General features: G+C 71.5%; 104 protein-coding genes, 1 pseudogene and 1 riboswitch (2 of these 106 cut by a window edge). Of the genes and pseudogenes, 52 read left to right on the top strand and 53 right to left on the bottom strand.

What is annotated here, in order from left to right; genetic code table 11:
- Positions 1–1,075 carry the 5' portion of an acyclic terpene utilization AtuA family protein gene (locus ACTWP9_RS23575; RefSeq protein WP_443248259.1) on the bottom strand. Its footprint begins 590 nt before the window's first position, so only the first 1,075 of its 1,665 coding nucleotides appear in the window; it begins with the start codon at positions 1,073–1,075; the stop codon falls past the left edge of the window.
- Positions 1,076–1,149: 74 nt separating this feature from the next.
- A complete protein-coding gene (locus ACTWP9_RS23570; RefSeq protein ID WP_443248234.1) occupies positions 1,150–1,977 on the bottom strand; it encodes a TIGR03084 family metal-binding protein in 828 nt (275 codons plus the stop codon).
- A gap of 140 nt (positions 1,978–2,117) precedes the next feature.
- Here ACTWP9_RS23570 and ACTWP9_RS23565 point away from each other — a divergent pair, with 140 nt between their 5' ends.
- Complete coding sequence (locus tag ACTWP9_RS23565; protein WP_443248233.1) at positions 2,118–2,618, top strand: hypothetical protein; 501 nt, start codon at positions 2,118–2,120, stop codon at positions 2,616–2,618.
- Positions 2,619–2,738: 120 nt separating this feature from the next.
- Here the strand turns inward: ACTWP9_RS23565 and ACTWP9_RS23560 are convergent, their stop codons facing one another.
- The 3 genes from ACTWP9_RS23560 to ACTWP9_RS23550 all read right to left on the bottom strand — a co-directional run bounded on the left by ACTWP9_RS23560 (position 2,739) and on the right by ACTWP9_RS23550 (position 6,628).
- Positions 2,739–3,239, bottom strand: coding sequence for an SRPBCC family protein (locus tag ACTWP9_RS23560; RefSeq protein WP_443248232.1), 501 nt, complete (start codon positions 3,237–3,239; stop codon positions 2,739–2,741).
- Positions 3,236–6,103, bottom strand: coding sequence for an FAD-binding and (Fe-S)-binding domain-containing protein (locus ACTWP9_RS23555; RefSeq protein WP_443248231.1), 2,868 nt, complete (start codon positions 6,101–6,103; stop codon positions 3,236–3,238). The genes ACTWP9_RS23560 and ACTWP9_RS23555 overlap by 4 nt, the downstream gene beginning before the upstream one ends.
- Positions 6,104–6,256: 153 nt before the next feature.
- Positions 6,257–6,628, bottom strand: coding sequence for an MmcQ/YjbR family DNA-binding protein (locus ACTWP9_RS23550; RefSeq protein ID WP_443248230.1), 372 nt, complete (start codon positions 6,626–6,628; stop codon positions 6,257–6,259).
- A 104-nt stretch (positions 6,629–6,732) separates the two neighbouring features.
- Between ACTWP9_RS23550 and serC the strand changes: the two genes are divergently transcribed.
- Entirely contained in the window at positions 6,733–7,851 is a 1,119-nt protein-coding gene (gene serC, locus ACTWP9_RS23545; RefSeq protein WP_443248229.1) for a phosphoserine transaminase, read from the top strand.
- Positions 7,852–7,997: 146 nt separating this feature from the next.
- On the opposite strand, the gene ACTWP9_RS23540 is transcribed toward serC, so the two are convergent.
- Together ACTWP9_RS23540 and ACTWP9_RS23535 are read right to left on the bottom strand one after the other, a co-directional pair.
- On the bottom strand, positions 7,998–8,840 hold the full coding sequence (locus tag ACTWP9_RS23540; RefSeq protein WP_443248228.1) for an ABC transporter permease: 843 nt from the start codon (positions 8,838–8,840) through the stop codon (positions 7,998–8,000).
- Complete coding sequence (locus ACTWP9_RS23535; protein ID WP_443248227.1) at positions 8,837–9,847, bottom strand: ATP-binding cassette domain-containing protein; 1,011 nt, start codon at positions 9,845–9,847, stop codon at positions 8,837–8,839. Before ACTWP9_RS23535 ends, ACTWP9_RS23540 begins: the two co-directional genes overlap by 4 nt.
- A 96-nt stretch (positions 9,848–9,943) precedes the next feature.
- On the opposite strand from ACTWP9_RS23535, the gene ACTWP9_RS23530 reads away from it, so the two are divergent.
- Positions 9,944–10,753, top strand: a complete 810-nt coding sequence (locus ACTWP9_RS23530; protein ID WP_443248226.1) for a TetR/AcrR family transcriptional regulator — start codon at positions 9,944–9,946, stop codon at positions 10,751–10,753.
- A 295-nt stretch (positions 10,754–11,048) separates the two neighbouring features.
- On the opposite strand, the gene ACTWP9_RS23525 is transcribed toward ACTWP9_RS23530, so the two are convergent.
- A complete protein-coding gene (locus ACTWP9_RS23525; RefSeq protein WP_443248225.1) occupies positions 11,049–11,423 on the bottom strand; it encodes a hypothetical protein in 375 nt (124 codons plus the stop codon).
- Complete coding sequence (locus ACTWP9_RS23520; RefSeq protein ID WP_443248224.1) at positions 11,420–11,542, bottom strand: hypothetical protein; 123 nt, start codon at positions 11,540–11,542, stop codon at positions 11,420–11,422. The genes ACTWP9_RS23525 and ACTWP9_RS23520 overlap by 4 nt, the downstream gene beginning before the upstream one ends.
- 270 nt (positions 11,543–11,812) lie before the next feature.
- Here ACTWP9_RS23520 and ACTWP9_RS23515 point away from each other — a divergent pair, with 270 nt between their 5' ends.
- Both ACTWP9_RS23515 and ACTWP9_RS23510 read left to right on the top strand, forming a co-directional pair.
- Positions 11,813–12,652 (top strand): DUF5753 domain-containing protein, encoded by an 840-nt coding sequence (locus ACTWP9_RS23515; protein WP_443248223.1) that lies wholly within the window; start codon positions 11,813–11,815, stop codon positions 12,650–12,652.
- Positions 12,653–12,668: 16 nt separating this feature from the next.
- On the top strand, positions 12,669–12,866 hold the full coding sequence (locus ACTWP9_RS23510; RefSeq protein ID WP_443248222.1) for a DUF397 domain-containing protein: 198 nt from the start codon (positions 12,669–12,671) through the stop codon (positions 12,864–12,866).
- A 92-nt stretch (positions 12,867–12,958) separates the two neighbouring features.
- Here the strand turns inward: ACTWP9_RS23510 and ACTWP9_RS23505 are convergent, their stop codons facing one another.
- Positions 12,959–14,017 (bottom strand): CHRD domain-containing protein, encoded by a 1,059-nt coding sequence (locus ACTWP9_RS23505; protein WP_443248221.1) that lies wholly within the window; start codon positions 14,015–14,017, stop codon positions 12,959–12,961.
- Between the two features lie 205 nt (positions 14,018–14,222).
- On the opposite strand from ACTWP9_RS23505, the gene ACTWP9_RS23500 reads away from it, so the two are divergent.
- A complete protein-coding gene (locus tag ACTWP9_RS23500; protein WP_443248220.1) occupies positions 14,223–14,765 on the top strand; it encodes a sigma-70 family RNA polymerase sigma factor in 543 nt (180 codons plus the stop codon).
- A complete protein-coding gene (locus ACTWP9_RS23495; RefSeq protein ID WP_443248219.1) occupies positions 14,762–15,514 on the top strand; it encodes an anti-sigma factor family protein in 753 nt (250 codons plus the stop codon). The genes ACTWP9_RS23500 and ACTWP9_RS23495 overlap by 4 nt, the downstream gene beginning before the upstream one ends.
- Before the next feature lie 65 nt (positions 15,515–15,579).
- On the opposite strand, the gene ACTWP9_RS23490 is transcribed toward ACTWP9_RS23495, so the two are convergent.
- On the bottom strand, positions 15,580–16,608 hold the full coding sequence (locus ACTWP9_RS23490; RefSeq protein WP_443248218.1) for a hypothetical protein: 1,029 nt from the start codon (positions 16,606–16,608) through the stop codon (positions 15,580–15,582).
- 58 nt (positions 16,609–16,666) lie between these two features.
- On the opposite strand from ACTWP9_RS23490, the gene ACTWP9_RS23485 reads away from it, so the two are divergent.
- The 3 genes from ACTWP9_RS23485 to ACTWP9_RS23475 all read left to right on the top strand — a co-directional run bounded on the left by ACTWP9_RS23485 (position 16,667) and on the right by ACTWP9_RS23475 (position 19,510).
- The gene (locus ACTWP9_RS23485) at positions 16,667–17,347 is read left to right on the top strand and encodes a GDSL-type esterase/lipase family protein (protein ID WP_443248217.1); all 681 of its coding nucleotides are present in this window, start codon (positions 16,667–16,669) and stop codon (positions 17,345–17,347) included.
- 436 nt (positions 17,348–17,783) lie between these two features.
- Positions 17,784–18,458 (top strand): TetR-like C-terminal domain-containing protein, encoded by a 675-nt coding sequence (locus ACTWP9_RS23480; RefSeq protein ID WP_443248216.1) that lies wholly within the window; start codon positions 17,784–17,786, stop codon positions 18,456–18,458.
- A gap of 53 nt (positions 18,459–18,511) precedes the next feature.
- On the top strand, positions 18,512–19,510 hold the full coding sequence (locus ACTWP9_RS23475; RefSeq protein WP_443248215.1) for an aldo/keto reductase: 999 nt from the start codon (positions 18,512–18,514) through the stop codon (positions 19,508–19,510).
- Between the two features lie 141 nt (positions 19,511–19,651).
- Here the strand turns inward: ACTWP9_RS23475 and thpR are convergent, their stop codons facing one another.
- From thpR to ACTWP9_RS23460, 3 genes are all read right to left on the bottom strand, one after another.
- Positions 19,652–20,248, bottom strand: coding sequence for an RNA 2',3'-cyclic phosphodiesterase (gene thpR, locus ACTWP9_RS23470; protein WP_443248214.1), 597 nt, complete (start codon positions 20,246–20,248; stop codon positions 19,652–19,654).
- A gap of 165 nt (positions 20,249–20,413) precedes the next feature.
- Positions 20,414–21,829, bottom strand: a complete 1,416-nt coding sequence (locus tag ACTWP9_RS23465; protein WP_443248213.1) for an MFS transporter — start codon at positions 21,827–21,829, stop codon at positions 20,414–20,416.
- Positions 21,830–21,862: 33 nt separating this feature from the next.
- Positions 21,863–22,240, bottom strand: coding sequence for a MarR family winged helix-turn-helix transcriptional regulator (locus ACTWP9_RS23460; protein ID WP_229376035.1), 378 nt, complete (start codon positions 22,238–22,240; stop codon positions 21,863–21,865).
- Between the two features lie 304 nt (positions 22,241–22,544).
- Here ACTWP9_RS23460 and ACTWP9_RS23455 point away from each other — a divergent pair, with 304 nt between their 5' ends.
- Complete coding sequence (locus ACTWP9_RS23455; RefSeq protein WP_443248212.1) at positions 22,545–22,790, top strand: hypothetical protein; 246 nt, start codon at positions 22,545–22,547, stop codon at positions 22,788–22,790.
- On the opposite strand, the gene ACTWP9_RS23450 is transcribed toward ACTWP9_RS23455, so the two are convergent.
- On the bottom strand, positions 22,783–24,261 hold the full coding sequence (locus ACTWP9_RS23450; RefSeq protein ID WP_443248211.1) for an NCS2 family permease: 1,479 nt from the start codon (positions 24,259–24,261) through the stop codon (positions 22,783–22,785). The genes ACTWP9_RS23455 and ACTWP9_RS23450 overlap by 8 nt on opposite strands.
- Before the next feature lie 239 nt (positions 24,262–24,500).
- Between ACTWP9_RS23450 and ACTWP9_RS23445 the strand changes: the two genes are divergently transcribed.
- On the top strand, positions 24,501–24,788 hold the full coding sequence (locus ACTWP9_RS23445) for a DUF2530 domain-containing protein (RefSeq protein ID WP_443248210.1): 288 nt from the start codon (positions 24,501–24,503) through the stop codon (positions 24,786–24,788).
- Positions 24,789–24,829: 41 nt separating this feature from the next.
- Entirely contained in the window at positions 24,830–27,202 is a 2,373-nt protein-coding gene (locus ACTWP9_RS23440) for an HAD-IC family P-type ATPase (protein WP_443248209.1), read from the top strand.
- Between the two features lie 94 nt (positions 27,203–27,296).
- Here ACTWP9_RS23440 and ACTWP9_RS23435 read toward each other — a convergent pair whose 3' ends face one another.
- Positions 27,297–27,533, bottom strand: a complete 237-nt coding sequence (locus ACTWP9_RS23435) for a hypothetical protein (protein ID WP_443248208.1) — start codon at positions 27,531–27,533, stop codon at positions 27,297–27,299.
- A 275-nt stretch (positions 27,534–27,808) separates the two neighbouring features.
- On the opposite strand from ACTWP9_RS23435, the gene ACTWP9_RS23430 reads away from it, so the two are divergent.
- Entirely contained in the window at positions 27,809–29,158 is a 1,350-nt protein-coding gene (locus ACTWP9_RS23430) for a hypothetical protein (RefSeq protein ID WP_443248207.1), read from the top strand.
- Positions 29,159–29,238: 80 nt separating this feature from the next.
- On the opposite strand, the gene ACTWP9_RS23425 is transcribed toward ACTWP9_RS23430, so the two are convergent.
- The gene (locus ACTWP9_RS23425) at positions 29,239–32,394 is read right to left on the bottom strand and encodes a sacsin N-terminal ATP-binding-like domain-containing protein (RefSeq protein ID WP_443248206.1); all 3,156 of its coding nucleotides are present in this window, start codon (positions 32,392–32,394) and stop codon (positions 29,239–29,241) included.
- Positions 32,395–32,508: 114 nt separating this feature from the next.
- The gene (locus ACTWP9_RS23420) at positions 32,509–33,345 is read right to left on the bottom strand and encodes a DUF3027 domain-containing protein (RefSeq protein WP_443248205.1); all 837 of its coding nucleotides are present in this window, start codon (positions 33,343–33,345) and stop codon (positions 32,509–32,511) included.
- Between the two features lie 334 nt (positions 33,346–33,679).
- Here ACTWP9_RS23420 and ACTWP9_RS23415 point away from each other — a divergent pair, with 334 nt between their 5' ends.
- From ACTWP9_RS23415 to ACTWP9_RS23400, 4 genes are all read left to right on the top strand, one after another.
- On the top strand, positions 33,680–35,041 hold the full coding sequence (locus tag ACTWP9_RS23415; protein WP_443248258.1) for an MFS transporter: 1,362 nt from the start codon (positions 33,680–33,682) through the stop codon (positions 35,039–35,041).
- A gap of 253 nt (positions 35,042–35,294) precedes the next feature.
- On the top strand, positions 35,295–35,819 hold the full coding sequence (locus tag ACTWP9_RS23410) for a DUF2771 domain-containing protein (RefSeq protein WP_443248204.1): 525 nt from the start codon (positions 35,295–35,297) through the stop codon (positions 35,817–35,819).
- A 40-nt stretch (positions 35,820–35,859) separates the two neighbouring features.
- Positions 35,860–36,552 carry a futalosine hydrolase gene (locus ACTWP9_RS23405; RefSeq protein ID WP_443248203.1) on the top strand — a complete coding sequence of 231 codons (693 nt, stop codon included), beginning with the start codon at positions 35,860–35,862 and terminating at the stop codon, positions 36,550–36,552.
- A 22-nt stretch (positions 36,553–36,574) separates the two neighbouring features.
- Positions 36,575–37,441 (top strand): 1,4-dihydroxy-6-naphthoate synthase, encoded by an 867-nt coding sequence (locus ACTWP9_RS23400; protein ID WP_443248202.1) that lies wholly within the window; start codon positions 36,575–36,577, stop codon positions 37,439–37,441.
- A 141-nt stretch (positions 37,442–37,582) separates the two neighbouring features.
- Here ACTWP9_RS23400 and ACTWP9_RS23395 read toward each other — a convergent pair whose 3' ends face one another.
- Positions 37,583–37,966: a cold-shock protein gene (locus tag ACTWP9_RS23395; protein ID WP_443248201.1), complete on the bottom strand. Its 384-nt coding sequence runs from the start codon at positions 37,964–37,966 to the stop codon at positions 37,583–37,585.
- Positions 37,967–38,266: 300 nt separating this feature from the next.
- On the opposite strand from ACTWP9_RS23395, the gene ACTWP9_RS23390 reads away from it, so the two are divergent.
- Positions 38,267–38,503, top strand: coding sequence for a hypothetical protein (locus tag ACTWP9_RS23390; protein ID WP_443248200.1), 237 nt, complete (start codon positions 38,267–38,269; stop codon positions 38,501–38,503).
- Between the two features lie 51 nt (positions 38,504–38,554).
- Here ACTWP9_RS23390 and ACTWP9_RS23385 read toward each other — a convergent pair whose 3' ends face one another.
- Complete coding sequence (locus ACTWP9_RS23385) at positions 38,555–39,250, bottom strand: HAD family hydrolase (RefSeq protein ID WP_443248257.1); 696 nt, start codon at positions 39,248–39,250, stop codon at positions 38,555–38,557.
- A 108-nt stretch (positions 39,251–39,358) separates the two neighbouring features.
- Between ACTWP9_RS23385 and ACTWP9_RS23380 the strand changes: the two genes are divergently transcribed.
- From ACTWP9_RS23380 to ACTWP9_RS23365, 4 genes are read left to right on the top strand one after another with little or no spacing between them, the layout of a single operon-like run.
- Positions 39,359–40,486 carry a FecCD family ABC transporter permease gene (locus ACTWP9_RS23380; RefSeq protein ID WP_443248199.1) on the top strand — a complete coding sequence of 376 codons (1,128 nt, stop codon included), beginning with the start codon at positions 39,359–39,361 and terminating at the stop codon, positions 40,484–40,486.
- Between the two features lie 28 nt (positions 40,487–40,514).
- Positions 40,515–41,666, top strand: coding sequence for a FecCD family ABC transporter permease (locus ACTWP9_RS23375; protein ID WP_443248198.1), 1,152 nt, complete (start codon positions 40,515–40,517; stop codon positions 41,664–41,666).
- Complete coding sequence (locus tag ACTWP9_RS23370; protein ID WP_443248197.1) at positions 41,663–42,580, top strand: ABC transporter ATP-binding protein; 918 nt, start codon at positions 41,663–41,665, stop codon at positions 42,578–42,580. Before ACTWP9_RS23375 ends, ACTWP9_RS23370 begins: the two co-directional genes overlap by 4 nt.
- Positions 42,581–42,588: 8 nt before the next feature.
- Positions 42,589–43,551, top strand: coding sequence for an ABC transporter substrate-binding protein (locus tag ACTWP9_RS23365; RefSeq protein WP_443248196.1), 963 nt, complete (start codon positions 42,589–42,591; stop codon positions 43,549–43,551).
- Here ACTWP9_RS23365 and ACTWP9_RS23360 read toward each other — a convergent pair.
- The gene (locus ACTWP9_RS23360; RefSeq protein WP_443248195.1) at positions 43,497–43,757 is read right to left on the bottom strand and encodes a DUF6196 family protein; all 261 of its coding nucleotides are present in this window, start codon (positions 43,755–43,757) and stop codon (positions 43,497–43,499) included. The genes ACTWP9_RS23365 and ACTWP9_RS23360 overlap by 55 nt on opposite strands.
- Before the next feature lie 158 nt (positions 43,758–43,915).
- Positions 43,916–44,491, bottom strand: a complete 576-nt coding sequence (locus ACTWP9_RS23355) for a hypothetical protein (RefSeq protein WP_443248194.1) — start codon at positions 44,489–44,491, stop codon at positions 43,916–43,918.
- Positions 44,492–44,747: 256 nt separating this feature from the next.
- On the opposite strand from ACTWP9_RS23355, the gene ACTWP9_RS23350 reads away from it, so the two are divergent.
- Both ACTWP9_RS23350 and ACTWP9_RS23345 read left to right on the top strand, forming a co-directional pair.
- Entirely contained in the window at positions 44,748–45,302 is a 555-nt protein-coding gene (locus tag ACTWP9_RS23350; protein WP_443248193.1) for a hypothetical protein, read from the top strand.
- A gap of 316 nt (positions 45,303–45,618) precedes the next feature.
- Entirely contained in the window at positions 45,619–46,878 is a 1,260-nt protein-coding gene (locus ACTWP9_RS23345; RefSeq protein ID WP_443248192.1) for a serine hydrolase domain-containing protein, read from the top strand.
- An 89-nt stretch (positions 46,879–46,967) separates the two neighbouring features.
- Here ACTWP9_RS23345 and ACTWP9_RS23340 read toward each other — a convergent pair whose 3' ends face one another.
- Positions 46,968–47,435, bottom strand: a complete 468-nt coding sequence (locus tag ACTWP9_RS23340) for a hypothetical protein (protein WP_443248191.1) — start codon at positions 47,433–47,435, stop codon at positions 46,968–46,970.
- A 106-nt stretch (positions 47,436–47,541) separates the two neighbouring features.
- Entirely contained in the window at positions 47,542–48,690 is a 1,149-nt protein-coding gene (locus ACTWP9_RS23335) for a hypothetical protein (protein ID WP_443248190.1), read from the bottom strand.
- Positions 48,691–48,964: 274 nt separating this feature from the next.
- Here ACTWP9_RS23335 and ACTWP9_RS23330 point away from each other — a divergent pair, with 274 nt between their 5' ends.
- The 3 genes from ACTWP9_RS23330 (at position 48,965) to ACTWP9_RS23320 (ending at position 54,104) form a co-directional block, all read left to right on the top strand.
- Complete coding sequence (locus tag ACTWP9_RS23330; protein WP_443248189.1) at positions 48,965–51,730, top strand: helicase-associated domain-containing protein; 2,766 nt, start codon at positions 48,965–48,967, stop codon at positions 51,728–51,730.
- Entirely contained in the window at positions 51,727–52,248 is a 522-nt protein-coding gene (locus ACTWP9_RS23325) for a DUF3592 domain-containing protein (protein ID WP_443248188.1), read from the top strand. Before ACTWP9_RS23330 ends, ACTWP9_RS23325 begins: the two co-directional genes overlap by 4 nt.
- Before the next feature lie 149 nt (positions 52,249–52,397).
- A complete protein-coding gene (locus tag ACTWP9_RS23320) occupies positions 52,398–54,104 on the top strand; it encodes a DNA repair helicase XPB (RefSeq protein WP_443248187.1) in 1,707 nt (568 codons plus the stop codon).
- A 115-nt stretch (positions 54,105–54,219) separates the two neighbouring features.
- Here the strand turns inward: ACTWP9_RS23320 and ACTWP9_RS23315 are convergent, their stop codons facing one another.
- Entirely contained in the window at positions 54,220–55,530 is a 1,311-nt protein-coding gene (locus ACTWP9_RS23315; protein WP_443248186.1) for an AMP-binding protein, read from the bottom strand.
- A 1,022-nt stretch (positions 55,531–56,552) separates the two neighbouring features.
- Here ACTWP9_RS23315 and ACTWP9_RS23310 point away from each other — a divergent pair.
- Together ACTWP9_RS23310 and ACTWP9_RS23305 are read left to right on the top strand one after the other, a co-directional pair.
- A complete protein-coding gene (locus ACTWP9_RS23310) occupies positions 56,553–58,763 on the top strand; it encodes a HelD family protein (RefSeq protein WP_443248256.1) in 2,211 nt (736 codons plus the stop codon).
- Positions 58,764–58,872: 109 nt separating this feature from the next.
- Positions 58,873–59,841 (top strand): serine/threonine dehydratase, encoded by a 969-nt coding sequence (locus ACTWP9_RS23305; protein ID WP_443248185.1) that lies wholly within the window; start codon positions 58,873–58,875, stop codon positions 59,839–59,841.
- Positions 59,842–59,945: 104 nt separating this feature from the next.
- Here the strand turns inward: ACTWP9_RS23305 and ACTWP9_RS23300 are convergent, their stop codons facing one another.
- Entirely contained in the window at positions 59,946–60,791 is an 846-nt protein-coding gene (locus ACTWP9_RS23300; protein ID WP_443248184.1) for an NAD(P)H-binding protein, read from the bottom strand.
- 86 nt (positions 60,792–60,877) lie between these two features.
- Between ACTWP9_RS23300 and ACTWP9_RS23295 the strand changes: the two genes are divergently transcribed.
- Entirely contained in the window at positions 60,878–61,465 is a 588-nt protein-coding gene (locus ACTWP9_RS23295; protein WP_443248183.1) for a TetR/AcrR family transcriptional regulator, read from the top strand.
- A gap of 10 nt (positions 61,466–61,475) precedes the next feature.
- Here ACTWP9_RS23295 and ACTWP9_RS23290 read toward each other — a convergent pair whose 3' ends face one another.
- Positions 61,476–61,763: a hypothetical protein gene (locus tag ACTWP9_RS23290; RefSeq protein WP_443248182.1), complete on the bottom strand. Its 288-nt coding sequence runs from the start codon at positions 61,761–61,763 to the stop codon at positions 61,476–61,478.
- A 105-nt stretch (positions 61,764–61,868) separates the two neighbouring features.
- Here ACTWP9_RS23290 and ACTWP9_RS23285 point away from each other — a divergent pair, with 105 nt between their 5' ends.
- Positions 61,869–63,101 (top strand): helix-turn-helix domain-containing protein, encoded by a 1,233-nt coding sequence (locus ACTWP9_RS23285; RefSeq protein ID WP_443248181.1) that lies wholly within the window; start codon positions 61,869–61,871, stop codon positions 63,099–63,101.
- Between the two features lie 33 nt (positions 63,102–63,134).
- On the opposite strand, the gene ACTWP9_RS23280 is transcribed toward ACTWP9_RS23285, so the two are convergent.
- The gene (locus ACTWP9_RS23280) at positions 63,135–64,196 is read right to left on the bottom strand and encodes a hypothetical protein (protein WP_443248180.1); all 1,062 of its coding nucleotides are present in this window, start codon (positions 64,194–64,196) and stop codon (positions 63,135–63,137) included.
- Entirely contained in the window at positions 64,151–65,080 is a 930-nt protein-coding gene (locus tag ACTWP9_RS23275; protein ID WP_443248179.1) for a helix-turn-helix domain-containing protein, read from the bottom strand. Before ACTWP9_RS23275 ends, ACTWP9_RS23280 begins: the two co-directional genes overlap by 46 nt.
- 42 nt (positions 65,081–65,122) lie before the next feature.
- Between ACTWP9_RS23275 and ACTWP9_RS23270 the strand changes: the two genes are divergently transcribed.
- Complete coding sequence (locus ACTWP9_RS23270) at positions 65,123–65,470, top strand: hypothetical protein (RefSeq protein ID WP_443248178.1); 348 nt, start codon at positions 65,123–65,125, stop codon at positions 65,468–65,470.
- A 38-nt stretch (positions 65,471–65,508) separates the two neighbouring features.
- On the opposite strand, the gene ACTWP9_RS23265 is transcribed toward ACTWP9_RS23270, so the two are convergent.
- Together ACTWP9_RS23265 and ACTWP9_RS23260 are read right to left on the bottom strand one after the other, a co-directional pair.
- Entirely contained in the window at positions 65,509–67,575 is a 2,067-nt protein-coding gene (locus ACTWP9_RS23265) for a bifunctional aldolase/short-chain dehydrogenase (RefSeq protein ID WP_443248177.1), read from the bottom strand.
- Positions 67,576–67,639: 64 nt separating this feature from the next.
- Positions 67,640–68,038, bottom strand: a complete 399-nt coding sequence (locus tag ACTWP9_RS23260; protein WP_443248176.1) for an ArsR/SmtB family transcription factor — start codon at positions 68,036–68,038, stop codon at positions 67,640–67,642.
- Between the two features lie 219 nt (positions 68,039–68,257).
- On the opposite strand from ACTWP9_RS23260, the gene ACTWP9_RS23255 reads away from it, so the two are divergent.
- Positions 68,258–69,547: an MFS transporter gene (locus tag ACTWP9_RS23255; RefSeq protein ID WP_443248175.1), complete on the top strand. Its 1,290-nt coding sequence runs from the start codon at positions 68,258–68,260 to the stop codon at positions 69,545–69,547.
- Between the two features lie 99 nt (positions 69,548–69,646).
- Here the strand turns inward: ACTWP9_RS23255 and ACTWP9_RS23250 are convergent, their stop codons facing one another.
- Positions 69,647–70,351: a copper homeostasis protein CutC gene (locus tag ACTWP9_RS23250; RefSeq protein ID WP_443248174.1), complete on the bottom strand. Its 705-nt coding sequence runs from the start codon at positions 70,349–70,351 to the stop codon at positions 69,647–69,649.
- A gap of 67 nt (positions 70,352–70,418) precedes the next feature.
- On the opposite strand from ACTWP9_RS23250, the gene ACTWP9_RS23245 reads away from it, so the two are divergent.
- Positions 70,419–71,195, top strand: a complete 777-nt coding sequence (locus tag ACTWP9_RS23245) for an HD domain-containing protein (protein WP_443248173.1) — start codon at positions 70,419–70,421, stop codon at positions 71,193–71,195.
- 52 nt (positions 71,196–71,247) lie between these two features.
- Entirely contained in the window at positions 71,248–72,531 is a 1,284-nt protein-coding gene (locus ACTWP9_RS23240) for a Cmx/CmrA family chloramphenicol efflux MFS transporter (RefSeq protein ID WP_443248172.1), read from the top strand.
- A 123-nt stretch (positions 72,532–72,654) separates the two neighbouring features.
- Here ACTWP9_RS23240 and ACTWP9_RS23235 read toward each other — a convergent pair whose 3' ends face one another.
- On the bottom strand, positions 72,655–72,912 hold the full coding sequence (locus tag ACTWP9_RS23235) for a DUF4031 domain-containing protein (RefSeq protein ID WP_443248171.1): 258 nt from the start codon (positions 72,910–72,912) through the stop codon (positions 72,655–72,657).
- 16 nt (positions 72,913–72,928) lie between these two features.
- Positions 72,929–73,351, bottom strand: a complete 423-nt coding sequence (locus ACTWP9_RS23230) for a hypothetical protein (protein ID WP_443248170.1) — start codon at positions 73,349–73,351, stop codon at positions 72,929–72,931.
- A gap of 91 nt (positions 73,352–73,442) precedes the next feature.
- On the opposite strand from ACTWP9_RS23230, the gene ACTWP9_RS23225 reads away from it, so the two are divergent.
- From ACTWP9_RS23225 to ACTWP9_RS23215, 3 genes are all read left to right on the top strand, one after another.
- Positions 73,443–74,504, top strand: coding sequence for a MurR/RpiR family transcriptional regulator (locus ACTWP9_RS23225; protein WP_443248169.1), 1,062 nt, complete (start codon positions 73,443–73,445; stop codon positions 74,502–74,504).
- A gap of 214 nt (positions 74,505–74,718) precedes the next feature.
- The gene (gene murQ, locus ACTWP9_RS23220; RefSeq protein ID WP_443248168.1) at positions 74,719–75,786 is read left to right on the top strand and encodes an N-acetylmuramic acid 6-phosphate etherase; all 1,068 of its coding nucleotides are present in this window, start codon (positions 74,719–74,721) and stop codon (positions 75,784–75,786) included.
- 76 nt (positions 75,787–75,862) lie between these two features.
- Positions 75,863–77,437 carry a PTS transporter subunit EIIC gene (locus ACTWP9_RS23215; protein ID WP_443248167.1) on the top strand — a complete coding sequence of 525 codons (1,575 nt, stop codon included), beginning with the start codon at positions 75,863–75,865 and terminating at the stop codon, positions 77,435–77,437.
- Positions 77,438–77,556: 119 nt separating this feature from the next.
- Here the strand turns inward: ACTWP9_RS23215 and ACTWP9_RS23210 are convergent, their stop codons facing one another.
- Positions 77,557–78,801, bottom strand: coding sequence for an MFS transporter (locus tag ACTWP9_RS23210; RefSeq protein WP_443248166.1), 1,245 nt, complete (start codon positions 78,799–78,801; stop codon positions 77,557–77,559).
- Positions 78,802–79,078: 277 nt separating this feature from the next.
- Positions 79,079–79,675, bottom strand: coding sequence for a TetR/AcrR family transcriptional regulator (locus ACTWP9_RS23205; protein WP_443248165.1), 597 nt, complete (start codon positions 79,673–79,675; stop codon positions 79,079–79,081).
- A 95-nt stretch (positions 79,676–79,770) separates the two neighbouring features.
- Between ACTWP9_RS23205 and ACTWP9_RS23200 the strand changes: the two genes are divergently transcribed.
- Positions 79,771–81,042, top strand: coding sequence for a M20 family metallopeptidase (locus tag ACTWP9_RS23200; protein ID WP_443248255.1), 1,272 nt, complete (start codon positions 79,771–79,773; stop codon positions 81,040–81,042).
- On the opposite strand, the gene ACTWP9_RS23195 is transcribed toward ACTWP9_RS23200, so the two are convergent.
- The 5 genes from ACTWP9_RS23195 to ACTWP9_RS23175 form a co-directional block, all read right to left on the bottom strand.
- Positions 80,985–82,943 (bottom strand): isocitrate lyase/phosphoenolpyruvate mutase family protein, encoded by a 1,959-nt coding sequence (locus ACTWP9_RS23195; RefSeq protein WP_443248164.1) that lies wholly within the window; start codon positions 82,941–82,943, stop codon positions 80,985–80,987. The genes ACTWP9_RS23200 and ACTWP9_RS23195 overlap by 58 nt on opposite strands.
- Positions 82,944–83,005: 62 nt before the next feature.
- Positions 83,006–83,851, bottom strand: coding sequence for a MerR family transcriptional regulator (locus ACTWP9_RS23190; protein WP_443248163.1), 846 nt, complete (start codon positions 83,849–83,851; stop codon positions 83,006–83,008).
- Between the two features lie 54 nt (positions 83,852–83,905).
- A complete protein-coding gene (locus ACTWP9_RS23185) occupies positions 83,906–84,706 on the bottom strand; it encodes a VOC family protein (RefSeq protein ID WP_443248162.1) in 801 nt (266 codons plus the stop codon).
- Positions 84,707–84,942: 236 nt separating this feature from the next.
- Entirely contained in the window at positions 84,943–85,626 is a 684-nt protein-coding gene (locus ACTWP9_RS23180; protein WP_443248161.1) for a sensor domain-containing protein, read from the bottom strand.
- 196 nt (positions 85,627–85,822) lie between these two features.
- Positions 85,823–86,389, bottom strand: a complete 567-nt coding sequence (locus tag ACTWP9_RS23175; protein WP_443248160.1) for a transglycosylase SLT domain-containing protein — start codon at positions 86,387–86,389, stop codon at positions 85,823–85,825.
- A gap of 450 nt (positions 86,390–86,839) precedes the next feature.
- On the opposite strand from ACTWP9_RS23175, the gene ACTWP9_RS23170 reads away from it, so the two are divergent.
- Complete coding sequence (locus tag ACTWP9_RS23170) at positions 86,840–87,079, top strand: hypothetical protein (protein ID WP_443248159.1); 240 nt, start codon at positions 86,840–86,842, stop codon at positions 87,077–87,079.
- Between the two features lie 44 nt (positions 87,080–87,123).
- Positions 87,124–87,459 (top strand): DUF427 domain-containing protein, encoded by a 336-nt coding sequence (locus ACTWP9_RS23165; protein ID WP_443248158.1) that lies wholly within the window; start codon positions 87,124–87,126, stop codon positions 87,457–87,459.
- Between the two features lie 132 nt (positions 87,460–87,591).
- On the opposite strand, the gene groL is transcribed toward ACTWP9_RS23165, so the two are convergent.
- The 4 genes from groL to thrC form a co-directional block, all read right to left on the bottom strand.
- Positions 87,592–89,220: a chaperonin GroEL gene (gene groL / locus ACTWP9_RS23160; protein ID WP_443248157.1), complete on the bottom strand. Its 1,629-nt coding sequence runs from the start codon at positions 89,218–89,220 to the stop codon at positions 87,592–87,594.
- Between the two features lie 472 nt (positions 89,221–89,692).
- A complete protein-coding gene (locus ACTWP9_RS23155; RefSeq protein ID WP_016472377.1) occupies positions 89,693–89,896 on the bottom strand; it encodes a cold-shock protein in 204 nt (67 codons plus the stop codon).
- Between the two features lie 516 nt (positions 89,897–90,412).
- Positions 90,413–90,688, bottom strand: a complete 276-nt coding sequence (locus ACTWP9_RS23150; protein ID WP_443248156.1) for a MoaD/ThiS family protein — start codon at positions 90,686–90,688, stop codon at positions 90,413–90,415.
- Positions 90,689–90,831: 143 nt separating this feature from the next.
- Complete coding sequence (thrC, locus tag ACTWP9_RS23145; protein ID WP_443248155.1) at positions 90,832–92,154, bottom strand: threonine synthase; 1,323 nt, start codon at positions 92,152–92,154, stop codon at positions 90,832–90,834.
- 17 nt (positions 92,155–92,171) lie between these two features.
- A riboswitch (SAM riboswitch) is annotated at positions 92,172–92,322 on the bottom strand.
- 273 nt (positions 92,323–92,595) lie between these two features.
- On the opposite strand from thrC, the gene ACTWP9_RS23140 reads away from it, so the two are divergent.
- Positions 92,596–93,600 (top strand): glucosyl-3-phosphoglycerate synthase, encoded by a 1,005-nt coding sequence (locus ACTWP9_RS23140; RefSeq protein WP_443248154.1) that lies wholly within the window; start codon positions 92,596–92,598, stop codon positions 93,598–93,600.
- Between the two features lie 68 nt (positions 93,601–93,668).
- Entirely contained in the window at positions 93,669–95,192 is a 1,524-nt protein-coding gene (locus ACTWP9_RS23135; RefSeq protein WP_443248153.1) for an alpha,alpha-trehalose-phosphate synthase (UDP-forming), read from the top strand.
- A 12-nt stretch (positions 95,193–95,204) separates the two neighbouring features.
- Here the strand turns inward: ACTWP9_RS23135 and otsB are convergent, their stop codons facing one another.
- From otsB to ACTWP9_RS23120, 3 genes are all read right to left on the bottom strand, one after another.
- Positions 95,205–96,047 carry a trehalose-phosphatase gene (otsB, locus tag ACTWP9_RS23130; protein ID WP_443248152.1) on the bottom strand — a complete coding sequence of 281 codons (843 nt, stop codon included), beginning with the start codon at positions 96,045–96,047 and terminating at the stop codon, positions 95,205–95,207.
- A 23-nt stretch (positions 96,048–96,070) separates the two neighbouring features.
- Positions 96,071–96,400 carry a DUF3263 domain-containing protein gene (locus ACTWP9_RS23125; protein WP_443248254.1) on the bottom strand — a complete coding sequence of 110 codons (330 nt, stop codon included), beginning with the start codon at positions 96,398–96,400 and terminating at the stop codon, positions 96,071–96,073.
- Positions 96,401–96,483: 83 nt separating this feature from the next.
- A complete protein-coding gene (locus ACTWP9_RS23120) occupies positions 96,484–97,770 on the bottom strand; it encodes an ABC transporter substrate-binding protein (protein ID WP_443248151.1) in 1,287 nt (428 codons plus the stop codon).
- Between the two features lie 276 nt (positions 97,771–98,046).
- On the opposite strand from ACTWP9_RS23120, the gene ACTWP9_RS23115 reads away from it, so the two are divergent.
- From ACTWP9_RS23115 to ACTWP9_RS23105, 3 genes are all read left to right on the top strand, one after another.
- Complete coding sequence (locus ACTWP9_RS23115) at positions 98,047–99,006, top strand: ROK family protein (protein ID WP_443248253.1); 960 nt, start codon at positions 98,047–98,049, stop codon at positions 99,004–99,006.
- Positions 99,003–100,178 carry an N-acetylglucosamine-6-phosphate deacetylase gene (nagA, locus tag ACTWP9_RS23110; RefSeq protein WP_443248150.1) on the top strand — a complete coding sequence of 392 codons (1,176 nt, stop codon included), beginning with the start codon at positions 99,003–99,005 and terminating at the stop codon, positions 100,176–100,178. Before ACTWP9_RS23115 ends, nagA begins: the two co-directional genes overlap by 4 nt.
- Positions 100,179–100,363: 185 nt before the next feature.
- Positions 100,364–101,323, top strand: coding sequence for a 1-phosphofructokinase family hexose kinase (locus tag ACTWP9_RS23105; RefSeq protein WP_443248149.1), 960 nt, complete (start codon positions 100,364–100,366; stop codon positions 101,321–101,323).
- Positions 101,324–101,391: 68 nt separating this feature from the next.
- Here the strand turns inward: ACTWP9_RS23105 and ACTWP9_RS23100 are convergent, their stop codons facing one another.
- Positions 101,392–102,402 carry a hypothetical protein gene (locus tag ACTWP9_RS23100; protein WP_443248148.1) on the bottom strand — a complete coding sequence of 337 codons (1,011 nt, stop codon included), beginning with the start codon at positions 102,400–102,402 and terminating at the stop codon, positions 101,392–101,394.
- Between the two features lie 94 nt (positions 102,403–102,496).
- Positions 102,497–104,215 carry a diguanylate cyclase CdgB gene (gene cdgB, locus ACTWP9_RS23095; RefSeq protein WP_443248147.1) on the bottom strand — a complete coding sequence of 573 codons (1,719 nt, stop codon included), beginning with the start codon at positions 104,213–104,215 and terminating at the stop codon, positions 102,497–102,499.
- A gap of 430 nt (positions 104,216–104,645) precedes the next feature.
- On the opposite strand from cdgB, the gene ACTWP9_RS23090 reads away from it, so the two are divergent.
- Positions 104,646–105,119: a flavin reductase family protein gene (locus ACTWP9_RS23090; protein ID WP_443248252.1), complete on the top strand. Its 474-nt coding sequence runs from the start codon at positions 104,646–104,648 to the stop codon at positions 105,117–105,119.
- A gap of 117 nt (positions 105,120–105,236) precedes the next feature.
- Here the strand turns inward: ACTWP9_RS23090 and arfB are convergent, their stop codons facing one another.
- A complete protein-coding gene (gene arfB / locus ACTWP9_RS23085; RefSeq protein WP_443248146.1) occupies positions 105,237–105,677 on the bottom strand; it encodes an alternative ribosome rescue aminoacyl-tRNA hydrolase ArfB in 441 nt (146 codons plus the stop codon).
- A gap of 261 nt (positions 105,678–105,938) precedes the next feature.
- Here arfB and ACTWP9_RS23080 point away from each other — a divergent pair, with 261 nt between their 5' ends.
- On the top strand, positions 105,939–106,514 hold the full coding sequence (locus ACTWP9_RS23080) for a TerD family protein (protein WP_443248145.1): 576 nt from the start codon (positions 105,939–105,941) through the stop codon (positions 106,512–106,514).
- Positions 106,515–106,624: 110 nt separating this feature from the next.
- Positions 106,625–107,125 (top strand): hypothetical protein, encoded by a 501-nt coding sequence (locus ACTWP9_RS23075; RefSeq protein WP_443248144.1) that lies wholly within the window; start codon positions 106,625–106,627, stop codon positions 107,123–107,125.
- Between the two features lie 66 nt (positions 107,126–107,191).
- Here ACTWP9_RS23075 and ACTWP9_RS23070 read toward each other — a convergent pair.
- A pseudogene (locus ACTWP9_RS23070) lies at positions 107,192–108,478 on the bottom strand (glycoside hydrolase family 27 protein); the annotation flags it as partial.
- 164 nt (positions 108,479–108,642) lie between these two features.
- On the bottom strand, positions 108,643–109,305 hold the full coding sequence (locus ACTWP9_RS23065; protein WP_443248143.1) for a pentapeptide repeat-containing protein: 663 nt from the start codon (positions 109,303–109,305) through the stop codon (positions 108,643–108,645).
- A gap of 197 nt (positions 109,306–109,502) precedes the next feature.
- On the opposite strand from ACTWP9_RS23065, the gene ACTWP9_RS23060 reads away from it, so the two are divergent.
- Both ACTWP9_RS23060 and mltG read left to right on the top strand, forming a co-directional pair.
- On the top strand, positions 109,503–110,504 hold the full coding sequence (locus tag ACTWP9_RS23060) for a zinc-binding dehydrogenase (protein WP_443248142.1): 1,002 nt from the start codon (positions 109,503–109,505) through the stop codon (positions 110,502–110,504).
- Between the two features lie 48 nt (positions 110,505–110,552).
- Positions 110,553–111,241, top strand: the 5' portion of a protein-coding gene (mltG, locus tag ACTWP9_RS23055; RefSeq protein WP_443248141.1) for an endolytic transglycosylase MltG. Its footprint extends 103 nt past the window's final position; only the first 689 of its 792 coding nucleotides appear in the window; it begins with the start codon at positions 110,553–110,555; its stop codon lies beyond the right edge, outside the window.

Here is a 111,241-nt window from a genome sequence, read left to right as displayed (position 1 = left end):
GGCCGGAGACGGCGCGGCCCACCACGCTCTCGTCGGCGTCCCGCACCACCAGCCGCAGCAGAGCGCTCGACTCCTCCTGGACGTCCGCATCCAGGCGATCCGTACGGATGAGGCTCCAGCTCACCTCCCGCGGACGCCGTGCCCCGGGCCGCGAGAAGGCGGCCTCCAACTGCTCTTGGACCAAGGCTGCCTTGGCCTCCAGGTCGAGCCCGGTCAGCACAAAGGTGACCTCGTTGCGGAAGCCGCCGAGCCGGGTGAGGCCCACCTTGAGGGTGCCGGGCCGGGGCTCCCCCCGGACCCCCTCGATACGGACCCGGTCGGGGCCCGCCTGGCTGAGCCGCACGGAATCCAGCCGAGCCGTCACATCGGGGCCCACATAGCGCGGCCCGGCGGTCTCGTAGAGGAGCTGCGCCGTGACGGTGCCGACAGTCACCGCGCCGCCGGTCCCCGGGTGTTTCGTCACCACCGACGAACCGTCCGCGGCGAGCTCCGCCAGCGGGAACCCGGGGTGGCGCACGTCGATGCCGTCACGTACGAAGAAGGCGTAGTTGCCGCCCGTGGCCTGTGTCCCGCACTCCAGCACATGCCCGGCGACAACGGCCCCGGCGAGCCGGTCCCAGTCGTCGTCCGCCCAGCCGAAGTGCGCGGCGGCACACCCGCTGACCAGCGCGGCGTCGGCCACCCGCCCGGTGACGACCACATCGGCACCGGCGCGCAGGCACGCCGCGATCCCGGCGCCGCCCAGATACGCGTTGGCGGTCAGCACCCCCTCGCCCCAGTCCTGGCCACCGAGCAGCTCGTCACCCTCGACATGTGCGACCCGCGCGGGCACGCCGACCCGCTCGCTCAACTCCCGTACGGCGTCTGCGAGCCCGGCCGGATTGAGGCCGCCCGCGTTGGTGACGAGGGTGACGCCGTGCTCGCGGGCCAGCCCCAGCCCTTCCTCCAGCTGCCGCAGGAACGTCCTGGCGTAGCCGCGCGCGGGGTCCTTCAGCCGGTCGCGGCCGAGGATGAGCAGGGTGAGCTCGGCGAGATAGTCGCCGGTCAGTACGTCCAGCGGGCCGCCGGTCAGCATCTCGGTGAGCGCGGCGAAGCGGTCGCCGTAGAAGCCGGAGGCGTTGCCGATCCGCAACGGCTGGACCGACGCGCTCACTCATCCCCCTCCGGTGCCGGGGCACCCCTGCGTTCCCGTCCGCCGCCCGGCGGCCCCGCGAACGCCTGCGCGATGCCCAACCACCGCTCGGCTTCGGCACCTTCGGCCCGTACGCGCGCGTCGTCGCGATGCAGGCGTTGGGTCACCAGACGGCAGAAGTCGAGGGCGTCACCGGTCACACGCTGGGACGCGTCCCGGGGGCCATGCACCCACACGTCACCACCTGGACCGGTTACCTCCACCCGAAAAGGTTCGGCGGGCGGCTCCAGCCCGCGCACTGCGTACGCGAAGTCCCGGGCGCGCACCCCGATCCGTACGACATGCCGCAACCGGTCCGTCGGCTCCCGTGCGACCCCGAGACCTTCGGCGATGTCCGTGCCGTGCGCCCAGGTCTCCATGATCCGCGCCGTCGCCATGCTCGCCGCGCTCATCGACGTCCCGTACCAGGGCAGCCGGACGCCCGGCGTGAGCCCGGCCAGCGCTTCCTCCAGCGCCGCGCGCCCGGTCCGCCAGCGCTCCAGCATCTCGCCCTGCGGCAGCCGCGCCCCCTCCTCGGCACCGTCGTCGATGAAGCTCGCCCCAGGGGCGCGGGCCAGAAATTCCTCGGCTTCCCGGCGGAACGCCTCCGGGTCGCTCGCGGCGAGCAGCGCCCGCTGGTCCGTCCAGGCCAGGTGGGCGATCTGATGCGCAACCGTCCACCCGGCCGCGGGCGTGGCCGCGGCCCAGGCCATGGGCGGCAACCCGGCAACCAGACCGTCCAGCTCCGCGCTCTCGGCCCGCAGATCCGCCAGCACCTCGCCGAGCACATCCTGCGATGCGGTCACGATCCGACCCGCCCTTCCCGTGTTCGGTCCCGTGCTCGCCCAACCACCGTGCGTGGCACCGAGACTGACAGCCTCGGCAAAAACAAGCAAGCGTGCTTGCATTACTTCCTGCCCGGCCGGGGAGCAGGGATCATGGCCGTATGAGCAGACTTGGGGATTCGAAGGCGTTGCAGGCGCTGGCCGAGGGGCACCATGCCCGTGTCGTGCGGCCGTTGGGCAGTTCAGAAATCGCCGATCACTCGGTGAAGGCGTACGCGATCGAGGCGCCGGGGCGGTCGGTGACGGAGCAGGACGCGCGGACCGCACTGCGGATCGCGGGGGACCATCTGGCATCGGCGCAGCTGCGCGGGTCTCTGGGACTTTCCGTTGTGCTGACACATGCCGGCGGGGACGGTGACTACGTGCTGGTGCACACCTGGATCGAGGGCTACATGTCCGACCTCGCGGTGTTCACCGGGCCCGCCGGGGAGCCTGACCAGCTGCGGCCCGGCCGGTCGGGGCTCGCCCCGTGCGTGTGGGAGGCGGCGGTGCTGGCCCACGAGCGGGACGCGTTCAGCCGGCATGTACTGGACGGCACGGGGCCCCTCGCATCGCGGCTGGCCGCATGGCGCGGGGATGCGCTCGAAGGAGAGGTCCGGTAGCCGGGGCCCAGGTCGCGTGCGGCTCGCTGCGGTGTTCCGGTAGGAGGTGCCCCTGCCGGACGCTTGCGGGCTGCGGGTGTTCCCCCAAGCTCTTCGAGCAGGGAGGAGGTACCCCCATGGCTAGTCGCGCCGTTCCCCGCGCCCCTTACGGGGCGCGTCGGCGCTCTCCAACAGGGCCTTGGCGCCGCGGATCTCGCGTTCCATGTCGGGCCGCAGGCTGCGGCGGAGGACCGGCTCGGCCAGGTGGCGGAGGGGCGGGGCGAAGCCCATCTCGATCGTCCGTACCACCCGCGTGGTGTCGTCGTCCTCCGACGTGCAGACGAAGCTCGCCGCGAAGGTGGACACGCGCCGCACAAGGCGGTTGTGCGGCGCGGGCGCATAGCGGACGTGGACGGCCTCCCCCGGGGTGAGCCGCATCCGCGAGACGACCTTCGGCGCCGGGCCCGGAAGGCCCGGCAGCCGCGAACGGAACTTGAACTCGGTGACGTTCTCCTGGTGCCGCACCCAGTCGATACGCCCCAGCTTGGCGTCGACCCGGGCGTACCGCTCCGGGTCCATCACCAGGGCCAGGAACGCGTCGGGGGTGCACCGTACGGTCTGCTCCACAGTCACTCGGATCATAGGCCGCTCCTACCCAGCCCTTCCGCCAGTACCTCCGCCAGGTGCCGGCTCTGGTAGCCGCCCAGCTGGTCCATCTGGGTGCGGCAGGAGTAGCCGTCCGCGAGGATCTCCGTGCCGGGTTCGGCAGCGCGCAGGGCCGGCAGCAGCTGGTCCTCGGCGCAGGCGGCGGAGACCTCGTAATGGCCCTTCTCGAAGCCGAAGTTGCCGGCCAGCCCGCAGCAGCCGCCGCTGAGGGTGCCGGTGAGGCCCGCCCGGTCACGCAGCCGGCGCTCGGCGGCGTCGCCGATGACGGCGTGCTGGTGACAGTGGGTCTGCCCGGCGACCGGGCGGTCGATACGGGGCGGCTCCCAGTCGGGGGCCTGCTCTTCCAGGGTCTGCGCGAAGGTGCGGACGGCCTTGGCGAGCCGCGCCGCGCGAGGGTCGTCGCTCAGCAACTCGGGGACGTCCGTCTGGAGCGCCGCGGCGCACGGCGGCTCCAGTACGGCGACGGGCAGGCCCGCGTCCAGCGCGGGCTCCATCACATCGAGAGTGCGGCGCATCACCGTACGGGCCCGGTCGAGCTGGCCCGTGGAGACGTAGGTGAGACCGCAGCACACCTGCTTCGGCGGCACGACGGGACGCAGACCCGCATCCTGGAAGACCTGGACCGCCGCCGAACCGGCTTCCGGGGAGAGGTAGTTGGTGAAGGTGTCCGGCCACAGGACCACCGGCTTGCCGTCGGCGGCGGAGCGGCCCGGCTGCTTGCGCCACCAGTGGGTGAACGGGGTACGGGGCAGCGCCGGAATGTCCCGTTCGGGGGCCAGCCCGCCCAGCCGCTTGGCGAGCGCGGCCAGCGGGGGCACCTTGGCGCCTGCGTTCAGCAGCGGCACCGTGCGGGTGGCGGCGGCCAGCCGCAGCCAGCGCGGCAGCCAGCCCATCGAGTAGTGGGCCATCGGGCGGCGCTTGCCCGGGTGCTCGGCATCGCCCTTGTAATAGCGGTGCATAAACTCCGCCTTGTAGGTGGCCATGTCCACCCCGACCGGGCAGTCGCTGCGGCAGCCCTTGCACGACAGACACAGATCGAGGGCGTCGTGCACCTCCTCGGACTGCCAGCCGTCGGTGACGACTTCCCCGGCGAGCATCTCGTGCAGCAGCCGGGCGCGCCCGCGCGTGGAGTGCTTCTCCTCGCCGGTGGCGCGGAAGGACGGGCACATGACGCTCGCCCCGGCCGTCTCGTTGCGGCACTTGGCGACACCCACGCAGCGGCGTACCGCGGCGGAGAAGTCACCGCCGTCGTGCGGGTAGCCGAACTCCACGTCGACCGGTTTGCGCGGCAGCGGCGCGAAGCGCAGGTTGGCGTCCAGCGGGTCGGGCCGTACGAGCACACCGGGGTTGAGGCCCTCGGCCGGGTCCCACAGGTCCTTGAACCGGCCGAAGAGGCCGACCATTTCCTCGCCGTACATCCGCGTCAGCAGCTCGGCGCGGGCCAGGCCGTCACCGTGCTCGCCGGAGAGGGAGCCGCCGTGCGCGACGACGACATCGGCGAGCGCCACGGAGAAGTCCCGGAACTTCGCGATCCCCGCCTCGCCCAGCAGGTCGAAGTCGATCCGTACGTGGATGCAGCCGTCCCCGAAGTGCCCGTACGGGAGCCCGCGCAGCCCGTACTCGCGCAGCAGCTTGCGGAAGTCCCGCAGATAGGCGCCGAGCCGCGGCGGGGGGACGGCGCAGTCCTCCCAGCCGGGCCACGCCTCCGCTCCGTCCGGCATCCGCGTCGCCGTGCCGGAGGCGTCCTCGCGGACCCGCCACAGGGCGCGCTGCCCGGCCGGTTCGGTGACCAGCGCGTGGTCGGTGGTGCCCTCGCGGGCGGCCCGGCACAGCTTCTCGGCGTTGGCCCTGGCCTGCGCCGCGTCGTCGCCGCCGACCTCCACGAACAGCCAGGCGCCGCCCTTGGGGAGGGAGGCTCGCGCGGCGTCGCCGACCAGGTCGTTGGCCATGCCTTCGACGGTCAGCGGTTGGTGTGGGAGCAGCCCGGCCGCCGCCTCGGCCGCCGCGGACTCGTCCGCGTATCCGAGTACGGCCAGCACCCGGGCGCCCGGCGTGGGCACCAGCTTGACGGTGGCGCGGGTGAGCACGCCCAGGGTGCCCTCACTGCCGGTGAAGGCGCGGGCCCAGTCCTCGCCCTTCTCGGGGAGGAGCTCGTCCAGGGCGTAGCCGGAGATCCTGCGGGGCAGTTCGGGGAACCCGGTGCGCAGCCGGGCCAGTTCGCCCTGCACGAGGGAGGCGACGCCGGTACGCAGCCGCTCGGGGACGCCTTCGCCGCCCCGCCCGAGCCGGGCCCGCTCCCCGCCGTAGGTGAGGACTTCCAGCTCGTGCACATTGTCGGCGGTGGTGCCCCAGGCGACCGAGTGGGAGCCGCAGGAGTTGTTGCCGATCATCCCGCCGAGCGTGCAGCGGGCATGGGTGGAGGGGTCGGGCCCGAAGGTGAGCCCGTGGGCACCGGCGGCGTTGCGCAGGTCGTCCAGGATGACGCCGGGGCGTACGACGGCGGTGCGGCTGTCGGGGTCCAGATGCTCGATGGTGCGCTGGTGCCGGGTGAAGTCCAGCACCACACCGAGCCCGGTGGCCTGCCCGGCGATGGAGGTCCCGGCCCCGCGCGCCACCACGGGGACGCCCCGCTCACGGCAGACGGCCAGCACGGCCGCCACATCGTCGTCGTCCTTGGGTGCCACCACGCCCAGCGGCACCCGCCGGTAGTTGGAGGCGTCCATCGTCATCAGTGCTCTGTCCTGGGCGCCGAACTCCACCTCGCCGCCGCGCACCGCTGCGCGCAGTGCCCGTTCCAGCTCCCGTGCGACCGGTGCGTCTGCCTTACGTGCGTCTCCCATGCGCACAGCGTGCACGCTCACCCGGGCTGTCCGCTGCCCCTGCGCGATCATTCGTGTCTGTGGTCCGCATCACCCCGCCGATCGGCCGCCCAACGCCCGCCTATCGGCTGCCGAAATGCGTCCTACCTGCGGAGAGTCCCCTCACGCGGCACTTCACTCCGCGTACGGGTCCAGCGCCGTGAGCGTCTCCAGCAGCCGGGGTGGCGCGGCCTGCTGCCAGGAGTCGACCACGATGTCCCGCAGCTCCGTCATGTCCTCCAGCGCCACCAGCCGCGCCCGCACCCAGTTCGAGCCCGCCTCGTGCGGCGGCACCCAGAACTTCTCCGGCTCGGCGGCGATCAGCTCCCCGCGTTCGAGACGCGGGCAGCGCACCGCGAACGAGGACTCGTCGTCCGGCATGGTGAGGAACATCTTCCCGGCCACCCGGAAGGTCGGCATGGACCACGCCTCCACCTCCTTGGTCTCGGGGAGAGCGAGGGCGAGGCGCCGTACGTCGTCGGGACCGGGTCTGCGACGTGCTGTCATACGCCCAGCTTAGGAGCCCTTACCGACACTCTCCTTGTCCACCGTTCGTCTCATGCGCTGGACAGCGGCAGGAACGCGCGCGACGGCGGCACTAGGCTGACCCCGTGGCTGATCTCCAGATTCCCGCTGACCTCAAGCCCGCCGACGGTCGTTTCGGCTCGGGCCCCAGCAAGGTGCGTCCGGAGGCGCTCAGCGCCCTGGCTGCGACCGGTACCTCTCTCATGGGCACCTCCCACCGGCAGGCGCCCGTCAAAAACCTGGTCGGAAAGGTGCGCGAAGGCGTACGGAGCCTCTTCTCGCTGCCCGAGGGGTACGAGGTCGTACTCGGCAACGGCGGCTCCACCGCTTTCTGGGACGTGGCGACCCACGGCCTGATCGAGAACAGGTCACAGCACCTGTCGTTCGGCGAGTTCTCCTCCAAGTTCGCCAAGGCCGCCGCGCAGGCGCCGTGGCTCGGCGAGCCCAGCGTCATCAAGAGCGACCCGGGCACCCACCCCGAGGCGCGCGGCGAGCAGGGCGTCGACGTGTACGCGCTGACCCACAACGAGACCTCGACCGGTGTCGCCATGCCGCTGCGGCGCGTGCCGGGCTCCGACGACGGGGCACTCGTCCTGGTGGACGCCACCTCCGGCGCCGGCGGGCTGCCGGTCGACATCGCCGAGACGGACGTCTACTACTTCGCGCCGCAGAAGTCCTTCGCCGCGGACGGCGGGCTGTGGATCGCGGTCTTCTCCCCCGCGGCGATCGAGCGCGCGGAGCGGATCGCCGCCTCGGACCGGCACATCCCGGCGTTCTTCGACCTGCAGACGGCGATCGACAACTCGCGCAAGAACCAGACGTACAACACCCCGGCGCTGGCCACGCTCTTCCTGCTCGACGACCAGCTGGAGTGGCTCAACGGGCAGGGCGGTCTGGAGTGGGCCGTCTCCCGTACCGCCGACTCCTCCTCCCGGCTCTACGGCTGGGCGGAGAAGGCGTCCTACGCGACCCCGTTCGTCACCGACCCGGGGCAGCGCTCGCAGGTCGTGGGCACCATCGACTTCGCCGACGGCGTGGACGCTGCCGCTGTGGCCAAGGTGCTGCGGGCGAACGGTGTCGTGGACACCGAGCCCTATCGCAAGCTGGGCCGCAATCAGTTGCGGGTCGCGATGTTCCCGGCTGTCGAGCCGGCCGATGTGGAGGCGCTGACCTCTTGCATCGACTGGGTGATCGAGCGCCTCTGAGCTGTGCCGGGCACCCCCTCTCCGCTGTGCTGGAGAGGGGGTGCCCCTGTTTGCCGTCCGCAGGCCGCAGGTGTGTTGTGGTTGTGGGGGCACCTCCCGGCCGGAGGCTGGGGGAGCAGTTCCCCGCGCCCCTTCGGGGCGCCACCTCAGCTGCTGAGGTTCTGGAACCGGCGTACGGCCAGCGGCAGGAAGATGGCCGTGAGCGCCAGCGGCCACACGACCGCCATCAGCTCCGAGTGCTCCTCGATCCAGCTGCCGCCGGTGGGCAGCGGGTTGCCGTACAGCTCGCGTACCGCGTTCGCGGTGGCCGAGACGGGGTTCCACATGGCGACGGCGCCCAGCCAGTCCGGCATCGCCGAGGGCGGGGTGAAGACGCTGGAGACCATGCCGAAGGGGAAGGCGACGGCGAACAGGTTGCCCGCCGACTCCTGGTTCTTGGCGAGCAGGCCGAGCAGCACGCCGATCCAGATGAGCGCGAAGCGCAGCAGGAGCAGCAGCACGAACGCCCAGAGCGTGTTGAGCAGGCTGCCGTCCGAACGCCAGCCGATGACCAGGGCGATCGCCGCCATCACGGCGAGGTCGAGCGCCGCGTGCAGTACGTCGGAGACACCGCGCCCGGTCACCACCGCTGAGGGCGCCATCGGCATGGAACGGAAGCGGTCGGTGACGCCGCGCTCCTTGTCCACGACGACGGCCATCGCCGTGTTCATGAAGCCGAACGCCATGGTCATGGCGAACATCCCAGGCATCGCGTAGTCCTTGTAGTCCACCCCCTTGCCGACGTCCATCGCACTGCCGAAGACATAGACGAACAGCAGCACGGACACGATGGGGAAGCCGAGCTGCCAGGCGATGATGGACGGCTGTTTCACCAGGTGGGTCAGGTCGCGGCGGACGATCGTCCAGCAGTCGGCGACCGCCCAGTACAGCCGCCGCCCTTCGCCCTGCCGCTCCGCGGTCTGCTGCTCTGCGATCTGCACGGCGCTCATACGGTGACCTCCTGGTGCTCCGCGCTCTCCTGCTGCTCGGTGCGATTGCCGGTCAGGGCCAGGAAGACCTCGTCCAGCGTGGGGCGGCGCAGGCCGATGTCGGCCACCACCACGCCCTCGTCCTGGAGGCGCCGCGCCACCTCGGTGAGGGCCGGAACCCCCGCGGAGACGGGTGCGTGGACGCGGAGTTCGGCGGTGTCGGTCTCCGGCTCGGCTCCCTCCGCGACCCGGGCCACGGCGGCCATGACGGCGGGCAGGTCGCGGGCCTCGGCGGCGACGACCTCGATCCGGTCGCCGCCGATCGCCCGCTTGAGCCCGGCCGGGGTGTCCTCGGTGACGTTGCGGCCCCGGTCGATGACGGCGATCCGGTCGGAGAGCTTGTCCGCCTCGTCCAGGTAGTGCGTCGTCAGTACGACGGTGGTGCCCTGTTCGGTCAGTCCGCGCACCGCGTCCCACACCTCGCTGCGGCCACGGGGGTCGAGCCCGGTGGTCGGCTCGTCCAGGAAGAGCACCTCGGGCGCCAGGATCATGCTGGAGGCCAGATCGAGCCGGCGCCGCATACCGCCGCTGAAGTCCTGCGGCTGTTTGTCGGCCGCCTCGGTGAGCCCGAACTGGTCGAGCAGTTCGGCTGCCCTGCGCCGGGCGCGGGCCGCGCCCAGGTGGAACAGTCGGCCGAACATCTCCAGGTTCTGCCGCGCCGTGATGATCTGGTCCACCGCGGCGTGCTGCCCGGTGAGACCGATCCTCCGGCGCACCGCGCGCGGATGGCGGCTCACGTCGTACCCGCCGACGGTGGCGCGGCCCCCGTCGAGCCGGATGAGGGTGGTCAGGGCGCGTACGGCGGTGGTCTTCCCCGCGCCGTTCGGGCCCAGCAGCCCGAAGACGGTGCCGCGGGGCACGGCCAGATCGAGACCGTCGAGCGCGTGCTTGTCGCCGTAGGTCTTACGGAGCCCCTCGGCGACGACGGAGTACGGCAAGTCGGTGGTCGCCGGGTCCGGTGCGGACATACATCCCCTCCTTGAATCTGGGTACGCTGTACCCAGATGAAAAAGCGTACAGCCTACGCAGAGGAGTGCAAGGGGGTTTCCTAGGATGGCCACACCATGACGACCAAGCACCCCGCGGACCGCGGCGACCAGGAAAGTCACGGCGACGACGGCCACGCCCGGCTGGTCCGCAGCCTCGACCTGCTGTGGGGCCGCACCGGGCGGGACCGCCCCGCGCGCGGCCCCAAGCCCGGCCTGACGCTGACGCAGATCGTGACCACCGCCGTCGAACTCGCCGACCGCGAGGGGCTGACCGCCCTGTCCATGCGCCGGGTCGCCACCGAACTGGGCGTCGGCACCATGTCGCTGTACCGCTATGTGCCCGGCAAGGACGAACTGGTGGCCCTGATGTTCGATCATGTGCAGGGCTCACCGGACGAGTCGGAGGAGTCGGAGGAGTGGCACTCCAAGGGGTGGCGGGAGAGGCTGGAGCTGATCGCCGAACAGTCCTGGGAGCTCTACACAGCGCACACCTGGCTCCTCCAGATCAACCAGGCCCGCCCCGTCCTCGGCCCCAACTCGATGGCCGACTTCGACTTCGCCCTGGCCGCACTCGACGGACTGCCGCTCAGCGGCCAGGAGAAAGTCAACGTCTTCGTCGCCCTCGACAATCTCGTACTGGGCTCTGCCCGCTCGCATGTGCTGCACCAACAGGCAGCACAGCAGACCGGGGTCAGCGACGAGGAGTTCTGGCGTACACAAGAGCCGTACCTGGTGCGCGCCATGGAAGAACAGGGCTACACCAGGATCGCGTCACTTGACGACGACGCGTTCGCCGCAGCCGCCGCCGACACCCTGCGCTTCGCCGTACGAGCCCTCCTGGACGGCTTCCAACGCCTCATCGACCAGCGCGGACCGGCGTCCTGACGCCCGGCCCACGAACCTCGCGGGTGCGTCGCGAGCCAGGCGGCTGCTCAACCGGGCAGGAACGTGCCGCTCTGCCGGGCAGAGCCTGGGAGATCAGGGTGACGGCTCGTCGGCAGGCCGGGCCAAGCTGTTCACCGAGGTCGTGAGCGGGTCGAGGTCGTGAGCGGGTGTCGAGGTCGTGAGCGGGTCGAGGTCGTCCGGGGGCAAGGTGCCGGACAGGGTGCCGCAAACGTCACCGCCTTGGGGAGTGACGCTCCATAAGGGTTGGCCGGGCGGGGTGTGGCGCTGGACCGGCTCACAGGTAGAGCTGGCGCTTGCAGTCCTGGCAGCGGGTCTTGCCATGCCGCTTCTCGATCCGCCAGTGCTCGCACGCACGCGCCCTGGGTACGGCCACGTCGCCGCTGTCCCGTGCGCGGGTCTGGGCCCGCACCATGCGGTCGAGCTCCGCGACGCACGGACCGCACCCGTATACGTCGCCGATCGCGCCAGGAGTCCGCACGGAACCGACCCACAGCACGCGGGCGGCCTCACGTCGGCAGTACAACCAACACGCGCCGGTCAGCCACTGGTTACCGTCATCGGGTTGAGCGGCCAGTGGCCACGCCTCGCGCCATGGGCGGTCGACGGCCAGGATGAACGGGGCTGCTGCTGCGCGCCCCGCCGTACTCACCGCGCCGCACCCTTCTCGATGACAGCCGCCAGGTCGCGCGCCACGGGCGCGGAGCAGTCGCCGAGCCGGACGAGGGCGTATCCGGTGTCGTCCGTACGCGTCTGAGGGCGAACATCCATCACCGGCAGCTGGATTCCCGCGTGCCGCAGCGCCACCCGTAGGACCTCTCGCGCCCTTTCGGCCTCCCGCACTTTCCTCACCGATCGCCCTTTCTCCGCCATACCGGCCACTCCGAACGCCCCCTTTGTGCATACTCGTTGCGCGGGTCGCTACGCGCTGTGCATCAACCATCACCATCATTGCCGGGCGCGTCCGCCGGACACGACTCGGCGCTGTCACCAATTACCCGCCGTTGACAGCGGGTTGCTTCACGGAAAGAGGTCCGACGGATGGAGTTGAACAGCGAAGACGGCAAGCTCACCCCACGCCTTCGCCTTGGCAGGCGGCTACGGCGGCTCCGTGAACGCAGGGGCTTGTCACTCCGGCAACTGTCCGAGCGAGTGGGCGGCTTCTCACACAGCTACCTGGGCCGTGTGGAACTGGGGGAGCAACTCCCCTCCGAGGCGCTGGTCGAGGCGCTGGACGAGTTCTTCGATACGGACGGAGTGCTCGCGGAACTGCTGGAGTTGGCGCATGACAGGTTGATTCCGGACTACATCCGGACCGTCTTCAGCAAGGAAACACAGGCCGAACGCATCCAAGTTTGCACCAGCAGTATTGTCCCCGGACTTCTACAGACTCCGGATTACGCGCGAGAGCTGTTCCGGAGAGCCCAGCCGGGCGCAACCGAGGAACGGCTGGACGATCTTGTCGCCGTCCGCATGAGGCGACAACGAATCCTGGAGCGGGAGGAACCGCCCTACTATTGGGCAATCCTGGATGAGGCGGCGCTCAAGCGCCCAATCGGGGGCCCGCCCTGCATGGTTGCACAGCTCAACCATTTGTTGGAGGTCGCTGCCCGTCCGAGGGTAACCATGCAGGTCCTTCCCTTCGACAAGGGGGCACACCCCGTGCTCGGCGGGAGCCTTACCTTGCACACCTTGCCCGATGGAGCAAGCGTTGCTGCAATCGAAAGCTTCCGCTCCGGCGAACTAGTAGAGTCCCCGAAAAAGGTTCTTGGGCTGGCCCAACCGTTTGACGTGGCCCGCTCTATGGCCCTCACAGAGGATGAATCACTCGATCTGATCCGCACTTACCGGAAAGAGTACGAAGTTGAAGACGATTCCTGATGCATCGACTCTGCCCGTGTGGCGCAAATCCAGCTACAGCGACAACGGGGACGGCGCTTGCATCGAGGTGTCGGACAACTACCCCACCGGCATCCCCGTCCGCGACTCCAAAAACCCCCACGGCCCCGCCATCATCTTCGACGCAGCCGCCTGGGCCTCCTTCGTAGGGGCCGCCAAGCGCGGAGGCTTCTCCACCTGGCGCAAGTCCAGTTGACAGTGCGCGGCGGCCCCGGCTCTTCCCCTTCCGGGGAGAGAAGCCGGGGCCGCCGCGCCCCCTGCTGAGCGGGCTCACCCCCGTCAGCCCGCTCAGCGGTTGATGAAGACGTAGTCGGCCCGGTACGGCACGGCCACCTTCCGCTGCTTCATCGGGTCGCAGGTACCCGAAGGCGCGACACCTCCTTCGGTGTTGAGGCGCAGAATCTCCGCCGTCCGCGAGAGTTTGCCGCCGTGCTTGCCGACCTGCTTGGCCGCCAGGTCCAGTTCGGGGATGTTCTTCTTGCCGTTCGGGGTCTTGGAGAGGAGCTTGCCTGTCACGGCCGAGCCGTCGAGCGCCAGCCACGCGGGCGGGCCCTCCGGACCGGGCTTGGCGAAGAAGTGGGCGATACGTCCCTCCAGTAGAGCCCGCACATTGTTCTGCGTGAACGCGTATGTGCCGTCGTCCTGCTTGGTGCAGGTGTAGATCTGCGAGCCCTTGATCACGGAGGACCGCGAACTGCTCAGCATCCGGTTCATGTCGGCTTTCGTGGTCAGCTTGTGCACCTGGCCGCGCACGGCGCCGCCGGGGAACTCACCGGTATGCAGGTTGAAGTAGAAGCCGTTCGGGTCGCTGCGCAGCGCGTCGAGGAGGTACGTGTCCTTGACCGTGACCTTGCCGGTCACGGTCGTACGGCCCTCCTCGGCCTTCTTCGCGAAGAGCGGGATCTTGATGTCGCCGTTCTTCCCCTTGACGCCCTGGTGGATGTGCGCGGCCGTGGGTGTCGCGATTCCCCGGAAGCTGAAGGCGAAGGAGACCTTGGTGTCCTTGATCCGCATCAGCGCGAGCGCCTTGCCGTCCTTGTCGCCGACGGCGGGACCGCCTGCCGCAGGCACCTCGTTGGCGCCGTTGAGGCTGCCCGCGAAGAACGTGGCCCCGGCACTGCTCATGTCCGAGCCGTGGAGCGTACCGAGCCCGCCCGCAGGTTTGGCGCCGTGCGCGCTGTGTGCGGCGTATCCGCTGCCGTGGTCCGCGCTCTTCCGGTCGTCCTTCCGGTCGCCGTTCCCGCCGTCACCGCCGTTGTCCGGCAGAACGGTCAGGCCCACCCCGGCCGCCGCGGCGACGGCGGTGACGGACAGAGCGAAGGCGATGGTGCCGTGGCGGTTCTTCATGGCTGTCTCCCCGTGATCGGCGGGCCGGTGCCCCCGCACCGGCTCTCGTCGGGTGGTACGAGGCAGCCGCGGCGAGCACTCAACAGGGAGATGAGCGCCTTCTCACACGAGTTCCGTTGAACGCGCGGGCCTCTGCATCCGTATCGCGCCCGAGGAGACGAGGAAACAACGTCCGACCGCAGCAGCCCTCGACCGGAGGTACTCCGTGCGCAACGATGCCGTTGTGACCACCGACAGCACCTCGCCGGACGACGCCCTCATGAGGGCGCTCTACGAGGAACACGCGGGCCCGCTGCTGGCCTTCGTACTGCGCCTCGTGGCGGGCGACAGACACCGCGCCGAGGACGTCGTCCAGGAGACGCTGCTGCGCGCCTGGCGCAACTCCGAGCAGCTCGGCCGTGCGACGGGATCGGTGCGTCCCTGGCTGGTCACGGTCGCGCGGCGCATCGTGATCGACGGGCACCGGGGGCGCCGGGCCAGACCCCACGAGGTGGACGCGGCGCTGTTGGAGGAGTTGCCCGCGCCCGACGAGATCGACCGCGCGCTGCGCACGATGACGATCTCCGACGCGATGACCGATCTGAGCGCCTCGCACCGGGAGGCACTGATCGAGACGTACTTCAAGGGACGGACGGTGAACGAGGCGGCGGAGGTTTTGCGTATACCACCAGGAACGGTCCGATCCCGCGTGTACTACGCGCTGCGTTCGCTGAAGCTCTCGCTGGAAGAAAGGGGGGTGACGCCGTGACCACGCAGAACTCACCCGGCTCCGCAGCCGAGCCCGCTCAGCACACCGACGTGGGCGCCTACGCGCTCGGTGTCCTCGACGCCGACGAGGCACGGCAGTTCGAGGAGCACCTCGCCGGGTGCGACCGGTGCGCCGTCGAACTGGAATCCATGACGGCGCTCACCCCACTCCTCGCCGAGCACGCGCGGGAGGGCGGCACGCCCCTCGAACCGGAGGGACCGCGCCCCGAGATGCTGGAGCGGCTCCTCGCCGCCACCGCGGCCGAGACCGCCGCCGAGCGCCGCAAGCGCGGTACGCGCCGGCTGTGGCTGGTCGCCGCCGTGTTCGTGCTGATCATCGGAGGGCCGCTGGCCACCCTCGCGGTGAGCGGCGACGACAGCGAGCCCGAGCATGTCGCGAGCCCGGCCCGTCAGATGTACGAACATGGGGAGAAGATCGGCACGGTCGACGCAAAGACGAAGGCCCAGGCCGCCGTCTCGCTGGAGAAGAAGCCCTGGGGCACCCACGTCGCGCTCAAGCTGGGGCACATACGCGGACCGCTGGAGTGCGAGCTGATCGCGGTCGGCGAGGACGGCACGAAGCAGACCGTCACCACCTGGTCCGTACCGAAACACGGCTACGGCATCAAGGGCTCGCGGTGGGCCGAGCCGCTCTACACCCACGGAGGCGCGGCGTTCTCCCGCTCCGCTCTCGCCCGCTTCGAGATCCGCACCCTCGACGGCCGCCATCTGGCCTCGATCGATGTCTGACCGCGCAGCCACATCCCCGCACCTTGCGTCGCGGCGTTCCGGTGACGACCGGGACGACGGCGGGCTCAGTCGCGGCGGCGGGTGAAGAGGCGGCGGAGGCCGAACCAGGCGATCAGGGCGGCGATGAAGGTGCCGGCGCCGAGGCCGAGGGTGCGGGTGTCGTCGTCGCCCGGGGGGCCGTGCTCGACGGGTTTGGGATAGTCGGGGCTCGGTGAGGCCGAGCCCTTCGGGGAGGGCGGCGCCGCCTCGCCGTGCAGCCGCACCGGCGCCACGCCGCTGCTCTCGCCCTCGGAGCCGTACATCAGCGTCTGCCCGTCGGGCGCGAAGGTCACCGACTCGCCCTGTCGTTGCAGTGGTACGGACACGGAGCCGATCTTCTCCGGCTTGCCGTGCTGCCACTTGTAGCCGAACGCGCTGAAGTAGCCGCGCAGCACGAGCCGGGAGCCGTCCGGCGAGAACGCGCCGTCGGTGGCCTCGAAGTCGAGCTTCGCGACCCGCGAGAAGGTGTTGACGCCGTTCGCGGTCAGCCGCTGGGGGCCCGCGTAGACGCCGCCCTTGCCGCTGTCGCTCTTGCTGGCGATATAGACGCGCCCGGTCTTGGGGTGCACCATCATCGACTCGGCGTTCCGCGGTCCGTCGGCGTAGCGGACGGTGTAGCGGGTGGGGGTCACGGCCACATCGCCGCGCAGCCGCTTCGGTTCGGGGAAGCGGTAGATCCACACCTCGGACCAGGAGCCGTCCAGATTGTCGCCGATGTCGCCGACGTAGACGTTGCCGTCCGGGCCGATGGAGATCGCCTCGATGTCTCTGGGCTTGATACCGGTCAGCGTCACCCGGCAGACGGTCTTGCCGGTGCGGCTGTCGACGGCATATACGTACGGGCCGTCGTCGGAGTCGTTGTGCGTCCAGTAGATGCCCTGGTGGGCGCGGCCGGCGGCCAGACCGCTCGACTCGGTGATCCGGGAGTCACGGATGGTGAACCCGTCGGGCCCTTCGGCGGCAAGGGCGGCGGGCCCGGCCGGCAGGGCCACCACCCCACCCACGATCGCCATCGCTCCGACAACCGTCCCGGCCCAACGCGTACGCACAGACATAGGCTCCAGTGTCCAGCATCACGGTGCAGCTCAGCGCGTGATCCCCGAGGATGTGCGGATGCGCGTTCTCTTCGTCGGCGACTCCATGACGATCGGGGCAGCCGGAGAGCACACCTGGCGCTACCGGATGTGGCAGCACCTGTCCCGTACCGTCCCCGACGGCGAGACCTGGGAGATCGCCGGCCCCCGCACCGCGCTGCACGAGGGCAGCCATGCCTACGCCGACCTGCGCTTCCCGGTCCACGCGCGGGGCCATCTCGCGGGCTGGGGTGCGGGGTGGCTGCACATGGCGCCGCTCATCAAGGAGACGGTGGCCACGTACCGGGCGGACACGCTGCTGGTCTCGCTCGGGCTGATAGACCTCGGTTTCTACACCGACGCCGAGCAGACGGTCGCGAACGTGGAGCTCTTCCTGGCGCAGGCACGCGCCGCCAACCCCACCGTGCGCGCGGTGCTGTTGCCCGTCATCCCCAACGTCCGCGCCGCCAACGACCCCGAGTTCGCCGCCGAGTGCGCGCGGTTCAACACCCTGCTGGCCAAGGCGGTCGCGGAGCTGTCCGAGCCGCGTTCGCCGTTGCTGCTGGCCTCGGTGCCGGCGGACTGGTCGCCGGAACGGGACACCTACGACGGCACCCATCCCTCGGCCGAGGGCGAGCACCGGATGGCCGCCGCCTTCGCCGAAGCACTGCACCAGGCGTGGGACGTGGGCGGTCCGTACCGCAGGGCACCCGCGCTTTAACTGCCGCATACGCCGGCGCCGGTACGGTCGCAGCGCTTCCCGCGCGGCCGGCCGCCGACGAAGCCCACAGGACGCAAGCCCCAGAAACACAAAGCCCAGAAGCACAAAGCGCAGGAACACAAAGCCCTTAGGACCCGTCAATTCCCGTTGGACTCATGCAAGTAGCGTCAGGTCCCGCCCAAGTGCCGCCCACCGCGGCAGAATCCAGCCAGGCGGCGTACCTTTCGCGTCGGAACCCCGTACGGCCTGCGGCTGAGTACGTCACCGGCGGCGCCGCTGAGCCAGACTGACGCCTTGTGTGCCGCGAACGCCTCGAGTGCGGCGGTTCAGTACCGCACCGCGGGACGCTCGCGGCATCCCCCGACTAATGCGCGTGTGCGCGCACTAAGTGCGGGGAACATTAATCGGAACCTGAGCCTCGACGCAACGTGGAACGATGACTGCCCCACGACAGCACGGATTCGACCAACCCGACGAATCCTCCCGACCGCACGGATCGACCCGGCCCGGCGGACGGACCGCACGTACCCGCGCCGCCGTGCTGAAAGCAACCTGGGAGGAGCTGGGCACCCAGGAGTTCTCCGCCCTCACCATCGACCGGATCGCCCAGCGCTCGGGGGTGCACGCCGCGACGATCCGGCGCCGCTGGCGCACGGTCGAGGGCGTCATCACCGACATGCTCAGCCAGCACAGCGGGACGATCCCGATCCCCGACGCCGGCAGTCTGCGCGCGGATCTGCACGCGGTGACGCAGTCCATCGCCGAGTTCTACGCCCTGGCACGCAACCGGCGCCTGGTCGAAGCCGTCGTCACCTCTGCGGCCCGGGAGCCGGGAGCGGCGGAGGTGCTGCGCGCCGTGTTCAAGAACCGGATAAAGCGGGTCGCCGTGCTGCTGGAGCGGGCCGTCGAGCGGGGCGAGATCCCCGCCGACACGGACGCGGAAGAAGTCATCGCGGCCATCGGCGCACCGTTCTACTACCGGCTGCTGATCACGCGCCGCCCCATCGACGCCGAACTCGCCCGCATCAGCGCCGAGTCGGCCTATCTCGGCGCTGTCGAGGGCATCTTCCGTACCAGAAGCGAATCCGACGAGGGGTCCCGGCGCGGGTAGCCGCAGCCCACGGGGCTTGCTTCGAGTGCACTCCAGCCGCCTAGCGTGGCGGCATGGAGTACACGCAGCTCGGACGCACAGGACTGAAGGTCAGCAGGCTCGTCCTCGGCACGATGAATTTCGGGCCACAGACGGACGAGGCGGACAGCCACGCAATCATGGACGCCGCGCTGGCGGCGGGCGTCAACTTCTTCGACACCGCCAACGCCTACGGCTGGAACCGTGACAAGGGCCGCACCGAGGAGATCATCGGCAGCTGGTTCGCCAAGGGCGAGGGGCGGCGCGACAAGACGGTCCTGGCCACCAAGGTCTACGCCGACATGTCGCCCGACGACGAGACGCCCTGGCCCAACCACGACAAGCTCTCCGCGCTCAACATCCGCCGCTCCGTGGAAGCCAGCCTGCGCCGCCTGGGCACCGACCGCATCGACCTGTACCAGTTCCACCACATCGACCGGGCCACGCCCTGGGACGAGATCTGGCAGGCGATGGACGTACTCGTCCAGCAGGGCAAGGTGCTCTACGTCGGCTCCAGCAACCACGCCGGCTGGCACATAGCCCAGGCCAACGAGACCGCAGCACGCCGCGGATCGCTGGGGCTGGTGAGCGAACAGTGCCTCTACAACCTCGCCGAACGGCGTGCCGAGATGGAGGTCGTCCCGGCCGCCGAGTCGTACGGGCTCGGGGTCATCCCCTGGTCCCCGCTGCACGGGGGGCTGCTGGGCGGCGCACTGCGCAAGGCCCGCGAGGGCGGCAGCAGCCGTACGGCCTCGGGGCGCGCGGCCACCGCGCTGGAGGACCCGGCGGTGCGCGCGCAGGTGGAGGCGTACGAGAACATCGTCGCGGAGCACGGCCTGGAACCCGGCGAGGTGGCCCTCGCCTGGCTGCTGTCCCGGCCGGGTGTCACGGGACCCATCGTCGGACCGCGGACAGCCGGCCAGCTCGACTCCGCGCTGCGCGCCGTCGAGCTGAAGCTCGGCGACGAACTGCTCGCCTCGCTGGACAAGGTCTTCCCCGGCCCCGGGCCTTCGCCCGAAGCCTTCGCCTGGTAGGCGGGCCGCCGGTTCAGCTGCCGCCCAGGGCCGAGGCCAGGACGACGACGAAGAAGAGCACTACCAGCACACCCGTCACAATGCGCATTCTGGTCTTAGCGTTCACGCCGTCAACGGTAGCCGGGGCCGGGAGCGGCTCCGTCACGGGCCCAGGGGCCAGCGCTCCAGCGGCTCGTAGCGGGGCTGCTCCCCGGGCACCGCACTCCGCGGCGGCACACTGCGGACCAGCAGCAGCTCCCCGGCGGCCCAGCTGGAGCCCTGAAAGGGCTCCAGCTGGGTGACGTACGGGCGCAGGTCCACACCGGCGCTGCCGCGGCCCCGGCCCCTGGCGCGGGCCAGCGTGAGGTGCGGGTGGAACGAGGGGTGCTCGTCGGGAGGGAGCAGCCCTGCGCGGCGGCCCGCCGCGGTGGTGACGGCCGCCAGTTTTTTGAGGGCCTCGCGGTCGGTGTCCTCCTTGTGGAGGCCCGCCCACAGGGTGCGGTCACCGAAGCGGCCCGCCCCTGCGAGGCGCACCGGGACGGGGCCCTCCGCGCGGGTCGCTGCGCGGGCCAGCCGCGATCGGAGGTCCGCCGCCTGGTCCTCGGTGACCTCGCCGTAGAAGCTCAGCGTGAAGTGCCAGCTCTCGGGCTGCGTCCACCGGAGCGCCTCCGCGCCGGGAAGACGTTTGAGGGGGCTGGTCGCCCGGTCCAGTTCCGCTACCGCGTGCTGTGGCGGCCACAGTGCTGCGAACAGTCTCATGGGAGCGCAGCCTGCCATGGGTGGGTACGCCGGCGTATGCGACTGCGGGTGCTCCCCCAAGCTCTTCGAGCAGGGAGGTACCCCCATGGCTTGTCGCGCAGTTCCCCGCGCCCCTGACGGGGCGCGTTCCCCGGATGCGGGGTACGCAAGATCCGCGGGCACAGCCTAGGCGGCGTCCGTCACCTCTGTGCGGCGGACGAAGCGGATCGGCGGCCGGCCCCGCCGGAGGCTCAGTACCGGGCGCAGCCCGGCGAGGCGGGCGAGCACGAGGGCGACGGCCACGGCCGCGACCGCGGAGATGAGCCCACCGGCGACAAATCCGATACGCGCGCCCCAGGTGTCGGTGATCCAGCCCATGATGGGGCCGCCGATCGGGGTGCCGCCGACGAAGACCATCATGAACAGGCTCATCACCCGGCCCCGCATCGCCGGGTCGGAGGCGAGCTGGACGCTGGAGTTGGCGGTGACGTTGAACGTCAGGCCCGCCAGCCCGATCGGCGCCATCAGCGCCGCGAACAGCCAGTACGAGGGCGAGAGTGCGGCGAAGATCTCCAGTACGCCGAAGACCAGCGCGGCGCCGACCATCAGCCGCATCCGCGACTGTCCGCGCCGGGCTGCCAGCAGCGCTCCGGCCACGGAGCCGGCGGCCATCAGGAAGTTGAGCGTGGCGTAGGTGCCGGCGCCTGCGTGGAAGACATCGCTGGTGAAGGCCGTCAGCCAGATGGGGAAGTTGAAGCCGAAGGTGCCGATGAAGCCGACCAGCACGATCGGCCACAGCAGCTCGGGGTGCCCACCCACGTAGCGCAGCCCCTCGCGCAGCTGGCCCTTGCCGCGCTCCACCCGCTTGCTGGTGTCCAGCTCGGAGGTGCGCATCAGCAGCAGGCCGATCAGGGGTGCACCGAAGGACAGTCCGTTGATCAGGAACGCCCAGCCGCCGCCCACCGCGGATATCAGTACGCCCGCGACGGCCGGACCGACCAGCCGGGCGCTCTGGAAGTTCGCGGAGTTGAGCGAGACGGCGTTGCGTATCTGCGCCGGACCGACCATCTCGGAGACGAAGGTCTGCCGGGTCGGGTTGTCCACCACGGTGGCCAGACCGAGCGCGAAGGCGAGCGCGTAGACGTGCGCGACCTGCACGTTTCCGCTCAGCGTGAGCGCTGCCAGCACCAGGCCGATGATGCCCATGGCCGACTGGGTGACGAAGAGCAGCCTGCGCTTGGAGCAGCGGTCGGCGATGACGCCGCCGTACAGCCCGAACAGCAGCATGGGAAGGAACTGGAGCGCCGTGGTGATGCCGACGGCGGTGGAGGAGCCGGTGAGGCTGTGCACCAGCCAGTCCTGGGCGATGCGCTGCATCCAGGTACCGGTGTTGGAGACGACCTGCCCCATCGCGAAGAGGCGGTAGTTGCGGATCTTCAGGGAGCTGAACATGGAGGGCTTGGCGGCGGCGCCGGACCCGGCGTCCTGGCCGGTCGGCCGCCGGCCGCGAGGGCCTTGGTCGTGCGGCCCTTGGTCGTGTGGCTTGTTGTCGTCGGCTATGGATGGTGCGGGTGCGGAGTCTGCTCCGTGGCCCGTACTCAAAGCGGCGTCGCCTCCTGTTCTTGGTCGTGCTCCTTACAGATGTGCCAGCTTCTCCAGCACCGGAGCGGCGGCGCGCAGCGTCGCCCACTCGTCCTCGTCCAGCTCCTGGACCAGCTCGGTCAGCCAGGCGTTCCGCTTCTCGCGGGCCGCGGCCAGCATGGATTCGGCCTGTTCGGTCTGGGTGACCACCTTCTGCCGGCGGTCCTCGGGGTGTGCGTCCAGCCGGACCAGCCCCTTGGCCTCCAGCATCGCGACGATGCGCGTCATCGACGGCGGCTGCACATGCTCCTTGCGGGCCAGCTCACTGGGGGTGGCGGAGCCGCAGCGGGCGAGGGTGCCGAGCACCGACATCTCCGTGGGGCTCAGCGACTCGTCGACGCGCTGGTGCTTCAGCCGCCGGGAGAGGCGCATCACCGCGGCACGGAGCGCGTTGACGGCTTCCTTGTCGAGCTCGGCGAGGTCCTGGTCACCTGCGCCGGGCTCACCGGCCTCACCGGCCTCGCCGACCGGCTCGAACGGGTCGAGCCCGCCGAGCGCACCCGGTGGGGGTCCGTCCGCGAACCGCGGAGCGGGAAGCTGTTCCGACATGATCCTTAGCCTAACTCATTACCCGGTCTAAAGACCACTGCGTTCACCTGGCAGTGGCTCACACGTACGAGTGAGTCAGCAGACGTTCGCCGGACAGCGGGCGGGGTGGGTTCGCGACCGTTGTCGTATGAACAGTCTGACTCCGCCGTGCGACAACGACCATCACGAGCAGCCCGAGTCGCAAGTGCTCAGCCTGCGGATAGAGGCCGCCCTCTTCGAGCGGCTGAACGGCCACGCCGCCAAACGCGGAATGAGCGTCCAGGACTATGTGGTCCGGACGCTCGTTCGCGACGACTTCGACGAGCGCTTCAAGGCGTCCGTCGAGCGGACCGAGCAGTTCTACGGCCGCTCGGCCACCCAGGGCACTACTTGACGCCGAGCAGCTGCTCGATCGGGTTCAGCAGGAAATAGACGAGGAAGCACAGCCCGACCACGTTCAGCAGCCAGGGGGTCTCCCGTGCCCGCCCGGCCGCGGCCCGCAGCACGATGAAGGCGATCACGCCCATGCCGATGCCGTTGGTGATGCTGTAGGTGAACGGCATCGAGACGATGGTGAGAAACGCCGGGACGGCGACGGTGGAATCGCCCCAGTCGATCTCCCGCACGTTCGACGCCATGATCAGGAACCCGACGACCAGCAGCGCTGGGGTTGCCGCCTGGGAGGGCACGACCTTCGCGAGGGGGGTGAAGACCAGCGCGAGCAGGAAGAGCCCGCCCGTCAGCACATTGGCCAGGCCGGTGCGCGCGCCCTCGCCGACACCGGCGGTGGACTCCACGAAGCAGGTGTTGGCCGAGCAGGAGCCGACCCCGCCGGCCGCCACCCCGACGCCGTCCAGGAACAGGATGCGGCCCATCCGCGGCAGCTGACCGTGCGCCTGGTCGTCGGCGAGCCCGCTCTCCTCGCCCACGCCGATGATGGTGCCCATCGCGTCGAAGAAGCCCGACAGCAGCACGGTGAAGACGAACAGACAGCCGGTCAGCCACCCCACCTCGCGGAAGCCGCCGAACAGACTGATGTCGCCGATCAGCCCGAAGTCCGGGCTGCCCACCACCGAGTCCGGCACCTCGGGCACCGACAGGCCCCAGGCGGCGTCGGGGATCTCGGCCACAGCGTTGATCACGATGGCGACGACGGCCGTGACCACGATGCCGATGAGGATGGCGCCCCGCGTCTTCCGCACCGTCAGCACGTACATCAGCACCAGCCCGAGCACGAACACCAGCACGGGCCAGCCCTGGAGCCGGCCGTCCACTCCGAGGCCGAGCGGGACGCTGGTGTGCGCCTTGTCCGGGTTGCGGGTGACGAAGCCCGAGTCGACCAGGCCGATCAGCGAGATGAACAGGCCGATGCCGATGGCGATGGCACGGCGCAGCCCGTTGGGGATGGCGTCCATCACCCGCTGCCGCAGACCCGAGGCGACCAGGATCATCAGCACGATCCCGGCGAGCACCACCATGCCCATGGCGTCGGGCCAGCTCATCCTGGGGGCGAGCTGGAGCGCGACGACGGCGTTGATGCCCAGGCCCGCGGCGAGCGCGATGGGCACATTGCCGATGACGCCCATCAGCAGAGTGGTGAGCCCGGCCATCAGCGCGGTGGCCGTCACCAGCTGACCGTTGTCGAGCTGGTGGTGGAACTTGTCCTCGCCCGCTCCGAGGATGATCGGGTTCAGCACGATGATGTAGGCCATCGCGAAGAACGTGGCCAGTCCGCCCCTGAGCTCCCGGTTCACGGTCGAGCCGCGCTCCGAGATCTGGAAAAAGCGGTCCAGTGCGGAACGGGAAGCGGGCGGGGCCCCCTGCGGGGCTCCCTCGGAATCGACCGGGCCGGCCGAAGCGGACATGCGTGACCTCGGATATGTGCGGGGGCGTACGTAGGGATACGTACGGATACGTGCGGGCTCAGACGGCGGTGGCTGAGCGACTGGATCAGCTTGGTGCATCGAACGAAACAAACCGGCCATATCCAGCGCGGTTCAGTATGAACAACCGAACGGGTTGATCGCCAACTCCGCCCACGGCTCAGCTGCGCCACCTCGCTAGGCTGGCGAGGGGAACAGGCCACGGAAAGGAAGCCACAGCGATGAGCCTCATGGACAGATGGACCAGCGGCGAGCGCGAGGCACCCGAGCCGCTGGAGGGCAACGTCGTCGCCACCGTCATCACCGGCACGCTGGTCTGGCTCGTCCTGCTCCTGGTCCAACTCCCCTTCTACGACTGGTTCGCCGACCACGGCCACACCTGGTGGCTGTGGACCTGCGCGGCGGGCGCGGCCCTGGGCTGCGTGGGCATCTGGTACGTGCGGGCACGGGAGAAAGCCATCAAGCGGGCCCAGCAGGACGACCAGGGCCTGCCCGCGGATCCCCCGTAGACCTCCCAAGCGCAGCAATGGCGGCGCCGTAACGTCGAAGCATGACAAACACGGGCGGAGGTCTCACCAGCGCCGAGGTGTCCGAACGGATCGCGCGTGGTGAGGTCAACGACGTCCCGCCGCGCAACAGCAGATCCGCCGTCGACATCATCCGCGCGAACGTCTTCACCCGGTTCAACGCGATCATCGGCGTGCTGTTCCTGATCATTCTCGTGGTCGGTCCGATCCAGGACGGCCTCTTCGGCTTTGTGATCATCGCCAACACCGGCATCGGCATCGTCCAGGAGCTGCGTGCCAAGCGGACCCTGGACAACCTGGCCGTCATCGGGGAGGCCCGCCCCCGGGTGCGCCGGGACGGCCGCAGCGTCGAGGTCCCCACCGACCGCATCGTCCTCGGCGACCTGGTGGAGCTGCGGCCCGGCGACAAGTGCGTGGTCGACGGCGAGGTCGCGGAGGCCGACAGCCTGGAGGTGGACGAGTCGCTGCTGACCGGCGAGGCCGAACCGGTCCTCAAACACCCCGGCGACCAGCTGATGTCCGGCAGCTTCGTGGTCGCAGGCAGCGGGGCCTTCACCGCGACCAAGGTGGGCCGTGAGGCGTATGCGGCCCGGCTCACCGAGGAGGCCAGCCGGTTCTCCCTCGTCCACTCCGAGCTGCGCGGCGGCATCAGCCGGCTGCTGAAGTACATCACCTGGATGATGCTCCCGGCCGCGGTCGGCCTGGTCCTCAGTCAGCTGGTGGTCGAGCACAACGACGTGCTCGAGGCAGTACGCCGGATGGTGGCGGGCATCGTGCCGATGGTGCCGGAGGGGCTGGTGCTGCTGACCTCGGTGGCCTTCGCCATCGGCGTCATCCGGCTGGGCCGCAAGCACTGCCTCGTCCAGGAGCTGCCCGCCATCGAGGGCCTGGCGCGGGTGAACGTCGTCTGCCTGGACAAGACCGGCACCCTGACGCAGGGCGGTATGGACGTCACCGAGGTACGGCCGCTGGACGGGGCCGACGAGGCGCGCGTCGCCCAGGTGCTGCGGGCCTTCGGCGCCGCCGAGCCGAACCCGAACGCCAGCCTCCAGGCCATCATCGAGGCGTATCCGCCGATGCCGGACGGCGCAGGCCGCTGGCGGCCCACCGACACGCTGCCCTTCTCCTCGGCCCGCAAATACAGCGGTGCCGCCTTCGCCGAGCCGGACGGCGAGGACAGCGCCTGGCTGCTGGGCGCGCCCGATGTGCTGCTCGCGGAGGGCGATCCGGTGCTCGCCGACGTGGACCGGCTGGACCGGGAGGGGCTGCGGGTGCTGCTGCTGGCCCGGGCGGCGGGCAGGCTCGACGGAGACGGCGAGGAGGGCGGCGCCGCGCACGGTGCACGGCCCACGGCGCTCGTCGTCCTCGAACAGCGGCTCCGCCCGGACGCCGCCGAGACGCTGGGCTACTTCGCCGAGCAGAACGTAGGGGCGAAGGTGATCTCCGGCGACAACGCGGTCTCCGTGGGAGCCGTAGCCGCCAAGCTGGAACTGCCGGGCGCCGAACGCCCCGTGGACGCCCGCGAACTGCCCGCGGCCGAGGAGGAGCGCGCCCGGCAGGTGGCCGAGGCCACGGTCTTCGGCCGCGTCACCCCGCAGCAGAAGCGGGAGATGGTGGGCGCACTCCAGTCGTCCGGGCACACCGTGGCGATGACCGGCGACGGCGTCAACGACGTACTCGCGCTCAAGGACGCCGACATCGGCGTGTGCATGGGGTCGGGCTCCGAGGCGACCAAGGCCGTCGCGCAGATCGTGCTGCTGGACAACAGCTTCGCGACGCTGCCGTCGGTGGTCGCCGAGGGCCGCCGGGTCATCGGCAACATCGAGCGGGTCGCCACCCTGTTCCTGACCAAGACCGTCTACTCGGTGCTGCTGGCGCTGCTGGTCGTCTGCTGGCAGGTGCCCTATCCCTTCCTGCCCCGCCATCTGACGCTGCTGTCCTCGCTCACCATCGGCGTCCCCGCCTTCTTCCTGGCGCTGGCGCCCAACCGGGAGCGGGCCAGGCCGCACTTCGTACGGCGCGTGCTGCACTACGCCCTGCCGTGCGGGCTCATCGCGGGCGCCGCCACCTTCGGTACGTATCTGCTGGCGCGGCACCACTACAGCGGGCCGGGTTCGCTGACCGCCGAGACCAGTGCGGCGACGCTGACCCTGTTCCTGATCGCGATGTGGGTGCTGGCCATCGTGGCGCGGCCCTACACCTGGTGGCGGGTGGGGCTGGTGCTGGCGATGGGGGCGGGGTTCCTGGCGGTGCTGGCCGCACCGCCGCTCCAGCACTTCTTCGCGCTGAAGCTGGCCGGCGCGGTGCTGCCCTGGACGGCGGTGGCGGTCGCGGGCGGGGCAGGCGCACTGCTGGAGATCGCGTGGCACCGGGCGGCCGGGAAGCTGCCCGCGTAGCTTCCCGGCCCCGCACCTCGCCCATGGGAGGGGCTTCCGGAGTCGCTTCCCCGAGTCGCTTCCGGAGTCGCTTACGGGAGCGCCTGCGGGATGCTTACGGCGCGCTGTCGGCCAGCTCGGTGCGGCCCTGGGCGCGGGCGCAGTGCGCACAGCAGTAGTAGTGGCCCTTCGACTCCATGCCGTGCCCCAGGATGCGGCAGCCGCAGTTCTCGCACACGGGCGCCATCTTGTGGGCCGCACATTCCAGGCAGTCGAAGACGTGCACCTGCCCCGCGGCGCGGACCTCGAAGGTGTGGGGGTAGTCGTTGTCGCAGACCTCGCAGACGGGCATGGACTCTCCTTGGATCGGATGCTGAGCCAGCACGGATCGGGTGCTGAGCGAGCACATCGTTACCCCGCGCGCCCCGGCCCGGACCCCGCCTCAGCCAGCCGGGCGCACCCGTTGGAGGGGCAGCTCCCGAGAATTCAACCCCCGCAATTCTTGAAATTATCTCCCGGACAATTGAACTGAACCATCGGAAAGAAAAGCCAAGTTGAAAATCTACGCGCGATGCGGCAAGAATTCGCGGCACCGATTCCACGATTCCCCCCCCGAGGAGAATTTAGATGTCCCGCTCCCGCACTGCGGTCCTTACCGCCGCAGCCCTCTCGGTCGCTCTCGCGGTCACCGGCTGCGGTTCGGACGACACCGGCGACGGGGGCGGCGACGCCTCGGCCGCCGACTCCGCTCCCGAGGCCAAGTTGGCGCACAAGGTGCCGATGGCCAAGGTGTCCGACCTGGCCCACGCCAAAGGGATGTGGCTGACCGACAAGAATTTCGCCAAGGCCGATCTGAAGAAGATCGTCGGCTATCCGGTCGAAGGCGGAAAGCCCACCTGGACGGTCCCCCTGACCGGCGAGACCTGCTGGACGTCCCCCGAGCCGACGAAGGACGGCTTGATAGCCGTCATCTATCAGGACAGCGAGGAACTCTGCAAGAACGTCGGCGTCGTCGATCTGAACCAGGGCAAGATGCTCTGGCACCGGCAGGCGATGGAGGACGGCTCCGCCGAGATGTTCGACGAGGTGGCCATCGGCAACGGCACCGTCGCGGCATCCGGCACCAATGTCAGCGCGGGCTGGACCATCGGCGGCAAGCCGCTGTGGGCCCCGTCGTCCGACGAACGCTGTCCGGCCGACGGGTACGCCGGAAGCGAGACCAAGCTCATTGCCGTCCGCGACTGTGGCACGACCAACCATCCCAAGCTCAAGGTGCAGACCATCAACCCCCGCACCCGGGCCGCCACCTCCACCCTCGCGCTGCCGGCGGGGTCGGAGAACGCAGTCGTGGTCTCCGCCGACCCGCTGGTGCTGGCTGTCGACGACGGCAAGGCGCAGGGCGGCTCCGGCGTCTCGAAGTTCCTGTCCGTGGACGACAGCGCAGCACGCGGCCGGGTGCTTGCCACCATGCCGGTCAAGGGCGGGAAGTACGGCAAGTACAACGTGGACTGCCCGGCCACCAATTCGACCGACTGCCAGAACGTCGCGGTCAGCAAGCAGGCCAACGCCCTGTACGTGGGTACGGACAAGCCGCTGAAGGCCGACTCCGAAGCGGACAACGACCTGGTGGCGCTCGACCTGCGGACGGGCAAGCAGAAGGGGCACGTCGAGGGCTCCGACGTCGGCGAGATGTGGCCGATCGGGCTCGACAAGAGCGGCAACGTGCTGGCATACAACCAGGCCGACACCCTCAACGAACAGGGCGGCGGGGTGTGGCAGATCGACCCCCGCAGCATGAAGAAGAAGCAGCTCATGCAGAACGCGGGCTCCGCCAGTGAGACGGAGGAAGCGTTCGAGATCGGCGACTCCCGTGAGCTGTACTCCGCGGGGCGGCTGTACCTGGGCCAGGACGATGTGAGCGAGCGCGCCACGAACGGGCCCAACCCGTTGGTCGCGATCTACAGCACGAAGGGCTGACGCTGTCATCGTCCGGTAAGCATCTGCCCCTGCCCGATGTTTGCGGTCTGCGGGTGCGTATGAATACAGCCCCGCGCCCCTTACGGGGCGTCGAACCAGCGCGCGGCGGCCAGTTCCGCGGCCCGCGCAGGGTCCTCCAGCAGCGCTGTGACCTCGAAGCGGCGCGGCCAGGCACCCGCCGACCAGGCGAGCGCCGATGCCAGGCCCTCCAGGGTGGCGGCGTGCAGGGTGCCGTCGGGGGTGCGGCGCCAGTCCAGGTCGACGCCGCCGATCCGCAGCTCCTCGTGCTCGCGGTAGTGGTCCGGGGCGCCCGGCAGCAGCTCCCGCACCACGGCGGGCACCGCACGCTCGGTGCCCGCCGACCCGGGCACCAGATGGGCGACCGCCTCGCTCGCGCGCCGTACCTCCAGCAGACCGGCCAGCTCGTCGGCGTACGGCGGAGCCACCGGCAGCAGCGCTCGGCCCGCCAGCAGGGGGAGGGCGTCGGGGGCGTCGGCGACCAGCGCCTCGGCCGCGTCCACCACGACCGTCGTCCCCTCCCGCACCGCGCGCAGCTCGTCGGGCAGCGTGACCTCGGCGGGGTCGAGCCCGGCCGTGGCCAATAGGGTGTGGAGGCCGTGCAGTTGGGCGGGGTCGACCGGGAGCTCCGGATCGGCCAGCCTGCTCAGCAGCTCGGCGGGACCGCCCGGCTCCGCGAGCAGTGCGGCAGCCGTCGTACGGACGCCGAGCGCGCGCAGCACCCGCTCGTCGGTGACCCCTCCAGGGTCGGCCTCCTCGTACAGGCCCCGCAGCAGCGGATCGCCCCCGGCAGCGCGCAGTCCCGCGGGACGGCGGCCGTCCAGCACCGGGTGGCCGCGCAGCCACCAGGCGGTGTAGGGGCGTACGTCGGTGACCGTGCCGTCGCCCAGCCGCACCCGTACCGGTGCGGTCAGCGCGTCCCGCAGCGGCGGGCGCGCCAGCATCGCCAGAGCCTCGGGCCAGTGCGCGTCGTCGACCAGGTCGAGATCGCGTACTGCCACCAGCTCCACCGCGACGGGCGGCACGGAGCCCGCGGCGTCGTCGGTGTGGCCGTCGACCTCCAGCTGGTCCAGTACGTCCTCGCACCACACGTCCACCGCGTCCAGCAGACCCGGGTCGTCGGGCTCGGGGTAGTCGCCGTCCCGGGGCTCGAAGCCGTCCGGGTCGAGCACCACGTCCTCGGCGCGGACCAGCGCGAAGTCCGCCTGCACGCCGACGGCCGTCAGCGGCTGCTCGCCCCAGCGTTCGGCCAGCTGCGGGTCGCACATGGCCAGTTCGCCCTCGCGCAGTACGCGCGCGAACGGGGAGCCGGGATGGACCAGTTCGGCGGCGGGCGTCGGCTCCCCGTCCTCGTCGGGCAGCGCCAGGGCGCCGAGCCACGGCTCGTCGCCGGGCGCGAGGTGCGCGTCCCGGACGAGGCCGAGGACGGTGTCGATCAGCTCGTCGGGGGCCGGAGCAGCACCGTCCACGCCGTCGTCCCATGCCTCCTCCGCCTCCAGCGACGCGGCGACCGCGGCGCGCACCTGAGGGGTCGTCAGCACAGCACGCGGGGTGGCAGGGGTGGCGCCCAGCCTCTCCAGCAGCGGATGTACGGCGTCCGGATGAGCGGCCTTCAGTCCGAGGCGGACAAGCTGCTCGGGCGCAGCGGCACCGTCCGGCAGCGGCAGCAGCACATGCCGCGGACCGACCGCGGTCCGCCCGTCGGCCAGCGGCACCGGCAGCCCGGTCAGCCGTTCGGGGTCGACGCCCGCGAGGGAGTCGTACAGCCGCCACCACCAGCCCGGCTCCCGCTCGACGCCGGTGAGCCGGTCGACGGCCTCGCCCAGCGGGACGCGGGGCACCTCCAGCACACGCAGCTCGGTGCGGCGCTCCAGCCCGGCGGGCAGCAGGCCCGGGAAGAGTTCGGCCAGCACATCGACGGTCGCGCCCCCCGCACCCTCCACGATCTCGGCGTCGCGCGGCCGGAGTGCGTACGGCTCCTCGTCAGCGCCCACTGCCTGGCTCCCGGTGGCCGCGCTCGCCAGGAACGGGACGTCGGGGAGCCGTTCCAGCACCAGGGCGCGCAGCTCGGCGTCGAGCTCGCCGGCCCCGAGCGGGCCGGGCACCAGATCGACGGTGCTGGTGGCCACCGGCCGCCAGTCCCGCAGCAGCGCGGCGTAGGCGTCGGCGGCGCGGGCCAGCAGAAAGCGGGCCAGCGGCCCCGGCGCCACATGGCGCCGGGTGGGCTCCAGCGGGAAGGAGGCCAGCAGCAGCGCGGGGAAGCCCAGCGGCTCGTCGGTGGGTGTCGGCGCATGCAGACACGCGGCGGTACGCGGCTTGGTGGGAGCGCCCTCGTCGTCCACCGGTACTGCCCACGTCACCGACCAGGTGGGACGGGACCGCTCCTCGACCGGCCGGTCGGCGAGCAGCTCCGGCTCGGCGATCCCGCCGTCGCCCGCCAGCCGCCACCGGGTGCTGCCCGTTGCGGAGTCCTCGATCCGCACATACGGGCCCTCCTCGTACCGGGTGAGGGTGCGGGCCGGGCCTTCGCCGGTGTCGATGACGACCTCGGTGAGGCCGGGCAGCGCGAGCAGCAGCGCGTCGTCCACGGCCGCCAGCAGCCGCCGCGTCAGCGATTCCGCCGCCTCGTCACGCAGCGGGAGCAGTACCGCGGTGTCGTAGCCGGGCGGCACGACGGACTCCTCGTACGGCGCCGGAAGCGGCAGCCGCAGCAGCGGTACCTGTCCCTCGCGCCGGTCGAGCTCTTGCGCGAGCTCGGGGTTGGCGGCGGCGGCCTGCCGGGTCAGCTCACGCGCCTCGGCCAGCGACCACCGCACACCGTCACCTCCTGAGGTGGTGACGGCGGGCTCGTCGGTGACGGCCAGCACCGCGGAGAAGCCGACACCGAACCGGCCCACGGCGCCCTGGTCGGCCTCGGCGCGCTTGGCCGAGGCCCGCAGCGTGGACAGCGACTCGACTCCCGCGGCGTCCAGCGGCTCCCCCGTGTTGGCGGCGGTCAGCGTGGAGCCGGCGAGGGTGAGCCGCAGCCGCCCCGCCACTCCCGCGCGGGCCGCGGCGTCCGAGGCGTTCTGGGCCAGCTCCACCACCAGCCGGTCGCGGTAGCCGCCCAGCGCCAGGTCCTGCTCGGCGTTGGCGTCCTCGCGGAAACGCGCGCTGGACGCCTTCCACGCATCCAGCACGCTCTGCCGCAATCGCTCGGTCCCGAACGTGTCCCTCACGGCGATGGCCTCCTTGCCCCTTGCATGCCGTCCTCCCCTTGGCCCCCGTTGCCACGGCGAGAGGGAAGGTTACGGCACGGCCGGACGGAGCCGTCCCGCGTCCCGCAGCCGACGTCAGTCGGACTCGAACGGATCCGCAACCGTTTCATCGATGACCGGCGGCGGAGGCTGCGGCGTACGCGGCATCACCGCGGCCTCCGAGTGGCCGCCGCAGCCGAAGGCGAGGGAGACGACGTGGCCGTCGGCGGGGCTGTACTCGTTGGCGCACACCCCGAACGCCTGCCGCAGCGAACCCGCGAGCGGCACCAGGAAGCCGCAGCTCACGCAGCTGGCCGGGGCCGCCTGGGCCATCGGTGTCTTGGGCCCGTGCGTCTCCTCCCAGCGGTCGGCGGCTGCATGCAGCCCGTACCGGGAGAGCACCCGGGGCCGACCCATGCCGAGCTCCTCGGCGACGGCGCCGATGGCGGCACGGGAGGGGCCCCGTGCCTCGGGCCGCTGCTCGGCGACGGCCGAGTCGGGCGGCGGCGCCTCCGCACCGGAGTAGCCCGGCTCCAGCCGCAGGTCGTCGGCGTCGGTCGGCAGCAGATCGCCGGGGCCCAGGTCGCCGGGGCGCAGCCGCTCGCTCCAGGGCACCCACTCGGGGGCCAGCAGCGCGTCGGGGCCCGGCACCAGTACGGACTCGTCGACGGTGACGTTCTTGGCGCGGGAGGCCCGCGCGACGGTCACCGCCCAGCGCCAGCCCCGGTACCCGGGCTCGTTCGCCTCGAAGAAGTGGGTGACCACACGGTCCGCGTGGGCGTCGGCGACGGCTTCGAGCCACGCGCCGACAGTGCCGGGCGCGGCCGCTTCCTCAGCCGCGGCACGGGCCAGCTCGACGGCCTCGGCACACAGTCTGTCGGGGGCGCGCCGACTCCGCGCGCCACGGCTCGTACTCCGCGTCGCGGCACTCATGCAGCACTCACAAGAATCGTCTCTCCTACGCCGTCGCGCCGTTGTCGGCGTGCGCTGCCCGTACGGCCACGAGTGGAGGGGCGGGGTCGGGGACGGAGCGGGACCGGGTGGCCGCTGCGACGTCCGCGCCCGCGCTCAAAGGCCATACGGTGCGCACCGTTCACCCACGCTACCCCACGGGGTCACCCGAGGAATCCGCAGCCAGCCGTCCTCGCCCGCCCGGACGCGGAGACGGGGACGCCGAGAGGGAACTGAACAGCGTGTTTCGGGGCACACTGACGGCGTGCCTGTCGACAAGCCCGGCAAACGCAGGACACGCGGCAAACCCAGTGGCATGGGACGCGCCGCGAGTGCGCTGCGCCGCCCGCCTGTCGCGCTGGGCCGCCGCATCCGCCGGGCCACGCATGCGGAGGGCGCGGGCGAGTCCGGGCTCGGCAAGCTGATCGAACTGCACGCCGTCAACTCGGCGGGTGACATGCTCATCACGGTGGCGCTCGCCTCCACCGTCTTCTTCTCCGTCCCCACCGGGGAGGCCCGCGGCCGGGTCGCGCTGTACCTGGCCGTGACGATGGCGCCGTTCGCGATCCTGGCGCCCGTGATCGGCCCGCTGCTGGACCGCATCCCGCACGGGCGGCGCGCCGCGATGGCCGCCGCGATGCTGGCCCGCGCGCTGCTCGCGCTGACCATGTCGGGCGCCGTGGCGACGGGCGGGCTGGAGCTGTACCCGGCGGCGCTGGGGGTGCTGGTCTCCTCCAAGGCGTACGGGGTGGTCCGCTCCGCCGTGGTGCCGCGCCTGCTGCCGCCGCGGATCTCGCTGGTCAAGGCCAACTCCCGGGTCACGCTCGCCGGGCTGCTGGCCACCGGTGCCGCCGCACCCGCCGGAGCGGGACTGCATCTGCTGGGTGAGGAGTGGCCGCTGTACGGCGCTTTCGCGGTCTTCCTCGTGGGGACGTTCCTCTCCTTCTCCCTCGACCACAAGGTCGACTCCGCCAAGGGCGAGCGCCCGGCGCGGCTGGCCCCCGTCCCGCAGGTGCTGCCCGTACCGGGGGCTGCGACGGAGCAGCGTGCCCAGCAGGCCGAGCAGCAGCCGGGCCCCCGCCCGGGGCTGCGTACCGTCGGCGTCTCCGTGCTCAGCGCACTGTTCGCGAACTCCGCGCTGCGCTGCCTATCCGGATTTCTCACCTTTTTCCTCGCCTTCCTGCTGCGCGAGCACCCTTTCCACGGGATGGGGGCCGCCGTCTCACTGGGCCTGGCCGGGGTGGCGGCGGGCGCCGGCAACGCGCTGGGCACCGCGATCGGCGCCTGGCTGCGGGCCCGCGGCCCGGAGGTGATCATCGTCTGCGTGCTGTTCTGCGCACTCGGCGCGACGCTCGCCGCCGCACTGCTGTACGGCACCGTCACGGTCACGGCCGTCGCCGCCACCGCCGGGATCGTGCAGGCCCTCGGCAAGCTGTCGCTGGACGCGCTCATCCAGCGCGACGTCCCCGAGGAGGTACGCACCTCCGCCTTCGCGCGGTCCGAGACGCTGATGCAGATGTCCTGGGTGGTCGGTGGTGCCCTCGCCATGGCGCTGCCGCTGATCGGCCGGCTGGGCATGGCGGTCGCCGCCGCCGTGGTGGCCGCGGGAGTGCTGACCGCTGTACGTGGACTCGTGGGCGCCGCCCGGCGCGGGACCCCTCACCCTCGCGCCGCGTAGCCGCTGCGCGGCGGGCTTGGCCGATGAGGGGGTGCCCCTGCCTGTCGTCCGCGGGCTGCGGACGCGTTGTGGCTGGCCGCGCAGTTCCCCGCGCCCCTTGATGGCTTGCCCGCGAAGCTTGGGCAGTCTGCTCCCCCAAGGCGCAGGGCCGGCAAGCGCAGCCCCCTCGCGGGGTACGCAAGAGGCGCCGGACACGCCGTAGGCACCCGCACCCCGGCGTCGCACAGCGGTGCGGGCCCGATAGCCTGCCCGCATGAGCAAGCTCGCGCGGCAGGGCCGCATGTCGTCACAGTCGCGGCGGGGCGTGCGCACCGCCACCGCCCTCGGTGCCGCCTCGCTCGGCCTCGTCGCCCTCTCGGCGTGCGAGCAGCCGTCCCCCGTGGTGACCGCGACGGTCGGTGGGGACTCGGTGTCCACCGAGGCCGCCTGCTACGACGACGGGAAGGCCGTCCCGCAGGACGAGGTGCGCAAGTGCCTCGGCAAGAAGGCCGACAAGACGATCTCCGTCGGTACGGGCGACAAGCTGCGGCTCGGCGTCGACCCGAAGACGGCCGAAGACGGCTGGCTCGTTCTCGTCGACGGCAGGCCCGCGCTCCCCGATCCAATGAAGAAGACCTACTACTCGTTCCCCGGCGAGGTCTTCTTCCAGGAGGAGTCGGCGCCCGGACAGCAGCCCTCGGCCCCGAAGAAGAGCGTCCAGCTGACCATCGTGCAGACCCACGGCGGTGACTTCAACGGCGTCTGGCACGTCAACCTGAAGAACACCGCAGGCGAGTAGCCCGCCACCCCCGCCCACCCGCCCTGGGAAGGGGCGGGCAGTGGCAGATCTCGCTCAGGGAGGAGGCGCTCCGGTGCTGTCGGCGTACAGGCGGGTGCTGGTGGTCGCTGCGGTCCCCGCAGAACGCGAGGCCGTCCTCGCCGCCACCGGCCACCGCGCCCCGCACCTCGAAGTGATCGCCGGCGGCGTGGGCCCGGCCGCCGCCGCGGCGGCGACCGCCACAGCACTGGTGACCGCCGCCCACGAGGGCAACCCCTACGACCTGGTGGTGGTCACCGGTATCGGCGGCGGCTTCGCAGTGAACGGCGTCGGCGCGGGCGACACCGTCGTCGCGGACCGGATCGTCGCCGCCGACCTGGGCGCCGAGACCCCGACCGGTTTCACCTCCGTCGCGGAGCTGGGCTTCGGCATCGCCGAGCATCTCCCGCCGCCCCGGCTCGTACGGGAAGCAGCCGAGGCGACCGGCGCCCGTACAGGCCCGGTGCTGAGCGTCTCCACGACCACCGGCTCCCAGGAGCGCGCCGAACAACTGCTGGCGCGCCATCCGGATGCGGTCGCAGAGGCGATGGAGGGCTTCGGCGTCGCGGAGGCCGCGGCGGCGCACGGCGCGGAGCTGCCGGTCCTGGAAGTGCGTACCGTCTCCAACGCCGTCGGCCCGAGGGACCGGACGGCCTGGCGCATCCCTCAAGCCCTGGCGGCTCTCACGACCGCCTTCGGCAAACTGGTGCCCTAGCACCACACAGAAGGACTCCCTCATGGACACGAACGCCATAGCAGCGCCCCTCTCCATCGCCTACTCACCGTGCCCCAACGACACGTTCGTCTTCGACGCGTGGGCACACGGACGGGTGCCTGACGCGACCCCCCCGGAAGTCACCTTCGCGGACATCGATCTCACCAACGGCATGGCCGAACGCGGCGAGCTGGACGTACTGAAGGTGTCGTACGCCGTACTGCCGTGGGTGCTGGAGGAGTACGCGCTGCTGCCGTGCGGCGGGGCGCTGGGCCGGGGCTGCGGGCCGCTGGTGCTCACCCGGGAAGCGGGCGAGCCCACGACGCTGCGCGGCAAGCGGGTGGCGGTGCCGAGCGAGCGTTCGACCGCGTATCTGCTGTTCCGGCTGTGGGCCGCCGCCGAGGTGCCCGGCGGGGTGGGCGAGATCGTGGTGCTGCCGTTCCACGAGATCATGCCCGCGGTACGGGACGGCGCGGTGGACGCCGGACTCGTCATCCACGAGGCCCGGTTCACCTACCAGGATTACGGGCTGCACAGCCTCGCCGACATGGGTGAGCACTGGGAGGCCACGACGGGGCTGCCGATCCCGCTGGGCGCGATCATCGCGAAGCGGTCGCTCGGCGCTGAGGTGCTGCGCGGGCTCGCCGACACCATCAGCACCTCCGTGCGGATGGCGTGGCAGGACCCGTCCGTCTCGAAGCCGTATGTGCTGGAGCACGCCCAGGAGATGGACCCGGCGGTGGCCGAGCAGCACATCGCCCTGTACGTCAACGAGTTCACCGAGGGGCTGGGAGCGGACGGGTATGCCGCCGTCCGCGGGTTGCTCGGGCGCGCTGCTGAGGAGGGGCTGGTGCCGCCCCTCGCCCCAGAGGCGCTCGCTTTTCCGTAGCCCTGGGCTGCGGCGGGGTCCCGCCGTTGGTTGCTTGGCTTGTTGCCCGAGTACCGGTGCTCCCCCAAGCTCTTCGAGCAGGGAGGTACCCCCAGGCTTGTCGCGCAGTTCCCCGCGCCCCTGACGGGGCGCGGGGAGCTCTTACACGTCCAGTTGGTCGGCGACCGCGCGGAGCATGCCTGCGATCTTGCGGCCGTGCTGCTTGTCGGGGTAGCGGCCGCGCTCCAGGGACTGGGAGACGCCGTCCAGCAGTGTCGTCAGGTCCTGCACGATGGAGGCCAGCTCGTCCGGCTTACGGCGCTGCGCTGCCGCGACGGACGGGGCCGGGTCCAGCAGCGTGACGGAGAGCGCCTGGTCGCCGCGCTGTCCGGCGACGACGCCGAACTCCACACGCTGGCCCGGCTTGAGCGCGTCAACGCCGTCCGGGAGCACCGACGAGTGCACGAAGACGTCATCGCCGTCGTCGCGGGAGAGAAAGCCGAAGCCCTTCTCGCTGTTGAACCACTTGACCTTGCCGGTAGGCACGTCTGTCCTCGTCCTCGTACTCGTCCGGATACACCGGGCTGCGGCTGCTGGAAACTGGCTGACTCTGCTGCGCCGGGGCGGGGGAGGCCCCGAGACTTCTCCTCGAACCCCGACCCCCGATCCCCCGGAATAGCAGTCGGGCGGGCCGCATGACCCGCCACCACCAAGGTTAATGGCCCGGGGCGCCGTGGCAAGGTGCCACCGAGGGCGGGTGCCGTCGGTGATTCCCTCCCCGGACGGTCTCCGGGCGACCCGAGTGCCCACTGAGGGAGCACTCGACCCCGGATCTACCCTGTGTGGGTGAACACTGAAACTCCGTCCGCCGGTGATCTTCTCGTACGTATCGGCGGGATCGTCTTTCTTCTCGGCGCGGTGGCCACACTTGTCACCGTCGCGCCGCTGTTCCTGGGCACCGACCCGTTCCCGGCTCCCGCGTACTTCGTCTGCATGCTGATGGGCCTCGGGTTCCTGCTGGCGGGCGCGGGCGTGGTACGGACGGCGATGGCGCAGCGGCGGCAGGCGGCACGCGAGGTCTGACCCGGCCCGGGACGACATGAGGCCGACCCCGCCCAGGTGAGGGCCCGTCGGCTAGCCGCGTGTGAACTCGGCCAGCCAGGACGGGAAGGCCGTCAGGTCCGGCAGCACCACATCGGCGCCCGCCTCGGCCAGCTCCCTCTTGTCACAGGGCCCGGTGGCGACGGCCACCGCGCAGGCGCCGGCCATCCGCGCGCCCCGTACATCACCCACGTGGTCACCGACGTATGCGCTGGCACCGTGCGTGGTCAGCGCCTCCGCCTTGCCCTCGGCCCACAGTTCGCCGACCAGTACGTCGGGGGCGAGGCCGAGGTGGTCCAGGTGCAGCTTCGCGCTCGGCTGGTGCTTCGCGGTGACGACCAGCGTGCGCCCGCCCGCGGCCCGTACGGCGTCCAGCGCCTCGCGGGCGCCCGGCAGCGCGGTGGTCGGCTCGATGGCGTAGTCCGGATAGAGGGCGCGGTAGCGCTCGGCCATCGCCGGAATCTCCTCCTCCGGGAACCAGTACGCCATTTCCTGCACGAGCGGCGGGCCGAGCCGGGTGACGACCAGGTCCGCGTCGATGGGCACGCCCGTCTCCGCTGCCAGCTGCCGCCAGGTGGCGTGGATTCCGGGGCGGGAGTCGATCAGCGTCATGTCGAGGTCGAAGCCGACGGTGGGACCGGACGGACTTCCCCCAGACTCCGTCCGGGAGGTACCCCCAGACGCCGACGCTGCGGCAGGGGACGGTGCGCGCGAAACCATGCCGGTCATTGTGCCTGGCCGCACGCCTTACACTGTGGTCTGCCCTAGTACTTAGGTCTGCCTAACCTGACATCTCCGACCTGGTCAGCCCGAGCCGATCGCCCGAGAAAGGGACCGATGCCTGCCGCCCCCGCACCGCGTTCCACGCCCACCGGGGCGCCGACCGGAGCGCCGATCGAAGTGCCGGCCGGAGCGCCGGCCGGAGCGCCGGCCGACGGCAGCGGCCGTGCCGCACCGGAGCGCCCCCGTCGGGCCGTCGCCCGCCGGCTGGCATGGCTGCTGGCGGGTGCCGTCGCACTGGCGCTGGCGGCCCTGCTGAGCCTCGCCCTCGGCAGCCGCACCGTCCCGCCCTCCGCGGTCTGGGACGCGCTGCTGCACGGCGGGCACAGCAACGCCGCCGAGGTCGTCCGCACCCTGCGCGTGCCCCGCACCCTGGTCGGCGTCATGGTCGGCGCCGCGCTCGGTCTCGCGGGCACCGTCATGCAGGGCCTCACCCGCAACCCGATCGCCGAGCCCGGCATCCTCGGCGTCAGCCAGGGCGCGGGGGCCGGCGTCCTGTGCGCCATCGCCTTCGCCGGGGTGCACTCGCTGAGCGGCTATGTGTGGTTCGGCTTCGTGGGCGCGGGCGTCGCTGCGGTCGCCGTCTACGCCGTCGCCGCACGCGGGCGCGGCGGAGCGACGCCGGTGAAGCTGGCGCTGTCCGGCGCGGCCGTCAACGCCCTGCTCGTCGCCCTGGTCTCCGGCATCCTGACGACCCGCGCCGCGGCGCTGGACGAGTTCCGGTTCTGGCAGGTCGGCTCGCTCTCGGACCGGGACGCGACCATTGCCGGACAGGTGTGGCCGTTCCTGGTGGCGGGCGCCCTGCTGGTCTTCGCTGTGGCCAGGGGGCTGGACGCGCTCGCGCTGGGCGACGACATGGCGCGCGGGCTCGGCCAGCGGGTCGCGGCCGTACGGATCGTCGGCGGGCTCGGTGCCACCGTGCTGACGGGCACCGGGGTCGCCGCCGCCGGGCCGATCGCCTTCGTCGGGCTCGCCGTTCCGCACATGGCGCGGGCCCTGGTGGGAACCGGCCACCGCTGGCTGCTGCCGATGGCGGCCCTCCTGGGCCCTGTCGTACTGCTGGTGTCCGACGTGGTGGGGCGGCTCGTGATGCCCCCCGGGGAGGTACCGGCAGGCGTGATGACCGCACTTGTAGGGGCGCCGTTCCTGGTGGTCCTGGTCCGACGGAGGGCGGTCACCGCATGAGCGTCAACCTGTCCACAGGGGTGTGGACATGAGCACTCTCTCCACCCGGCACGCGCCGCCCGCCCGGCCCGCCGGATACGGCGTCGTACGGGCCCGCGGCACCTCGTGGCTGCTGCACCGCCGGGCCACCGTCGTCGCGGGCGCGCTGGCTGTCGCACTCTTCGCCGCGGTCGTCGCCAACCTCACCCTCGGGGAGACCACCGTCCCGGTGACCGAGGTCGTCAAGGTCCTGTTCGGCCGGCCCTCCCCCGACGAACTGGTGGTGGGCACGCTGCGCATGCCGCGGCTGACCGTCGGGCTGCTGGCGGGTGCAGCGCTCGGCGTTGCGGGCGCGCTCATCCAGACCGTCGCCCGCAACCCGCTTGCCAGCCCCGAGATCATCGGGGTCACGCACGGCGCTTCCGCGCTGACCGTCGGCGCGATGACGTTCGGCATCACCTCCTACGCCGCACTGCCGTACCTGTCCACCGCCGGTGGCCTGACGGCCGCCGCACTGGTGTATCTGTTCGCCTGGCGCGGCAGTTCGGGCTCGGCCGGCTCGCGGCCGGGAGCGGGGCCCACCCGCTTCATCCTGATCGGCATCGGCATCTCCGTCGCACTGCGCTCACTCACCCAGCTGTTCCTCACCAAGGGCGACTACCTGGTGGCGCAGCAGGCGAAGGTGTGGATGACCGGCTCGCTGAACGGCCGCGGCTGGGACCAGGCGGCACCGCTGAGCGTGGCACTGCTGGTCATGCTGCCGTGCCTGGTGTGGTCGGCCCGCGCCATGCGCACCGTGACGATGGACGACGACACGGCGACAGCGCTCGGCGTACGGCTGTCCCGCAACCGGCTGGTGCTCGCCGTCACCGGAGTCGTTCTCGCCTCCGTGGCGACGGGCGCGGCAGGACCCATCGATTTCGTGGCACTGCTGGCACCCCAGATCGCGCGCCGTCTGACACGTACCGCACAGATCCCGCTGCTGTCCTCGGCACTGCTGGGCGCCTTCGTGGTGACCCTGGGGGACCTGCTGGCACGCAAGCTGTTCGCGCCGACGGAGCTGCCGGTCGGCGTGCTGACGGCGGCAGTCGGTGCCCCGTACCTGATCTGGCTGATCGTCCGTACCGGCGGCGGCCGTTCGGGCGGCAAGCGGCTGGGCATCAGTGGCCGTATGAAGAGGCACAAAGGGGCCGTTGGATGAACACCACCGTTACCAGCCGACTGGCCACACGCGGGCTGACGCTCGGCTACGAGGACCGCACCGTCGTCGACGGGCTGGATCTGGAGATACCGGACGGCGAGGTCACCGTCGTCGTCGGGCCGAACGCATGCGGCAAGTCGACGACACTGCGCGCACTGGGCCGACTGCTGCGCCCGCGTGCCGGTGCGGTGCTGCTGGACGGCGAGGAGCTGGCACGCATTCCGACACGCACCATCGCACAGTCCCTCGGGCTGCTGCCGCAGTCCCCGGTGGCGCCCGAGGCGATCACCGTCTCCGACCTCGTCGCACGGGGGCGGCAGCCGCACCAACGGTGGTGGCAGCAGTGGTCCCCGGAGGACGAGCGGGCCATCACCGAGGCGATGGAGCGCACCGATGTCACCGCCCTGTCGGACCGTCCGGTCGATGAACTGTCGGGCGGCCAGCGGCAGCGCGTATGGCTCGCGATGGCGCTCGCGCAGGAGACGGATCTGCTGCTGCTGGACGAACCGACGACATACCTGGACATCGCGCACCAGGTGGAGGTGCTGGACCTGGTACGGCAGCTCGCCGCGCCCACTGCCGACGGCGCACGCGGACGCACCGTCGTGATGGTGCTGCACGACCTCAACCAGGCGGCCCGGTACGCCGATCACCTTGTCGCCATGAAGGACGGCCGCGTGGTCGCCCGGGGGCGGCCCGAGGAGATCGTCGACGCGGCGCTCGTACGCGAGGTGTTCGGGCTGGAGGCCGTCGTCGTGCCCTGCCCCGTCACCGGTGACCCGCTCGTCGTCCCCGGCGCGCCCTGGCAGCCGCAGCCGCGGACAGAGCGGCTGACACAGCCGCAGCCGCCGCAGCAGCGGGCCGACACCACGAGCCTTTCGAATGGCACGTTCGAATCCTCGACAAGAAAGTAGGCCCTTTTGTGAAGGTCACCACAACCGCCGTGGGCACGGCGCTCGCCCTCGCCTCGTCTCTCGCCCTCTCCGGCTGCGGCGCCGACTCCTCCTCGGACAAGGGCGCCAAGGGCGGTACGCACACCGTGCAGACCGCCAACGGGCCGGTGAAGGTGCCCGACAACCCCAAGCGCGTCGTCGTACTGGACACGGCGGAGCTGGACTCAGCGATCACCCTGGGCGTCAAACCGGTCGGCGCGACGACTGCGCAGCCCGGCAAGCCGTTCCTCAGCTACCTGCCCAAGGACAAGGTGAAGGGCGTCGAGAACGTCGGCGTCATCGCGCAGCCCAGCATGGAGAAGATCCTCTCCCTGAAGCCGGACCTGATCCTCACCAACAAGGAGCGGGACGCCAGCCGTTACGACGAGCTGTCGAAGCTCGCGCCGACCGTGATGACGAAGACGACCGGATACCCCTGGAAGGAGAACTTCCAGGTGCACGCTGAAGCCCTCGGCAAGAAGGCCGAGGCGAAGAAGGTGCTGGCCGGCTACACGGCCCACACCAAGAAGGTCACCAAGGCGCTGGGCGGGAAGAAGAAGGCCGCCGGGATCGAGACCAGCGTCATCCGCTTCCAGGAGGGCGCGGACACCCGCATCTACGGCGAGAAGGCATACATCGCCACCCTCCTCAAGGACGTCGGCCTCTCCCGCCCGCCGGTCGCCGCACAGGCCAAGGACTACGGCGGTCTCGCCATGGACGTCAGCCCGGAGCAGGTCGACAAGGGCGACGCCGACGTCGTCTTCTACACCTCCTACGGCGACCCGAAGAAGTCGGGCGAGATCAAATCCGTCAAGAGCCCGCTGTGGAAGAACATGCGCGCGGTCAAGTCCGACCGTGCCTTCCACGTGGAGGACGAACTGTGGATCCAGGGCATCGGTTACACGGCAGCCGACAAGATCCTCGACGAGCTGGAGTCGGACCTGAAGAAGTGAGGGGCCGCCACGACATGAGGGCGCCCGGGCGACCGCGCGCCCTCTGCGTGCGGACGCGCCGATGTGTCCGTGCGCCCACGACGGACCGCCCACTGCCCGGGCAGTACCTTCAAGGCGGCCTCTGCAAGCACTCGCCGCAGCCGCTTGCGCGTCTCCTGTGGGGTTTCGTGGCTGATGCGGACCGTGGGCCCTTCAACCGGTGACACCAGCCGGGAATTCCCGTCACGGCATTCCAGTCACGGAATCGCCGTCATGAATTGCCGTCACGGAATCGCCGTCACACCGCTCGCACACCACGTGTGGCACCAGAAGCAGGTATGCGGGCGACTGCATCGGGCTACGTCGTCCCAGGAGCGAGCGCGGCTTACGACGGGGACTTGCTGGCGCTGGTGACCTGGCAGGAGTAGACCATCCGGTCGTTGGTGGAGTGCGAGACGTCCACGGTGATGTTGCGGGTGCCGCCTGGGGAGACCGTCACGGTCTTGAAGCGGGTGCCGATGGTCCGGGTCGCGATCGAGGAGTCGGGCGACGAGCCGACCTTGAACGTGACGGTGATGCTGTACTGGAACGCCTGGTCGGTGGACGCGTTCTGGATCTGCAGGTCGTAGTTGATCTTGCCGAGCGAGCGGCTGTAGCGGCACTGCGAGCCGTCGACCTCACCGACAGCGCTGGGGTTGTACGTAGGCGGCGAGGAAGGCGTCGGCAGATCGCTGCTGCCGCTGCTGGAACCTCCGCTGTAGCCGCTGCCGCCCGAGCTGAGCCCGGGGGTGTCGGTGCTGCCCGGCGAGGGGATCGAGGGCGAATTGGGCGCCGAGGGCAGGTCGTCGACGTCCCCCAGGCCGCCGAAGGCTTTGTCCTTCGGGTCGTCGGCGCATCCGGAGAGGACGGCCGTTGCGGCAAGGACAAGACTCGCGGCGCCGATAGCGCGACGTATACGCATATGATCCCCCGTTGTGCGTGAGCACTTGTACTGGAAAGCTTGTAAAGCTTGTACCGGAACACCGTGCCGATGTCATTGCCGGTTGCCAGGTCATGACAGTCTCGAAGCACTTGACCGGCAGCGTAACCGACGCGGAACGTCTGCGGTTCGCACCCCCGCGACGTCTTCCGCACCTGAGCACCTTCGGTACCTTGGGCGCTCAGATCTCGGCAGACACTTCACACACGTCGGCAGACGCTTCACATACGGGGGAACGATGAGTCAGCCCTGGCCACCGCAGCAGCCCATGCAGCCCGCGCCGCCCATGCAACCGATGCAGCCGCCCATGGGGCCCGGCTATCCGTACCAGCCCGGCTTCCCGCCGCAGCGCCGCGGCAGCGGGGCGAAGGCGTTCCTGCTCGGCTGGCTCATCTCCGGCGTCGGCGCCTCGGTGTTCGCCGGGCTGCTCCTCGCCAGCTACGAGGATCTGTCGAAGGTCGGACTGCGGATCATGTACGTGGTCTTCGGGCTCGTACTCGCGCTGACCGTGGGCGCGGTGGCGGGCAAGATGGGCGGGCCCAACCCCGGCGCCTACGTCGCCCCCGCCCTGCTGGCCATGGCCGCCGTCTTCATGGGCGTCTGCAACGGCTTCGTGTTCGTGCTCCTCGACGCCGGCGGGAGCGAGGCGTTCGAAGCGATGATGGAGCACGAGCCCGGGGCTCCCGCCGAGTTCTGGTGGAAGGGCCTGAAGGGCGGCATCGCCCTCCTCGGACTCGCCGTCGCCGGCGCCGGCACCTTCGGCATGGCCAGCCTCACCGGCAAACGCCGCTGACGCGCGCCCCCGAAGGGGCGCGGGGCCTGCTTCATTTGCGGCTCCGCCGCGTTCAGCCAAGACGCACTGGCACCCGGCCACGTCGCGAAGCCCTCACGGCGGGCTTCCGGCGGCATGGAACGGCCGGCATGGAGCGGGCCGGCATCGAGCGGGTCGGCATCGAGCGGGCCGGCGGAGGTAGTGCTAGCACCCCCTCACAGTCGGGCCTTGGCACCATCGTGCCGAACCTGTCCGCGCTGGTCTTCTGGTGTGAGCGGGGGCGCCGGGCCTCTGCGGAAGACCGGGGCCGATGCCGCGGAGGAGAGGGGGGCCGACGATGCGCTTCCATGCGCGTACGGCTGCACGTACGACTGCGCGTACGACTCGTTGGGGGACGGCGGCGGTGACGGCGGCGGTGCTGACCGCCCTCGCCGGCACCCAGCATGCGGGCGCGGCCGGAGCGGAGGCCGGCGGCACGGGCGAGCGGGCCGCCGCACAGCGCACCGGCGCGAGCCTCGGCGTGCTCCGGCACGATGTGGCGGCCGTTCGCAAGGCAGGGGGCGGCAAGGTCAAGGTCCTGGCCGAGATCCGAGACGGCCGCACAGCGGTACGGGCCAGAGCTGGTTCCGGCAAGCCGGTGCCGTGGAACGCCCGCTTCCGCGCGGCAAGTACGACCAAGACCTTCACCGCCGTCGTCCTGCTGCAACTGGCCGACGAGGGAAAGCTGTCCCTGGACGACACGGTGGAGAAGTGGCTGCCGGGCGTGGTCAAGGGCAACGGCAACGACGGCTCCCGGATCACGGTCCGCGACCTGCTGCGACAGACGAGCGGGCTGTACGACTACGTGGACGATCCGGAACTGGCCGGCGTCCTGCAGGACTTCGAAAAGTACCGCTACGACACCACCCCGGCGGCCTCGTACGTTGCCGTCGCCATGCGGCACAAGCCGCTGTTCACGCCGCGTCGGGGCGACCCCCCGCGCTGGGCGTACTCGAACACCAACTACCTGCTGGCGGGCATGATCGCCGAGAAGGCCGGCAAGCTCCCCTGGAGAGAGCAGGTCGAGCACCGCGTGATCGCCCCGCTCGGACTCCGCGCAACGCATGCCGCGGGCGCCAACCCCTTCATGCCGGGCCCCCACGCCCGGGTCACCCTGCCCCTGCCGGGCAAGGACGGGAAGCCGCTCGATGTGACCGAGCACAGCCTCCAGCACACGGCCGACTCCGCGGTCATCAGCACCACCCGGGATCTCGGCACGTTCTACCGCGCCCTGATGACCGGCAAGCTGCTGTCCAAGGACCGCCTCGCCGAGATGAAGCAGACGGTGGAGCGTACCGACGACCCCGACGACGTCGCCGCCTGGCCCAAGGGCGGCTATGGCCTCGGTCTGCGGGAGAACCCCCTGTCCTGCGGCGGGAGCTACCGTCACCATGAGGGAGACGGCTTCGGCTCCTACACCCGCACCGGTGTCACCGACGACGGCCGCCGCGCGGTCACGGTCTCCCTCACCAGCGACGGCGGCATACCCGACCAGATACGGCTCAACTCCGCCACCCGCAAGCTGGTCGACCACGCCCTGTGCGGCACGGACGGCTGACGCAGGCGGTCGGGGTCGGCACAGACCGACACGGGCGGCCGACGCGACCGGCGCCGCGCACAGTGGAGCGGGTGGCCAACGCGCGGACGTCACCAGGTGAGCACGCCGCCCGACGCCGGTTCCGACCCCTCGCACAACGGGCGGCCGGCGTTGGCGGTGACCTCCGCCTGCTGGCCATGGGCAGCCCAGACGGCCACTCCGCTGACGAGGAGCACACAGGCCGCGAGGGCCGTGGCCACTGCGGCAAGGACGTCGGCCCGGGTGACCCGTGGGGCAGCATCCGAGCGGCGCGCGGCGGCGAAGCTGCGTGAGTCGGTACGGGTGGAGGCGAGACGGCGGGCGTACAGAAGCACCACGAGGACTGCCATCCCCGTGCCCGCATACGCCGTCGCGAACTGCATTCCGGACACGTCGAGATAGCGGCAGGCAGACGACATCTGGTGCAGGTGCTCGTCGGAGAGCCGAAGAGACTCCACCGCACACCCCACCGCACCGAGGACAAGCACCGGCACAGCAACTGCCGTCAGCCGGGAACGGGAGGGAGAGGACGAGGACATGGACACGGAGTCTGGCACCCGCCCCGCTGCGGCCGGAGCCGGGGCCGCGACCGGGCACCGGCACCCGACCGGGCCGTCAAAGGCCCATGCCCCGCTCGGTCCTCCCTCAGCCCTGGGAGGGTTTCCTGGCCCGCCAGACCAGATAGAGGGCGCTGGCCACCGCCGCTACGCGGAGGAGGACCGGGAAGGCGTCGCTCATCGCCTCGCGCAGGGCGTCGCTGCCCTTGGCGAGGGGCTCGCCCCACCGGTTGTCCGCGCGGCCCCACAGCCAGACCGCCATGCCGCCGAGTACGACTCCGGGCATGCCCAGAGCCGCCCACTTGGCCTCGTTGCGGCTCAGCTTCGGCGACCACCAGGCGGCCAGCCACCCGAGGGCCAGCGGGATCAGCGAGCCGATGACGGAGCCGGCCACCAGCAGGACCGCCGCGGTCCACTCGACCACGCCGCCGCGCCTGCTGACTCCCTCGTCTTGCCCGCCGCCCTTGCCGCGCAGCAGGCGCCGCATCAGCAGAGCCGCACCGAGTCCGGGGGCCGTCGACGGGGCGGGGACGGCCTCGGCGCCGGGAGCCTGCGCCGGGGCGGCCGGGGCCTGCCCGGCGGGCTGGGGCGCGGCGGGGGCGCCGGGCGCGGCCGGTGCGCTCGGGCCCTCCGGCCGGGCGTCCCCGTCCGCGGGCGGCGGCTTGAGTACCTCCGGCAGTTCGATGCCGCCGACGAAGCCCGGCACCGGCTCCCCGGCGGCCACGGCGTTGGTGCCGCCGGGGCCGGTGCCGAACGGGCTCGGATCGACGCGCCACCAGTCGGGGTCGGAGTCCGCGTCGCCCAGCTCGTCGAGGCTTGCCAGATGCGGAGAGGAGGCGCCGAAAGCCGCGGTAGGGGTCCCGGTGCCGGAGCGCTGGGTGGGCACGGACGGATGCGATTCCGTATCGGATTGCCGCGAGGCACGGGCAGCGCGCTTGCCGGCCGCCTTGTCCGCCGCCGCCGGTGCCTCGTCGGAGGGCATCGGCGCGGCGGGGCGGGGGCTCTCCCCGCCGTTCGCGGAGGCCACCACCTCCTCGGGGCGGCCGATCCGGTTGAGGATCTTCTGCACGGCAGCCTTGGTCACCGCGCCGCCCTCCGCGGCCCGGGCCCGGTCGATCTCTCCGCGCAAGCCGCCGACGAGCCGGGCCCGTTCGGCAGCGGTCATCCGCGTACTGTGCGCCAGGTCCCCGACCCGGCTCAGATAGTCGAAGACAAGCTGATCGCTCTCGATCCCCACCAAGTCCCCGCAGCCCGTTAGCCCTTCATGCCCTCCACCCGACCGTACCGCGCCGACCCTCCCGGGAGGGAGTACGGGCCGATGGGCGAACGACCCGTCCCGCGCGGCGACAGCACGGGGCTGGGGCGGCAACGGGTGGGTGGGTGAGCCGTCGCGGCCCGCACCACGACGGCGGCACCGAGGGGCGCCACCCGAGCCCGGCCGCCCCGCGCCCACCCACGGAGAGCCCTCATGGCAGCCGGTGGCGGGGCAGGGGGCCGCTACCGTTAGGAGGATGAGCAGTGAGCAGAACGGGGGCTCTCCCTCTCGGCCGGTCCCACCGCCGGAGGCACCCCGCACTCTCGCGGAGGACCTCCGCGCCCGGGACGACAGTGCGCTCGCGGCGCTGCTGCGTGCCCGTCCCGACCTCCTCTCCCCCGTGCCGGGCGACCTCACCCAGCTCGCCACCCGCGCGGGGACCCGGTCCTCCGTCATACGGGCGCTGGAGCATCTGGACCAGTTCACCTTGCAGACGGCGGAGGCGCTGGCCGTCGCTCCCGGCGCCCTGCCCTCCTCTGGGGGGGCACCGCAGGAGAGCCGCCCTGCCGTCAAGGACGCCCTCGCCAGGCTGCTGCCGGGCGAGGCGGCCGCCGAGCGGCTGCCGCACGCGCTCGCCGAGCTGCGTGCGCGGGCCCTCGTCTGGGGCCCGGAGGAGCAGCCGCGGCTGGTCCGTACGGCGCGGGAGCTGCTCACCTCGCCCTCCCCCACCGGCCTGGGACCCACGCTGGTGGAGGCGGTGGCGGCGGCCGGGTCCGCGAAGCCCTCGCCCTCGCGGTTGCAGGAGATGCTGGCCTGTGTGGGCCTGCCCGGTACGCATGACCCGGTCAGCGCGCTGTCCGCGTTGACGGAGCTGTTCAGCGACCCCGAGCGGATGGCCGCGCTGCTCGCCGAGGCGCCGGAGGGCGCGGAGGCCGTGCTGCGGAAGCTGGAGTGGGGGCCGCCCTACGGCACCGTCGACCTGGAGGCCCCCTCGCCGCCGGTCGGCTGGCTGCTGGACCGTGCGCTGCTGGTCCCCACCGGCGCCGAGCCGGCCGGAAGCGGAGGAGGAGGCGGAGGGGCAGGCGCAGGCAAGAGCCCGCCCGGCAGTGTCGTGCTGCCCCGCGAGGTCGCCCTGCATCTGCGCGGCGGCCGTGCGCACCGGGTACTGGAGCCGACCGCGCCGCCCCTCGCCGTGGCGCGGACGTACGACCCCGCGACGGTGGACGCCACGGCGGCCGGGCAAGCGCTGACGGCGGTGGCGACCGTCGAGGAGCTGCTGGGCTACTGGGAGTCGGAGCCACCTCCGGTGCTGCGCGCGGGCGGGCTGGGCGTACGCGACCTCAAGCGGACCGGCGTTGCCCTCGATCTCCCGGAGCCGGCCGCCGCCTTCTGGATCGAGCTGGCCTATGTGGCGGGGCTGGTGGCCTCCGACGGTGAGGTCGACGAGGCGTATGCACCGACCCCCGCGTACGACGAGTGGCTGCGCGCCGCGCCTGCCGAGCGGTGGGCGACGCTGGCCGTGGCCTGGTACGCGGCGACCCGCACGGCCGGGCTGCTGGCCGGCGGGAACCTCCCGCTCGAGGGGGTCCCCCCGCTCGACCGAAGCCGGGAGTGGGGGAGGAGCCGTGAGTCGGCGACTGATGCGAGGGGCCGTGGGCTGACTCCGCTGGGGCCCGGCCTGGACCGCAGTCCAACCCCCGAGGTGCGGCAGCGTGCGCTCGCCCTGCTCGCCGAGTCGGCGCCCGGGTCGGCGCCCGAGCGGGGCACGGTGCGCGAGCGGCTGCGTTGGGAGCGGCCGTTGCTCGGCAACCGGGCGGCAGCACGAGCCGCGGGGCAAGCGACGGGGCAAGCGGTGGGGCAGACCGCCGGGAATGCTGCCGGACAGACCGCCGGGCAAGGTGAGGCCGTCGGCGGCCAGGGGCTGCGGGCCCGCCTGCTCGACTGGGCGCTGGACGAGGCGGAGACGCTGGGGGTCACCGGAAGGGGCGCCCTCGCCTCTTACGTACGCCCCCTGCGGGCCGTAGGAACGGTCGGCGGCCGGCCCACCCGGGGCCCGCACGATGCGGAAGCCGCCGACGTCACCCGCGCCGCCGTCGCCAAGGCGCTGGCCCCCCACCTCCCCGAACCCCTCTCCGAGGTGCTGCTCCAGGCGGACCTCACCGCCGTGGCGCCCGGCCCGCTGGAGCGCGACCTGTCCGCGTTCCTCTCCGTACTGGCCGACGTGGAGTCCAAAGGCGGCGCGACCGTCTACCGCTTCACACCCGGTTCGGTCCGCCGCGCTCTCGATACCGGCTGTACCGCCGCCGACCTGCATGCTTTCCTCGCTGAGCACTCCAGTACGCCGGTGCCGCAGCCGCTGACGTACCTGATCGACGACGTGGCGCGCAGGCACGGGCAGGTGCGGGTGGGTGCCGCCTCCTCGTATGTGCGCTGCGATGACGACGCGCTGCTCGCCGAGATCCTCGCCGACCGCCGCTCGGCACCGCTGCGGCTGCGGAAGCTGGCCCCCACGGTGTTGGCCTCGCCCGCCCCGCCGGACCAGCTGCTGGGCAGGCTGCGGGAGATGGGGTACGCGCCTGCCGCCGAGTCCGCCGAGGGCGATGTGCTGCTGGCGCGGCCCGATGCGCACCGCACTCCGCCGCGTACCGCGCCGGAGCCGGTGCCGGAGGGCCCGCCCGCGCCGGACGCCGCGCTGCTGACCGCCGCCGTCCGCGCCATCCGGGCCGGCGACCACGCCGCCACGCTCCCCCATAAACCGAAGCTGCCCACCGCCCCGCCGCCCGAGGGTGGTCTGCCGCGCACCGTCATGGCCGAGACCCTCGCCACGATGCAGTCCGCCACCCTCTCCGGCACCCCGGTGTGGATCGGCTACGTCAACGCGGACGGCGCCGCCTCGCAGCGCGTCATCGCCCCGGTCAAGGTCGAGGGCGGCTTCGTCACCGCCTACGACCACACCGCCGACGAGGTCCGCACCTACCCGCTGCACCGGATCACAGGAGCGGCGGAGGTGGCGGAGGGATGACCAAGTCCGGCGCGGGAGCCGGGGGCGGTGGACGGCGGGCGAAGCCTGGCATACCGAAGGGGCTGTGGGGGTTCACGGTGGCCGCGGCCGGGTTCGCCGTGTTCGGAGCCGTACTGCTCGTCGAAGCCGCGCTGTTCGCACACCGCGCCGAACGGGCCGAGTCGACCGTCACCGGGATAGGCGGGAAGAAGACCTGTGTCCGGAACGCGGGCAAGAGCGGCAGCCAGGAGTACACCTGCTTCCCGGTCGAGTACCGGTTCACCACCCACCAGGGGCGCACCGTCGAGTTCACCGAGCGACGGGCCGAGGACAAGCTGCCCGCTGTCGGCGATCGCGCGCCGGTCCGCTACGACCCCGCCGACCCGGCCGCCGACGTCCGCTTCGAGGCAACCGCCCTGGCCCGCTACGCCTTCCCGGCCGCCGCCTTTGTGGCCGGTCTCGCCGGAAGCTGGCTGGGCACTGTCCTGCTGCTCCGGTACCGGAAGGCCGGAACGGCCACCGCCCGCCCGCAGGGGTGACCGTGTCGGCTGCCGTGTCGGCACCAGGAGCTCCGCCGGAGCGGGAGGTGCCCAGCTGTCAAGATCGCCCTTCGGAGCTCTTCGCTCTCGCACGCCGTGCGGCACACTGGACGTTTGGTCCCCGAACCGGAACGTCGAAAGGGTGACGCGTGAACGGTGGCCCCCTGATCGTGCAGAGCGACAAGACGCTGCTGCTCGAAGTCGATCACGAGCTGGCCGAGGCGTGCCGGAGGGCCATTGCGCCGTTCGCGGAGCTGGAGCGGGCTCCGGAGCACATGCACACCTATCGGGTGACACCGCTGGGGCTGTGGAACGCGCGGGCTGCCGGGCACGACGCGGAGCAGGTGGTGGACGCGCTGGTGGAGTACGCGCGGTATCCGGTGCCGCACGCGCTGCTCGTGGACATCGCGGAGACGATGGCGCGGTACGGGCGGCTCAGCCTCAGCAAGCACCCCACGCACGGGCTGGTGCTGGAGACCAGCGACCGGCCGGTGCTGGAGGAGGTGCTGCGGTCCAGGAAGATCCAGCCCCTGGTGGGCGAGCGGATCGACCCGGACACGGTGGCCGTGCACCCCTCCGAGCGCGGCCAGATCAAGCAGGTGCTGCTGAAGCTGGGCTGGCCGGCCGAGGACCTGGCCGGCTATGTGGACGGTGAGGCGCACCGTATCGATCTCCACGAGGACAGCTGGGCGCTGCGCCCCTACCAGCAGCAGGCCGTCGAGGGCTTCTGGCACGGCGGTTCCGGAGTCGTCGTGCTGCCGTGCGGCGCCGGAAAGACGCTGGTGGGCGCCGGTGCGATGGCCAAGGCGCAGGCGACGACGCTGATCCTGGTCACCAACACCGTCTCGGCCCGCCAGTGGAAGCACGAACTGGTGCGGCGCACCTCGCTGACCGAGGACGAGATCGGCGAGTACAGCGGGACGAAGAAGGAGATCCGCCCCGTCACCATCGCCACGTACCAGGTGATCACGACGAAGCGGAAGGGCGTCTACCCGCACCTGGAGCTGTTCGACTCCCGCGACTGGGGGCTGATCGTCTACGACGAGGTGCATCTGCTGCCCGCGCCGGTCTTCAAGTTCACGGCCGATCTGCAGGCCCGCCGCCGCCTCGGGCTGACGGCGACCCTCGTACGGGAGGACGGGCGCGAGTCGGACGTGTTCTCCCTCATCGGCCCCAAGCGGTTCGACGCGCCCTGGAAGGAGATCGAGAACCAGGGCTACATCGCGCCCGCCGACTGTGTCGAGGTCCGTGTCACCCTCACCGACTCCGAGCGGCTCGCGTACGCGACGGCCGAGCAGGACGAGAAATACCGCTTCTGTGCGACCACCGACAGCAAGCGGCGGGTCACCGAGGCGCTGGTGCGGCGCCATGCGGGCGAGCAGACGCTGGTGATCGGCCAGTACATCGACCAGCTCGACGAGCTGGGCGAGCACATCGGAGCGCCCGTCATCAAGGGCGAGACCAGCAACGCCCAGCGCGAGAAGCTCTTCGACGCCTTCCGTGCGGGCGAGCTGACCTGTCTGGTCGTCTCCAAGGTGGCCAACTTCTCCATCGACCTGCCCGAGGCCACCGTGGCGATACAGGTGTCGGGAACCTTCGGTTCCCGACAGGAGGAGGCGCAGCGGCTCGGGCGGGTGCTGCGGCCGAAGGCCGACGGCCACGAGGCACGGTTCTACTCCGTTGTGGCGCGGGACACCATCGACCAGGACTTTGCGGCGCACCGCCAGCGCTTTCTCGCGGAGCAGGGGTACGCGTACCGGATCGTGGACTCGGTCGAGCTGCTGAGCACCGGCGCCGACACCGGCACCGGTGCGGACGGTGCCGGGAGTGCGGACCCGGAGCCCGACGAGGTGTAGGCCCTCCAGCCGTTCCGGGGAGGGGGTGCCCCTGTCGGGGGCATGCGGACTGCGGGTTGGTGGTGGCTTGGCGCGCAGTTCCCCGCGCCCCTTCGGGGCGCGCCCCCACACTCCCTCAGCGGCCCTCCCGGGTGGAGGTCTTCGGGGGTTTCATGGCGACGCGGCCGTCCGGGGTGATGGCCGCGGTCTCGCCGGTACGCAGCCAGCCCTCGTGCAACGGCGCCTCGTCCTCCACGTACGAGGCGGTGATCCACGGGCCGCGCAGCAGCAGCTCGCCCTGGGACTGGCCGTCCCAGGGCAGCGGCGTCTGGTCGGGCCCTGAGACGCCGTACTCGACCGAGGCGGGGAAGCGGTAGTGGCCGGACTCGGGGCGGGCCACGCACGCCGGGGAGAGCGTCTCGGGCACTCCCCAGGCCGCCGCCGTGCTGATGCCGTGCCGCCAGCCCAGCTCCTGCGCCAGCAGCGGACCGCCGGGCTCCTCGCCGGGCCCGCCCACCACCACGGCCTCCCGCAGCGAGGACAGGTCCCTGGGGTGGGCGGCCAGCTCCTCCAGTACGCCGTCCCACACGGCCGGGTCGGCGACCGCGAGGGTGGGCCGCTCCCGTTCGGCCATCTCGGCGAGCGGCGCGGCCTGGTCGTAGGCGCCGGGCAGCAGCAGCGAGGCACCGCCGGCGAACGCGGCGTACGGCAGCCCCCAGGCGAGCATCCGGGACATCGGTACGACGGGCAGCACGAGATCGTCCTCACCGATGCCGTACGCCTGCGGGGTCTGCGCCTGGAGGGCGTGCAGATAGAGCGCGCGATGGCTGTAGGCGACCCCGCGCGGGGCTGTGCCGTCGGTGGACGCGGCGTGGCAGAGCACCGCCGCGTCCCGCTCGTCGATCTCGGGCCAGTCGTAGCGCTTGCGGCGGTCGGTGATCAACTCCTCGTAGTCGTGCACCTCGGCGCCGTAGGCGGTGCCGCTGACCACGGCCGCGGAGTCACTGCCGCCCGCGACGACCACATGCCGCAGGTGTTTGAGGCGAGGCAGTACGGAGGCGAGCGGTGCGAGCCCTGTGGGATCGGTGATCAGCACCTCGGCGCCGCCGCGCACCGCCGCCGCGACGAGCTGGTCGGCGGGCAGCCACGGGTCGAGCGTGTGCAGGACGGCGCCCATGGAGGGCACGGCCAGATACGCCTCCAGGTGGTCGGCGGTGTTGGCCATGAGGGTGGCGACGGTGTCCCCGTCCGTCACCCCGAAGTCGTCGTGCAGGGCGCCGGCGAGCTGGATGGCGCGGACGCCCGTGTCGAGGAACGAACGGCGGTCGGGTTCCGCCCCGCCTGCCGTTCCCGCCCAGGTGGTCACCTGGGAGGTCCCGTGCGCGAGCGCCCCGTGCACGAGGAGCCGGGTCACGGTCAGCGGGATGTCCTGCATTGTGCTTCGCACACCGGCCTCCTCGGGCCTCTTCACACTCTGGTCGTCGGCCGTCCTGCTGCCTGTCGGCGGCGTCGGCAGGCAGGAGCCTGCCGACGGGTGCCGGTCGGCGGTGCCGGTGGGCGGTTGCCTGGTGGCAGTGCCTGTCGGCGGGAGCGGCCGGATTCCGTCCGTCTTGTCGGTCCGTCTCGTCCGTCCGTCTTTTCGGTCCTACCCGTCTCTTCCCTGGTCTCCGGAGCGGACGCCCCCGGTCCGGTCGTTCCCGGGGCCGTCCTCGGGCAGTCGTCTCCGGGTGGGTGGCCGAATCGTCGACCTGACCGTCCCTGCTGATTCTTGCCCGGGGAACGCCCGGTGTCAGCGGGACGTGGCGGTACGTCGCCGCCGTGTACGCCGCTCGCGCGCACGCCGGCAGCTGCCGGGCCGGGCCGTGAAGGGGCTGGTCGGGCGGGTTTGCGGCGCGCGCGGGGCTGGGGTGCGCGGCGCCGCTGCCAGTCACCCGTGCCGCCTCCCTCGTCCCCGGGAGGGCGGACCGTCCCGGATCGCCGTTGATTGCCGCCGGGCGACGACCTTAATCGAGTCACCGCCCGGACATCGAAACGGCATCGTCCGGGGCGGCCCCGAAAACGGCTCGCCCGCCCTCCCAGGACGTGGCTACAATCCCCGACTTGCCCCCTCGCCGCCCCTCTCGGCGCGAGGCGCCCGCCGCACGGAAACCGGCCGGGCTCGTTCGTAGACCTGTACGTAGATCTGCGTAGACCTGTCGAACTGTACGCCCGCACCCGCGTGCTGCGCGCCCGGCGTCCGCACCTCCGCATGCCCTGGATGCGGTGTGCCCGCATGCATGGGCGAGGCGCTGCATGCGGCATGCAGGTGCCCGTACCGTGCCCGCCGGAGGCAGCCTGGTGACCACTCGACCCGCACCCGACCCGACCGATCAACCCTCCCCCGACGACGACCCCCTCGCCTCCCCCGAAGATGACCCCCTCGGACGCGAACGCGCCCATCTCGCGGCCTCGCGCGCCGCGCTGCGCTCCATGCGGGCCGATGCAGAGGCCCTCGACATCCGGGACGTGACCGCGAACTGGGTCAACGCCGAGGTGCTCGCCTCCGGTATCGAGGCCCGTATCGCATCGCTGGCCGATCTCGCGCACGCGCCACTGTTCTTCGGCCGCCTCGACTACCTGGACGAGATCGGGGACGACAGCGCCGGGGATTCGTCCGGCGGCGGCGGGGATTCGTCCGGGGGCGGCGGGGATTCGTCCGGGGGCGGCGGGGATTCGTCCGGCGGCGGCGGGGATTCGTCCGGCGGCGGTCACTCGTTCTACATCGGGCGGCGACATGTCCACGACGCGGACGGCGACCCCATGGTCATCGACTGGCGGGCCCCGGTCTCGCAGCCGTTCTACCGCGCCTCCCCCAAGGACCCGCAGGGTGTGGGGCTGCGTCGGCGGTTCGGGTACACGGGCGGCGAGCTGACCGCGTACGAGGACGAGCACCTGACCGGCCCTGCCGCAGCCACGGACGCGGAGCGGGCCCCGGGTGCACCGCGCCGCACCAGCGCGCTGCTCCAGGCCGAGATCGAACGCCCCCGCGTCGGTCCGATGCGGGACATCGTCGCCACGATCCAGCCCGAGCAGGACGAGATCGTCCGTGCCGGGATCGAAGGCACCGTGTGCGTGCAAGGGGCACCGGGGACGGGGAAGACCGCGGTCGGTCTGCACCGGGTGGCGTATCTGCTGTACGCGCACCGGGAGCGGCTGGCCCGCACGGGCACGCTCGTCATCGGCCCGAACGACTCCTTCCTCCGCTACATCGAGCAAGTGCTGCCCGCGCTGGGCGAGGTGGCAGTGCGGCAGACGACCGTCGAGGCGCTGGTGGCGCGGCCCGACGTTCCCGTACGGGCGGTGGACAGCGCGGCGGCGGCCCGGATCAAGGGCGATGCCCGGATGGCGGAGATGCTGCGCCGTGCCGTGCGCGCGGGCGTGCGCCCGCTCCCGGACGAACCCTGTGTGGTGGTACGCGGCTCGCGCCGGTGGCGCATTCCCGCGTACGAGATCGAGGAGCTGGTACGGGAGTTGCTGGCGCGTGACATGCGGTACGGCGCGGCGCGTGAGGCGCTGCCGCAGCGGATCGCACACGCCGTGCTGGTGCGGATGGAGCAGGCCGGGGAAGCGCCCGACGACCGCGTACAGGACGCCGTCGCGCGCAACGCCGCGGTGAAGGCCGTGCTGCGCCAGGTGTGGCCGGTGGTCGATCCGGCGAAGCTGGTGCTGCGGCTGCTGTCCGACGCGGAGTTCCTCGCGGAGCAGGCGGAGGGCGTGCTCGATCCGGCGGAGCAGCGGGCGATCCTGTGGGAGAAGGCGCCGCGCGGGGTCGGAAGCGCCAAGTGGTCGGCCGCCGATGTGGTGCTGGTGGACGAGGCCGCCGACCTGGTGCAGCGCACCCCCTCCCTGGGGCATGTGGTGCTGGACGAGGCGCAGGACCTCTCCGCGATGCAGTACCGGGCGGTGGGGCGGCGCTGCTCGACCGGGTCGGCGACCGTGCTGGGCGATCTGGCGCAGGGCACCACACCGTGGGCCACCGAGAGTTGGGAAGCCGCCCTGGAGCATCTGGGGAAACCGGGCGCAGTGGTGGAGGAGTTGACGGAGGGGTTCCGCGTGCCGCGGGAGGTGATCGCGTACGCGTCCCGGTTGTTGCCCGCCATCGCGCCGGGGCTGCGGCCCGCGACGTCGGTACGGGAGTCGCCGGGGGACTTTGCGGTGCGGCGGGTTGCGGATGTGCCGTCCTCGCCGTCTTCACCGTCCTCGCTGTCTTCGCCGTCCTCGCTGTCCTCGCTCTCCTCACCTTCGGTCGGTGAAACGCTCGATCGGATGGTCGTGGATGCCTGCCGGGAGGTGCTGGAGCGGGAGGGGTCGGTCGGGCTGATCGCCACCGACTCGCGGGTCGCCGCGCTGCGGGCCGCGCTGGACGCCGCGGGGCTCGACTGTCTGTCGCCCGGTGAGGAGACCAGTGCTCACGCGCGGTTGACGCTCGTACCGGCCACCCTGGCGAAGGGTCTGGAGTACGACTACGTGGTGCTGGACGAGCCCGCCGCGATCGTGGCCGGTGAGCCGGACGAGCGGACGGGGCTGCGCCGGCTGTACGTCTCGCTGACCCGAGCGGTTTCGGGGCTCGTCGTGGTACACGCGGAGCCCCTTCCGGGGGCGCTGTCGGCGGATGTGCTGACAGGGGGGCCGACGAGTTGACGGGGCGGTCGGTGCGAGGCCGTAACGTAGCCGTAATGTAGATGTTTGCCTCTTTGCCCCGTTGTCCCTTCACATCCGAGCACGTCTGAGCATGTCCAGGAGTCGCGCTGTGCATCATCTTTCTTACGGAGATGTCAAGACCGCCGCCGATCGGGTTGCCGACGGCGTTCGTCCTGTCGCGGTCGCGCGTGCGGACGCCGGGGCCGCGCCGGGGTACGAGTTGTTCTTCGCGTTGGAGTTCATGCAGCACACCGGGAGCTTCAAGGCGCGGGGCGCGCTCAACTTCCTGCTCGCGCATCGGGAGCGTGGCGAGCTGCCCGACGCCGGCGTCACCCTTGCCTCCGGCGGCAACGCGGGGCTCGCGTGCGCCTGGGCCGCGCGGGGGCTGGAGGTGCCCGCGACGGTGTTCCTCCCGGAGACGGCGCCGCAGGTGAAGGTCGACCGGCTGCGTGCGTACGGGGCCGATGTACGGCTCGTCGGTACGGAGTACGCCGAGGCCGCGGCGGCGTGCGAGGCGTTCGCGGCCGAGACCGGCGCTTTGCAGTCGCACGCGTACGACCACCCGCTGATCGCGGCGGGGGCCGGGACGCTGGTGGAGGAGATCCGCTCCCAGGTGCCGCTCGTCGACACCGTGGTGGTGTCGGTGGGCGGGGGCGGCCTGTTCGCCGGGGTCGCGGCGGCCGCGGAGCACCACGGGATCCGGGTGGTGGCTGTCGAGCCCGAGCGGTGCCGGGCGCTGAACGCCGCGCTGGAGGCGGGGCGTGTGGTCGATGTGACGGTCGACTCCGTCGCCGCTGATGCGTTGGGGGCGCGGCGTGCCACGCCGATGGCGTTGTCCGCTGCGGGGCATCGAAACGTGCGGTCGGTGTTGGTGCGGGACGAGGCGGTGGTGTCGGCGCGGCGGGAGTTGTGGGAGCGGTATCGGCTGGCCGTCGAGAATGCGGCGGCTACCGCCGTTGCCGCCGTCGAGGGAGCGGTGGGGGTTGGCGAGGGGGCAGCTTATGTGCCTTCCGCCGGGGAGAGGGTTGTTGTGGTGTTGTGCGGAGGCAATGCGGATCCGGGTGAGCTCGGGGGGTGAGGGCTCCGCCCTGGTTGCGGCTCCCCTCCGTGCTCCGCCGTCGTACGCACGGGCAACCTCGACGATCCGCCCCGGCTCGCCGCGCCGCCCGGGCTGGACAGCTTCTACCGGAATGCGGGCAGGTTGCGCGCGACCCATTCGCCGAACGGCCTGGCCGGACGGCGGAGGACCCGTTCGATGTCCGGGCTGATCTCCTGCTCGGCCGGGAGGGGAGCGCCGAGGATGTCCAGGGTGCCGCCGATGGCCTCCTCCGGCATGAATTGCGCCAGGTGGGCGCGGGCTTCCTCGCGGGACAGCTCCACGAACGCCACCTCCTCGCCCAGAGCCTCGGAAATCACCGTGGCCTGGTGACGCGGGCTGATCGCCTCGGGGCCGGTCAGCTCGTACGTACACCCCGCGTGACCGTCCTCGCGCAGCGCGGCGGCGGCGACCGCGGCTATGTCCGCCGGGTCGACGACCGGCAGCGCCACCTCGCCGAACGGGGCGAACACCGTGCGCTTCGTACGCACCGACTCGGCCCAGGCGTAGGCGTTGGAGGCGAACCCGCCCGGGCGCAGAAGCGTGAACTCCGCCCCTGATGCACGTACGGCGGCCTCGAACTCGCGCAGGCGTGTGTGTGAGGGGGCGTCGGGGCGGGTGGAGTTGATCTGGGAGGAGAGCAGGACGACCCGTTTGACGCCTGCTTCGACGGCTACGTCCAGCAGCGCCTCGGCGCTTTCGCCGGGGCCGTTGAGTTCGCCGCCCAGCAGGATGAAGAGGGCGTCGGAGCCCTTGAGGACCGGCCGCATGCTTGCGGAGTTCCCCAGGTCTGCCTGGGCGTGCCGGACTCCGTCCGGAAGCCCCGCGGGCTGTGCTCGCCGCGAGACCGCGACAACCGCTTCCCCCGCCTCGGCCAGCAGCGGTACCAGTGTCCGTCCGATGTTGCCGGTTGCGCCTGTCACCACGATCATGCGGATTCTCCAAATGAGTTAGTCGACTGACTTACTTCGGCCAGACCGTAGCACAGCCCCACCGGGGGCCGTCTATAGTGAGTTGGGTGACTGACTCAGAAAAGCGGGGGCCGCGGGCGCGGGGCTCGGAGAAGCGGCGGCGGCTCACGGCGGCGGCGGCTCGGGTCTTGCACGAGCGGGGCATCGAGCGCACCACCCTCGGCGACATCGCGCGGGCGGCCGATGTGCCCGTCGGAAACGTCTACTACTACTTCAAGACCAAGGACGAACTGGTCCAGGCGGCGCTGTCCGAGCACAGTGCGCATCTGGACATACTGACTGGTCGGTTGGACGAGTTGGCTGATCCGCGTGAGCGCCTCAAGGGCCTGGTCGAAGCCTGGCTGGAGCAGCGCGATGTCGCCGCGCGGCACGGCTGCCCCACCGGCACCCTGGCCGTCGAGCTCGACAAGCGGGCGGACGGGACCCTCGACGCGGAGGTCGGCGCCGTGCTCCGGCAACTGCTGGACTGGGCCGGACACCAGTTCCGCGCCCTCGGCCTGCCCGACCCCGACGACCTCGCCGTCACCCTCGTCTCCGCCTACCAGGGCATGTCTCTGCTGGCCAACGCCCTCCGCGACCCGGACATCATGACCCGCGAGGGCAACCGCCTGCTGCGCTGGCTCGACGCCTTGTAGCCGCGAGCAATCACCGGGCCTGCGCTCTGCGGCTCTCCGCGATCCGGAGCATGTTCGCCAGGCCCGACGAGGCGTTCTTGAGCGCCAGCCGCAATGCGAGGGCCCCGGCCGCGGGGTCGTCCAGCGCGGAGTGCGCCTCCGCGAGGGCCGCCTGCGCAGCGGCGAGCTGGCGCGCTTCGACGCGGTCGGCAAACGTCGCCACCACCCCGTCGGCCTCGCCGACCAAGTAGCACGGCTTGCCCATGTCACTCACCCACGGCAGCAGTCGCATGCTGTTCGGATCGTATTGGTCGGCCATCGGTTCCGCTCCTCTTCGTTGCCGGAGTACGACGGCCAAGATCCTTGCGGGACTGGGGGGTTGTCCCCATCCCGGCGGCCTATAGGGGCGCCCTATATTGGATGAATGGGCGATCCCTACCAGGACTTGTGGTCTCATCCGCGACTCGCGGATGCCCTCCGGAACGCGGACTGGGGCGCCGTCTTCCGTACGTACCGGAGGCTCACCGGCATCAGCCAGACCAAGCTCGGGGAGCGGGTGGGGCTCGCGCAGTCGGACGTCTCCGAGATCGAGCGGGGGCGCCGCAAGGTGACCTCGGCCGAGGTGCGGCAGCGGATCGTCGAAGGGCTCGGTGTTCCGGGGAACGCACAGGAGGGCGGGGCTGCGAGCGCGCTGCCCGTTGCGGGGCTGGGGCTTCCGGGCACGATGCCCGACGAGGATCTGCTGGCGCGCATCACCGGCGTCGTGGACGCCGCGCACCGGGTCGACGCGGCGACGCTCGACTGGCTGGACCGGTTGCTGGCCGAACACCGCCGCGCCGAGGACTTCATCGGCTCCAGGCCCCTCGTGTCTGTGATGCGCGAGCAGTTGCGGACGGTCGTCAGCCTGCACGCGGGCGCGCGTGGCGAGCTGGCAGACCGCGTGGTGCGACTGGCCGCCGAGCACGCACAGTTCCTCGCCTGGATGGCCCAGGACCAGGACGACACCGCCGCCGCGCTCACCTGGTTCGACCGCTCCCACGAATGGGCCCTGGAGGCCGGCGACCCCGACATGGCGGCCACGACCCTCAATATGAAGGCCCACATGGCGTGGTCCAAGGGGCGGGCACTCAGGTGTGTGCGGCTTGCGGAGGCTTCCCGCTGGTCGGCGCCGGGATCGTCGCTGAGCGTCCAGGGCATGGCCGCACAGATGGCCGGTCGCGGATACGCGCTCATGGGTGAGGCCGACGCGGCCCACCGCCTCTTGGATCAGGCCCAACAGCTGGTGAGCCGCGCCGCTGAGCGCCCGGTATGGATGTACTTCTACGACGAGAACTGGTTCACCCTGCAACAGGGCATGGCCTGCCTCCACCTGCGCGAGTGGCGCGCGGCAGCGAGCCACCTCTCCCGCAGCCTGCGCTCGATGCCCGACACCTACCGCCGCGACAAGACGTGGTACCGCGCCTGCCTCGCCCACGCGTACGCCGAGGCGGGCGAGGCGGAACAGGCTCTGAACACCGCCCTGTCCGCCGTACCCGACGCCGCCGAGATCGGACGCCCTCACTCCTGGAACGAGCTCCACACCACAGCGGCCTCGCTGGTCCGCCACCGCGCCCGGGAGAGCCGCCCGTTGCTGGCTGCCCTGCGCGAACACGACTGAACGCACCGCGGAGGCGTACTCCTCAACAGCTCTCTAGAACGGCCACCCATAGGGTCGGGCCCGCACGCGGTCGTAAAGGCGGCGCAGCCACGGCTCGCGGACGGTGGGGAGGCGGGCGAGGGTGTGGAGGAAGACGTCGGGGTCGGGCCGGAAGACGCTCCAGGGATGCATCGGCGGCGGATCGTCGCGGAGGACGCCGGCGGGCAGGCCGCCCGTTGCGGGGATCAGCGGGCCGCGAGGGAAAGCGAGGTGCATCCATACGTCGGCGGCCAGCGGGGCGACTTCGACGGACGCGGGCGGCTGCCAGGCGTTCCCCGTCTGGGGGTGCTGCGGGACCAGGGCGATGGCGGCGGCCGGGTCGGGGCCGGGCAGGCCAGGGCCGGCCAAGGTGACGCTCCGCGCGGGCGGCCCGGGCGGGAGCAGCGCATCGAGCGCCCGGCCGAAGATGTGCGCGGCGAGGCCTTCGGGTACGGCCACAGCTCTGCCCGCCGAAGCGGCCAGCAGATGGGCCAGCGCCGCGCCGACTGCCGCCTCCCATCGCGGATTCCAGGCCCCGGACGGCGCGATCGGCGGAGTGCTCCGCCCCTCCGCCACAAGTGCCGCCCAGTCGGCGATGGGGCGGGCGGGAACGTCGGCGGTAGCGCGCCGTACGGCGTCGGGTGCGAGCCGCACCGACTGCCACAGCGAGCAGTCGTCGATACGGGTCGCCACCGGCTGCCCGCACTGGGCGCAGGCCAGGTTCGGGCCGTCCCTCCCGTCCAGCCCGATGCAGTAGCCGTCGCAGCGTTCCGGGATCGGGACCGTACCGTGAGTGTCGCCCGGGGCGACGACGACAGCCCCGGGCGCGCCGAAGGAGAGGGCGGGGACCGGCGCGAACACCCCGCGGGCTTCCGCCTCCTCGGGACCGATCTCGCTCCACAGCCGCCATGGCGGCCCGGAAGGCTCCGGATCGACGGCGTACGTCCCGGATTCGAGAAGCGCGGGGAGCAGTTCGTGCCCGTACGACTGATGGGCATGGACGGGAAGCGCAACCCGAGACACGGCGGCGGTCAGCGTGGTGCCGCATCGCGCGCAGGCGAACAGGTCCGCGAACACGTCGGCGATCGGCCTCCCTTCTCAGCGGCGCGGAGTGTGTCTCGTATGTGGTCCGAGAGGCGGTTCGGGGCCTTGCGGTCCAGGGTGCGCAGGGTGTGGTGGAGGTGGGTGGTGCTGCGGGTGGAGGAGACGGTGGTGAGGAGATGGGCGGTGCGGGTCAGGGTCGTGGCGGCTTCCGGCCAGGCACCGGCGTGGGTCTGGGCGGTGAGCTCGGCGACGGAGTGGTAGAGGGCGGCGCGGCCTGCCGGGATCGTCTCGTTGACGCGGTGGAAGAGCAGGACGGCGGCGCCCGGCTCGCCCAGGGTCAGCAGCATCTGCGCCTCGTGGCCGAGGACTTCCGTTTCGTCCACCCACCAGGTCCAGGAGGGGTCGCGCGGGGCCAGGGAGTCCTGGAGTCCGCCCCGTGCCCGGCGCATCACCTCGCGGGCCCGGGCGCGCTCGCCCGTCTGCGCCAGGGCACGGGCCTGTCGTACGCGGGCCAGCAGGGCGACCCGCGGCGGGATGCCGGGGCGGGTCAGCAACTCCTCGGAGAGCGCGAGGGCTTGGCGCGGGTCGGCGGTGGCGACGGCGTGCATGGCGAGCATGTCGAGGGCGAACCACTGTCGAGGGCGGTCACCGGCGCGTACGGCCAGCGTGTGGGAGTCCGCGAAGGCATGGCGGGCCGCGTGTTTCCGGCCCGCGTCGAAGAGGAGCCAGCCGGCGATCTGGGCGAGCTCCGCGACCTCGGCGGCCCGCCCCTTGTCGGGCGTCGGACCCGGTCGTGCCCGTTCGGTCGTCCATATCCGCCGGGCCGCGGATGCCACCGCGTCGCCGCCGTACCGGTCCTCATGGCGGAGCAGCGGACCCATCGCCGCCTTCACGATCCCCTCACCCTGGCCGCCCACCCGGCCAGGGTACGCAGCGCCGTATGGCGTTATCGTGCGGGCATGAGCGCCCCAGGCAGCAACGACTACGAGAGACTCCAGCAGGACGTCCTGCGGATGCGGACGTCCTCCCCCGCCGAGCGGAGGGCGTTCCTCCGGCAGCGGAGGAACACCCCTGTCAACGCACGACGGGCCCTCATGCTGGCCGGTGCCGTGTATCTGCTCGGCGGGATCGGCGAGACGGTCAAGGCGGTTCAGGAGAACAAGTCCGCGCTGATCATCGGCGTACTCGTGGCCGCCACAGCCCTGTCGGCCCTCATGATCGAGCTGGGGCGGCGCGGTCGTACCCGGCTCGGCTTCACCGTCTTCGTCGTCGGGTTCATCGTCCTCTCCTTCTTCGGGATGCTCTGAGTCCTCCCCGCAGGAGGGGCTTCACCGCCGAAGGCGCTTCACCGCAGGAACGCCGCTGCCACCCCGGCGTCCACCGGGATGTGCAGCCCCGTCGTACGGGTCAGATCGCCGCCCGTGAGGGCGAAGACGGCTGCCGCGACGTGTTCCGGCAGGACCTCGCGCTTCAGCAGCGTCCGCTGGGCATAGAACTCGCCCAGTTTGTCCTCTTCCACCCCGTAGACGGCGGCGCGTTGGGCGCCCCAGCCGCCGGCGAAGATCCCGGAGCCGCGGACGACACCGTCCGGGTTGACGCCGTTGACGCGGATGCCGTACTCCCCCAGTTCGGCGGCGAGCAGCCGCACTTGGTGGGCCTGATCGGCCTTGGTCGCGGCGTAGGCGATGTTCTTGGGGCCCGCGAAGACCGCGTTCTTGGAGGCGATGTAGACGATGTCGCCGCCCAGCCCCTGCGCCCGCATCAGCCGGGCCGCCTCGCGGGAGACGAGGAAGGAGCCACGGGCCATGATGTCGTGCTGGAGGTCCCAGTCGGCGGCGGTGGTCTCCAGGAGGGGCTTGGAGAGGGAGATTCCCGCGTTGTTGACGACGAGATCCACGCCGCCGAAGGCCAGCGAAGCCGCCGCGAACGCGGCCTCGATCTGCTCCTCGCGGGTCACATCGACGGTGACGGCGACGGCCTTGTCCGGCCCGCCCAACTCCTCGGCGACCGCGACCGCGTCCGCACCGTTGCGGTCCGCGACCACCACACACGCACCCTCGGCCGACAGCCGCCGGGCGATCGCCTTGCCGATGCCGGAGGCGGCCCCGGTCACCAGCGCGATCCGCCCCGCCAGCGGACTGGGCTCCGGCATGCGCCGCAGCTTCGCCTCCTCCAGCTCCCAGTACTCGATCCGGAACTTCTCCGACTCCTCGATCGGCGCGTACGAGGAGACGGCTTCCGCACCCCGCATCACATTGACGGCGTTCAGATAGAACTCGCCCGCCACCCGCGCGGTCTGCTTGTCCTTGCCGAACGAGAACATGCCGACGCCGGGTACGAGAACGATCGCCGGGTCGGCGCCCCGCATCGGGGGTGAGTCGGCGGTGGCGTGCCGGGCGTAGTAGGCGGCGTACTCCTCGCGGTACGCGGCATGCAGCTCGCGCAGCCGGGCGATCGCCTCGTCGAGGGGCGCGGTGGCGGGCAGATCGAGGACGAGAGGGCGGACCTTGGTACGCAGGAAGTGGTCCGGGCAGGACGTGCCGAGCGCGGCGAGCCGGGGGTGCTCGGCGCGGGAGAGGAAGTCCAGTACCGGCCCGGCGTCGGTGAAGTGCCCGACGAGCCGCCCTGCGGCCTCGTGTGCATCCGTGGAGACCAGCCCGCGCAGCACCGGCGCCAACGCGGCGGCCCGCGCCCGGCGTTCGGGCTCGGGCAGCGGCCGGTAACCGTCACCGAGGAGCGGACCGAACGGTTCCGGGACGCCGTGCCGCGCCAGGAACTCCTCCGCCGTACGGATCATCCACAGCGAGTTGCGCTCGCACTCCTCGGACGTGTCGCCCCACGCGGTGATCCCGTGCCCGCCGAGTACGACGCCGACCGCCTGCGGATTGGCCTCCTTGACGGCGGCGATGTCCAGCCCGAGCTGGAATCCGGGGCGCCGCCAGGGCACCCATACGACGGACTCGCCGAAGCACTCCCGGGTCAGCTTCTCGCCGTCGGCCGCGCAGGCGAGGGCTATGCCGGAGTCCGGGTGCAGATGGTCGACGTGTGCCGCGTCCAGCAGTCCGTGCATGGCCGTGTCGATGGACGGTGCGGCGCCGCCCTTGCCGTGCAGGCAGTAGTCGAACGCCGGGACCATCTCGTCCTCGCGCTCCACACCGGGGTAGGTGGCGGTGAGCGCCCGCAGCCGGTCCAGCCGCAGCACGGCCAGCCCCTGCTCGGTGAGCGTCCCCAGATCCCCGCCCGACCCCTTGACCCACATCAGCTCGACGGGCTGCCCGGTGACGGGATCGGTGGCGGCACCTTTGGCGGAGGCGTTCCCTCCCGCGTAGTTGGTGTTGCGCGGATCGGCGCCGAGCGTATGAGCGCGGCCGAGGAGAGCGGCCACGGCGGGGTGGTGGGACGAGGAGGGCATGGCTTCCTTTGTGAAACGATTCAAACGGCGCAAGCAGCAAGCTAGAGGGGGCCGTTGAGCGCTGTCAACGGTGCCGGGACCACTCGGAGACCGGGCTCCAGTCGGCGATCAGCGCGAGGAGGCCGGGGAAGCGTGCCTCCAGGTCCTCGATACGGACCTGGTTGCGGCGGGAGGGGCCGTACTGGCGCTGCCGGATGAGGCCCGCCTCGCGCAGGGCGCGGAAGTGGTGGGTGAGCGAGGACTTGGGGCGGTCCAGCTCGAACCAGGTGCAGGTGTGGTCGAAATCGACCGACTCCAGCAGCAGTTTGCGGACCACGCCGATCCGGAGCGGATCGCTGAGTGCCGCCATCACCGCCTCCAGCCGGATCTCGTCCCGGGCGGGCTCGGGCAGCGGCTCGGGGAGCTCGGCACCGGGTGGGGGCGGCGGGATACGGAAGTCCCGGACGAGGGCCGTGTCGCTCAAGAGGGCCTCCTTCGACGGCGGAGCGTACTGCTGACCGCTCGACGGGCCGCCCGGCGAATCCCCGGCGGATCCCCTGCGGGCGGTACGGCGGCTGGGCAGCGTATTGCGAGTAGTACGAGTTGCATCGTACTACCCACCGCTGGTACGAATTCTCTCGTACTACTTGTACGAGTCTACTCGTACACCTCTCCGTGCCCTCCCCTGCCCAGGAGCTCCCGTATGTCCACGCCGTCCGCACGATCCGCACGCTGGATGTGGCTGGCCGCCTGGCCCGTCGTCGCCGTGCTCGCCCTCTCCAACGAACCCGCGCCGCTCTATGTGCTGTGGCAGGACCGGATCGGCTTCTCCGCCGCCACGCTGACGGCGATCTACGCCTTCTACATCGCGGGACTCCTGGGCACCCTCACCGTCGCAGGCACCCTCTCCGACCGCTTCGGCCGCAAGCCGGTGCTGCTGCCCGGACTGGCGCTCGGCCTCGTCGCCTCCGCGATGTTCGCCACCGCGCACTCCGTACCTGTACTCCTCGTCGCGCGGCTGCTGAGCGGGATCGCGGTCGGCGCGTTCCTCTCCGCCGGGATGGCAGCCGTCTCCGATCTCGCGGACCGTACGCAGAAGCGAACCGCGGGGCTCGTCGCCTCGTCCTCGATGGTCGGCGGCGCCGCTGTCGGCCCGCTGTTGGCGGGGCTGCTGTCCGAGCTGGTGCCCGGGCCGTCCGTCACCGTCTTCCTGGTCCAGCTCGGTCTGCTGCTGGCTGCGCTGGTGGTCGTACTGCGGATGCCGCTGCCGCGCCGGGCCTCGGGGGCCGTGCCCTCGGGGTCGCGGCGTTGGGTGCGTATCCCCTCCGCGCCGCGCGCCAACCGGCGTCAGCTCCTGCTCGGCCTCGCCGTCTTCGCACCCGCGATCGCGGCCACGGGCTTCGTGCTGTCGCTCGGCCCCACCCTGCTCGCCGACCTGCTGCACACCAGCAGCCGGATACTCTCCGGGGCCACCATCTTCGTCCTGTTCGCCGCCGCGACGGGGATCCAGTTCGCCGCGCGCCGGCTGCGGGTGCGGACGGATCTGCTGACCGGGGCTGCGCTGACCGGGGTGAGCATGGCCACGCTCGTCCTCGCCGTCCGTACCACCTCGGTACCGGCGCTCGTCGCCTCCGCCGTGCTCGCCGGACTCGGCCAGGGCCTCACCCAGCTCGGCGCCCTGACCATGCTCAGCGCGGGCGTCCCGGCCGGACGCCTCGCCGAGGCCAACGCCGCCCTCACCGCAGGCGGTTATCTGCTGGCCGGCGCGCTTCCGGTGGCGGCCGGCGCGCTCAGCGATGCCACTTCGCTGAACACCGCAACCGCTGTGTTCAGCGCGACAGTCGCCGCGTTGTCCCTCGCGGGGGCGTCGGCGGTGGTGCTTCGCGGGCGGGGTGAGGGAGACGGTGACAACGGGCGGCGAGAGGTTGTCGTCCGGGCCCGGCGGGTGCGGCTTCCCTCGGGTGTGCGGGCCTCGGGTTCGGGTGTGCGCTGAGTGGGAGTCCGGGCAGTGGCCCGGTTTCCCCACCGCTGTGGTTCCCGTAGTGCCAGCCACCCGCCCGCCAGCTCCGCGGGCGCTCCGGTCGGGCCCTTCTCAGTCGCCGTCGAGGGCTTGGCGCCAGGTCTGCACAGCTGCCGGGTCGACCGGGGCCGCCCAGCCCTCGGGGCGGGCCGCGCTGCCGATGTGGAAGGCGTCGATACCGGCCCGGCGCAGGCCGGGGACGTGAGCGAGGGTCAGGCCGCCGCCGACCAGCAGCCGGGGGCCGTAACCGGGCTCGTGCGCCGCGCCGCGGGCGGCTTCGGCGAGCAGCGTCGGGTACCCCTCGGCGACGCCGTCCGGGGAGCCGGCGGTGAGATACGTGTCGAGACCGGGCATGTCGGCGAGCTGCTTGCGGAGGGCATCACGGTCGGCGGCGCGGTCGAGGGCGCGGTGGAATGTCCACCGGCAGCCGGGGACGACGGCCGTCACCGCCTCGACCGCACGCAGGTCAGCTTGCCCGGCGTCGTCGAGGAAGCCGAGGACGAACTCCTCGGCGCCCGCCGTACGCAGCGCGTCGGCCCGGGCGCACAGTTCCTCGATCCCGGCGTCGCCCCCGGCGCTGAAGCCGTCGGCGAGCCGCAGCATCACCCGAAGGGGGATGCCGACGGCCTCCCGGACGGCGGTGAAGGTCTCCAGGGACGGGGAGAGCCCGTCGGCGGCCATGTCGGTGACCACCTCAAGGCGGTCCGCTCCTCCGGCCTCCGCGGCAGCGGCGTCTTCCGCGCTGAGCGCAACCACCTCGAGAATTGGTCTAGACATGCTGAACAGATTGCCATACGGCGGAGTGCGCTGGAAGACGGCGCTCCCTTCGGACGACAATTGCCCGATGTCGACAACAGACCCCCCAGACGGCGACCGGGCCGGGAACAGTTCGGCGGACGGCATGCACCGCGCGCTGCTCCAACGCTGGAACGCGCTGCTGGTCAGCGCCCGCGGCGGCGCCGAGGGTCCCGACCCCGCACCGTACGGCGAGGAGCTTCTCGGCCGCTGGGCCGAGCCCCACCGCCGCTACCACGCCACGCCCCACCTGCGCGCCGTGCTCGACCGCGTCGACGAACTCGCCGCGCAGCTCTCCCCCGCCTCCTCCCTCTCCTCCGCGGGGCAGGGGCAGGAGCCCACCACCGCGAGCACTGTTCCCGGCCCCCTCCCGGGTGCGGACCTGGACGCCGTACGCCTCGCCGCCTGGTTCCATGACGCCGTCTACCGTCCCGATCGCAGCGAGAACGAGGAGCGCAGCGCCCGGCTCGCCGAACGCGCGCTGCCCGAGGCGGGGGTGCCTCAGGCGCGTACCGCCGAGGTCGCCCGCCTCGTCCGCCTCACGACCAGCCATGATCCCGCCTCCGGCGATCTGAACGGTGAACTGCTCTGCGACGCGGACCTCGCCGTCCTGGCCGGCTCCCCCGAGAGTTACGCGCACTACGCCGCCGAGGTCCGCCAGGAGTACGCCTTCGTCCCCGACGCCGCCTTCCGCGCGGGCCGCGCCACCGTCCTCCGCCAACTCCTCGGCCTCCCCCATCTCTTCCGCACCCCCTACGGCCGCACCCACTGGGAACCCACCGCCCGCCACAACCTGACGACGGAGCTGCAACTGCTCCAGGCGTGAAACCCGGGCCGGCGACCGGGAATGCGCAGGTGGCACCACCGGTTGAGGGGGCATGCCTGGCGATCTCGTACGGGGTGGGGCGGCTTCCGCTCGTGTTCCGGTTTCGGTCTATGTGTTGGGGCTCTCCGTCTTCGCGCTGGGGACCTCGGAGTTCATGCTTTCGGGGATTCTTCAGCCGTTGGCCCGGGATCTGGGCGTTTCGATCCCGAAGGCAGGGCTTTTGGTGTCGGCGTTCGCGGTGGGGATGGTGGTCGGGGCGCCGGTGCTGGCGGCGGCGACGTTGAAGCTACCGCGCCGTACGACGCTGATCGCGCTGCTGGCCGCGTTCATGCTGGGGCAGGTCGCGGGGGCGCTCGCGCCCACCTACGAGGTGCTGTTCGTCTCCCGGGTGGTGAGCGCGCTGGCCTGCGCCGGGTTCTGGGCGGTAGGTGCCGCGGTCGCCGTCTCGCTGGTGCCGGAGAACGCGCGGGCCCGCGCCATGGCGATCATGCTGGGCGGGCTGAGCATCGCCAATGTCGCGGGTGTTCCGGCAGGTTCGTTCCTGGGGCAGCAGGCCGGGTGGCGCTCGGCGTTCTGGGCGGTCGCCGCGCTGGCGGCCGTCGGGCTGGTCGGGGTGCTGGCGCTGGTGCCGCGCACTGCGGTGCCGACGGGTGCCGACGCGCCCAAACTCCGGCGTGAGCTGCGGATCTACCGCGACAAGCAGGTGTGGCTCGCGCTGCTGACCATCGCGCTGAACGCGGGCGCCGTCTTCGCGCTCTTCTCCTACCTCGCACCGCTGCTCACCGATGTGGCCGGGCTGCCGGAGAGCTGGGTGCCCAGCGTGCTCGCGCTGTTCGGGCTCGGCGGGCTGATCGGCACGGTGATCGGCGGGCGGATCGCGGACGCACATCTGTTCGGCACGATGTACGGCGGCATCGCGGCGTCGACCACCGTGCTGGCCCTGCTGGCGCTGCTCGCCGAGTACCGCTGGGTGGCGATTGCGCTGGCGCTGATGCTCGGCGTCACGGCCTTCACGACGGGGCCCGCGCTGAATGCCCGGATGTTCAGCGCCGCCGACGCGGCCCCCACCCTCGCGGGGGCCACGGCCACAGCCTCGTTCAACATCGGCAACACGGTGGGCCCCTGGCTCGGCGGCCTGGCCATCTCCGCCGGGTGGGGATACGCGGCGGTGGCCTGGGTCGGCGCGGTCATGGCAGCGGGCGCGGTGCTGATGACGGCCGTCTCCTCCCGCGTGCATGCGCGGTCGCGGGTCGTCGCCGGGTCCATGGTTGAGCCCTCGCTGCCCGCCGCGCCGCCCTCTTCTCCGCCGCAGCGGCGCGCACCATACGAGACGTGACCGGCGGTGCCCGCCCTGGCGCAACCCGCCGTAGGGGCTGATGCCGTCGGCCCACCGCGGCTGGCCGGTGGCTGAGCGCGCAGTTCCCCGCGCCCCTTCGGGGCGCGCCCCCTTCGGGGCGCATCAGCGCTTTCGGCGGCGGAGGCCCGCAGACGTGAGGCGGCGCAGAAGTTCCTTGGAGCCGACCGGGACTGCTCCGGCGCGCACCGCGGTGTCGTACAGCGTCGAGGGCACGTCGTAGTGGTCCCCGTCGAAGGCGCGCGGCGGGGAGCCGATGAGCGCCGCGAACGCGTGGAGTTCCTCGTACGAGACGTCGCTCACCAGGTGTGACCACATGCGGCCGTGCCCCGGCCAGATCGGCGGGTCGATATAGACGGTCACCCCGTGGACCCCGGGCTCACAGCTTGCCGCCCAGGTAACCCACCCGGGCCACCACCGTCGAGGTCTTGCCGCAGACCCAGTGCGGCTCCTCGCCGAGCTCGGGTTCGACGTCGAGTGCGTGGAAATCGGGGCCGACGCATACGGGACAGACGGGCCAGCGCCCGTACCGTTCGAGCAGCGCGTCCTGCACGTCCTGCGCCACCAGGCCGTCGACGAAGGCCACGCCCTCCGGCCACTGGCCGACCCACCAGCGGCGGTGGGTGACCGCTTCCTCGACGAGCGAGACGATGTCGGCGCGCGCGACATCGCTCGCCTCCAAGTCGGCGAGGATCAGTGCGCGGGCCGCGTGCAGCGCCCGCTCCAGCGCGTTCTGCCGGCCCTCGCCGTGGGGGCCCTTTTCGGGGGGACCCGAGTCCGATGCGGATTCCTTCGGTTCCATACCTCCATTGCACCACTGCGGACCCGAAACGATCACAGCTCGCGCCGCGTCGGGCATTGACGAAGGACCGATTCGAAAATATCTTCCACCCGTGAGCAGTGATCTGAAGGAAAATTTCGCCTTCCACCCGGGACGCGGAACGGCAGGGCCGGGCACGCAGCCTCCGGCCCCCCGCAGCGCGGGCGAAACGGCCCGCAACGGCCCGCGCCAGAGCGGCAGCGGCGCACGTGAATCCGGCAGCGGCGCCCCCTCCGCAACCCCCGCCAACCGCCCGGGCCCCACCGCGCTCGCGGCCAAGGTCCGCACGATGGCACCGTCGATGACGCGCTCGATGCAGCGCGTCGCCGAAGCCGTCGCGAACGACCCCGCGGGATGTGCCCAGCTCACCGTCACGGGGCTCGCCGAGCGCACGGGCACCAGCGAGGCCACCGTCGTCCGCACCTCCCGGCTGCTCGGCTATCCGGGCTACCGCGATCTGCGGCTCGCCCTCGCCGGGCTCGCGGCGCAGCAGGAGTCGGGCGCGGCTCCGGCCGTGACCGCCGACATCGTGGTCGACGATCCGATCGCCGATGTCGTCGCCAAGCTGGCGCTCGACGAGCAGCAGACCCTCGCCGACACCGCGGCAGCGCTCGATGTCGCACAGGTCGAGGCCGCGGTCGCGGCGATGGCCACGGCCCGCCGGATCGATGTGTACGGGGTCGGTGCCTCCGGGCTCGTCAGCCAGGACCTGGCGCAGAAGCTGCTGCGCATCGGCATGGTGGCGCACAGCCATGTGGACCCCCATCTGGCCGTCACCAACGCCGTCCAGATGCGGGCGGGCGATGTCGCGCTCGCCATCACCCATTCGGGTCGGACGGTGGATGTCATCGAGCCGCTGCGGGTCGCCTTCGACCGGGGCGCGACGACCATCGCGATCACGGGCCGCCCGGACGGCGAGGTCGCCCAGTACGCCGACCACGTGCTGACGACCTCCACGGCGCGGGAGAGCGAGCTGCGCCCGGCGGCGATGTCCAGCAGGACCAGTCAGCTGCTCGTGGTCGACTGCCTGTTCATAGGGGTGGCCCAGCGCACATACGAAACGGCGGCGCCCGCGCTCTCCGCTTCGTACGAGGCGCTGGCGCACCGCCACTCCCCCCGCCCGCGCACCCGCTGAGGCCCCGCCGACAGCCACGCACCGTTGCGGCTTCCGCCGACGGCTGCGTACCGCTGAGGTTCCGCCGACAGCCGCGTGCCGCTGAGGTTTTCCGCCGACAGCCACGCACCGCTGAGGTTCCCGCCGACCCGCACCGCGTCCCCCGACGGGCCCACGCGCCCGCCGCCAGGCCCACCGGACCCCGCCGCCCCGAGCCACAGAAAGCTGCGCCTCGATGACCACCTCACAGACGACCACCTCACAGTCCGGCACCGGGCAGCCCGCCACCGCGCAGGGCGCTGCGCCGAAGTCGGCGGCCTCCCGGTCGGCCGGCGCGCGGTCCGCCGACCGCCTCGATCCGGACTCCGGGCCCTCCCGTTACGACGAGCTGCGCCAGCAGTTGGACACGCTCACCACCGAGGCGTTCCGCAGCGAGCTGGCCGAGATCGACCAGCTGCCCACGCTGGAGATCGCGAAGATCATGAACGGCGAGGACAGCACCGTGCCCACGGCCGTCGCCGCGCAGCTGCCCGCGATCGCCGCCGCGATCGACGCCATCGCGGAGCGGATGGCCCGGGGCGGCCGGCTCCTCTACGCGGGCGCCGGCACGGCCGGCCGGCTGGGGGTGCTGGACGCCAGCGAGTGCCCGCCCACCTTCAACACGGCTCCCGGCCAGGTCACCGGGGTGATCGCGGGCGGCCCCGACGCCATGGTGGACTCGGTCGAGGGCGCCGAGGACAGCGCCGAGGCGGCAGTGGCCGACCTGACGGCGCTCGACCTCGCGGCGGACGACACGGTGGTCGGCATCTCCGCGTCCGGCCGTACGCCCTTCGCCGTCGGCGCCGTCGAGTACGCGCGCTCCCGCGGGGCACTCACGGTGGGGCTGGCCTGCAACGAGGGCTCGGCGCTCGGCGCGGCCGCGGAGCACGGCATCGAGGTCGTCGTCGGGCCTGAGCTGCTGACCGGCTCCACCCGGCTCAAGGCGGGCACGGCGCAGAAGCTCGTGCTCAACATGCTCTCCACCATCACGATGATCCGGCTCGGCAAGACCTACGGAAACCTGATGGTGGACGTACGCGCCTCGAACGAGAAGCTGCGGGCGCGCTCGCGGCGCATCGTCTCGCTGGCCACCGGCGCGCCGGACGAGGAGATCGAGGCGGCGCTGGCGGCCACGGACGGCGAGGTCAAGGCGGCGATCCTCACCGTTCTCGGCGGCGTCGACGGCCCGACGGCGGAGCGGCTGCTCGCCGCCTCGCACGGCCACCTGCGCGCGGCACTGCGGTCCGCCGCCGACGAGGCGTGAAGCACGCCCGACCGACCCCACAGCAACCCCTCAACCGTCCGCACCATGGCACCACTCGAAGAAGAGCGACTGCACCATGAGCACAGACAGCACCAAAGAAAGCCCTGAGGGCAACCCGAACAGACAGCTCGCCGAGGCGATCCTTCCCCTGGTGGGCGGCGCCGCGAACGTCACCTCCGTCAGCCACTGCATGACCCGCATGCGGCTCGGCCTGGCCGACCGCTCCCTCGTCCAGGACGAGCCCCTCAAGGCCCTGCCGGGCGTGATGGGCGTGGTGGAGGACGACACGTACCAGATCGTGCTCGGCCCGGGGAAGGTCGCCCGGATCACGCCGGAGTTCGAAGCGCTGGTCCAGGCGGCACCGGGCCCGGTGTCGGCGGAGGAAGCCCCCACCGCCGCCAAGTCGGCCGACGACCTGGCGGCCGAGGGAGCGGCGATCCGCGCAGCACGTAAGGAGAAGAACGCGACGCCGGTGAAGCTGCTGCTGCGCCGTATCGCCAACATCTTCGTACCGCTCATTCCCGCGCTGATCGGCTGCGGCATCGTCGCGGGCCTCAACGGCCTGTTCACCAACGCGGGCTGGCTCCCGGCCCTCACCCCGGCGCTGACGGCGATCGCCAACGGTTTCATGTCGCTGATCGCCGTCTTCGTCGGGCTGAACACCGCCCGGGAGTTCGGCGGAACGCCGGTGCTGGGAGGTGCTGCCGCTGCCGTCATCGTCTTCCCCGGGGTCGCGGACGTGACGGCGTTCGGCCAGAAACTGGCCCCCGGGCAGGGCGGTGTGCTGGGCGCGCTGCTTGCGGCCGTGTTGGCGGTGTACGTGGAGAAGGCGTGCCGCCGCTTCGTACCGTCCGCCGTCGACGTACTGATCACGCCCACAGTGACGGTGCTGGTCGCGGGGCTGGTCACGCTGTTCGGGCTGATGTACGTGTGCGGCGAGATCGCCACCGGCATCGGGCATCTCGCCGACTGGCTGCTCCAGCACGGCGGCGCGGCGGCCGGGTTCGTACTGGGTGGGCTGTTCCTGCCGTTGGTGATGCTGGGGCTGCACCAGGCGCTCATCCCCATCCACACCACGCTGATCGAGCAGAGCGGCTACACCGTGCTGCTGCCCATCCTCGCGATGGCGGGTGCAGGCCAGGTCGGCGCGGCAGTCGCCATCTATCTGCGGCTGCGCCGCAACACCTCGATCCGCAAGACCATCCGCTCCGCGCTCCCTGCGGGCTTCCTGGGTGTGGGCGAACCGCTGATCTACGGCGTCTCGCTGCCGCTGGGCCGCCCCTTCATCACGGCGTGCGTGGGCGGTGCCTTCGGCGGCGGGGTCGTGGGCCTCTTCTACCAGTTGGGCACCTCGGTCGGCTCGACCGCCATCGGCCCCTCCGGCTGGGCCCTCTTCCCCCTCCTCAAGGGCAATCACGGGCTGGGCGCCATTGCCGCCATCTACGCCCTCGGCCTGGCCGCGGGCTATCTGGTCGGCTTCGTGGCCACCTACTTCTTCGGCTTCAGCAAGCAGATGCTGAATGAGCTGAACGCGCCGGCGAAGGGTGAAACCCCCGCCCCCGAGGGCCCCTCCCCCGAGCCCCCGCCGTCCGGGAAGCCCAGCCCCGACCCGGCTCCGGCCCCCGCGGGCGGCCCCGGCTCACTCGTATGACCGAAGCCGTGTGACTGACCCGTATGACCGAACCCGTATGACCGAACCCGTATGTCCGACGCAGCCCCGAAGGCCCCAGCGCGCTGGGGCCTTCGGCCGCACAAGCCCTCGCTGGAGCCTCAACCGACCTTCGCCGCAGGGCGGTTCGCGTCCTCGTCCGCTCCTCCTGCAACAGAAGCCGCTACCGGCCGTTCGGCGGCCACCCGCGACGAGGGGCGGCTGCGTCGCAGGTCCGGCAGCAGTGTGACGACGCCCAGGGCGGCCATTCCCACGCCGATCCATACCGGCGAGATCAGGCCGAAGTGCGGGATGGCGAGGCCGCCGAGGGCTGAGCCGATGATGATTCCGAGGGTGATGAAGGAGGAGTGGACGGTGTTGACCAGGGGGCCGGTGTTGCCCGCGCGCTGGACGCGGGCGGCCATCGCCGGGTTCATGGTGATGCCGACCAGTCCGATGGCCAGCATGAAGACAAGGGCGGCGACGGGCACGTCGGCCAGCAGCGCGAAGGCGGCGAGGAAGATGCCGTTGCTGATCAGCCCGGTCAGCAGGACCGGGATGGTGTACCGGTCGGCGAGGCGGCCGACGATCACATTGCCGACCAGGTTGGCGGCGCCGTAGGCGACGAGCAGCAGCGGCACGCTTCCGACCGAGAAGCCGGAGATCTCGGTCAGGATCGGGTTGAAGTAGCTGAACGCCGAGAACGTCGCGCCGATCACCAGCGTGCTGGTGGACAGCACCAGCCACAGCTTCGGATTACGGAAGACGCCCAACTCCTGGCGGAGACCGCCGCCCGCGCCGCTGCCGCCGCTCTCCTGCCGTTCCACCCGCGGCGCCCACACCAGCGTGGCCACGGCGGCAAGCACGGTCATGGCGGTGACGGCCCAGAACGCGCTGCGCCAGCCGTACCGTTCGCCGATGAAGGTGGAGATCGGCAGTCCGAGCAGTGTGCCGAGCATCAGCCCGTTGAGCGCCACGGACACCGCGCGCCCGGCCAGTTCGGGCCGGACCAGCCGTACGCTGAGCGAGATCGCCGCCCCCAGGAACGCGGCGGACGCGGTGCCGGTGACGATCCGCGCGACGAGCATCACCGCGTAGCTGGAGGCGACGGCGGCCAGCACGTTGCCGGCCAGGAAGATTCCGAACAACAGCAACAGCGCCGGCTTGGGCCGCAACCGGAGCACCCCCGCGGCGAGGAACGGGCCCCCGACGGTCATCGCGGCGGCAAAGGCGGTGACGAGGTAGCCGACCTGCGAGACGGTGACATCCAGCCCGTCCCCGATCTGCGGCATCAGCCCCGCGACCAGGAACTCGCTGGTGACCATGGAGAAGATCCCCGCGGCCATGAGATAGACGGTCAGTGGCATCCGTGACTCCCCGAGTACGTCCGGTGGTTCGCCCACCGCTGGTGATGGATGGATCGTTATGGATGGATCAGTACAAAACTTGCCCAGAAGAGAGCCACAGGAGCAGGCAACCTCCAGCCGCCAGCCCCTGCGGCGCACCCTGGCGCGGCTTGCTGCGGTTCGATGTGTTGTGGCGCGACTGCACGGCGTGTTGTCGCACGACTGCGGTTGGACGTGTCGTGGCGCGACTGCGGTTGGACGTGTGGTGGCGCGACTGCGGTTCGGTGCGCTGTGTCGCTCAGCGCCTGAGCGCGTCCACCGCCGTGGCGGCGATCCCCTCCAGCGACGGGCGGTCGGCGCCGCCCTGCGCGGAGACTCGCATACCACCGATGACGGCGTTCACGAAGCGGGCGAGCGCCTCCGGGTCGCGGTCGGACGCGATCTCACCGGCCCGCTGCCCCGTCTCGACGACGGCCCGCAGCGCGTCGAGCCGCTTCCGCAGATCCCGGGCCAGCACCCGGTCGACCTCCGGGTCCCGCGCCGCCAGCTCCACGGTGGCGTTGACGGACAGACAGCCGATACTCCTCCCCTCCGGCCGCTCCGTGAACTCCTGCTCGACGACCCGCTCGAACAGCGCCCCGATCCGCTCCAGCGGAGGCCGCTCTGCGTCCTCCAGAATCTCCAGCTGGAGCGCGGTCATGGTGTCGATGTACCGCACCAACGCCCGTCGGAACAGGTCGTGTTTGCTGCTGAAGGTGTTGTAGATGCTGCTGCGCCCCAGACCGGTCGCCTCGCACAGATCCTGGGTGGAAGTGGCTTCGTACCCCTTCTCCCAGAACGCCCGCATCGCCGCGTCCAGGGCCCGCTCCTCGTCGAACAGTCGTGGCCGGGCCATGCGCAGCACGTTAGCACAGTTATGGACTCCTCGTTCTAATACTCCGCCGGGGCCACCATGTGCGCATGAGGGAGAACTTTCGGCAGCCGGAACAGATGGAACAGGTGGCGGAGGCCGGGGAGGTCGCGGAGGCCGGGGAGGTCGCGGAGGCCCGTGTGGCATCCGTGGTGCGGCTCGCCCAGGAGCTGATCCGGCGTCCCAGCCGGGCCGGGATCGATGATTACGGGCCCGTCCTCGCCGTACTGGAGGAATGGCTTTCCGCCCACGCCCTGCCGCACCGCCGCCTGTACGACGACGCCGGCAACGCCCGCGAGCCCGTAGGACTGCTCGTGGAACTCCCCGGGGGCCGACCGGGCAGGTGGTGGACGCTGGACGCCTGTGTGGACACCGCCCCGTACGGCGACGAGGCCGCCTGGTCCTTCCCGCCGGCCTGCGGCGATATCGCCGACGGCCGGCTGCTGGGGCGCGGCGCGGCCGACTCCAAGCTGGCCGCGGCGATGTTCTGCCACATCGCGGCCGAGCTGAAGCCCCGTGCCGACGCCCTGCACGGCGGGCTGGCCGTACTGCTGGACGTCGACGAACACACCGGCCGCTTCGGCGGTGCCCGCGCCTACCTCGCCGACCCCGCCGCGGCCCGCCCCGCCGGGGTGCTGATCGGCTACCCGGGAACGGACGACGTCGTAGTCGGGGGCCGGGGCCTGTGGCGGGCCACTCTCGCCGTGCACGGCACCTCCGGGCACTCGGGATCGCGCCGGACGGTGGTCGGGGCGATCTCCCGCGCCGCCCACCTCGTACGCCTTCTCGACGCGGCCGAACTGCCTGCCGCAGATGCCGACTCAGCCTTCCCGCTGCCGCCGAAGCTCTCGGTGACCGCCCTCCACGGCGGCCAGGGCTTCTCCGTCACCCCTGACCTGTGCGAACTGAACGTCGATGTCCGTACCACCCCCGGCTTCGCAGCCCACGACGCGGAAACCCTGGTCCGCAACGCCGTCGCCCGGCTCGACACGGAACTGCCCGCCCCTCGGCCGACCGACATCACCCCCGTCGCCTCCTGGCCGTCCTTCCGCCTGGCTGAGGACGAGCAGCCCGCCCGCGCGCTGCTGCACGCCGCCGCCGACGCCGGACTCGCCGTACGGCCGAAGATCTCGGGGCCGTCCAACATCGGCAACCTGCTGGCGGGCGAGGGCATCCCGGCAACCGCCGGTTTCGGCGTGCCGTACGAGGGGCTGCACGGCATCGACGAGCGCGCTCACCTCGCCGAACTGCCCCGGGTCCACGCCGTCTACCGGCAAGCCGTGCTCAACCTCCTTCAGCCGGACCGCTGGTCGGACCGCCAGTCGGACCGCCGGTCGGACCGCCGGTCCTGATCCGCGCCCGAGCTCAGCGTCTGCACCTCCGCGTAGGAGGGAGTGCTGCCGCCGCCCGCCGGGTGCCGACCGTCCCGGACGGCTCGGGCCGCCGCCACGGCCGCGCCCAGCGCCGTGCGGTAGAGCAGCGAGCCGAGGCTGACCCGGCGTACACCCAGCGCAGCGAGCTCCGCCAGGCCGGGACCGTCGGGGGTGTACAGGATGTTCAGCGGTACATCGAGACGAGCGGTCAACGCACCTATCCGGGTACGGTCGGACAGCCCGGGCACGAACACCGCGTCGGCTCCCGCCCGTTGATACGCCATGAGGCGAGCCTCGGTCTCGTCCTGCCGACAGCCCAGCCAGTACGTATCGGTACGCGCGTTGACGAACAGCTCCGGCACCGCCGCCTTGACCGCCGCGATCTTCGCCGCGTGCAGCTCTGCGGGGGCGAGCGTGCCGTCGCCACGACCGTCCTCGATGTTGAGCCCGGCGGCACCCGCGGCCCGCAACTGCCGGGCCAGCTCCGCCACCTGCGCGGGGTCGTCGCTGAACCCCCCTTCGGCGTCGACGGTGAACAGGAAGTGCCCGCCGCCGAGTTGCCGTGCCAGAGCCAGCGTGGCTTCCGCGGTGACGGCCACACCGTCCGGCAACCCCGCCGCCGCGGCAACGCCGAGGCTGGTGGTGCCCACCGCCTCGAAACCGTCGGCAACCAGCGCCGCCGCCGACGCGTAATCCCACGCGTTGGGCAGCAGCAGCGGCGTGTCCCGGTGATGCAGCCGCGCGAAGGAAGTACGCGGACCGGGCGCCAGGATGCCCGCCGCCAGAGCCAGCGCATGCTCCCTCCCCGGACACTCCCGCGGCGGAGCCCCGAACGCCAGTGACCCCCCGGCCTCGCCATGACCCGCCCCGGCGATACCCAGCACAACCACCTCACCCTCCGCGATCTCCCGCCCCCCAACACGGGTGTCACATACGGCAACACGACGCAGCACACGGACCGGCGGATCCCAACGCAACGTCTCCCCCAACACCTCCTCCACCAACGGACCCCCAACACCGCACACGCCACCATCGGCACGCGGTGCGGTATCGGCGCGGGGGGCGGTAACGGCACGCGGGGCGCCATCGGCGCCCCCGGTGGCATCAGGGCTCGCGGTGGCACCGACGCGCGGGGCGGCAACGGCCGTACCGGCGCCCTCAGCGGTATCAACGCCGACGGCGGCACCGGCACCGACACCCGCAGCGGCATCGGCACCCCCAGTCGCACCAGCCGCACCAGCCGCACCGGCCCGAACAGCTTCCGCGGGACCCACTGCGCCCCCGGCGCTCACGCCGCCCGCGGGGGTCGCGTGCCGCACCAGCGCGGCTGTGGCGTCGCACGCCTGCACAAGGAGGCAGATCAGACCTGCGGCCACCTCCATCTCGTCCTCTTTCCCGGCGCCCTCCTTCCCGGCACTCTCCTTTCCCAGCACCAGTCCCACCAGCTCGGCCACCGCCGCATCGGCGGCGGGGTCCGTACCGCCGAAGTAGGTCCCCGCCACCACCGTGACGGCCTCCGCCACAGCGTCCGGTTCCCGGAGCCCCAGCGCCTCAGCGAGGGTGGCGACCACCCGGATCCGTACGTCGGTTTCAGCTGCCCCCGGCCGCGAGGCCACCGCCCGCCGCAGCTCCGCCGGATCGACGCGGCGCAACTCGGCCTCCACCAACGCTCGGCGCCGCGCATGCGTCTCCCCGGAGCTGAACCGGGGCACCGTCGCCCGCAGCCAGGCCATCGAAGCACCCTCCCCCAAGCTCTCGCTTCGCTCGGGGAGGGGGTCCCACGCCTCGGCCGCGGGCGGCAGCTCCGGCACCAGGTGCGGGTTGGCCAGCGCCGCTCGTACGTCCTCGGTCCGGTCCAGCTCGTGCACGGTTCGCGACATGCGCCGAACGCTAGGACCGGAACTCTTCGGCCTGCGCCGAAGAGTTCCTGAGACCCCTCAACTCAGTCTACTGCCGCGGCCCGTACCACCGGCTCCTGGAGCTCTGTCACCCACTTCTCCCGATCTTCCTCGTAGGAGAGCATCAGCTCACGGGGGAAACCGGCCGAGCGGTAGCCGTTGGCCTCGATCCAGGCGGCCAAGGTCTGGAGAGCAGGCATGACGTTGTCCATCGAACCGCGGTGGACAACAGTGGCCGCCATCTCCACCTCCGGGAGTTCCACCACCTGGAAGTCCCCGGACCCGGGAGCCTCGACGTCCGGCCCCACCTGTACCGCCGCATGCACCAGAACGCTGTCCTCGGTGTCTCCCGGCCCCTCCTCGTAGTAGGCCAGGCCCATCCCCGTCGGTTCGATCCCCGCACGCTCCAAACGCGCGAACAGCTCCCCATACAGCGGATCGATCACCGGACCGATCGATTCCGGCCCAGGCCGGTCGGCGACTCCCGACAGCTCGGCCACCCGCACCCTCGGCAACCGCTTGATCACCACGTCCTCGGAACCCATGTGTCCCTCCCTCTCGATCAACCGAAGACGCGCTCCCACTTGCGCGAGCCGTGCGGCGTCGGCCTCCAGCGCCGCCCGCAGCTCGGCCTGCCGCAGCCGCAGCATGCCCCGCAGTTCCTCGGCGCTGACCCGCTCGTCGAGGATCTCCCGCACCTGATCCAGCGTGAAGCCGAGATCTTTCAGCGCGATGATCCGGTTGAGCCGGGACAGCTGTCCGGCCGCGTAGTAGCGGTAACCCGTGTACGGGTCCGTGCGGGCGGGCCGCAGCAGTCCGATCGTGTCGTAGTGGCGCAGCATCCGCACCGACACCCTGCCGTGGGTCGCAAAGTCTCCGATAGTGAACATGACTCCCCCACTCCACGGCCTCACACAGTGTGAGGGTCAAGCCCCCCCGTCGCCTCACGCCATGTTCGGGTCTCCCTTGATCAAGGCGAACGGCGCGCCCGCCGGGTCCCGGAGCATTGCGAGCCGGCCCACGCCGGGTGCGTCCGTCGGCGGGATCAGCACCTTGGCCCCGGCCCCGGTTGCCCGGGTGCACGTCGCGTCGCAGTCCTCCGTGGCGAAGTACGGATGCCACTCCGAGGTCGACCCGGCGTTCAGATTCTCCTGCGGAAGCTGCATGATGCCGCCGTGCCCGGTGTCGTCCTCCGTGCCGCCACCGGGCGCCGAGGCGACTGTGTAGACCAGGTCGTCACCCATCGACATGTCCTCGTAGCTCCACAAGAACGCCGCTGTGTAGAAGTCCTTCGCCCTCGCTGCGTCGGTCGTGTACAGCTCCGTCCAGCACAGCGTCTCCGGCTCCATGACCACTTCCAGGCCGCCCGTGTCCTTCGGCTGCCATACGGCGAAGTCAGCGCCGGTCGGATCGGTGAACTGCGCCAGGCGGCCGGCCGTGAACACATCCATCGGCTCGACCCGTACGGTGCCGCCCGCTCCTTCCACCTGGGCGCGGGTCGTGTCCGCGTCGCCCGTGTGGAAGTACGTCGTCCACGCGGGACTCGCCCCCTCCTCCATCAGCGGCCCGACCGCGGCGACGGTCTTGCCGCCACGCTGGAAGAACCCGTACCCCCCGGCCTCCGGGCCCGCCGACTGGAACCGCCAGTCGAAAACGCTGGTGTAGAAGGCGACAGCGGCGTCCACATCGGGCGCACCGAGATCGAGCCAGTTCGGGGTGCCGGGAACGAAGTTGGTGGTCAGCATGCGGATCCTCCGGCAGACGGGGACTGTGTACTGCGCGCTGTGTGCATCTCTGCTGGGCGCGTCACTACTGGGTGCGTACCTGCTATCTGCTGTGCGTCCTGCACTGCGAGGCGTGCCAGTGCCCGCGCTTCGCAGTTGCCCGCCGCCTCAGGATGGCAGCAGTTCGGCCGACTCGCCGCTCGGAAGCCCGCCCCCGAGGTGAGACCCGCCCCTGCCGGACCGACCGGACGTCCCGGTCACAGCTCGCCGCGGCGCAACAGCACCCGGCCCAAGCTCGCCTGCATCACCGTGAGCCCGCGCACCACGGGCACCGACGTGGCCAGCAAGAACACACCGACCGCGGTGTTGAAGGCGATGTCGGCGCCCCGTCCCGTCACCCCGAAGGCCAGATCCGCCAGACCGTCGTGCCCGCCCCGGGGTATCGACCACGACCACAGCCCGTAGGTGAGTTCGCCGAGCCCGCCGACCAGCCAGGTCAGCGTCAGGGAGAAGGTCACCACCCGTACGGGGAAGGCGAGCACCGCGTGCACCAGCTCGCGCCACGCCTGCGGATCCCGCACTGCTTTCCACCGACCACCGCGGCTGCCGCTCCCTTCCTTCTCCGGTGCCGACCTCTCCGCACGCACCGGGAGCGGGCAGCCCGTGACGGCCGCTATGTGGTCCGCCTCCACGCGAGCCAGATACCGGGTCATGGACAGCGTTCCGGCCAGCACCGGCAGGCCGATGACCAGGACAAGCGTCGAGACGCCGAGAGCGAACCCCGTCACCGCCAACGTGAACGCGGCGATGCCCAGCGGCAGGCCGGAAAGCAGATAGCCCACCTCCCGGCCAAAGCGTCCCCTGCGGCGACTGCCGTCGGCCATCGCGACAGGGGCCGAGAGGGAATGCGAGGCGGGCTGCACGTTCGTCGTCGTTGTCATGTGTCCACTCTCGCCGCGCCGCGAGCCCGATCCCATACCGCTGGGACCCGAACCGAGGGTGTACCTAGCACTACCCGAGATCGGCCCCAGCGAGGACATGAACCGAGCCTGCACAGCGAAGGAGCGGGTGGGAGGTGTTCCTCCCACCCGCTCCTGTTCGCATGCGCGGGGCTGTGTGGTGTCGGTGTGGCCTGTCTTAGTAGGCGGAGTCGACGTTGTCCATGGAGCCGTAGCGGTCGGCTGCGTAGTTGCAGGCGGCGACGATGTTGGCTACGGGGTCGGTGAGTTTGTCGGGGGTGCCTTCGACGTGGAAGCGGTCGAAGGTGGGCTGGATCACCTGGAGCAGGCCCTTGGAGGGGGTGCCCTTCTTGGCGTTGATGTCCCAGTCGTTGACCGCGTTGGGGTCACCGGCCGATTCGCGGATGATGTTGCGCTTGATGCCCTCGTAGGAGCCGGGGATGTCGTGCTTGGCCATGATGGCGCGGGCCTCACGGATCCAGCCGTCGAGGTTGTCCGCGTACTTGCCGCCGGCCTGCTGGTCGTCCGCCTTCTGCGCCTTCTTGGCGTGTGCGGCCTGCATGCTGACGTGCTGCGCGGTCGAGGCGGCGCTCTCGATGGCTGCGGGCTTGGCTGCGGGCTTGGCGGGGGCCTCGGCGTGGGCGGTGCCGGCCAGTGCGGTGGCGGCGATACCGGCCGCGCCCAGTGCGGTCAGGCCGGTGGTGGCGAGGCGGGCGGGCTTGAGGGTACGCAGGGTGTTACGCATGCGAGCAGAGGAGCCTTTCGTGGGGGGACGTTCCGGCCGCGCGCCCCGGGGAGTGGTGCGTTGTCCCGGTCTCGTCGCGGCCTGGCACCCACCCTGGGAACCGGCTCCCCCACCCGGCAAATATGTGACGTACGATCCAGAATCGTAATAATCCGGACAGAAAGCCGACCGTCCCCTGCCCGCCCCAGGTCAGAGCAGCGCAGAGATACGAAGCTGCCTCGTAAGTGATCTGGGTCCTATGGGCGCCCTCACAATCCACCCCCGTCCGCCTCACCGAGGGTGAAGGCATTCTTCGCGTGGGTGAGTGACTCCGCGGAGGCACGTACTCGGCGTGGATGCTCAGCGCACCGGACGGCCGCGGCCTCTCCCCGGCAACCGCGCTCAACCTGAACGTGCTGCTCTACAGCCATATCCAGGACCGCCGCGAACCCCGAGGCGCAAGCGCGCAGCATGACGTCCGCCGCCTTGACGGACAATCCGCGCTCGCGGCGGGTCTCGGAGAAGCCGGGATACCGGCCGGACGGTCTGCTGACCCAAGCCGTGCCGGGCAAGGCCCGCACCTTCGAGCGGCTGCGGCTGGACCGTGTCGACTGGGAGGCGCACCGCGCGGTACCGGTCAATATTGCGGGGCTGGAACCTCCCCCGCACTCCGTCCGGGAGGTACCCCCACTGGCACTCTTCGGGGTCTGAGGCCGAGGCTGGTCGTGACGACCCCCGACGGAAGGACCGCGCAGATGACCGCACAAGGTCACACGATCACCATCGAAGAAGGCACCGAGCGCGTGCGAGCGGTCGCGCGCGACGGCCGGGTGCTGGCGGACAGCCGCCGACCGCTGCTGCTGAGCGAGACGGGTTACCCGGTGCGGTACTACCTGCCGGCCGAGGACGTACGCACCGACCTGCTCACCCTGTCCGACACCCACACCCGCTGCCCCTTCAAAGGCACCGCCGACTACTGGTCGCTGGCCGACGGTGCGGCCAAGGACATCGCCTGGTCCTACCCCGAGCCCTTCGACCAGGTGTCCGAGATCAAGGGCTACCTCTGCTTCCCGGACATCGAGGTCGGCTGAACCGCCCGCAACACCGCTGGTCCCCCGGCGCTCCGGATCACCGCCGGAACGGCAAAGGCGGGCACCCCTCGGGGGTACCCGCCTTCGTGCTGCCTCAGCAGGCGGCGGAGCCGTGCGAACGGCTCGGACTCGTCAGAAGTCCATGCCGCCCATGCCACCGCCGGCAGCCGCGTCGGCGCCCGCGGCGGCCTTCTCCGGCTTGTCGGCGATGACGGCCTCGGTGGTGAGGAAGAGCGCCGCGATGGAGGCGGCGTTCTGCAGCGCGGAGCGCGTCACCTTGGCCGGGTCGAGGATGCCCTCGGCGATCATGTCGACGTACTCGCCGGTGGCCGCGTTCAGACCGTGGCCCGGGGTCAGGTTGCGCACCTTCTCCACGATGACGCCGCCCTCGAGGCCGGCGTTGACCGCGATCTGCTTGAGCGGGGCCTCGAGAGCCAGCTTGACGGCGGCGGCACCGGTGGCCTCGTCGCCCTCCAGCTCCAGCTTCTCGAAGACCGAGGAAGCCTGCAGCAGGGCCACGCCACCGCCGGCGACGATGCCCTCCTCGACGGCCGCCTTCGCGTTACGGACGGCGTCCTCGATGCGGTGCTTCCGCTCCTTGAGCTCGACCTCGGTGGCGGCACCGGCCTTGATGACGGCCACGCCGCCGGCCAGCTTCGCCAGGCGCTCCTGGAGCTTCTCGCGGTCGTAGTCCGAGTCGCTGTTCTCGATCTCGGCGCGGATCTGGTTGACCCGGCCCGCGACCTGCTCGCTGTCGCCCGCACCGTCGACGATGGTGGTCTCGTCCTTGGTGATCTGGACCTTGCGCGCCCGGCCCAGCAGGTCGAGGGTGGCGTTCTCCAGCTTGAGGCCGACCTCCTCGGAGATGACCTGGCCGCCGGTGAGGATGGCGATGTCGCCGAGCATGGCCTTGCGGCGGTCACCGAAGCCCGGAGCCTTGACGGCGACGGACTTGAAGGTGCCACGGATCTTGTTGACGACCAGCGTGGACAGCGCCTCGCCCTCGACGTCCTCCGCGATGATCAGCAGCGGCTTGCCCGACTGCATGACCTTCTCCAGCAGCGGAAGGAGGTCCTTCACGTTGCTGATCTTGGAGTTGACGATGAGGATGTACGGGTCCTCGAGCTCCGCCTCCATGCGCTCCATGTCGGTGGCGAAGTAGGCGGAGATGTAGCCCTTGTCGAAGCGCATGCCCTCGGTGAGCTCCAGCTCCAGCCCGAAGGTCTGCGACTCCTCGACGGTGATGACGCCTTCCTTGCCGACCTTGTCCATGGCCTCGGCGATCAGCTCACCGATCTGGGTGTCGGCAGCGGAGATGGAGGCGGTCGAAGCGATCTGCTCCTTGGTCTCCACGTCCTTGGCCTGCTCCAGAAGAGCGGCGGAGACGGCCTCGGTGGCCTGCTCGATACCGCGCTTGAGGGCCATCGGGTTGGCGCCCGCGGCAACGTTGCGCAGGCCCTCCTTCACGAGCGCCTGGGCCAGCACGGTGGCGGTCGTCGTGCCGTCACCGGCGACGTCGTCCGTCTTCTTGGCGACCTCCTTGACCAGCTCGGCGCCGATCTTCTCGTAGGAGTCCTCGAGCTCGATCTCCTTGGCGATGGAGACACCGTCGTTCGTGATCGTGGGGGCGCCCCACTTCTTCTCCAGAACGACGTTGCGGCCCTTCGGGCCGAGCGTGACCTTGACGGCGTCGGCAAGCTGGTTCATGCCACGCTCAAGACCGCGCCGCGCCTCCTCGTCAAAGGCGATGATCTTGGCCATGTGGGTTGGTCCTCCCTGGATTCCCCCATGCGTCGAGCGCAAGGGGAGGGTTGGATTTCTCCGGACCGCGTGGCGCCCGCGACGGACGGCCTACGACCCGGCGGTTCCTTCCCCACCCGGCCTGCGGCCTCACCGACCCGGTCCTTCTTTGTCACTCTCACTCGCAGAGTGCTAACCCAATGATTAGCACTCGGGCATGGAGAGTGCAAGCTACGCCGAGGAGGCTCCGGGGAGGGGATGCCCCTCTCTTTGTCGGGGAGAGGTGCCCCTGTCTGATGCTTGCGGGGTGCGGGTGTTCCCCCAAGCTCTTCGAGCAGGGAGGTACCCCCAGGTCGCTCGCGCAGTTCCCCGCGCCCCCTCCACTGCAAGCCCGAAGGCACCAAGAAGGGGCCGCACCGTGGGTGCGGCCCCTTCTCTTCTCTGCTGTGTCTACAAGGCTGTGTCTACCAAGCTCTGCGCAGTCCGGCGACACTCAGCCGGTCACGCGGACCATGTCCGCCTGCGGCCCCTTCTGACCCTGCGAGATCTCGAACTCGACCCGCTGCCCTTCGTCCAGGGTGCGGTAACCGTCCATCTGGATCGCGCTGTAGTGGACGAACACGTCCGCACCACCGTCGACCGCGATGAAGCCGTACCCCTTCTCCGCGTTGAACCACTTGACGGTGCCCTGAGCCATTCCTAACTCCCCTATTACTGGCCCTTGCACGAGCCCGCACTTCGCGAACCCGGGTCAGACCTCACCCCCACAATCAAGCGGGGGCGTGCGCCGGAACGCGTCGACCGCCGCTGAATGTATCTGCACGGACGCCCTGTGCAACAGGTCAATCGGACGAGAATTCTGGGCACGACTGATCGGAAATAAGCCTCAACTGCCGTCGGAGCAGGGCAAGTCGGGCCAGACATTCGGGGCCTTCACGACAATTGCCGTCCGGTTTTCGACAGCAACTTGTCCCGTTGTTGTCGCGGTGTTGATCCGCCCCTGGCGCGTTCTCATACGCGTCCGGCAACCGCCGGGAGAGGGAACTGCGGTAACTCTACCGTCTCCCGAGCCGCCTCTCGTCACATGGAATCTCACATGGAATCGCCCCTTCCGTTTTTCCTCGGAAGGGGCGATCACGGAGCCCGAGCGCTGGTCGGCGGGGCAGTGGCGGGCGGCTACGGGGCCGCGGCCCCGACCGCGCGGCCGGACGGATCAGCCGCCGGCCACCGCCGGGATGATGGAGATGCCCGCACCGTCCGGGGTGGGGGTCTCCAGGCCCTGCTCGAAGCGGACGTCGTCGTCGTTGACGTAGACGTTGACGAAGCGGCGGAGCTTGCCCGCGTCGTCCAGGATGCGGGCGCTGATGCCGGTGTGGTTCTTCTCCAGGTCCGCCAGCACCTCGGCGAGGGTGCCGCCCTCGGCGGTGACCTCGGCCTGACCGCCCGTGTAGGTACGGAGGATGGTCGGGATCCGGACGTTGACGCTCATGTCGATCTTCCTAACGTAAGAGGGAAAGCACCCCAGGGGGCCCGCTCCGGCATTCCCACCCGCTAAACACCGGGGGGCCGATTTCAGCCGTCTGAGGCGCCTTCGGCAACCTGGGGCGCCCAGGGCACCCGGGGCCGCCTCGGTCAGGCCAGGCCGGACTCGCGGAAGGCGGCCAGGTTGGGGCGGATCACGGCGGTGGGCCGCGCCGTGGGGGCCACGGCGTCGAGGGTCTTGAGGCCGTCACCCGTGTTCAGCACGACGGTCGTGAGGCTCGGGTCGATGGCGCCGGACTCGATCAGCTTGCGGGTCACGCCCAGCGTGACACCCCCGGCCGTCTCCGCGAACACGCCCTCGGTCCGCGCGAGCAGCTTCATCGCGTCCACGATCTCCGCATCGTTCACGTCCTCGACGGCCCCGCCGGTGCGCCGGCAGATGTCGATGACGTACGGACCGTCCGCCGGGTCGCCGATGGCGAGGGACTTGGCGATGGTGTCGGGCTGCTTGACCGGGCGGACGGCGGTGGTGCCCTCCTTGTACGCGCGGGAGACCGGCGAGCACCCCTCCGCCTGCGCGGCGAAGATCCGGAACGGCTTGTCCTCGACGAGCCCGAGCTGGATCAGCTCCCGCAGCCCCTTGTCGATCTTCACCAACTGGCAGCCGGAGGCGACGGGGATGACGAGCTGGTCGGGCAGCCGCCAGCCGAGCTGCTCACAGATCTCGTACGCCAGCGACTTCGAACCCTCGGCGTAGAACGGCCGCAGGTTGACGTTGGTGAAGCCCCAGCCCTCGCCCAGCGGATCGCCGATGAGCTCGGAGCAGAAGCGGTTCACATCGTCGTAGGTGCCGTCGATCGCGACGAGGTCGCCGCCGTAGATCGCGGCCATCACCACCTTGGACTGCTCCAGCCCGTCCGGGATGAACACGCACGAGCGCAGCCCGGCCCGGGAGGCTGCGGCGCCCACCGCACCGGCCAGGTTGCCGGTCGAGGAGCAGGAGAGGGTGGTGAACCCGAAGGCGCGCGCTGCCTCCAGGGCGATGGCGACCGGACGGTCCTTGAAGGAGTGGGTGGGGTTGCCGGAGTCGTCCTTGACGTACAGACCGCCGGTCACTCCCAGCTCGGCGGCCAGCCGGTCGGCCTTCACCAACTGGGTGAAGCCGGGGTTCAGGTTCGGCTTCTCGGCGACGTCGGCCGGTACCGGCAGCAGCGGTGCGTAACGCCACATCGAGGCGGGGCCGGCCTCGATCCGGCTGCGCAGGGCCTCCGGGTCACCGGTGGGCAGCTCGTAGGCGACTTCCAGCGGGCCGAAACACTCCAGGCACACGAAGCTGGGCCCCAGCTCGGTGCGGGTGCCGCACTCGCGACAGGAGAGGGCCACAGCGGCGCCGAGATCGTGCGAGGGGGCGCCGGACGCGTCAGCGGCGTCGGTGGAAGTGGTGCTGTTCGCTGCAACTGTCTGCACAGCCATGGAGGCGAGGCCCTTTCTCCTCATCTTCCCCGTGGCGTATCTCGTCACGGGCCGGAATTGGCACCGTCCCCACGAGGCGGTCTCGCCTGGAGGGTCCGCGTACACGCGGATCGCGGGATGGTTGCCGGGGCTTCAACGGGCCGTTCCCTCTGCCCCTCTGGATGAGCTGCACTATGGCGCCGGGCGGCCAGGGGCCGCTCGGGCATTTGTCGCGGCGACCCCGAGATGCGGAGGTCACCTGCGTTGTTCAAGACTGTAACTGACGGCGGTCACGCTTGAGAGGGACGTCCGAACCGCGAGATGGATCACCCGCCGCTCGCCTCCGCGCCCTGGGGCCATGGCCTGGGGCTCCGGTCCGGGCCCTCGGCCTGGGCCGGGACACCGCACCACCCGTCGCATCTCAGCCCGACCAGCGGGACCCGACTACAGGAAGGCGCGCACGTGCTCGACGAAGTGGGCCAATGGCTGCGGCGCCGCTCCTGGCGCGTCGCCGACCGGCCGCTGGAGGCGCTGCTGGCGGCCAAGCGCCGCACCGGCACCACAGTCAGCGTGGTGCTGCCCGCGCTCAACGAGGAGGCCACGGTCGGCGACATCGTCTCGGTGATCCGCCGCGAGCTGGCCTCGCCCCACCTCGATTCCGGGACACCGCTGGTGGACGAGCTGATCGTGATGAACTCCGGCTCCACCGACCGCACCGCCGAGGTCGCGGCAGCCGCCGGGGCCAAGGTGATCCACCGGGACGAGGTGCTGCCCAGGCTGCCGACCCGCCCCGGAAAGGGTGAGGTGCTGTGGCGCTCCCTGCTGGCGACCAGCGGCGACATCATCTGCTTCGTCGACGCGGACCTGCGCGAGTTCTCGCCCGACTTCGTCACCGGCATCGTCGGACCGCTGCTGACGGAGCCGGACGTACAGCTGGTCAAGGCGATGTACGACCGCCCGCTGCCCGGCAGCCCGGCCGGCGGCGGGCGGGTGACCGAGCTCGTGGCGCGCCCCCTGCTCAATCTGCACTGGCCGCGGCTGGCCGGGCTCGTCCAGCCGCTGGGCGGCGAGTACGCGGCGCGCCGCTCGCTGCTGGAGCGGCTGCCCTTCCCGGTCGGCTACGGGGTGGAGCTGGCGCTGCTGGTCGACGCGCTGGAGCTGGTGGGGCTGGATGCGCTGGCCCAGGTCGATGTGGGCGTACGGCTGCACCGCAACCAGGACGGGCAGGCGCTCGGCCGGATGGCCACCGCCATCTACGCGGCAGCCGAGCGCCGCATCGGCCGGGGCGGCCCGGCGGTGGCGCACGGTGCGCGGAGCGTGTTCGAGGGACGGTCGGGCGGGACGGCGCTGACCCAGTTCGAACGGGACGAGGCGGGCTGCTTCGTCCCCCGCGGCCACCTGGTGGACGCGGAGGAGCGCCCTCCGATGTGCACGGTGCCCGAGTACGGGCAGCGGGTGGCGGCGTGAGGGCCTCGCCGGACGCTGCTGCGGTACGGGCACGTTTGAGCGGTTTCGGCGACGGCTAGGCTCGCCGCATGGTCGCTGGAGCAACAACATCGCAGGGAGCACGGGGACCGGAGGCGGCAGCGCAGGTGCTCGTCGCATCCAACCGCGGACCGGTGTCCTACACGCTGGGCGACGACGGCACGCTCACCGCCAGGCGCGGCGGCGGCGGGCTGGTCTCCGGACTGTCGGCCATCGGCCCCGAGACCGACGCGGTGTGGGTGTGCGCGGCGCTCGGCGTGGGCGACCGCGAGGCGGTCCGGCGCTCAGGGGGTCACCTGGACGGCGGGGACACCGGCGGGCAGTCCGTACGGATGCTCGACATCCCGCCCGGCACCTTCGAGGCGGCCTACCACGGCATCGCCAACTCCGTGCTGTGGTTCACCCACCACATGCTGTACCAGACGCCGCTGGAGCCGGTCTTCGACCAGGACTTCAGCCGCCAGTGGGCGGAGTACGAGGCGTACAACGCCGCCTTCGCCGAGGCGCTGGCGCAGGAGGCCGGGCAGGGCGCCACGGTGCTGGTGCAGGACTACCACCTCACCCTCGTCCCCGGCCTGCTCCGCCAACGCCGCCCCGATCTGCGGATCGGCCACTTTTCGCACACCCCCTGGGCGCCCGCCGACTACTTCCGGCTGCTCCCGGACGAGGTCGCCACGCAGGTGCTGCGCGGCATGCTCGGCGCCGACCGCACCGCGTTCCTGACCGCACGCTGGGCCCGGCTGTTCACCGAGTGCTGCGAACGGGTGCTGGGCGCGACGGTCACCGGGGAAACCACCGGTCCGGAAGCCGGGGAAGAGGGCGGCGCACTCTCGGTGACCTACGAGGGCCGTACGACGCGGATCGGGGTGCACCCGCTCGGCGCGGACGGCGACTTCCTGCGCGAGCGGGCGCACCGGGAGGACGTCACCGAGCGGATGGCACAGCTGCGCGAACAGGTGGGGACGGGCCCGGACGGAAGCCCCCGCCGGACCATCGTCCGGGTGGACAGGACCGAGCTGTCCAAGAACATCGTCCGCGGCCTGTACGCGTACCGGCGGCTGCTGGCGGACCATCCCGAGTGGCGCGAACGCGTCGTCCATCTGGCGTTCGCCTACCCCTCGCGGCAGGATCTCGCCGTCTACCGCCACTACACGGCCGAGGTGGGCCGGGTCGCCGAGGTGATCAACAAGGAGTTCGGCACCGCTGGCTGGACGCCGGTCCTGCTGCATGTGAAGGACGACTTCGCACGCTCGCTGGCCGCCTACCGGATGGCGGACGTCGCGCTGGTGAACCCGATCCGCGACGGGATGAACCTCGTGGCGAAGGAGATCCCCGTCGTCTCCGACGAGGGCTGTGCCCTGGTCCTCTCCCGGGAGGCCGGAGCGTACGAGGAACTGGCGCCCGACGCCATTTCCGTGCACCCCTTCGACGTGCGGGACACGGCCGCCGCCTTGCGGACGGCGCTGGAGATGGACCCCGCCACCCGCGCGGAGCGGACCCGCCGCCTGGCGGAGACCGCCACCTCCCAGCCCCCGACCCGCTGGCTGCTGAACCAGCTGGAAGCGCTCCGCTGACGGTGCGGACCGCTACAGCGCGTCCGCCAGCGCACGCAGCCAGGCCGCCAGCCCGGCCGGGCCCGTGACACGGACGTCGGCGGCGGTGCGGAGTTGCTCGACCGACTCCGTCGCCGTCTCGGGGGCGCTGTACACCAGCAGCCCCGGCACGCCCTCCCGGCGCAGCGCCGCGACGGTGGCATACGCGGGAAGGTCACCCAGGTCGTCACCGGCGTAGGCGACAGTGGCGGCGGCCCGTTCGCGGATGTAGTCCGCGAGTGCCGCCCCCTTGTCGGCGCCCGGCGGGCGGAGTTCGAGCACCATGCGGCCCGGCTCCACCATGAGTCCATGCCGCTCGGCAAGGGCGTACAGCGGGGTGCGCAGCCGGTCGAGGGCCGCCTCGGGCGAGATCACGCGGCGGGTGTGTACGGCGAGCGCCCGGCCCTTGTCCTCCGTCCAGGTGCCCTCCGGCGCTCCCGACTCGGCGAGCACGGCGGGGAGTTCGGCCCGTACCGCCGCGACCCCCGCGGGGGGTTCGGGTGCCCGCACGACCGGGTCGGCGGCGTCCCACCGTTCGGCCCCGTACGCGCCGAGCACCGTCAGTCCCTCCAGTCCGGCGACGCTCTCGAAGCCGCCGTACCGTACGGCGTCAGCCGCGGGCCGGCCGGTGATGACGGCGACGCCGGCCAGCCGCGGGGCCAGCCGCGCCAGCGCGTGCACTGCTTCGGGGTCGGCCCGCGCGTCCTGCGGGTCGGTGACGATGGGCGCGAGCGTCCCGTCGAAGTCGAACGCGAGCACGGCACGCGCGGGGTCGGCGAGGAGGGCGGCGAGCCCGGCACGCCCGGCCTCCGTCTCCGGGAGCAGGGGAAGCGACATGGCCGCACCATAACCAGCTGTGGTTACAGCTGATGGGTACGGTCCCGGTTGGCCTGTCGGACGCGCCGCAGCCGGTTGACGGTCACGGGATCGTGCCGGGCAGCGCGGGGATCGTCGAGCAGCGCGTTGAGGTACTGGTAGTAGCGCACGGGCGACATGCCGAGCCGCTCCCGGACGGCGCGTTCCTTCTCACCGGGGGAGGCCCATCCGCGGGCGGCGAAGGCGAGCACGGCGCGGTCCTCTTCTGACAGCCCCGTCACCGGTTCCTCGTCCGAGAGCTCCGCCACCGGTTCCTCGTCCGAGAGCTCCGCCACCGCCTCGGCGCTGTCCGCACCGTCACGCTCGCCTTCCATGCCGCTCATCCCTCCACCGTACGCGGGAGGGCTGTCAGGAGCGGCCTCGCACAGCGGTGACGCAGCGCCGGGAGCGGCCCGCATCAGGACGGCGCCGCGTCCTCCTCGACCGCCGCCTTGCGCTGCAGTGTGGTCAGGACGCCCTTCGGGTCGCCGTCCTTCATGGCCGCCTGGCCGATGGTCTTCTTGATGATCGCGCTGGTGTCCGCCCAGGACACCTTGCCCACCGGGTAGAACTCGGCCCCGGCGAGCTGGTCGAGGAAGGGCCAGAGCTTCTTCTGCTTCTTGTCCTTGCGCATCCGCTGGGAGGCGCTGCTGGTGACGGGCAGCAGCCCGTACTGGGACGTGAAGGCGTAGTGGTTCTTCTCCTCGTAGACGAACGCGAGGAACTTGCCGCACGCCTCGCGATGGCCGTTCTTGTTGAACGCCATCATCCAGTCGGCGACGCCGAGGGTGCCCTCGGCGGGGCCGTCGTTGCCGGGCAGCTTGGCGGTGCCGTAGGAGATCTTCTTCTTGTCGGCCTGCTGCATCAGGGTGGGGTGGCCGTTGAGGATGCCCACGTCGCCCTCGGTGAACGCATCGAACATCTTCTGCCGGTCGACGCGCTGGGGGCTGGGTTCGGTGTAGCCGGGGGTGACGAGGTTGTCGCGCAGCCACTGGAACGTCTCGACGTTCTCGGGGGAGTTGAGGGTGTAGTTGCCCACGCTGTCGACGAAGCTTCCGCCGTTGCCGAGTATCCACATCAGGGCCTCGCCCTGGGCTTCCTCGGGGCCGAGCGGCAGACCGTAGGGGATCTTGACGCCGGCCGATTTGAGGGCCTGTGCCGCGGTCTTGAGGTCGCGCCAGCTCTCCGGCGGTTCGTCGGGGTCCAGCCCGGCCTTCTTGAAGAGGTCCTTGTTGTAGAAGAGCACCCGGGTGCTGGCGACGAACGGCAGACCGTACTGGACGCGCCGTACCTCTCCCGCCTCGGCGAGTGCGACGAGGAACTCGGCCTGCGCCGGTATCGGAAGGAGCTCGCTGACCTTGTAGAGCTTTCCCTCGGCTGCCCAGTTGGCGTACGAGTCGACCTGGGCGATGTCCGGCGGGTTGCCCGCCTCGACCATCTCGGTGAGCTTCTTGCTGATGTCGTTCCAGCTGTAGACGGTGACGTCGACCGTGATGTCGGGGTTCTTCTTGGTGAAAGCGTCGGCGAGTTTCCGCCAGTAGATCTTCGAGCTGTTCTCCGCCCCCGGGTTCCCGTAGTCGGCGGCGACGAGCTTCAGCGTCACCTCTCCCGATCCCGGGCCATCGCCGCAGCCGGACAGTGCGGTCATCCCGGCCGCTCCGGCCACTCCGGTCGCGGCCATCCCCAGGAAACGACGCCGATCCATTCTCTACTACCCCTCAACCCTGAGACCTCAGAAGGTGCCACAGGCCCCGATGCCCACTCTCTCCCCCCTGGCATCACCGACCCCGGCCCGATGGGCGGGAGTCTCCCCCCAGGAGGCCCCGAGCGTCTACCGAAACCGGATACCGGTAAGGAATCAGCTTGGCTTCCATTCGGTGATCCGGAACCGGAAGCCGGCAGAGTGGACTAGACCTTTTGGGCTCTCACACGGGAAACTGTTCCCGTGAACACCCGTGACGAGGCCCCCCACACCTCTGCCGTGCGTTACGTCATCGCCCTGGATGTCGGCGGCACCGGCATGAAGGCCGCTCTCATCGGCACCGGCAACGAACTGCTGCACAAGGCGCGTCGGGCCACCGGACGCGAGCGCGGGCCCGAGGCCGTGGTGGCCGGAATCCTCGACTTCGCCGCCGAACTACGCGCCATGGGCCTGGAGCAGTACGGCACCGAGCCGTCCGCCGCGGGCGTCGCCATCCCCGGCACCATCGACGAAGAGGGCGGCGTCGCCGTCTTCTCCGCCAACCTCGGCTGGCGCGACGTCCCCATGCGCGCCCTGCTGAGCGACCGCCTCGGCCAGGGGCGGGATCCGCAACTGCCGCCGCTGCCGGTGGCGCTCGGGCACGATGTGCGTACCGGCGGGCTCGCGGAAGGCCGCATCGGCGCCGGGGAGGGCGTGGACCGCTACCTCTTCCTGCCGCTGGGCACCGGCATCGCGGGCGCCATCGGCATCGGCGACCGGGTCGAACCGGGCGCGCACGGCAGCGCGGGGGAGTTCGGCCACATCGTCGTACGGCCCGATGGCCCGCCCTGCGGCTGCGGACAGCGCGGCTGTCTGGAACGGCTCGCCTCGGCGTCCGCGGTCGGCGCGGCCTGGGCGGCGGCCTGCGGCGACCCCGAGGCGACGGCGGCCGACGCGGCGCAGGCCGTCGAGGCGGGCGACCCACGTGCCCAGCAGGTCTGGGCGGACGCCATCGATGCGCTGGCCAGCGGCCTGGTCACGGGACTTACCCTGCTCGACCCCCGCACACTGATCATCGGCGGCGGCCTCGCCGAGGCGGGCGACACCCTCTTCGTTCCGCTCCGGGAGGCGGTGCGCGAGAAGGTCACCTTTCAGCCACTCCCGGCCATTGTGCCCGCGGCCCTGGGTGACGCCGCGGGCTGCCTGGGCGCGGGGCTCCTCGCCTGGGATCTACTCTCCGCGGAGGTTGCGAGCCGATGAGCAAGCGAACGGTGCTGACCGGTGCCCGGGTGGTGTTGCCCGAAGGGGTGCGGGAGAACGGCAGGCTGACGGTCGAGGGCCGCACCCTCACCGCCGTCGGTCATGGGACCGGACCGGCGGCCGGGAGTCCCGAACCGGGCGCCGGGGCGCTCGATCTGACGGGGCACTGGATCGTGCCCGGCTTCGTCGACACCCACGTACACGGCGGCGGGGGCGCCTCCTTCTCGGCGGGCAGCCACGAGGAGTCGCTGACCGCCATCGGCACCCACCGCGAGCACGGCACCACCACCATGGTCGCCTCCACGGTCACCGGCGACCTGGACGAGCTGTCCCGGCAGGCGGGCTCGCTGAGCGAGCTGGTCGAACAGGGCGATCTGGCGGGCATCCACTTCGAGGGCCCGTTCATCTCCTGCGAACGGCGCGGCGCGCACGAGGAGTCGCTGCTGCGCGACCCCGACCCCGGCGACGTACGCAAGCTGCTGGACGCGGCCCGCGGCCGGGCGGTGATGATGACGCTCGCACCTGAACGGCCCGGCGGGCTGGACTCGGTACGGCTGCTCGCCGACAACGGCGTGATCGCCGCCGTCGGCCACACCGACGGCAGCTACGAGGGCACCCAGGAGGCCATCGACGCCGGAGCCACGGTCGCCACCCATCTGTTCAACGCGATGCCGCCGCTCGGCCACCGGCAGCCCGGCCCGGTCGCCGCGCTGCTGGCGGACGAGCGCGTCACCGTCGAGCTGATCAACGACGGCATCCATCTGCACCCCGCCGTCCTCCGCCTGGCATTCGAGGCGGCGGGCGCCGACCGGGTCGCCTTCATCACCGACGCGATGGGCGCGGCGGGCATGGGCGACGGCCGCTATCCGCTGGGCAACCTGGAGGTCGAGGTGCGGGGCGGCGTGGCCCGGCTGGTGGAGGGCGGCTCGATCGCCGGTTCCACGCTGACGCTCGATCAGGCGTTCAAGCGCGCGGTCACCGTGGACGGGCTGCCGGTCACCGACACCGTCACGGCGCTGTCCGCCACCCCGGCGCGGCTGCTGGGCATGGCCGACCGGGTGGGCTCGATCGAGACCGGGAAGCTGGCGGACCTGGTGGTGCTGGACGAGGAGTTCACGCTGGCCGGAGTCATGCGTCAGGGCAGCTGGATCGTGCCGCCGCGCACCCGCTGAGCCGGTGCAAGGGGTCGCCCGGCGCCTGTTCCAATGGCATGATCGCTCGCGCGGTCGCCGATCGCTCGCGGGTTGCAGAGCCGCCCGTGCGGTCGCGGGCCGCCGAAGTGTCGTATGTCGTGGGTTGTCAGCCGTGGGTTGTATGTCATGAACCGTCGTCAGCCGGGTGAGGGTGGTGCGAGCAGATGATCCTGACCGTCACGCTCAACGCCGCACTCGACCTCACCTACCGTGTGCCCCACCTCGTCCCGCACGCCTCGCACCGGGTGCGGGAGGTGACCGAGCGCCCCGGCGGCAAGGGGCTGAACGTCGCCCGGGTGCTCGGTGCGCTCGGCTTCAGGACGACCGTCACCGGCTTCGTCGGCGGTGAGACGGGCCGCGTCCTGCGGACCCTGCTGGCGGCGGACGCCGCCGAGCACATCGCGGGCGGCGGCACCGCCACCGTCACCGACGCGCTGTTCCAGGTGGCCGGGCGCTCCCGGCGCACCGTCGCTGTCGTCGACGAGACCAACGGCGACACCACCCAGTTCAACGAGCCCGGACCGCACATCACGCCCGAGGAGTGGGACGGCTTCCTGACCGCCTACCGCGAGCTGCTGGGCCGCGGCGCCGAGGCCGTCGCACTGTGCGGCAGCCTGCCGCCGGGCGTGCCCGTCGGTGCGTACGCGACGCTCGTCCGCGAGGCGCGGACGGCCGGGATCCCCGTCCTGCTGGACACCGACGGGGAGCCGCTGCGCCGCGGGCTGGCCGCCCGGCCCGACATCGTCAAGCCCAACGCGGAGGAGCTGGCCGGGATCACCGGGACCGCGGAACCGCTGCGCGCAGCCCGCGCGGCCCAGCGGCGCGGCGCCCATGCGGTGGCGGCCTCACTGGGGGCCGACGGGATGCTGCTGGTCACCCAGGACGGCGCCTGGAGCGCCGCGGTGCCCGAGCGGCTGGCCGGCAACCCGACCGGCGCCGGCGACTCCGCGGTCGCGGGCCTGCTCTCCGGCCTCGCCGAGGGCCTGCCCTGGCCGGACCGGCTGACCCGCGCGGTCGCGCTGTCCGCGGCGACGGTGCGCTCCCCGGTGGCCGGCGAGTTCGACGAGCCGACCTACACGCGGATGCTCCCCTCCGTACGGGTCCGCAAGTCGGAGACTCCTTGAGGGGGTGAGCGGAGGTTGCGGCGACGGCCGGGGAGCCGGCCGTCGAACCTCCGCCCGGCCTGCGCCTCTCAGCCGTTGCTCTTCCAGCCCTTGGTGAGCCAGACCTTGTCCAGGTTGGCCTCGCACCCGGAGCCGCAGGCGATCTTGATCGAGTTCTGGCCCTTTTTGAGCTGGATGAACGAATAGGTGTCCGTCCAGCCCTGTTCCCAGTCGCCTTCCTTGGCGTGGGAGAAGTTCTTCAGCCGCACCGGCCGGCTCTCGGGCTTCCCGTTGACGGTGAGGTCGGCGGCCGTGTCCTTGCCGGGCACGCCGTAGCGGACGTGCAGGGTGTACCTGCCGGCTGCGGGTACGCCCTTCATCTCCCAGGTCGCCGCGGCACCCGGCTGGTTCATGTCGACGTACGCGCCGCCATGGGCCTGGGCACCCGGCACCTGTTTGGCGACGGTGGCGCCGGCGAGGTTGAGGCTGACCGCGTCCTCCTTGGGCAGCGACTTCGGCGCGGGTTCCTTGTCCTTCTTGCCGCCGTTGTCGTTGCCCTGGTTCTGGTCGTCCTGCTGGCTGCCGCCGGTGTCGTTGCCCTGCGCGTCGGCGTTGCCGTCGTCGTTGAAGACGATGGCGGCGCCGATACCGAGGACCACCGCGGCGACGACGGCTATCGCACCCACCAACAGGCCGGTCCGGTTGCGACCGCCGCGGCCGCTGCCCGGTCCGCCCTGCTGCCGCGCCGCGGCGCGCCCGCCGGGCATCGTCTCGGGCGCCGCATAGTGCGGGCTGGGCTGGTTCTCCGGCGGCGGGGGCTGCTGCGGATAGCCGTAACCGGACTGCTGCTGGGGGTGACCGTAGCCTGATCCCTGCTGCGGATAGCCGTAGCCGGAGCCCTGCTGTTGCTGCGGGTAGCCGTAGCCGTACTGCCGCTCGCCGACGGCACGGACCTGGTTGAAGGAGCGACGGGGAACGCCGGGTTGCTGGCCGGGTGCGGCGGACTGCTGGGCGTCGCCCTCCTGCCGGTACAGATACGCGAACGGGTCCTCGTCGCCCCCTTCCGGCGCAGCCCCCGTGCCGTTGTTCTCGGCGGTCATCCCCTCACTCCCTACTGCGTCAGGTATCCGGGCGAGCCTACCTCTCCTGGGTGAACCGCTTGGCACGGTTGCTGGCCGAAGGACCCGGATTGTGCTAGCCCGCCCGACGCTGCCCCTTGGACCGGGACCGCTTCTCCACGTACATGCGCTGGTCAGCGGATTGCAGGACCTCTTCGGCCGTCATTCCGCAGCCCGCCCAGCCGATGCCGAAGCTGGCGCCTACCCGCACCGCACGCCCGTCAACCTGGATCGGCGGGATGATCGCGTTCCGCAGCCGTACGGCCAGGTCCTGCGCCTCCGCCGGGCCCAGCCCGTCGGCCAGCACCACGAACTCGTCGCCGCCCAGCCGGGCGACCGTGTCGTCGTCCCGCACCCCGCCCTCGAGGCGGCGGGCCACTGCGATGAGCACCGCGTCGCCGCAGTGGTGGCCGTAGCGGTCGTTGATGGACTTGAAGCCGTCCAGATCGCAGAAGAGGACGGCGAGCCCCTTCTCACCGGGCCCGTCGCCCTTCGGCGGCACCGCGTGCACATGGTGCGGGTCCGGGCTCCCGCCCCCGGGGCCCGCGGCCGTGCCCGCTCCCGGCTCCGCTCCGGGGCCCGCGCCGGATATCCCACCCAGCCCTTCCAGGTCCCAGAAGCCGTCCCCGGGTCCGTACCCGTATCCGGGCCCGCCGCCCGGGTGCCCGGCGGCGGGGTCGGCGCCGGATGCGGCGTCCGCCGGGGCCACCGGCCGGCCCGGCATCGAACACAGCCTGCCGGCCAGCCGGGCCCGCAGCTCGGCGCTGTTCGGCAGCCCGGTCAGCGAGTCGTGGCTGGCGCGGTGCGCGAGCTGGAGCTCGTGCCGCTTGCGCTCCTCGATGTCCTCGACGTGGGTGAGCAGATAGCGCGGCCCGTCGGCGGTGTCGGCGACCACGGAGTTGCGCAGCGAGACCCACACATAGCTGCCGTCACGCCGCTGCAACCGCAGCTCGGCCCGGCCGCCCTCGGCGGAGGTGCGCAGCAGCGTACGGATGTCCTCCGGGTGGACCAGGTCGGAGAAGGAGTAACGGCGCATCGCGGCAGCAGGGCGGCCCAGCAGCCGGCACAGCGCGTCGTTGATCCGCAGCAGCCGTCCCTGCTGGTCACCGCCCATCTCGGCGACGGCCATCCCGCTCGGCGCGTACTCGAACGCCTGTCGAAAGCTTTCCTCGCTGGCCCGCAGCGCCTGCTGTTCGCGCTCCAGCCGCACCAGGGCCCGCTGCATGTTCGAGCGGAGCCGGGCGTTGCTGATGGCGATGGCGGCCTGCGACGCGTACATCTGCAACGCTTCGCAGCCCCACGCGCCGGGGCGGCGGCCGTTGCGGGGCCGGTCGACGGAGAGCACGCCCAGCAGCTCGCCGTCGGGGGCGTACAGCGGTGCGAAGAGCCGGTCCATGGGGTGCCAGGCGTCAGGCGTGTCCCGCACCGCGGAGGGCGCGTGCCACTCGGGCACCTCGTCGTCGTCCAGCACCCAGCCCTCGGTGTAGGGGATGAAGCAGAGCACTCCCCACTGCTCGCCCATCGTCAGCCGGCGCTCCCAGGAGGCGCGGGAACCGACCCGGCCCGCCATCATCGACTCGGCGGCGGCGCTGCCCGCGACGGCGGCCACGACGAGGTCTCCGTCGGCACGCACCAGGTTGACTGCGGCTATCTCGAAGCCGAGGCCCTCGACCACCCCGTCGGCAACCGTCTGCAAGGTGTCGGCGAGGCTGCGGGCCGTGTTGAGCTGCGCCACGACGCGGTGCAGCTGGCGCAGACTGGCAAGGCGGACGTAGGGCTCCGACTCGGTTTCCATAGCCCTCCCCCTGAGCCTTGCTCGTCAACTCCAGATGCTCGTGGCGTCGCTTCGGGGCCTCACTGCCTCAGCGTCTCGGCTGCGTTCTCGGCTGCCATGGCCACTGAATCACAGCGAGCTGTTCACTCGGTACACAGGGTCAACAATTAATGCCCTCTGTGACTCAAGTCACAACAGTCCGCGACTAGTTGATTGCGCAACGTGTGCCCTGGGCAGCCGCCGCACACGCCCGTGAGGGTCCCGGCATACCCGGCGAGGGCGCCGATGGTCCTAGTCCCCGACTGGTCCCGGAGCCCGATGCGGGGCCGAAAAGGTGGCGGTTAGCGTAGCCAGCGTGTCCCACGCAGTGCAGCAGCAAACGACCCCCGTGCCCCAGGCCCACCCGATGCCCCATGCTGATGGGGTGAGCGACGAGGAGTTCCGCGCGGCGATGGCGCGACTGGCGGCCGGCGTGGTGCTTGTCACCGCGCACGACCCCGAGGAGGGAGCACGCGGCGAGGACGTCGGCATGACGGCCACCGCGTTCATGTCCGTCTCGCTGGAGCCGCCGCTGGTCCTGGTCAGCGTGCGCGAGGAGTCGCGGATGGACGAGCTGCTCTCCCGCCAGGACCACTGGGCCGTCTCCCTGCTCACGGAGGCCCAACACCAGACCGCCGGCCGCTTCGCCATGAAGGCGCGGCTCAGCGACCGGCTCCTCTTCCAGGAGCTCCCCCACACCCGCGGTACCGCCAGCGGCGCACCCCTGGTGGACGGCGCGCTGGCAGCCGTCGAGTGCCGTACGGAACAGCGGGTGACGGCGGGCGACCACACCCTGGTCATCGGGCGCGTCCTGGCCACCCGGCTCACCCACGGCGGGGGCGGGCCGCTGCTCTACTACAGCGGGCGGTACCGCTCGCTGCGCTGACCCCGCGGGGCTTCACCGGTTCCGGGGAGGGGGTGCCCCTGTCCGGCGATTGCGGGCAGCGGGTGCGCGACAGTTGGCGGGGGGCACCTCCCCGCGCGCCTCCGGGAGCGCGGGGCGTCAGTCCCAGCCGCGTCCCGTACGGCCCCGCTTCAGCTCACTGCGCTGCTTCTTCTGGCGGAGCCTGCGCTCGTTGATCCCGCGGGGCAGCTTCTTCTTGCGCCGCGGGGGCGGCGGGGGCGCCGTCGCCTCCGCGAGCAGGGAGGCCATCCGCACCGCCGCCGTCTCCCGGTTACGCCACTGCGAACGGTGCTCACTCGCCCGTACGACCAGCACGGCGCCGTCCACCAGGCGGTTCGCCAGCCGCTCCAGCGCACGGCTCTTCCACACCTCGGGCAGCGCCTGGGTGCCCGCCAGGTCGAAGCGCAGCTCGGCCTGGCTGTCGCTGGTGTTCACATGCTGGCCGCCCGGCCCCGACGAACGCGTGAAGCGCCACGTCAGCTCGGCCTCGGGCAGGGCGACCGCGCCTCGGATGTAGTAGGGACCGGACATGGGTTCCATGGTCCGGCCTCCCGGCGCGGCCGTCATCCGCTTTTCCGACAGCGGACGAGGATCTCCGCCGGAGCGCTCCCGGACCCTCCCCGGACGGCCGCGAAGGTAAAGGAAGCAAAGTCCGACCGGAAAGCTGGAACCCGTCCGTCCCTCGGTAGCGTTGTGGAAGGTGTGAGGCGTGCGGCCGCAGACCCCGGTGTGGTTGCGATCCGGCGCCGGTGATTTCCTCAGGGATCACCATCAGAGCCAGACACGACAGAAGGGCACCCCATGGCTGTAAGCCTGTCCAAAGGCGGCAACGTCTCGCTCACCAAGGAGGCACCGGGCCTGACCGCCGTCACGGTCGGCCTCGGCTGGGACGTGCGTACCACCACCGGCACGGACTTCGACCTGGACGCCAGCGCCATCGCGGTGACGGCCGAGGGCAAGGTCTACTCCGACCAGCACTTCATCTTCTTCAACAACAAGGCGACGCCGGACCAGTCCATCGTGCACACCGGTGACAACGTCACCGGTGAGGGCGAGGGCGACGACGAGCAGATCAACGTCAACCTGGCCGCGCTGCCCGGCGAGATCGACAAGATCGTCTTCCCGGTCTCGATCTACGACGCGGAGAGCCGCAGCCAGAACTTCGGCCAGGTGCGGAACGCCTTCATCCGCATCATCAACCAGGCCGGCGGCACCGAGATCGCCCGCTACGACCTGAGCGAGGACGCCGCCACCGAGACCGCCATGGTCTTCGGCGAGCTGTACCGCAACGGCGCGGAGTGGAAGTTCCGCGCCGTCGGCCAGGGGTACGCCTCCGGCCTGGTGGGCATCGCCCAGGACTTCGGCGTCAACGTCTGAAGCAGCCCCACGCGACGCGGGTGGCGCTCTCCCCCGGGGGAGCGCCACCCGCGCCACTCCGGCGCCCACCGCCCCGGCGGGCGGCTGGGCGGCCGTGACACGATCGCGCCGTGCTCGACATCGGCTACGCCCTCTCCCGCCGCTTCCCCGATCCGCCCCAGACGGACTACCGCAGCGCTGACGTGCACACGCTGCGGCACGATCTCTTCTGCGGGGACATCTATCTCGCCGACACCGCCGCCGACCGCGAGCTGTCCACAGCCTGGGGATGGGTGCCGGTGCTCGACTTCGCGTGGGCGCTGTGCGACATCGTCGAAGAGCTGGACCGCGACAACCGCGGTAGTCGTTCGCCCGGCCCGCACCGGGCCACCCTGGATTTCACCGAGTCCGCCGAACTGCTCCGCTTCACCCGCCGTTTCGGCTGGGTGGAGATCACCGCGGACTGGTCGGCGGACGACGAAGGCCCGCTCTCCTTCTCCCACAGCGAGCTGCGCCGGGAGGCCCGCGACTTCCTGCACGATCTCGTCGCGGACCTCACCGACATGCACGAGGGCCTGGACGGCAACCCGGTCCTGTGGACCCTGACGGCCCGCTTCCCGCGGGTCCAGTGACCGCCGGACGGGGGCAGGGAGGGCACGCGGGCCCGCGCGGCTGACGGGACCGCGCCCCGGTCAGCCGTTCGCTGACACCCGCAACAGCACGGTCCCGTGCGCCGGAACGGTTGCCGACAGCTGCCCCGTCGAGGTGCTGTCCTGGTGCTTCCACAGGTCGCGTACGTCGTAGGAACCTGCCTGCGGCAAGCCGGTGTCGGTGGCTGCGGTGGAGATCGTCTGCTGGCTGTCGGTCTCGTTGAAGAGCGCGACGGCCCGGCTGCCGTCGGACATCTCCTTGGCCACGACCCAGCGCCCGTCCTGCTGCGAGACGACCTCCCCTTGCTTGCCGAGCTCGTCCTGGTCGACGGCGATGACCTCCTTGTTGCCGAGGATCTCCAGTGTCTTGTCATCGGCCTTGCGCAGATCGGAGCCGATGAGCAGCGGGGCGGCCATCACGGACCACATGGAGAAGTGGGTGCGGTACTCGGTGTCGCTCATACCGCCGTTGCCGACCTCCAGCATGTCGGGATCGTTCCAGCGCCCGGGACCGGCGTACGGGGCCAGCGGCAGGTTCTGCTTCATGATGCCCAGAATGCTGTCCCAGCTGTCCGAGATGTCGCCTGTGGTGCGCCACAGATGGCCGATCCCGCCGGCCCACTCCCACGGCTTGTTCTCGCCCCACTCGCAAATGCTGTAAACGATGTCGCGGCCGGTCTTGTCCAGCGCGTCGCGCATCGCCTGGTACCGCTCCTGGGCCGGGACGCCCTCGTTGTTGCAGTTGTCGTACTTGAGGTAGTCCACGCCCCAGTCTGCGAACTGCCGCGCGTCGCTCTCCTCGTGGCCGAGCGCGCCCGGCATCCCCGGATCGCTGTCGCAGGTGCGGGTGCCCGCACTGGTGTAGATGCCCAGCTTGAGCCCCTTCGCGTGTACGTAGTCGGCGAGGGCCTTGATGCCGCCGGGGAACCGCTCCTTGTGGGGGACGAGCTTGCCGTCGGCGTCGCGTTCGGGCTCCGCCCAGCAGTCGTCGAGGTTGACGTACTCGTAGCCCGCCTCCTTGAGGCCCTTCTCGACGAAGATGTCGGCGGTCTTCTTGACCATCTCCTCGTCGAACTCGGGCCCGCAGTGCGTGGCGTTCCAGTTGTTGAACCCCATGGGCGGCGTCTTGGCGAGATCGTCACCGGGTGGTGCCGCCGATGCCGGGATCCGGGCTTCGGCGGCGGCAGGACCGCTGGCGGCGGCGGCCGGTCCGGCGGCAGCGGCAGGTCCGGCCGCGGCAGCAGGCGCGGCCAGTCCCGCGCCGCACAGCAGCATGGCGACGAGGGCGCTGGTCGGTCTCGGTCGGGTGGCACGGCGCAATACGGTGGGGCGCATTCCCGTCCTCCTCAAGGCTCGGCAGGCTGTTCCCCGTCCCCCGCATCGCCCGCGAACTGAGCGGCAGGGCAGCCCTGTTGACGTCCACACCGTAGAACTCTGTTCGGCTCTGTTGGAACCCTCTGGTCAAATGTTTGTTTCCGTGCGTTTCCTCGTCTCCCCCCTCAACGCTCCACCCGCACCCCGATCTGCGCGGCGAACGCCGGAGCCAGCTCCAGCAGTTGCCCCGGACTGATGACGGCGCCCGCCAGCCGGTCCACCCCCGAAATGAGGTCCAGCTCCGTCACCCTGCGCAGGTCCACATCCGTGAGCCGTACCTGATTGAACTCCGCACGGCGCAGTACGCAGTCGCGGAACGCCACCCGCTCGAGCGAAGCCCCGCCGAAATCCGGCTCATTCAGCACGCAGCCCTCGAAGGTGACATCGGTCAGCCGTGCCTGACGGAGATTCAGGTAATCGATCTTCCCGCCCCGCACCAGGACCCGGTTCAGCCGCGCTCCGTGCAACTGGATGCCGCCCAGGCGCGCGTCCCGCAGCTCCACATCGCGCAGCTCCGCCCCCGCCAGCTGGGCGCCGACCCCCCAGACCCCCTCCAGCACGGAGTCGATCACTCTCAGCCGGTCGAGGCGGGCTTCGTCGAGCGCACACCGGTACATCCCCACGTCCAGAAACGTGGCCCCGCCCCCGTCGGCCCCGCTCAGATCGAGCCCCTCGAACCGCACCCCGTCGTAGTCCCCGTCCGGCTCCAGGCCCCGGCCCTCGAAGGGCCGCAGCTCGGGCAGGGAGATCTCCGGGCGCCGTGCTTCACGTACTGCCGATGTCGCCATGTCCTCATGCTGCCCTCGGCCACTGACAGCGGGGCACGCGATCGAGCCGTCGAGCCGCGTCGAACCGCTCAGCCGGTCAGCCGGTCACCAGTTGACTTGAACCACACTTCAAGTCGGAGTCTTGGGCGAGCCGGCTGCTCCGCACGACCGTCCACCGCACCTCCGCACCTCCGCACCTCCGCAAAGGAGCGAACGCCATGCATGCCGTACGCCTGCACGCCTTCGGGCCCGCCGAGAACCTGACGTACGAGGAGGTGCCCGACCCTCTCCCAGGCCCCGGCCAGGTGCGGATCGCCGTGCAGGCCGCGGGCGTGCACCTGATCGACACCACCCTGCGCGCGGGTGTCAGAAGCGGCCCGCTGCCCCTCCCCGAGCTGCCCACCGTCCCCGGCCGCGAGGTCGCCGGGACCGTCGAGGCGCTGGGTGAGGGCACGCCCGCACACTGGCTCGGCCGCCGCGTCACCGTGCATCTGGGCGCGGCGCCCGGCGGTTACGCGGAGCTGGCCGTCGCCGACGCCGCCGCGCTCCAGCCCGTACCCGACCCGCTCTCCGCGCCGCAGGCCGTCGCCATGGTCGGCACCGGGCGCACCGTCATGGGCGTACTGCGCGGAGCCGAGATCGATCCCGAGGACACCGTTCTGGTACTGAGCGCCGCCGGCGGCATGGGCACACTGTTGACGCAGTACGCCAAGGACCGCGGCGCCCGCGTCATCGGTGCGGCGGGCGGCCCGGCCAAGACGGCGACCGTCCGCGAGCTGGGCGCCGATCTCGCCGTCGACTACACGCTTACCGACTGGGCCGACCGCATCCGCGCGGCGTACGGCGAACGCCCCGTACGCCATCTGTTCGACGGTCCGGGCGGCGCGCTCGCCCGTACGGCGCTGGACCTGGTGGGGCCCGGCGGCACGCACTACGCGTACGGCGGCTCGTCCACGCTGCCGACGGGCGACGGCCGGCAGCCGCCGCCCGTGGAAGCCCTCACCCCCGAGGAGCCCGCCTCCCGGGGCATCACCGTCCGTCCCCTGGAAGCCGCCTTCATGCTGGAGCACAAGCGGGAACTGGAGGACGAGTCGCTGGCGCTGGCCGCCAAGGGAGTGCTGACGCCGCTCGTGGACGCGTTTCCGCTCGCGCAGGCGGCGGACGCCCACCGTGCGCTGGAGACGCGGGCCACCTCGGGAAAGGTGGTGCTGGTCCCATAACCGTCGTTCGGGCGCGGAGAACCGGTGCGCTGGCCTAGCGTTCCTCCCATGACCACCAGGACCGGGAACCGGAAGCGCTGGCTCGTCGGGGTGACCCTGCTGTGCGCCTTGGCCGTGGTGACGGCAGCCGTGGTACTGATCCGGCAGTACCAGCGGGAGTGGCAGACCACATCCCTCTCCGTGCAGGAAGGCTGGCGTGCCTCCCAGGTGTACGAGGAGGCCGACAAGGCGCTCTCCGTACCCGAAGGGACGACGGAGAAGGCGGCGAAGCGCGCCGCCCGCCAGGGCAAGCTCAGGCTGCCCGCGGCGGCGAAGGGCAACCCGGAGGGGTATCTCCACCCCTCCACCTATGACGTACGGCCCGAGACGACCCCGACCCAACTGGTCAAGGCCATGACCAAGAGGGCCCGTGAGCGGCACGCCGCGGCAGGCTCGCCCGACTACGACACTCTCACCATCGCCAGCGTCATCCAGGCCGAGGCGGACAACCCCGAGGACATGGCCAAGGTCTCCCGCGTCATACAGAACCGCCTCAAGCGCGATATGCCGCTCCAGATGGACTCGACCATCAACTACGCGCTCGACCGTTCCACCCTCAACACCAGCCACGCCGACACCCGCGTCAACTCGCCCTACAACACTTACCGTCACAAGGGCCTGCCGCCGTCCCCCATCGACAACCCGGGCCCCGATGCGCTCGAAGCCGCCCAGCACCCCGCCTCCGGCGACTGGCTCTA

The organism is Streptomyces sp. 3N207, assembly GCF_052246355.1.
Taxonomy (GTDB): Bacteria; Actinomycetota; Actinomycetes; order Streptomycetales; family Streptomycetaceae; genus Streptomyces.
This window is presented reverse-complemented; position numbering and strand designations above follow the sequence as displayed.

Coding starts and splice junctions, on each gene's coding strand:
- ACTWP9_RS23355 (WP_443248194.1), bottom strand. CDS start 44,491: ATGCGTATACGTCGCGCTATCGGCGCCGCGAGTCTTGTCCTTGCCGCA.
- ACTWP9_RS23345 (WP_443248192.1), top strand. CDS start 45,619: ATGCGCTTCCATGCGCGTACGGCTGCACGTACGACTGCGCGTACGACT.
- ACTWP9_RS23520 (WP_443248224.1), bottom strand. CDS start 11,542: ATGGATGTTCGCCCTCAGACGCGTACGGACGACACCGGATACGCCCTC.
- ACTWP9_RS23445 (WP_443248210.1), top strand. CDS start 24,501: ATGAGCCTCATGGACAGATGGACCAGCGGCGAGCGCGAGGCACCCGAG.
- ACTWP9_RS23490 (WP_443248218.1), bottom strand. CDS start 16,608: ATGTCTGTGCGTACGCGTTGGGCCGGGACGGTTGTCGGAGCGATGGCG.
- ACTWP9_RS23475 (WP_443248215.1), top strand. CDS start 18,512: ATGGAGTACACGCAGCTCGGACGCACAGGACTGAAGGTCAGCAGGCTC.
- ACTWP9_RS23565 (WP_443248233.1), top strand. CDS start 2,118: ATGAGCAGACTTGGGGATTCGAAGGCGTTGCAGGCGCTGGCCGAGGGG.
- ACTWP9_RS23480 (WP_443248216.1), top strand. CDS start 17,784: ATGACTGCCCCACGACAGCACGGATTCGACCAACCCGACGAATCCTCC.
- ACTWP9_RS23245 (WP_443248173.1), top strand. CDS start 70,419: ATGTCGACAACAGACCCCCCAGACGGCGACCGGGCCGGGAACAGTTCG.
- ACTWP9_RS23370 (WP_443248197.1), top strand. CDS start 41,663: ATGAACACCACCGTTACCAGCCGACTGGCCACACGCGGGCTGACGCTC.
- ACTWP9_RS23540 (WP_443248228.1), bottom strand. CDS start 8,840: ATGAGCGCCGTGCAGATCGCAGAGCAGCAGACCGCGGAGCGGCAGGGC.
- ACTWP9_RS23530 (WP_443248226.1), top strand. CDS start 9,944: ATGACGACCAAGCACCCCGCGGACCGCGGCGACCAGGAAAGTCACGGC.
- ACTWP9_RS23205 (WP_443248165.1), bottom strand. CDS start 79,675: ATGGCCCGGCCACGACTGTTCGACGAGGAGCGGGCCCTGGACGCGGCG.
- ACTWP9_RS23560 (WP_443248232.1), bottom strand. CDS start 3,239: ATGATCCGAGTGACTGTGGAGCAGACCGTACGGTGCACCCCCGACGCG.
- ACTWP9_RS23460 (WP_229376035.1), bottom strand. CDS start 22,240: ATGCGCCTCTCCCGGCGGCTGAAGCACCAGCGCGTCGACGAGTCGCTG.
- ACTWP9_RS23265 (WP_443248177.1), bottom strand. CDS start 67,575: ATGCCCTCCTCGTCCCACCACCCCGCCGTGGCCGCTCTCCTCGGCCGC.
- ACTWP9_RS23180 (WP_443248161.1), bottom strand. CDS start 85,626: ATGACAACGACGACGAACGTGCAGCCCGCCTCGCATTCCCTCTCGGCC.
- ACTWP9_RS23380 (WP_443248199.1), top strand. CDS start 39,359: ATGCCTGCCGCCCCCGCACCGCGTTCCACGCCCACCGGGGCGCCGACC.
- groL (WP_443248157.1), bottom strand. CDS start 89,220: ATGGCCAAGATCATCGCCTTTGACGAGGAGGCGCGGCGCGGTCTTGAG.
- ACTWP9_RS23450 (WP_443248211.1), bottom strand. CDS start 24,261: ATGTCCGCTTCGGCCGGCCCGGTCGATTCCGAGGGAGCCCCGCAGGGG.
- ACTWP9_RS23155 (WP_016472377.1), bottom strand. CDS start 89,896: ATGGCTCAGGGCACCGTCAAGTGGTTCAACGCGGAGAAGGGGTACGGC.
- ACTWP9_RS23385 (WP_443248257.1), bottom strand. CDS start 39,250: ATGACCGGCATGGTTTCGCGCGCACCGTCCCCTGCCGCAGCGTCGGCG.
- ACTWP9_RS23150 (WP_443248156.1), bottom strand. CDS start 90,688: ATGAGCGTCAACGTCCGGATCCCGACCATCCTCCGTACCTACACGGGC.
- ACTWP9_RS23535 (WP_443248227.1), bottom strand. CDS start 9,847: ATGTCCGCACCGGACCCGGCGACCACCGACTTGCCGTACTCCGTCGTC.
- murQ (WP_443248168.1), top strand. CDS start 74,719: ATGACCACCTCACAGACGACCACCTCACAGTCCGGCACCGGGCAGCCC.
- ACTWP9_RS23410 (WP_443248204.1), top strand. CDS start 35,295: ATGAGCAAGCTCGCGCGGCAGGGCCGCATGTCGTCACAGTCGCGGCGG.
- ACTWP9_RS23300 (WP_443248184.1), bottom strand. CDS start 60,791: ATGATCGTGGTGACAGGCGCAACCGGCAACATCGGACGGACACTGGTA.
- ACTWP9_RS23270 (WP_443248178.1), top strand. CDS start 65,123: ATGAGCGCCCCAGGCAGCAACGACTACGAGAGACTCCAGCAGGACGTC.
- arfB (WP_443248146.1), bottom strand. CDS start 105,677: ATGGAACCCATGTCCGGTCCCTACTACATCCGAGGCGCGGTCGCCCTG.
- cdgB (WP_443248147.1), bottom strand. CDS start 104,215: ATGGAAACCGAGTCGGAGCCCTACGTCCGCCTTGCCAGTCTGCGCCAG.
- ACTWP9_RS23060 (WP_443248142.1), top strand. CDS start 109,503: ATGCATGCCGTACGCCTGCACGCCTTCGGGCCCGCCGAGAACCTGACG.
- ACTWP9_RS23415 (WP_443248258.1), top strand. CDS start 33,680: ATGGGACGCGCCGCGAGTGCGCTGCGCCGCCCGCCTGTCGCGCTGGGC.
- ACTWP9_RS23440 (WP_443248209.1), top strand. CDS start 24,830: ATGACAAACACGGGCGGAGGTCTCACCAGCGCCGAGGTGTCCGAACGG.
- ACTWP9_RS23420 (WP_443248205.1), bottom strand. CDS start 33,345: ATGAGTGCCGCGACGCGGAGTACGAGCCGTGGCGCGCGGAGTCGGCGC.
- ACTWP9_RS23455 (WP_443248212.1), top strand. CDS start 22,545: ATGAACAGTCTGACTCCGCCGTGCGACAACGACCATCACGAGCAGCCC.
- ACTWP9_RS23430 (WP_443248207.1), top strand. CDS start 27,809: ATGTCCCGCTCCCGCACTGCGGTCCTTACCGCCGCAGCCCTCTCGGTC.
- ACTWP9_RS23350 (WP_443248193.1), top strand. CDS start 44,748: ATGAGTCAGCCCTGGCCACCGCAGCAGCCCATGCAGCCCGCGCCGCCC.
- ACTWP9_RS23185 (WP_443248162.1), bottom strand. CDS start 84,706: ATGCTGACCACCAACTTCGTTCCCGGCACCCCGAACTGGCTCGATCTC.
- ACTWP9_RS23175 (WP_443248160.1), bottom strand. CDS start 86,389: ATGCGTAACACCCTGCGTACCCTCAAGCCCGCCCGCCTCGCCACCACC.
- ACTWP9_RS23340 (WP_443248191.1), bottom strand. CDS start 47,435: ATGTCCTCGTCCTCTCCCTCCCGTTCCCGGCTGACGGCAGTTGCTGTG.
- ACTWP9_RS23165 (WP_443248158.1), top strand. CDS start 87,124: ATGACCGCACAAGGTCACACGATCACCATCGAAGAAGGCACCGAGCGC.
- ACTWP9_RS23325 (WP_443248188.1), top strand. CDS start 51,727: ATGACCAAGTCCGGCGCGGGAGCCGGGGGCGGTGGACGGCGGGCGAAG.
- ACTWP9_RS23135 (WP_443248153.1), top strand. CDS start 93,669: ATGGTCGCTGGAGCAACAACATCGCAGGGAGCACGGGGACCGGAGGCG.
- otsB (WP_443248152.1), bottom strand. CDS start 96,047: ATGTCGCTTCCCCTGCTCCCGGAGACGGAGGCCGGGCGTGCCGGGCTC.
- ACTWP9_RS23105 (WP_443248149.1), top strand. CDS start 100,364: ATGATCCTGACCGTCACGCTCAACGCCGCACTCGACCTCACCTACCGT.
- ACTWP9_RS23065 (WP_443248143.1), bottom strand. CDS start 109,305: ATGGCGACATCGGCAGTACGTGAAGCACGGCGCCCGGAGATCTCCCTG.
- nagA (WP_443248150.1), top strand. CDS start 99,003: ATGAGCAAGCGAACGGTGCTGACCGGTGCCCGGGTGGTGTTGCCCGAA.
- ACTWP9_RS23310 (WP_443248256.1), top strand. CDS start 56,553: ATGCGGGCCGATGCAGAGGCCCTCGACATCCGGGACGTGACCGCGAAC.
- thrC (WP_443248155.1), bottom strand. CDS start 92,154: ATGGCTGTGCAGACAGTTGCAGCGAACAGCACCACTTCCACCGACGCC.
- ACTWP9_RS23190 (WP_443248163.1), bottom strand. CDS start 83,851: ATGTTCACTATCGGAGACTTTGCGACCCACGGCAGGGTGTCGGTGCGG.
- ACTWP9_RS23230 (WP_443248170.1), bottom strand. CDS start 73,351: ATGGAACCGAAGGAATCCGCATCGGACTCGGGTCCCCCCGAAAAGGGC.
- thpR (WP_443248214.1), bottom strand. CDS start 20,248: ATGAGACTGTTCGCAGCACTGTGGCCGCCACAGCACGCGGTAGCGGAA.
- ACTWP9_RS23485 (WP_443248217.1), top strand. CDS start 16,667: ATGCGCGTTCTCTTCGTCGGCGACTCCATGACGATCGGGGCAGCCGGA.
- ACTWP9_RS23170 (WP_443248159.1), top strand. CDS start 86,840: ATGACGTCCGCCGCCTTGACGGACAATCCGCGCTCGCGGCGGGTCTCG.
- ACTWP9_RS23195 (WP_443248164.1), bottom strand. CDS start 82,943: ATGTCGCGAACCGTGCACGAGCTGGACCGGACCGAGGACGTACGAGCG.
- ACTWP9_RS23250 (WP_443248174.1), bottom strand. CDS start 70,351: ATGTCTAGACCAATTCTCGAGGTGGTTGCGCTCAGCGCGGAAGACGCC.
- ACTWP9_RS23125 (WP_443248254.1), bottom strand. CDS start 96,400: ATGGAAGGCGAGCGTGACGGTGCGGACAGCGCCGAGGCGGTGGCGGAG.
- ACTWP9_RS23375 (WP_443248198.1), top strand. CDS start 40,515: ATGAGCACTCTCTCCACCCGGCACGCGCCGCCCGCCCGGCCCGCCGGA.
- ACTWP9_RS23200 (WP_443248255.1), top strand. CDS start 79,771: ATGGAACAGGTGGCGGAGGCCGGGGAGGTCGCGGAGGCCGGGGAGGTC.
- ACTWP9_RS23120 (WP_443248151.1), bottom strand. CDS start 97,770: ATGGATCGGCGTCGTTTCCTGGGGATGGCCGCGACCGGAGTGGCCGGA.
- ACTWP9_RS23285 (WP_443248181.1), top strand. CDS start 61,869: ATGGGCGATCCCTACCAGGACTTGTGGTCTCATCCGCGACTCGCGGAT.
- ACTWP9_RS23215 (WP_443248167.1), top strand. CDS start 75,863: ATGAGCACAGACAGCACCAAAGAAAGCCCTGAGGGCAACCCGAACAGA.
- ACTWP9_RS23505 (WP_443248221.1), bottom strand. CDS start 14,017: ATGAAGAACCGCCACGGCACCATCGCCTTCGCTCTGTCCGTCACCGCC.
- ACTWP9_RS23515 (WP_443248223.1), top strand. CDS start 11,813: ATGGAGTTGAACAGCGAAGACGGCAAGCTCACCCCACGCCTTCGCCTT.
- ACTWP9_RS23100 (WP_443248148.1), bottom strand. CDS start 102,402: ATGACCGCCGAGAACAACGGCACGGGGGCTGCGCCGGAAGGGGGCGAC.
- ACTWP9_RS23555 (WP_443248231.1), bottom strand. CDS start 6,103: ATGGGAGACGCACGTAAGGCAGACGCACCGGTCGCACGGGAGCTGGAA.
- ACTWP9_RS23550 (WP_443248230.1), bottom strand. CDS start 6,628: ATGACAGCACGTCGCAGACCCGGTCCCGACGACGTACGGCGCCTCGCC.
- ACTWP9_RS23240 (WP_443248172.1), top strand. CDS start 71,248: ATGCCTGGCGATCTCGTACGGGGTGGGGCGGCTTCCGCTCGTGTTCCG.
- ACTWP9_RS23210 (WP_443248166.1), bottom strand. CDS start 78,801: ATGCCACTGACCGTCTATCTCATGGCCGCGGGGATCTTCTCCATGGTC.
- ACTWP9_RS23080 (WP_443248145.1), top strand. CDS start 105,939: ATGGCTGTAAGCCTGTCCAAAGGCGGCAACGTCTCGCTCACCAAGGAG.
- ACTWP9_RS23330 (WP_443248189.1), top strand. CDS start 48,965: ATGAGCAGTGAGCAGAACGGGGGCTCTCCCTCTCGGCCGGTCCCACCG.
- ACTWP9_RS23435 (WP_443248208.1), bottom strand. CDS start 27,533: ATGCCCGTCTGCGAGGTCTGCGACAACGACTACCCCCACACCTTCGAG.
- ACTWP9_RS23290 (WP_443248182.1), bottom strand. CDS start 61,763: ATGGCCGACCAATACGATCCGAACAGCATGCGACTGCTGCCGTGGGTG.
- ACTWP9_RS23090 (WP_443248252.1), top strand. CDS start 104,646: ATGGCGCGACTGGCGGCCGGCGTGGTGCTTGTCACCGCGCACGACCCC.
- ACTWP9_RS23255 (WP_443248175.1), top strand. CDS start 68,258: ATGTCCACGCCGTCCGCACGATCCGCACGCTGGATGTGGCTGGCCGCC.
- ACTWP9_RS23400 (WP_443248202.1), top strand. CDS start 36,575: ATGGACACGAACGCCATAGCAGCGCCCCTCTCCATCGCCTACTCACCG.